This window comes from Pantoea sp. EKM20T (assembly GCF_011800485.1).
Taxonomy (GTDB): Bacteria; Pseudomonadota; Gammaproteobacteria; order Enterobacterales; family Enterobacteriaceae; genus Pantoea; species Pantoea agglomerans.
In genome coordinates, this window is the sequence record NZ_JAALFW010000011.1 from 57672 (window position 1) to 172138 (window position 114467).

The following is a 114467-nucleotide window of genomic DNA, read 5'->3' on the forward strand; positions in this document are numbered from 1 at the left end:
ATTTCCGGCAAATCCGGGCCAGGCCTCTTTTTCGGCCAGCATCGGGTCGATCAGGAATTTTTTGCCTGCATAGTCCAGTAGCAGGGTGGCATTACGAATCTGGGTCAGCTTCATTTTGGCTCCGTAAACAGTTTCAGTGAAATCAGCCAGGCTTACTGGCTACCATAAGATCACTTTACGGCACTGTTTACCTGCGCGTGACAGGCTCAGAGGACAGTGTTCGATGGAAACGGGCCAAACTGCACTATTTTCTTGTGGCAGGGTATCTATCGGTGCTGGCGTCGCGACGAGACAGCCCTGAATGTTCAGGAATGGCAGGCGTTCCGGAAGTTGCTTTTAACTCTTTACCGACAACGATAACGCTTTCTTCCGGTGTCTGTTTAAAGCATTGCCGGTTAAGGTATTAGTAGCTCTGGCGGGTCCCGGACCTGTGTTCTGATTATCAACCTTTGACAGGAGAGTTTGTGAACGACTTATGGAAATTGCACTGGCTGGAGGCATCGGGTGATGTTGGGCCTTATAAATCGTCAATAGTCAGGGCCGCTGAGCTCGCCTGCGAGCACCTCTCCTCCGTGACACGTGTCCCTCGTCTGGATATTCTGGTTCAGTGCATGCCGGAGGCAGTAATACCTGAAACCGGTTTTGCAGGCCGGGCTTACGGGCCCACCCTGTTCGGCCTGGCCATTGACCCGGCAAATCCGAATCTGCCCGGGATGCTGGAAAATGGCACGCTGGTGCGGCATATCGTGCATGAAGTCCATCACTGTTTGCGAATGCGCGGGCCGGGATATGGCTGGACGCTGGGTGAAGCGCTGGTCAGCGAAGGTCTGGCGGGTCAGTTCGTCTGCTGGCTGCTTAAAACGGCAGCAGAGCCCTGGGAGCAAGCCATAGAGCTAAGCGAGTTGCAGGCTAATCCAGTGCCGCTGACCACGCTGCAAAGTCCTCATTATGATCATTCTGCCTGGTTCTTCGGCACGGGTGACTTTCGCCGATGGTATGGCTATACGCTGGGCTACCAGATGGTTGCCGCATGGCGCCGTGATAACGCGGAATGTGCTACAGAGAAATGGTTCAGCCTGACAGCCGATGAGGTGATTGCCGCGGGGCTGGCTAAGGGACTGCTGACAAATTGAGGATAAAAAAATGCCGCAGCAGGCTGCGGCATTTCATTTCAGATTCGCATCAGAAATCGGCTTTCAGAACCACACGGTAATTGGCTTTACCGGCGCGAACGTGATCCAGCGCTTTATTGATGTCAGACATCGGGAAGAACTCAACCTGTGGCGCAATATCCGCACGCGAGGCGAGTCGCAGCAGCGAACGCAGCTGGCCTGGTGAGCCGGTTGATGAACCGGTCACCGCTTTGTCGCCCAGGATCAGATCGAAAGCACTCACTTCAATCGGCTTCATTACGGCACCCACGGTGTGGAATTTACCCTGAGGTGCCAGCGCAGCGAAATAAGGTTTCCAGTCCAGGTCGACCGCCACAGTACTCAGGATCAGGTCAAAACGGCCTGCCTGCTTTTTCAGAGCTTCTGGATCACGGCTGTTAACCACTTCATCCGCGCCCATATCCAGGATCGACTGCTTCTTATCTGGCGTTGAGCTGAATGCCACCACTTCGGCACCCATCGCGTGCAGGATCTTAATTGCGATATGGCCCAGTCCGCCGATACCAATCACACCCACACGGCTGGTTGCCGTGATGTTGCTCATCAGCAGTGGTTTAAACACGGTGATACCGCCACACAGCAGCGGACCGGCGCTCGCCACATCCAGTTTTTCTGGCAGCGGAATAACCCATTGCCAGTCAGCACGCAGCTTCTCGGCAAAACCACCTTTGTTCATGATGGTCGGGATGCTGCCCTGCTGACAGTTAACCTGCTCGCCGTTAATACAGGCATCGCAGTGCTGACAGCTTTTTGCTGTCCAGCCGATTCCTACACGCTGGCCGACTGAAAGACCTTTGTTCTTAGCCGCTTCGCCCAGGGCTGAAACCCGGCCAATCACTTCATGTCCTGCAATCACCGGGAACTGAGAGATGCCCCACTCGTTGTCGATCATCGACAGATCTGAGTGGCAGACGCCACAATATTCGACCTGGACTTCGACTTCTTCGGCTGCCAGTTCGGCGGCATCGTACTCATAGAGTTCAAGGGCCTGGCCAGCCTGCATGGCTGCATAACTTTTAATTTTCATTCATACCTCTGCGTGGTTAATCACCGACAAGTGTAACAACTGAAAGCCCGCCCTGCCTGGTCGTTACGCTTACACCGCACTTTTTTGTCTTTTATGCTGATAAATCAGCCCTTAACCTGCGCACCGGAAAGAGTTTGTAACACCTTGAGCTGCGCGACGGCTTCCTGCATCGCATCCATCCCCTGCGTCAGTTCACGCAGGCTGCCGAGATGCTTCGCAATGTCAGCGCGCTCATGTCGCGTCTGTTGATTCATGGCCGCCAGCGTATCGGCTGCACTGATACTGCGCTCTGCCATCTGGGCGGCGGTCTGCGCCGAATCACTGGCCACCAGCCGGATACGTGAGATGGTGCTGACTGCCTCACCGATGTTACTGGCCGTAGCTTCAGCCTGCTCTTTTGAGGAGTGCGCCAGACGACGAACTTCGCCCGCGACCACAGCAAATCCCCGCCCAGCCTCGCCTGCACGAGCCGCTTCTACTGCGGCATTCAGCGCCAGGATGTTGGTCTGGAAAGCAATATTGCTGATGCCATGCGTAATCTCATTGATGCCGTTGGAAATTTTCTCCAGATCGTCCAGACCATCATCCAGCCGGCCCTGCGCCTGCTGACTCTCGGTGGCGATGTTACTGATGTTACGGATACTGCTCTCTGCCAGGCTCAGGGTTTCTCCCTGGCTCTGAGTGGCTGTTTCCAGCACCGGCAGCGCCTCCATCAGCGGCGTCAGCGCCTGCTGATAAGTGATAACCCGATCCAGCACCCGCGTCTGGATGCTGTTCAGCGCTTCCCAGCGGCGCAACGCTCGCTGCGCGTAGTGTGCCGCGTAGCCGGCGTACTCTACCGGGAACTGGCTCATCGCTTTGACGTCATGATTAAAGAACACCAGCGCGGAGAGCGTCTGATTGATGGGCACACCCAGGATTTCGCCGAAGCTGGAAAAACCGGCGGCGGCAATGCCTTTGAAGAAATGGGCATTATGCAGCTTATCGGCATTACCGACACGGCGCAGGATACAGTCGTTCATCAGGATCGCCGCGGGTTTGCCATGCTGAGCGGTAAAAGCCTGCCACTCCTGCTGCGTCGTCTGTTTAAAGTCTTTCTCTTCCATCAGGAACAGTCGATCGCCAAACTCAAGATCGCAGAAAAAGTGTACGCCGCCCGATTCAATTTTGGCGATCGAGCGAATAAAGTACTCGCCGCCAACTTTAACGCCAAAAGTGAGTCCCTTTAGCCGTTCGCTCAGTTGCGCTTCGTTGCAGTTGAGATGTTCACACAGCGCCGCAACAAACGATTGCTGCTGCCCCTGGCGGTTAAATACTGACGTTACAGTACGCGCAACCGGATCGGCTTCAGCAATCAGCCAGCTCTGATCGCGTGGCGTAAAGTTCTGGCTTTTAAAAGGAGCAAATGATTTTCCTGACGCCATCTGGCAGAACACAATCACCGCCTTGCCCTGCAACACCTTGCCACCTGTACCAATCCAGGTGCCATCAAAGGTGATTTTACCCCCGGCAGAACCGCCAATCGCCAGGCAGGGAAAGCGCCCGCTGTTATACCAGGCCTGCATCAGAAAGCCTTCGGATGCCGATAATCCGTCGCAGTAAATCATGGCGAAAGTACGATCGGCCGAGAGCGGCATCCGCACCTGCAAGCGCGCCAGCTCCTGCTGGATGGCGGTGATGCGCTGGCTGGCCGTCTGCGTGTCGGCGACATGCAGATCAACAATATGCGTCTCATGGCGTGCGATCAGTGTGTCCGGCAGCCAGAGGTAGCTTCCCTCCGGGCCATTGCCATCACAGTAGGTGCTTTGCGATCTGCTGCTGCTCAGCGCGCCGTTGGAAGAGAGCGTCAACACCGTCAGGTCGGCGGAATTGAATCGCTGCCAGGCCTTACTGACCCGCTGAAAATCGGCTTCAGGCGGAACGAAGGTCATCAGGATGCCGCCCGCCCGCGAGCTTAAACCCACGGAGGCCAGTGAATCTGGCAACGCACGACAATCGTAGGTGCCATTGGCAGGCTGACTGCTACACCTAAGACGGGCAACAGGCAGGTGTCTTTTGATCGTCTTAATGATCGACATATTATTATTTTCGCTTTTATTTGAGTAATTTGCGCTTAAATTAGCGCTTTCTGGTGTGTATAAAAGGAGGGCTAAAAGCAGGTCCGTTCGCGTTCAGAACTCGTCGCGGAGTGCCGGGTTCATCAATGATCGGCGCACTCAACGCCTGTTGGTTATCGCCAGTAGCGGGAAAACCTTTAACGATTGCTGCAGTTGGTTTAATGGATGAAGATGTTATATTTTCGTAGCATAAAATAAGCTTTAGCGTGATTTTACCGGGAAGATATAAGGCTGTGCGGGTGACTAATGTTTACTGATTGCGATACAGACTCATCAGTGCGATAATTGTAATGTCAAATGTAAATACAAAGGGCTTACTATGGGCACAATTAACATTCGAATTGACGATGATCTGAAGACACGATCCTATGCTGCACTCGAAAAAATGGGTGTAACTCCTTCTGATGCGCTGCGCCTGATGCTTGAATATATTGCAGATAATGAACGTCTTCCCTTTAAGCAAACGTTACTCAGTGACGAAGATGCGGCGTTAGTAGATATAGTTAAAGAACGCCTGCGAAATCCTGAGCCGGTCCGGGTCACACTGGATGACCTTTAATGACCTGGCAACTGGAGTTCGATCAGAGGGCATTGAAAGAGTGGCGCAAGCTGGGCCCGACAGTACGTGAACAGCTTAAAAAGAAGCTGGCTGAGTGTCTTGAGTCACCCAGAATTGAAGCGAACAAACTCAGCGGGATGCCTGACTGCTATAAGATCAAGCTAAAGTCATCCGGTTATCGACTTGTATACCAGGTTATTGATGACCGGGTGGTGGTTTTTGTGGTGGCTGTCGGGAAAAGAGAGCGCTCAGAGGTTTATTCTGCCGCTTCCAGGCGTCTCTCTTAAACAGGAGACTTCACCGCTAACAAACAAAGCGGCGCTATTTCTGTTTATCTGTCACTCTGCTGGTTCCAGTGCTGTTCGCAGCGCTCCCGAGCTTCGGCAGGCAGGTCGCGTAAATCTGGCAGCGTGTCGCCGGAACCGTAGCCCATTGATCCCCTCGCTTCCTGCTGTTCATCCTGCGCGGCGAACGTGATTTTCTCATCCAGCTGCTGCCAGCTATCCCCCTGCGAAAAATTAAAATCAGACCTATCAATAATTTAAGTCTGTGCATTTGCATAAACGAAGCGGGCGACTATGCTTGCAGGTGTGACTAGCTAGTCCTTTTTATCTAATGGAACATTGATATGAGGTCTTCCTATGACACAACAGAAATACAGAGGTGGTGCCGGCAATTTTGCCAACGATCCAGAACGGGCGAGTGAAGCTGGCAGTGCAGGAGGCAAGGCCAGTGGGGGCAATTTCAAAAACGATCCTGAAAAAGCCAGGGAAGCCGGTCGGAAAGGAGGCAAAATTAGTCGCCGTCCTTCTAAGTAATTCTGAATAAAGCGCTTTAGGACGTATTACGCCATGGAATGGCATCTATTCCAATAAGGTTCATCATGCCCCCTCTTTTAGCCTTAATGCCTCTCTGACCAGGGTAAAAGCGGGTGAATGTTGCTTGCGGCTGGGATAGTAGAGGTAATAGCCGGGAAACGGCTCGCACCAGCGCTCCAGCACGCGGATCAAGGTGCCCTGCTCCAGCCCTTCTGCGACTTCCTGCTCAGGCAGGAAAGCGATCCCCAGCCCGGCGAGAGCCGCTTCTGCAATGTGTGCCGAAGTGTTGAACGTCAGTTGTCCATCTACCCGCACATTTAACGGCCCCTCTTCACCGTCAAACTCCCAGACGTACAACCCACCCGCTGTGGCCTGCCGCATATTAATGCAGTTGTGATGCAGCAGATCCTGCGGAACCTGCGGCGCAGCATGACGACGAAAGTAGTCGGGCGTGGCCACCGCAGCCATCCGTAATGGCGGGCTTATCGGCATCGCCACCATGTCTTTATCAATGGTGTCTCCCATCCTGACCCCTGCATCAAATCGATCGGCCACGATATTGCGTAAGCCATGATTAGCATCGAACTCAAGCCGGATATCAGGATAAGCCGCCAGCAATGGCGTCAGCTTTGGCATCAGGAGTGAGCTCAGAATATGCGGCCCGCAGGTGATCCGTACCGTGCCGGCTGGCTTGTCCCGCATCGCGGTCAGCATATCCAGTTCCGCCTCAATTTCATCGAATCGGTTGCCAATCGCCTGGATTAACCGTTCACCCGCCGCGGTCGGTGAGACGTTACGGGTCGTGCGGGTAAGCAGCCGAATCTCCATCCGGTTTTCCAGCGCGGTAATGGTCTGACTTAACGCGGGCTGCGTCACGCCCAGCAGCGCTGCCGCGCGGGTAAAGCTGCCCTCACGCGCCACGGTAATAAAAGCCTGCAGGTCATTCATGTTGCGCTTCATACTGCACTCCCGCCGATAGATTTATAAGTTCTGGTTATAACCCCATTAAGGATTCATTAGCTAGTCAATATAAAGCGAAACAGTAAAATTTCCTGAGTTCATCAGCACCGCAAACAATGAAACAGGACACAACATGACTTCCACGGAAACAACTGACTGTTCCCCCCGGCATAAAGAAGCGCACTGGGGTGGTGTATGGGCAATGACGCTGTGTGTATTCGCGCTCATCGCCTCTGAATTCATGCCGGTCAGCCTGTTATCGCCGTTATCACAAGATCTGGCGGTCAGCGAAGGTCTGGTCGGACAGGGCATCGCTATCTCCGGCGCACTGGCAGTGATCACCAGCCTCTCAATAACCCGCATCGCAGGGAACCTCGACCGCAAAATCCTGTTGCTGGCGCTCACGCTGGTAATGGCACTATCCGGATTGATGGTGGCGATGGCACCCAACTATCTGACTTACATGACTGGCCGGGCATTGATTGGCGTGGTGATTGGCGGTTTCTGGTCGATGTCAGCGGCGGTCGCTATCCGGCTGGTCCCCACCGGGCAGGTGCCGCGCGCGCTGGCCATTTTCAACGGCGGCAATGCGCTGGCGACGGTTATCGCTGCACCGCTGGGCAGCTATCTCGGTTCTGTCATCGGCTGGCGCGGGGCTTTTTTCAGCCTGGTGCCAGTAGCCTTGATCGCCCTGTTCTGGCAGGCGTTCACGCTGCCATCGATGCCGGTCAACTCGGCCCGGCAGCACAGCGGAAAAATTCTGCAGCTGCTGCGTTCGCCGCTGGTTACGGTGGGTATGACCGCCTGCGGCCTGCTCTTTATGGGCCAGTTCACCCTGTTTACCTATCTCCGTCCGTTTCTGGAAACCGTGACGCAGGTTGACGTTTCTGCATTGTCGCTGGTGCTGCTGACCATTGGTGTCGCCGGCTTTATCGGCACGCTGATTATCAGTGCTGTTTTGCAGCGCGGATTCTATCTGACCCTGATGATCATCCCGTTGATTATGGCGCTGGTTGCGGTGCTGCTCATGTTGTTCGGTCATCACCTGTGGCTGGTGGCGCCACTGCTTGGCATCTGGGGACTGGTGGCAACAGCGGCACCAACCGGATGGTGGGCCTGGATCGCCAGAACCTTTCCGGATAATGCCGAGACCGGCGGCGGATTAATGGTGGCCATCGTACAGCTGTCGATTGCTTTGGGGTCGACGCTGGGTGGCCTGGCCTTTGACCATGCAGGCTGGCAGACCACCTTTGCCATCAGCGCCACATTACTGGTCACTGCCGCCGGACTGGCGATGATCACCGCCCGTAAGGAAAGCGCTGCCTGATAGCAGATGCGTTGTTTAACCGGGCAACCCGTTGCCCTCACGTCGTCAACCCCGATAAGGATCTTCTTATGAGAGCATTAACCCTGATGTTTGGACTATTGATCAGTTCATTTGCGGCCAGCGCTGCCGATATGTCACGCGGCGCCGATAACTTTTATCAAAGCGAGAAAGTCACCCGCGAGAAAGTCACCTTTAAAAACCAGTATCAGATGGGTGTGACCGGCACGCTGTACAGACCAAAAGAGGCCGGTAAAACGGCGCGCCTTCCGGCGATTGTGGTAGGTCATCCGATGGGCGCAGTCAAAGAGCAGAGCGCCAGCCTCTATGCGCAGAAAATGGCTGAGCAGGGATTTGTTACCCTGGCAATTGATCTTTCATTCTGGGGCGAAAGTGAAGGCCAGCCACGCAACGCGGTCTCTCCGGATATCTATGCCGAAGACTTCAGCGCCGCCGTGGATTACCTGGGTACCCGCGAATTTGTCGATCGCGACAGGATTGGTGTGCTGGGTATCTGTGGCAGTGGCAGTTTTGTCATCAGCGCAGCGAAGATTGATCCCCGCATGAAAGCCATTGCTACCGTCAGCATGTATGACATGGGGTCAGCCAACCGTAATGCGCTGAATAAAAGCCAGACACTGGCGCAGCGCAAGCAAATCATTGAAGCGGCGGCACAGCAACGCTATGTAGAGTTCACCGGGGGTAAAACTGAGTACACCAGTGGTACACCACATAAAATTGATGCTGATTCGCCTCCGATAGCCAAAGAGTTCTATGATTTTTACCGGACGCCTCGCGGTGAGTTCACACCGAAAAACAGTTCAGCTGCGCTGACCACGCACCCGACGCTCACCAGCAACGTGAAATTCATGAACTTTTATCCGTTTAATGACATTGAGACCATCTCACCGCGCCCGATGCTCTTCATCACGGGTGATAAAGCGCATTCACGCGAATTCAGCGAAGATGCGTTCCAGCGTGCGGCACAGCCCAAAGAGCTCTATATCGTGCCTGATGCAGGCCATGTGGACCTTTATGACCGCACTGACCTGATCCCGTTTGCTAAGCTGACCGCCTTCTTTAAACAGCATTTGTAATCTTCCGCTGATCATTGATCCCAGCCCGTCTGCAGCCGCCTGCAGACGGGCTTTCTGCGTTATTGGCCTTTGCGATAGCGGGTCAGGTAGTGCTTCACCAGCACAAAGAAGAGCGGAACAAAGAACAGCGCCAGTACCGTGCCTGCCAGCGTACCGCCGATGATACCGGTACCGATGGCGATGCGGCTGTTAGCACCGGCACCCGTCGCCACCGCCAGCGGGATCACACCGGCGATAAAGGCCAGCGACGTCATCATAATCGGCCGCAGACGGGTTCGCGCTGCCTGCAACGCAGCCGCGCTCAGCGAACTTCCCCGGCGAACCGCATCCTCCGCAAATTCGATGATTAGTATCGCGTTTTTGGAGGTGAGTCCGACCGTGGTCAGCAACGCCACCTGGAAGTAGATATCGTTGCTTAACCCGCGCAGTGCCACCGCCAGCACGGTACCCAGTACGCCGAGCGGCACCGCTAGCAGCACGGAGAAAGGCACCGACCAGCTCTCATACAGCGCAGCAAGGCAGAGGAACACCACCAGAATCGAGATCGCATACAGCGTGGTTGACTGCCCGCCCGCCTGCTTCTCCTGCAGCGAAAGACCGCTCCATGCTCCTGTGGTCCCTGCCGGGAGTTCATTGGCCAGTCGCTCAATGGTGTTCATGGCATCGCCGGAGCTGAACCCTTCGGCGTTCTGCCCCTGTATTTCGTAGGAGGCAGAGCCGTTGTAGCGGTTAAGGCTTTCGGGTCCCATGGTCCATCGGGTCGAGGCAAACGCCGAGAATGGCGTCATGGTGCCCTCACTGTTACGGATGTACCATTTATCCAGATCCGAAGGTGATGAACGATACTGACCGTCGCCCTGAACATAGACCCGCTTTACCCGACCCCGGTCGATGAAATCATTGATATAGGCACCGCCCCAGGCGCTGGTCAGCGTATCGGTCACGTCATCCAGCTGCAGTCCCAGTGCCACCGCTTTGCTGGTATCAATATCGACCTGCAACTGCGGCGTTTGCGGCAGAATATTGGCCCGCACACCAAGCAGTTCCGGGCTTTGCGCTGCGCTTTGTAGCAGCTGATCGCGCAGGTTGCCCAGTTGCTCACGCGTGGTGCCACCGCTGGCCAGCAGCTCATAGGTAAAGCCGTTGTTCTGTCCCAGACCCGGCACCGACGGCGGCGTCAGCGCAAAGATCTGCGCATCCCGAATCGACGCCAGCGCGTAGGTGGCGCGCCCGGCAATCGCTTCGGCAGAGTTTTCACTACCCGGTCGCTGATCCCAGTTCTTAAGCTTGATAAATGCCATACCGGCATTCTGCGCAGCACCGCTGAAGTTAAAACCATTGATGGTGAAGACCACATCAATATTCTGTTTCTCTTCAGTCAGGAACCAGTCAACAATCTGCTGATTGACTGCCTCAGTGCGGCTGGCCGTGGCACCCGCTGGCAATGTTGCCTGAAGCATGATGCTGCCCTGATCTTCAGTCGGCAGGAAGCTGCCCGGCAAGCGGGTAAACATCACAAACAGCACCACGCCCATTGCCGCATAAAGCGATACCATGATCAGCGGACGGCGCAGAGTGCTCACCACTTTGTGACGATACTGGCGCTCGGTGGCGGCATAAAAGCGGTTAAAACCGCCAAAGAAGCCTTTACGATGGGGTGAGGTCGGCCGCAGCAACATGCCACACAGTGCAGGCGTCAGGGTCAGTGCCACCACCACGGAGAAGGTCATGGCGGCGATGATGGTGATGGAGAACTGCCGATAAATCACACCGGTCGACCCGGCGAAAAAGGCCATGGGCAGAAATACCGCGGATAGCACCAGCGCGATAGCCACCAGCGCGCCGGAGATCTCTTTCATCGACTTTTCCGTTGCCTCACGCGCCGGCAGACCTTCGTCATGCATAATGCGTTCGACGTTTTCGACGACCACGATGGCATCATCCACCAGCAGCCCGATGGCCAGCACCATAGCAAACAGCGTCAGGGTATTGATGGTGTAGCCGCACAGCGCCAGTACGCCAAAGGTGCCGAGCAGTACCACCGGCACCGCCAGCGCCGGGATCAGCGTCGCACGGATATTCTGCAGGAACAGGTACATCACCACCACTACCAGCGCGATCGCTTCGATCAGGGTGATCACCACATCCTCAACGGAGATTTTGATGAAGTCAGTGCTGTCGAGTGCATAAGCCACCTCATAACCTTCCGGCATTGAGTGGCGATACTCTTCAACTTTGTTTTTCACCAGCGTCGCGGTGGCCAGCGCATTTGCGCCCGGCGCCAGCATCACACCGACACCCGCCGCAGGATGCCCGTTGAGTCGGGTGGTCATGTCATAGGATTCGCCGCCCAGCTCCACCCGCGCCACATCACCCACGCGCACGATGGCACCGCTTTTGTCGCTTTTAACGATGATGTTTCGGAACTGATCCGGCGTCTGCAGTCGCGACTGCGCTCTGACCGTGGCGGTAAGCTGCTGATTGTCGGGCGATGGCAGGCCGCCGATTTTACCGGCTGAAACCTGAATATTCTGCGAGCGTATCGCCGCCGACACATCGGAGGGCTGCAACGCAAAGGAGTTTAGTTTGAAGGGATCGAGCCAGATACGCATCGCGTACTGACCGCCGAACACCTGGATGTCACCGACCCCTTCGGTCCTGGCCAGCGGCTCCTGCATATTACTGACCAGCCAGTCACCGATATCCGTGCTGTTGCTTTTGCCCGTGGTGTCATACAACCCCATCACCAGCAGGAAGTTTGACTGCGATTTGGTCACGGTAACACCAAGCTGCTGCACTTCGCTGGGCAGACGGGAGAGCGCCTGCTGCACCTTGTTCTGCACCTGTACCTGAGCCGTGTCCGGATCGGTGCCCTGACTGAAGGTGACGGTAACCGACACATTTCCCTGTGAACTGCTGCTGGAGGTAAAATAGAGCAGATTATCCAGCCCGGTAAGCTGCTGCTCGATCACCTGCGTGACGCTGTTCTCCAGCGTCTCCGCAGAAGCACCGGTATACGTTGCGCTGATATTCACCGAAGGTGGCGCAACATCGGGATATTGTTCAACCGGCAACAGGGTAATGGAGAGCGCGCCAAGCAACATGATTAAAATGGCAACAACCCATGCGAAAACGGGACGATAAATAAAAAAACGAGAAAACATCAGCGGGATCTCTTCCTTTTGGGCGGGTGCAAAACCTGCATTCCTGCAGGCTAACAAACAGCGTTGATTATAGGGTGTAACCTCAGGCTGAACATCCTGGCGTGTTCTTTTCTTAAAGCTGAGGGATCCCGGGACGCTGCATTTTCGATTTATCGCGGATTTAACTGTGCTGACATCCTATGTGGGCATCAAAGAGAAAGCCGATCCATAACGAATCTGATGATGCATTAAGCAAAATGGTGAGCCCTGACTATTCTCAAATAAAGGATATTGATCAGGAGAAAACCATGAAATTTTTCTACTTCGTTTCGCTTATCGCCTCTGCCCTCTATTTACTGGCCTTCCTGCCTAAACTCCGCACCCGTCGTGAACCCATAGCCTACTGGGGATGCTGGACTTATCTGGGTGCTAACGCCATTTTCTGGGCCGTTTATGGTGTCATGCATTACATTTGATGTCATTTTTTAAGCAAAGCGGTAAACAGGGATGTTTTGGGCGCTATCCTGCTGATTAATTGGGTTAGCGTGAGCGGGAACGTAGAGATATATCATTTTTGAGTTTTCATCACAGCGACATAATTTTGTGCCTTCTCACAGCCCCGGCAGTTATTCAGGATTGCGAGACGTGCTGGAAAAATCATATAAGGCGGCTACGCTGATTTTCAGCTAACCCTCTGGATTTTAAAGCCTCCCGTCCCGAGGAACACGATGATTTCTTCTTCTGTTCCGTTATGGGATATATTGGCATCACTATCGTGAAATTTTCTCTTCATAACAGGTTATCCCGGCAATGGCTTTGATCCCTAAAAACTACACGCGGCTGGAAAGCGGCTACCGTGAGAAAGCACTTAAAATCTATCCGTGGGTGTGTGGACGCTGCTCACGCGAGTTTGTTTATTCAAACCTGCGCGAACTGACGGTCCACCATATCGATCACGACCACACCAACAACCCGGAAGATGGCAGTAACTGGGAGTTGTTGTGTCTCTATTGTCATGACCACGAGCACTCAAAGTACACCGAGGCTGACCAGTATGGCACCCGTGTAGTGGCTGGCGAGGACGCACAAAAAGATGTCGGTGAGGCAACCTACAATCCCTTTGCTGACCTGAAGTCGATGCTGAATAAGAAGAAGTAATGACTGAACTGTCAGGCTGGCCGACCGGCGTGACAGTCTCGCTTCCCGAAGAGGATCACAACGTCTGGCCGCGGCCAGAACGCAGTGTAGTCCGTCGTGCCAGATGCCACCCTGGCCAGACTCAGCGCGATATGAATCTTTTACCAGCCGGTTATTTCAGATTTTGATATCAGTTATGGCCGGGAGAACCGTACGTCAATCCCCCCCTCACCGACACGCTTTTTGAGGCTATCTGTCGACAGCACCTTTCCTATTGGCGTGTAGCTATAGGAGCTCTGGAATGTCTCGTAAAAAAGAACCAGCGTCTTATTGCCATACAGCATCACATCGCCCTGCTGGATCGTGCCGGGTTTATGCGGATCGCTATTAAGAGCAGCAGGCAGGTCTGCAAACTTCTCATTGCCGTTCAGCTCCTCCATCGTCATGGTCAGCGGGAGTTGCTGTACAAATGCTTTCGCGGTGGCGTTATCAGCCAGCGCAATCTCATACGACTGATGGTTGATCGTCATAATAATCTTCATGGGACGCAGCTCTCCTGCCCGAACCGGGCCACTGGCTTTAACGGGCATCAGACTATAGGTGGAAAGTAAAACCAGCAAAAGTAAGGCTCTTTTCATAAGGTCGCGTTCCGGATTATGGTGCATCTGTTCAGACATGGAGTGCGTTGCTGCGATCGCCGTCCAGCCCTGAATAAACTGGTTCACTTACCCGCCGTTATCTGATGGTAAAGATTTATCCTTCACCCTTTCCCTGCATCATCCTCCTGTCGGCGGAACTCGCGCACCGCTTATTCTGCAATAGCCTGGATGCGCTGCGCTTCATCTGATGTGCTGAACTGATTTGCGGCTTACGTTTCGGACTGTCGAAACATTTTGAGAAATAATTTCCCTGAATAACAGCCAGTTTCCACGTTGTTGCAACTATTTCTGTACCAGGCTTAACAAATAACAACAGAGACAATGTGGAGCATTATGAAAGAGCAAAATCGCACAAATGGCATCGCTCCTTATGGGGGTGCCGCCGGAGGCTGGGGCGCACTGAAGGCGGTTGCCGATGCTATCCGCGGCCAGATGTCTGTGAAGCAGGATGTGATCGCCCTGTTTAAAGTCAACCAGCCGCAGGGCTTTGACTGTCCGGGCTGCGCCTGGCCCGACCCGCAACATGCCTCATCCTTTGAGTTCTGCGAAAACGGCGCAAAAGCCGTGTCCTGGGAAGCCACCAGCAAACGCACTACACCGGAATTTTTTGCCGCTCATACCGTGACTGAACTGTGGGAGCGCAGCGCACTGCATCTGGAGGGCGAAGGCCGCCTGACCCATCCGATGAAGTACGATGCCGCTACAGATACCTATCAGCCCATCGAATGGGAGACGGCATTCCGGGAGATTGGAGAACATCTGCGCAGCTACGACGATCCGGACAGCGTAGAGTTTTATACCTCGGGACGCGCCTCCAATGAAGCGGCGTTTCTGTGGCAACTCTTCGCCCGCGAATATGGCACCAATAACTTCCCCGACTGCTCAAACATGTGCCATGAACCGACCAGTGTCGGGCTGCCGGAGTCAATTGGCGTCGGCAAAGGGACGGTAGAGCTGGAAGATTTTGATCACTGCGACCTGGTGCTTTGTATCGGCCACAACCCAGGTACCAACCATCCGCGCATGCTGGGCACGCTACGGGAAGTGTCGAAACGCGGTGCCACTATTGTGGCGATCAACCCGCTGCGTGAACGTGGGCTTGAGCGCTTTACTTCGCCGCAGAGCCCGATTGAGATGCTGTCAATGAGCTCCACTGAGCTGGCCTCGACCTACTACAAGGTCAGGGTGGGCGGTGACGCAGCGATGTTGAAAGGGGTGATGAAGATCCTGCTCACTATGCACGAGGAGGCGCTGAGCAAAGGCGAACCCGGCGTGATTGATGAAGCATTTATTACTGAGCACACTGAAGGCTTTGACGCCCTGAAAGCCGACCTGGAAAGCACAGACTGGGAGCATATCCTGAAAGTCTCGGGCATGGCGCGTGAGGAAATCCAGCATATCGCCCGGCTGTACGCCAGCGCTGAACGTACCATCATCTGTTATGGCATGGGAATTACCCAGCACCAGTACGGCACTCAGAACGTGCAGCAAATCGCTAACCTGCTGCTGATGCGCGGCAATATCGGCAAGCCGGGTGCAGGTATCTGTCCGTTACGTGGTCACTCCAATGTGCAGGGCGATCGCACAGTGGGCATCACAGAGATCCCGCCGCAGTCGCTGCTGGATGGCATAGAGAGGGTGTTTGGTTTCCGCCCGCCGCAGAAGCATGGTCACGGCGCCATTGAGGCAATAAAGGCGATGCGCGACGGCAAAGCCAAAGCGTTGCTGTGTCTGGGCGGCAACCTGGCGGAAGCGATTTCCGATCCACAGGTCACGTTCCCGGCGATGCGCAATCTTGATCTGGTGGTACATATGGCGACCAAACTGAACCGCTCGCACCTGTTACTGGGTAAACATAATTATCTGCTGCCGGTGCTGGGCCGAACAGAGACCGATGTTCAGGCAACCGGCGCGCAGAGCGTCACCGTGGAAGATTCGATGTCGATGGTGCATGCCTCACGCGGTTCGCTGGATCCCGCCTCACCCCATCTGAAGTCTGAACCGGCGCTGGTCGCCTCACTGGCGAAGGCAACGCTGCCGGACAGCGTGGTTGACTGGTCGGCCATGGCAGCCGATTACAGCCGCATCCGCGATGCCATTGAAGCGGTGTTCCCGGCGTTTGAAAACTTCAATGAGAGGATTAAGCATCCGGGTGGATTCCGGCTCTATAACGCCGCCTCAGAGCGCGTATGGCTGACGCCATCTGGCCGTGCGCAGTTTAAAGTGATGCAGGGCATCAATGAAGATCCCCGGTCACTGAAGTGCCATGATCTGGTGCTCACTACCCTGCGCAGTCACGATCAGTACAACACCACGCTTTACGGGCTGAATGACCGCTATCGTGGCGTGACAGGCCGCCGCGATGTGCTGTTTATCAATGCAGAAGAGGCGGAGAAGCGACAGTTACGGGTCGGTGACCGTGTCGATCTGATGGCGCTGGACCCGGATGGCAATCCCACTTCGCGCCAGATGAAAAACCTGACCATCGTGATTATTGATATGGCCCCAGGTTCGGTCGGCGCTTACTATCCGGAGGCCAATGTGATGGTTCCGCTTGACAGCCACGATACCAAAAGCGGCATTCCCGCCTATAAAAGCATTCCGATATCCATGACTCGTGTAACTGACGAGACCCGGACGACCTCAGGCGTTTTACGCTAGTCAGGCGGCTCAATACGTGAATGTTGCCAGCGTGGCCGGTGCTCCGGTCACGCTGTTTTCATTATTGCGCCCTGAAGTTTTATCGATCCTCTCTGCCTGCTTTACCGCCTGTAAAGCACCCGACGTGAAGCAAGCCTGACGGTAACATCATATACACTACAGTCCTGAAAACGGCTCAATAAAACGATCGACTCTTTTTTGCCTGCGCAGATGTTCAGCGCCCTACCGGAAAAATGCCATGTTTCACCTGATTTTCAGCTTACCCAGCTGGTATGTAATTGCGCGCGTCATTATTCCTTTATCCCTGCCACTTGTCGTAAAGATCCTCCTCTCCGCTCTGGTGCTGCTGGCGTCACAATATCTTCTGGTGAGCCGTTTTACCTCGGGCGGGATCTTCTCCGCTGAAATGCCCCGCATCATCATCATTCTGTTTAACTGGGCGTACAGCACCGTGCTGCTGCTGGCGCTGCTTCAGATGCTGATGGATGCGGTTATGCTGATTGCCCTGCTGTTGCGTCATCCGCTGGAGCTGGTTCCCGGTGTTCGCTATCTGGCCGTTGTGCTGGCGATGGGACTGGCTGCCTTTGGCGTTCAGCAGGCGATACGCGTGCCGCCGGTCAAAGAGGTGACTCTTGCGCTGCCCAACCTGCCCGCTGAATTCGATGGCTATCAGCTGCTGCAGCTGACCGATCTGCATATCACCCGGTTGTTTAATGCGGCCTGGACCGCCGCAATGGTTGAACGGGCAATGTCTCTCAAAGCCGATCTGATTGTGGTCACGGGCGATGTGATCGATGGCAGCCTGGCGCATCGGCGGCAGGACGTTGCGCCGCTGCGCGGGCTGGCAGCGCCTGACGGCGTATGGGCTATCACCGGCAACCATGAATATTTCTTCCATCAGGCAATCTGGACGGCGCATCTGGCCTCACTGGGTCTGCAACCTCTGCTCAACAGCCATACCGTGATCCAGCGCGGAACCGCAAAGCTGGTGATTGCCGGCCTGCCGGACGCCTCCGCACCCGGCAGAAACGCGGTCGGCCCGGATCTGGCCCGCGCGCTGGAACAGGCACCTGAAAACGCGCCGGTAATCCTGCTGGATCACCAGCCACGCAATGCACGCCAGAACGCAGCGCAGGGCGTGGATGTGCAGCTCTCAGGACATACGCATGGCGGCCTGATTATCGGGCTGGACAGGCTGTTTGCTAAACCCAACGCCGGGTTTGTTTCCGGGCTTTATCAGGTCGGCGGAATGCAGCTCTATGTGAATAACGGCACGGCACTCTGGCCAGGCATGGCGGTGAGGCTGGGTCGTCCCTCAGAACTCACCCGGATTACCCTTCGCCGCCAGCCGTAATCGCGTAACAAAATGGCGTCAGGAAAGTGCGGTTTTCGCAGGTGTGCATAAGATTGAGTGAGACAAAGGAGATCACCATGACGATGTTATGTACCGCCTGCGGAACAGCTTATCCCGCTCATTCCACTCATCAGCACTGTAAAATCTGTGATGATGAACGCCAGTACGTTCCAGCCGCCGGTCAGCGCTGGATCGCGTTTGATGAACTGCGCGCCAGCCACGCCAATAAGTGGACGGCTCACAGCGATGCGCTGTTAAGTCTTAAAACCGTGCCTGAGTTTGCTATCAACCAGCGCGCTTTTCTGCTGCGCACGCCGCATGGCAACGTACTGTGGGACTGCATTGCCAACCTTGATGATGCCACCTACACGCTGATCGCGGCGCTGGGCGGCATTGATGCTATCGCGATTTCACATCCGCACTACTACACCACCATGCAGGAGTGGGCTGAAGCGTTTAATGCGCCCATTCATCTGCACGCCCGGGATCGCCAATGGATTGTGCGGAAGAGTCCGCATATCCAGTTATGGCAGGGCGAGTCGCTGACGCTGATGCCCTCTGTGACGCTGTTACGGCTGGGCGGCCATTTTCCCGGCGGCAGCGTGCTGCACTGGGACGAAGGTGATGGGATGATTCTGGCGGGTGATATTATCCAGGTCACGCCGGGTGCGCATGGCGTGTCGTTTATGTGGAGCTACCCGAATATGCTGCCGCTGTCAGCCGCTACGGTAGGCGACATACTGCATAGGCTCTCCGGCGTGACATTCGGGCAACTGTATGGCGCGTTTGAAGGGCAGGATATCCATCAGCAGGCAAAAGAGAAGGTGATGCGGTCGGGAGAGAAGTATCTGGCCTGTCTGCAGGATCATCAGGCGTAGCGCGGAATAAACGCTGAGAAGAGAACAGCCGCCCACAGGCGGCTGTTTAACACCATTATGCGGTCTGGAACACCGCAACCATCGTACGTAACTGCCCTGCGCGCGCGGCGAGTTCATCAGCTGAGGAGGCCGACTCTTCTACCAGCACGGCGTTCTGCTGCGTCACCTGATCCATCTGGTTCACCGCAATATTGACCTGCGAGATGCCACTGCTCTGCTCTTCGGATGAAGAAGTGATGTCGCGCATCAGCTGAGAGGTCTGTTCAATGGCGCTGACGCTCTGTTTCACCTTATCGCCAGCGTTCTGCGCCATGGCGATCCCTTCCTGCGCGTGGCCGACCGACTGCTCAATCAGACCTTTGATCTCTTTAGCTGCACTGGCTGAACGTTGTGCCAGTGCCCGCACTTCCGATGCAACAACCGCAAAACCTTTACCCTGCTCACCGGCGCGTGCCGCTTCCACGGCCGCATTCAGTGCCAGAATGTTGGTCTGGAAGGCGATACTGTCGATCACCGATGTAATCTCTTCAATTTTACCTGAGCTGCCACGAATTTTGTGCATGGTCTCCATCACCGAATCCATTGCTGCACCACTGGAGAGTGCAGCCTGCGTGGCAGATTCTGCACGGGCAGAGGCAAAGCGCGTGTTATCCGCGTTCTGCTGAATGATTGCCGCCAGCTGCTCCATGCTGGCAGCCGTTTCAGCCAGTGAAGCCGCCTGTTGCTCGGTGCGCGACGACAGATCGCCATTGCCACGGGCAATCTCTTCTGAGGAGTTGGCGATGGTAGCCGCGTTACCTTTGATATCCGACACCAGCTGAGCAAGACGCTGCTGCATCCGCATCAGTGCATTCAGAAGCTCAGCCATCTCATTGCTGCCGGAAACGTTCAGCTGTGCCGTCAGATCGCCCGCCGCGACGCGGCTGGCAACTTCAACTGCTTCTTTAACCGGACGGGTCACTGAACGGGTAATCATGACGGCCAGCAGAATGGCCAGCAGCGCGACAGCAAACAGACCTGCCAGTAACAGATACTGCGCATAGCGGCGTTCCTGGATCTGCGTCTGCATCATTCCTTCCAGACGATGGCTGGTTTGTTCACCCAGCTCGCCGTAACGGTTAATCGCCTGGGTAAAGACCCGCACATAGTCAACCGGCGTCACGCTGGCGTGACCGCTGACAAAGACACTATCAGCCAGATTCAGTGCACTCAGCGCCTGCTGGTTCGCATCCTGTGCCAGATTGCCAAAGGTGGTTTTAAGATCTGGCTCAATGGAAAATACTTTATCCATGTTGCCGCTAAACTGTCTCAGCGCCGTTTTGCCATAATCAAGCTGAAATGCCATGCGGCTGCGATCGGCATCCGACACATTCCCACCCGCAATCAGCGACGTGCCGCTAGCACGAATCTGTCCCAGCGTTTCAGTCAGTTGCGGCAGGCGACTAAAGATACTGACAATCAGCTGGTAGGTATTCAGATCGGCATCCAGCGATAGCTGATAGAAATCAAGTACATCCTGGTTCGTATCGAGTAGCACCTGAATCAGCTGAGCATGTCGCGTCAGGCTGGTTGCCAGGGTCAGTTTGCCCGCGTTAATATCGTTCTGCAGCTGGCTCCACTCCTGATTAACCCGCTCCAGCCGTTTCAGCGGCTGCGCCTGCTCATTATTCTGACGTAATTCGTCAGCAATCGTCTGAGATAAGCGATTAACCTCACTGACCAACGCCATACGTGGCGCGTTATCTGGTTTGTTCAGCGAGATAGCGATCGCACTTTCCGCACGGTGCCGCTGCAGCAGGTTCAGCAACTTGAGCACCTTTCTTTCGACCGGTATACCGGTCAGTTCCACATTCTTTGTATCAATAAGCTGGTTGCCCGTCTGAATAAACAGAAAGGTGGGTAAAATAAACAGCACCAGCGCAAAGGATCCGAGTAACAGGAATTTCGCTGGCAAATTAATCCGGTCGAGTATTTTTTTCATTCTTTTCCGCTCTGATGTGTGAGACGTGCAGGTGTGTAGCGCACGAAATAGCTTTCGTAATATTATTTTTACCGTTTCTTTGACATAGCCAGAGATGCCTCATGCAGCACAATGTCGCTATGAAGAAAGGAGTTTCGTATAAAAATCAGAAGTACATATAACACGGAAGGGAGTATAGATTGCGCTGCGTTATTTTACAGTGAATAAAATGACAATATTTACTTCAATATTCACCTAAGCCAAACTTGAAAAATATCCTTAAAAATCATAAAATTGAAATAAAAACACCTGACAAAAATCATTAAGCCACAAGCCTGACTTCAGCGTTATTGTTTTGAAGATAAAGAAATTCAAGTTGCGTCATGAATAGCCGATAACTGACATCCTGCCTGTATCTGACTCATTATCACCAGACTATCAAAACAAATATCTACGCCCGGCAAATTCTAATTTAAACCTTATAACCCTAAAGAGTTACCTGCACTTTTATAATGAAATCGATTTCATTTTATATTTATTTCAGAAAAAGTCGTTTATTTATTCTGATTAATGATAAAAAAAAGCCCCCACATTGTGGAGGCCCTTAAGTTACTGCTCAACCATTAAAAACTTTCCCAGTTCGCCTTAGTCAGGTCGATGGTCTGCTGCTCAGGCTGCTTTGTGTGTAATACCGGACGCCGTACTGCAGCGGTCTGCTGCGACTGCACTGCACGGTGATTGCTTTCCAGCTTAAAGGTCGCCACCAGTCCTGACAGCGTTTCTGCCTGCTCCTGCAGCGACTTAGAGGCGGATGAGGCCTCTTCCACCAGTGAGGCGTTCTGTTGCGTCACTTCATCCATCTGACCAATGGCCTGATGAACCTGTTCAATGCCTTTACTCTGCTCAGAGGTAGCCGCCGCAATCTCATTGACCAGATCGGCCACCTGCTGAATCGCCTGACGGACATTTTCACTGTTAGATCCAACGCCGCTGGCCTGCTCTAAACCGTGTTCGACCTGTGAAACCGATGTTGAGATAAGATCCTTAATTTCACGGGCGGCAGAAGAGGAGCGCTGCGCCAGATTGCGCACTTCAGAGGCAACAACGGCGAAGCCGCGACCATGCTCGCCCGCACGCGCTGCCTCGACTGCCGCATTCAGCGCCAGAATATTGGTCTGAAACGCGATGCCTTCAATCAGTCCGGTAATTTCAGAGATTTTGGCAGAGCTGGCGCGGATTTCATCCATGGTACTTAGCATCTGCTTCACCGCCGTCCCATTCTGGATTGACATGTGATTCGCGTTATTTGCCAGGCTGCTGGCCTGTTGCGCACCCTCTGAGTTCTGTCGCACCGTTTCGCTCAGTGTCGCCATGCTGGCTGAGGTTTGCTCCAGTGAAGCCGCCTGTTCTTCCGTGCGTGCAGAGAGATCTTCGTTGCCCGCCGCTATCTGCGTTGATCCGGTACTCACCGATTGCGCGGCGTGACTGACGGAAAGCAACGTGCCGGAGACGCGTGCCAGCAGCTGATTAAATGCCATCGCCGTTTTGCCGATCTCATCCTTACTGCGGACCTCCGCGGTATGAGTCAGGTCGAGGGTATGACTCACCTGCGTCATGGTATTGACCATGCCTGAGAGGCTCTTTTTGATGCCGAGAATCACCTTAGTGGAGAAACCGGCCAGTATCAGAATAAGCAGCAGCGATCCGCCAGACATCGCCCACAGGGTCTGGCTATAAACGCGCTTGTTCTCCGCCCTGAGCTGTTCGCCAATATCGATATTCAGCTGAATCTGACGGGTGAAATCCGCTTCCATCTTACGGGATGCGGCACCAATACCGCCCTCACTCTGCAATAATGGCAGCGTGACCGCATCATTATGGGCGCGTGACGCGGCAAGGAATGCCGGCAATGCGCTGCGGACCGCATCCAGATTTTTATAGGCCTGTTCCGTCATCGCCTTATCTTCATCGCTGGAGATGTCGTTAGCCATGTAGTAATCATTGAGCGACTTAATCTGCGTAAGCAGATTCTCAATGCGCTCTTCCGCAGCAGGGAATTTTGCCGCATCGCTGGTGCTGTGGTGGCGATAAAGCGCAATACCCAACTGATTGGTCACGCTGATCGATTTATTGAGATCGCGAATGCTGGGTATTGCGTTCATCTGTACATATTCAAAGCGGGATTGAAAGCCCGAAATTACTGATAAAGAGATAATCACCAGCGCAATCAGTGACATTGCAAGCAGTGAGAAAATCAATACCAGACGTTGTGTAATAGTCATACTTGCCCCCGGCAAAAAAAGAATAATCTGGACATAATTTAAAGTTGGATCGTTCTTATCGGCTCTTGTCTGCAGGGCTTTAATTAAGCATGGCGAATATATTTTTTTATTTTTCCTTGCGAATGGTACAGAGTGAACTAGCCAGAACACTACTCTGCCATTTATTCATTTTTATTTTGACACACCTTTTTACATCTCATCATCTGAGATAAATTTGCCACATCTCCTGTCAGAAGATTTCCACTGCCGGATGGTCACAATGAAGCGGAAGCAGCCATTAATTTGGATCTGATAATTAGCCCGCTAATTCAACAGCGATGCTGATGATAATTGTTAAGGAGAAGGCGATTTAAATTCGTGGGATACCGTCGCAGACGCAGCAAAGGCAGGGCTTGTAAAGCTGAAGAGCTGAAGGGGTGAAAAACCAGCATGACAGTCTGTCATCAGATTTTCTGATAAGAGGATGACTGGCTACCTGTCAGATAACAGGCGACGGTGGGAGATTTTAGCCTTTTGTGTCAGGGCCAGATTAAATCAGTGAAATCGCTGGCGGAATGCTGAATCTGGTCTATGCTCACTGGCCCGACCAGGCTTTAGTCTGTTGGGTAGCAATAACGCTTAAAATAAAAAAAGGTAGTCGTCATGGATTTAGCCACATTTGAAACCAGAACCGGTCTTTGGCCACACATGCAGTTTACGGATGTTGAATATGAAGTGTGCAGCGCAGGTGTAGAGATCTATGCCATTGATGTCAGTCGTCAGACCAAGAGCAAGCTATTTATCTGTCGTGTCACCAACGAGCAGCAGGCAGCGTCGCTAACGGCACAGTTCAAAGAGTGGTTGCCGAAGTTAAAGCTTAAAAAACGCAAAGTCGCATTGAATCTGGCGCGCATGGCGTGCGAGAAGAGCTTCCCCGCGAATCCTAAATTCCAGGATCGGTCTGACATGCGTCGGAACACATCCAGGCTCTGATGCCTGCTTCAGCCTGTATCTGTTACAGCAGTCAGGCTGAAACCCTTTCTTATCCTGTCTGCGCTGCGGCACGTTTTAATCACGCGCCGCAGGCACACGGAACAGTCGACATTCTCCAGGCTCAATTGAGATATCACTGAAAGTCGTGATATGCATCTCGATCCAGATATTCGCGGCCCGAAGCGTGTGAGGTGATTTGCGTTGTTCCAGTTCAGCCACAAAATCCCGGGTACTCACTGTGCACTGACCGGTATCATCCCGCCTCATCGCTTCTCTGAATGCTGACCAGACCTCATCATCCTGTGACATCTCTACCCCACACCGGCTCTCAATCGATAATATGCTGTATATATAAACAGTACAATTATTCGCTTTAAGGGTCAAGTCTGCTCTGTTTACCAGTCTCAGATCGCTAAGCAATGGCTTAATTGTGGCCATTTATAGCAGAAGCAGCAGCCGAAACAGGACTTTAATCCTAATCTTAGAAATCGTTTTCATATCTGATTAAGGTATTGATTTAAATAGCCATTGAATATTGTTAGCTTTTTAATTGTTTGATATCTAATTAAAAAAAGAGTTAACCGTAGCGGCATAAACATCGTTTTTGCCCTATCTTTGAATGGCTCTGTAATGAAATCCACTTCTTTTACAGAGCGATCTGACTCCTACCCTTGCCCCCTTTTACAGGGGGCACTTTTTTCAGATAAGGCAGATATCAACATCTGATTGTCTCTGCAGACCGACAACGTTCATGCGTTGCTGACTACTGTGCTGATGACGTTAAGGGAGTGTCTGGAAAAGTGGTTGATTTGTAACCTGATAATTCATTGGTTGTGCTGACATCGCCTGAAGCCTGAAACAGTGGATTGAATCTCAAAACAATTTTCCGAAATAGCAAATAAACGGATTTTTTACCCGCTTAAAAGCCTCGCCAGAATGACGTGGTAAGGAGAATAAAAAGTGCGTAATAATCTGGCAATATCAGATTGACCAGCGCCTCACCAGGGATGCTGTAACGTTATAATAATGCGCTATATCTGCTGTTCGCCCCCGATTTTATGGGGGTTTTTCTTTTCCCTTCATTTCTATGCCCGGTTATTGCCGCACTGCGATCTGATGTCCTGATTGTCGAATCCTTTAGTACTACCTGAATCTACGATTAAATTAATGCTGCAAATATAACGGCATAATGGTCGTAGTTGTGCCCTTAACCAGCAATATTTCTGTGATATGTTTAATCAGTAACTTTCTGCCACGTGAGTCTGATTATGCTCTCCACCCTTATTTACCGTAGCCAGCTTGCGGGTTCTGTCTCGCCAGAGAGATTGAAAGCGCTGGTGGAGCGCGCCAGTATCAAAAATGCTGAGGCTGAAGTCACCGGGATACTGCTCTATGACGGACAGCACTTTTTTCAGGTGCTGGAGGGTAGCGTCGACAACGTTCACACGGTTTTCCAGCGTATCAGTCAGGATGAGCGGCATTTTAACCTGATTGAGCTGATGCGGGATTACGCCCCTGCGCGTCGCTTCGGTCATGCCGGTATGGCCTTATTTGATTTACGTGATTATCAGAAACACACCGTAGTGGATGCCCTGCTTAAGCGGGTCACCCTGAGTGATGAACGGATCAGAGATGACCGGGTGGTGAAGTTCCTGCGTTCTTTCGTCGAGGGGCGGGATAAAGAGACGTTTATCAAAATTGATCCTGCCAGTCAGTGGACGCTGACAACACCCGTCACCTCCGAATCTCAGCCAGCCTGGCAACCGGCACCGGGTCAGCGTTGTGAATTTGCGCTACAGCCTATTGTGGATACAGCAAATCGCCGGATTGTCTCCTGTGAAGCCTTGATACGTGGCCAGCACGGCACATCGCCCGCTGATTACTTTTCGCAGTTGCCAGAAAGCGAGCGCTATCAGGGCGATCTGCACTCTAAAACCTACGCTTTCCAGCTGGCCAGACATCTGGGGTTGCGCGAGCAGACGCTCTCCGTCAACCTGCTGCCCATGTCGCTGGTGGTAATCGATAATGCTGTTGAACATCTTATCCAGCAGATCAGGCAGCAGGGATTGCGACCAGAGCAGGTGGTGGTTGAGGTGACCGAAGATGAGATCATCTCGCGCTTCGACGCATTCCAGTTTGCTGTCCAGCAGCTGAAAGCGGCCGGGATCAGCCTGGCGCTCGACGATTTTGGCGCCGGTTTCGCTGGCCTGTCGCTGTTAGCAGATTTCCAGCCCGACAAAGTGAAAATCGATCGCAAGCTGATCACCGATATCCACCGCAGTGGCCCGCGTCAGGCGATTGTGATGGCCATCATTAAATGCTGTCAGGCACTGGAAATTACGGTTATTGCGGAAGGGGTTGAAAAAATTGAAGAGTGGCTCTGGCTGGAAGGTGCCGGGGTACGCTATTACCAGGGCTTTCTGTTTGCCCGTCCAGCCCTCAATGCCCTGCCTGCAGTAAGCTGGCCAGCACGACGCCCGGAATAGACCCCGCCGTGATAATCCCCTTTCCTTCCCTTTTGCCCATAATTTGATGCGGCTCACACCGCTTCGCTGCAAAAAGCAAAAGCTGTGCCATGCTTGATTCATCTGACAGCCTTCAGGCAACACAGATATTCATCAGGTCACTGGACAACAACCGGAAATGGGAGAGTCACCATGAACGAAGATCGCATTGGCGGTAACTGGAAGCAGTTCAAAGGTAAAGTTAAGGAAAAATGGGGTGATCTTACGGATGACGATATGACCGTTGTAGAAGGGAAGCGCGATCAGCTGGTCGGTAAAATTCAGGAACGCTACGGCTACGAGAAAGATCGTGCCGAAAAAGAAGTGAAAGAGTGGGAAGATTCCAACAAGTACCACTGGTAACGTGTGCTTAATCGCCGGGCGTCTCTGCGTCCGGCATCTGCTCTGTACCCCTGTTTAATCCCCCTCACCCACTGCCCTCTCTGCACCCGATACACCAGCAGATTTTGGAAATGATTGTTTCTTTATTTATTCCTGACGCGCATACTGCGTCATCTTCCCTGTTCATGGGATCTCAATGCCTTCCGGATATCAATTATGCCTCAGCACTCTACCGACACCGTATGTGGTCTCGTCGGTGTTCTTCCTGAAACTCTGCGCCGCTGGCGCCGTGCCGGGCTGATAACGCCGCCTGGCCCTGCTGGTTACTCAGATAATCAGCTTACGCGTGCGCTCTGTGTGCGTGAAATGACCTCAGGGGGTCATACGCTTTTTGATATCCATACTGCATTTAACTGGCCCAGCGTTGCGCTGCCTGGCGGCTGGGCCTGCCGGGAAGAGGATATGTTGCACCTGCTGGCGCATAATACGGACGCAGATGTTGATCGCGAACTACAGATGATGAATACCGACTATTGTGGTGATGATTATGTTAATCGCTACCTGCGGCCGCTCAACCTCTGGCTGCGCACTGACCTCAGCGAAGGTGCGGCGCGGCGCCAGCAGCGCTTTCATTCAGCGGTAGTCAGTCAGTGGGAGCGCCTGGCGCTGGCCTCACAACGACGCAGCACCGTACCGCTGTTTCTTGAAGCAGTCAGCGTCACAGATGAAACCGAGATCTGGATGGAAGCGATACGGCTTAACGGACAGGGCTTTCGGGTTGAAGTTGCAGCAGATGCGTCAGGTATCCCCGCCGTGGCGCAACGCCGCTTTGAGCATCATCTGATGTGGTGTGGTGATGGTATCAGTGCATCGATGAAGGCTGCATTTCACTCCAGTCTTGAGGCGGGTGAACCGATCATGCTGACCGGAACGAATACCGGCTTACCGTCGCAAATCAGCCTTATGGCAGCCAGCGCCTGAACTCTTTTGACTTTCTTACCTGCCAGTGAATAAAAAGGCGGAAACAGCCTGTGCCGTTTCCGCCCTGTTCATATTACTGATGTTCAAGAGTACGTTGACCGCCGATCGCAATCGGGATACGGCGCGGTTTCTCGCTCTCCGGTATTTCCTGGATCAGATCAATGCTAAGCAGACCTTCCGCCAGGCTGGCTCCGGTGACCTTCATGTGCTCTGGAATGGAAAAGCTCAGCTGGAAATCGTGTCGGGAAATGCCGCGGTGGATCCAGCTGGTGTTCTCTTCCCGGGCCTCGCCAGACGCTTCCTGTGACGGTTTCTCTCTGTGACCGGCCACTGAAAGCCGTCCGCCTCGTAACTCGATCTCCAGTTCATGCTCTTTCCAGCCAGGTACACTGACGGTCAACGCATAGCGATTATCCTCTACCCGCTGCAGATCGTAAGCGGGAACCGACGTTACCGGGCTGTCGCCAGTAAGCTGACTGAACAATTTATCGATGCGATTAAAGCGGTCTGAAAAGACTGAATCAGACAGCGAAGGGAACACTGAAAATTGTTGTACTGACATGGTGATAATCTCCTGAACAGGTTCATCCAAAAGTTCATCTGATCGGGCTCATATTTCCGATCATCTCCATAAATAGGGATCAGTAGTCAGTTTTCAAGTTGGTAAATATAATTTTTTTACCGTTATCAGACAGCCGGTTACCACAGAAATAAATTTCAGGGTATTAACGCAGCCGTTACTTTTTGCTCTGAGGTGCAAGAGCAAAATGGGGATGACAGCCAGCCAGTAATAACAGCAACTCATATTCTCCCTGACTTAATAGTGTCGGGTTACCTGCGGCTTCTTTGGTTTGCCAGACGCGCAGGCTAAGGTCAAAACGCTCAGCAGCGCTCTGCTGTGAGAGCCCGGCGGCAAGACGAAGTTCACGCACATTACTCTGGACGACCACAGGCGGCCTGGGGGGACGATTCACCAAACAAAGACTCCTTCAACATGATTAAACCGCAAAGGCACAGCGCTTCACCATCAATAAAAGCGAAGCAACCTGAGAGCGGCCATAACGAAAAGACCACAGAATAATTGACTATTTTAAATAAATGTCAAATTTCAGGTTTAAAAATTATGCATGATTTTTTATAAGCGAAGCGGCATATTTCGCCCTGACGGAGACTTTTCTATTTCCATAGAGTGCTTTATTCCTCCTGCCAGGAATTATCCTGTTATTTGCCTTAAGGGCCATTCAGGGATTATTCCGCTACCTCAAGCGCCCTTTCTTCATCAGGATAGAGGTATAGCCTGAGGGTCATGTTCAGGCAGAATCATTGAAAAAGAGGAGGATAATGAATGAAAAATCCTATCCAGCGTCGCTCGCCCGACGATCTGTCGCAGGTGGAAATTCGTGAACAGTGGCAAATCACCTACTGGACCCAGGAACTGAGGACAACTCAGGAAAGGCTGACACGCGCGATCCGCGAGCGAGGGCCGCGGACCGAACAGGTTCGTGACTGGCTGGAGCAAAACCCGCCGCCACGTCGTCCGACACAATTCACACACGGCATGAAAGGTTAAATTGATTACTTTCTGAAGCGACGCGTTACTGGCAGTCTTGCGGTGGATTGACCTATAGCAGTCAGGAGTACACTGACAGGTCATATCTGCCGGTCTTCATCTTTACAGGCTTTTACCTGTATTTTTAATAGGTTATCTTCCTGATCAACCAGCGGATAGCGATCCGTCTCTGGCTGCAGACCTGTTTAATTGTAAAACTGACTTAGAAATAACATTAACCACCCTGAATGCTTATTCATCTCCTGATGGAACATAAACATTAACAACCGTAAAAACCCTCTCCTGGCTATATAAAATGTACAAATGTAAATAATCAGGCGCATCTTCGATTAAATTTTCGAATCGTAACAACCCCTTTAATGCGTTAAAGAAAATATTAAGAGACACCCGCTGCATAGTCCCTTATTATCCAGTTGAAAATAAAAAATCACGCCATATTTCCTGCCGCCCGAATCACATTTCGCTCCGGACAGTTTTCTTTTTTCGCTCCGTAATCAGCCGGTGCGGGGGTTCTACACACATGTTAAACAATTTAAACGGCGACAATGAGCGCCGCAGCCGCGCCTTACAGGCGTTGCGCGACCCTGATGAAAGCCGCGATGAAGTTCTCCGGAAGTTTGTCCGGTTAGCCAGTCAGGCCCTGGGTATCCCGGGCAGCTTTATATCGGTGCTGGATGATGAGTTCCAGACCGTTCGGGCATCACACAATTTTGAACTGCAACGCTCAACGCGTGCGGATTCACTTTGTCGCCACGTGGTTGATAGCGACAGTGCGGTGATCGTCCCTGATACTTATTACGATGCGCGTTTTGTCACGCATCCCCTGATCACTGGCTCACCCTTTATCCGCTTTTATGTCGGTGTGCCACTGAAAACACGCGATGGCATTATTCTGGGCACACTATGTGTGACCGACACCGAGCCGCATGCGTTTCCCAGTGACCAGGTGACGACCTTAACGCTGCTCTCTACGCTGGTAATGTCCTTTCTTGAAGCCTGGCACTCGGCGGGTTTTACCGATCCGGTGACCGGGCTGCCTAACCGTCAGCGCCTGATACGTGATTTGCAATATCTTGCCGTTGCCGGCGATACCACGCCACGCCGTCTGGTTCTGATTGATTGCATCGATATGTCGCGCGCTTATGAACTGGCCCGCACCATGGGAATGAGCCCGGTTGAGAGCCTGCTGAAAGATATGGCCACTCTGCTGCCGCTACGCCTGCGTCCGGCGGTTGGGGAGATGATCTATACGGTGGCCACCGGCCGCTTTGCTATCCTGACCCGAGCGGATAGCCGACTCAGTGCCGCGTGGGTAGCCGGTCGTCTGGAAGGTATCAGTGCGGACATGGATGAAGGTCTGTCGGTCGCGCTGACTCCCCATACCGGTGAGGCTGACTTTGTCGCTGGCAGCATGCCAGCATCTGAAATATTAGGCCGTGCGGTCAGTGCGTTGCATGAAGCGGTCGGCCGCGGACTGCCCTCTCAGCGCTTTGACGCTGAGGCTGAAACGCAGCGTTCAGAAGATTTCCTGCTGATGACCGATCTTAAAACGGCATTACGCGAGAACACCGGGCTGTATATGGTCTATCAGCCGAAAATTTGCCTGCAAAGTGGTAAACCCGTGGGTCTGGAAGCGCTTATCCGCTGGCAACATCCCAGCCGGGGCGAGCTTTCACCTGCCGCCTTTATCCCGCTGGCTGAGCAGACCGATCTGCTCTCTGTGCTGACAGCCTGGATTATCGATCGGGCGGTTGAGCGCCTTAGCCGGCTGAGGAATAACTGCATCCAGCTGCCGCTAACGATAAACGTCAGCGTACGTGACTTTGCGCGCGAGGGGTTCGCTTCAGCGCTGGAAAGTAAGATGGTCAAATCTAAGCTCCCAACCTCTCTGCTGGGAATCGAATGTCTGGAAACCGAACGTATCCTTGAAAGCCCGACCGCCCTGCTCGGGCTGGAGATGCTCAGAGCACGAGGATTCACTATTTCACTCGATGATTTCGGTTCCGGCTACAGCAATATCAGTTATCTGCGTCGCATGCCGTTTGATGTGATTAAGCTGGATCGTTCCCTGATCAGTGAGCTTTCCTCTGACACGGCTTCACGCATCATTGCACGCAGCATCATCGCCATGCTTAAAGAGCTGGACTATACCGTGGTGGCAGAAGGGGTTGAGTGTCCGGATGCAGTAACATCCCTGACCGAGTATGGCTGCGATCAGGCTCAGGGCTATTTCTATTCGAAGCCGTTGAACGAAGAAGCATTGGATCACTGGCTGCACTGGAAGCTGCGTGGCGAGTGTCATTAATCTGGAGCTGGCGCAATCTGATATCAGATTGCATTTTCAGCTATCAGATCGAGCTCTGATATTCCCTATAAGTCATATTCAAAATATTTGATCAATATCAGCAAAAGTTAGCTATATCAGTCTGGCGAGATCGCGCCTATCATTCATTCCATCGAGGCAAAACGCCTCTCCCTGACTGAAATACGCTAAGGAATTGACCATGAACTCCATCAAAACTTTCGTTGCTGTTACTGCACTCTCTCTGATTTCATTCGGTAGTTTTGCCCAGACTATTACCGCTACCGCGTCTACCCTGGATGCTGCTGAAGCGAAAGTCGCGGCACAGGCCAAAGATGCAGGTGCATCCTATAAAATTACCGGCGCACGCGTTGATAATCGAGCTTATGTCTCTGCTGAACTGATCAAATAACATTTACCCCTTCAATACGATGAGGCTGCCATTACGGCGGCCTTTTTTATTATGCAGGAAGCATAAGTTCGTCTGCTCAGGTTCAGCGTCTCTGATCCCATTACGATTGTTGGAACCGTGCCCCGTAATTTGCCGTTTCGCTTATTGCCACCTGCCGTGGTGCAGTCTGTGCGACAGTGAATAAGGAGAGATGAAACATTTTTTGAACAATGCTAGCTTGTGCGCAACAATCTTATAAAACGGAGCTGCACATGCTGACTACCATAATATACCGCAGCCATATTTCAGATGACTTTCCCATCAGAACCCTGCCCGCGATGGTCGACAACGCCAGCAAAATAAATGCGACTCACGACGTGACCGGCATATTATTATTTAACGGTACCCATTTTTTTCAATTGCTTGAGGGTCCGGAAGCAGGCATTCAGGCAGTCTATCAGAGGATTTGTGCAGATCGACGGCACCACAATGTGGTGGAGCTGATGCGCGACTATGCGCCTTACCGCCGCTTTGGTAATGCGGGCATGGCACTCTTTGACCTGCGTGAACACGATCGCTCATCGCTCCTGCAGGCCGTGCTGGATAAAGGGACGTCAAAATATCGTCTGACCTATGATGATCGGGCACTGCAATTCCTGCGCACGTTTGTAGAGTCTCGTGAGAAAGAGAACTATTACGAGGTCCTCCCGCCGGGTTACTGGGAGTTTATTTCTGAGCACAATGATGTGCCGGACTCCCGTCCGGAGACAGAAGGCGTCAGCTTTCGCCCGGTGGTGGATCCCCTCGCTCGTCAGGTCACAGCGATTGAGGCGACCACTCTGCGACCTGCTCCCGCCGACGACACCTCAGGCGATCAGCTTTATGTTAACGATCTGGAAACCGTGAAAAAGACGTTTGCCCATGCTGGCCTGGTCTGCCCGGACGGTATGACACTGTACGTCAGCCTGCTGCCTATGACGCTGGTGGTGATACCCAATGCCGTCGATCATATTATGGCCGCTATTCAGCAGGCGGGACTGGTTCCTGAGCAGGTTGTAGTTGGCGTAAGCGAAACCGCAGTGATCTCGCAGCTGGAAGCGTTCTCTGAAGCCGTACGCGCGCTAAAAGCGGTCGGAATCAGTCTGTCGATCGACAATTTTGGTGACGGCTCTGCGGGATTGTCCTTGCTGACTCACATTCAGCCCGACCGCATTCGTATTGATGCCGGTATCACCCGCGATGTTCATCGCAGTGGGCCAAAGCAGGCGGTGGTTCAGGCGATTATTAAATGCTGTTCCGCGCTGGAAATTACCGTCATCGCAGCAGGGATCGTACAGGCAGAAGAGTGGATGTGGCTGGAGGCTGCAGGTGTGATCAACTTCCAGGGCACGCTGTTCGCAGCCGCAGGGCGCTATGAAGCACAATCCGTTGCCTGGCCGGAATACCGGGAGGCGATGTAACACTCTCTGTCCCAATGGTGATAAAGCGGTACGTCAGCGCGAGGCCGCTTTCTTCACCGATGTCCTGCAGAGCAGTATCAAAGCCGCAGCGGCCCCGCTAAACACCTTCCCTCCCCCGCGCCCCCATCGGACCCGTTCTTGTGACAGGGATAACGGCAGCGCCTTCCTGATGGTTCTGGCCATACCTTAATCTCTGTACTCATTCTGGCTTAGCTCTATTTGATAACCACTGTAGCGAGTAAAGTTACCTGTTTAACTCTTCCAGTAAGCAAATCAGTGGCGGATCCTTTTTAGGATCGAACTTCATCGCCTATCCACTGTAGCGAGTAAAGTAACGATATTCAGGGTTCGGAAACCACTGTAGCGAGTAAGCAGAGCAAGTAAATCGTCATCCGTCCTTCTAAATTGCAGCGCGAAGGCGCATTAGCCTTTGTTTCAGGTACTCCAGGTACGGTTTCATTCAGTCATAACCACTATAGCGAGTAAAAAACCGATCTCCCTCTCAACAATGAATTTCGACCCTTGATTGCAGAATCCGCCCTGTGTGGGTCCTCGCAAAGGTGCTTTTATGAATGCAGCTAAGCTCTTTAACTGCAAAAATCTGAAGCACGGCACACCGTTTAACGGCTGTGGCGAGTAACCATTTTTAGGTGTGGGAATTTGGCAATTTAACAGGAAGTCTTTTACTGACAGTGCAATAAATGATAGTGAGTGCTTACTCTATTTAAGGTAACCACTATATCGAGCATAGGCCAGTGACAATAACAACCACTATAGCGAGTAAGCTCCTCATTTCTGCTCCCAATTAACAACCACTGTAGCGAGAATATCGCATTCATCAGCGCCAGTATCCGATCATTAACTGAACGCTTTAGCGATAAAACAACCTCATAACCACTGTAGCGAGTAGTTTACTCACCCTGGATGGACAAAACGGAGATGAAAAAGCGTGGTAACGGAGGAGATAACCACTATAGCGAGTAGAGTAATGACACCAATTCCCCTGCACAGCCTGCTTGAATACTTCATGACGGGCGTACTTTCTGTGCTGTGATCAGGTAAGTAACCACTATAGCGAGTGAACATTGGGTCTCATTCTGGCTATTACGCTTTTGAGGCCGCTCTTCCGGGAGAGACTAACCACTATAGAGAGTAAACACAGCACCGGGCTCAATTCAGGTCCTGCCGATGGAGAGTGATGAATAGCGCGATTAGCCCTGTTCAGACAGGCGTTACGTATGTTGCTGTCGTGCTGGTAACCACTATAGTGAGTAACGTTACTCGCTACAGTGGTTATTGCGTTTCAGCCCGGCGTTCCCGATAAGAGATTGAAAGCGGAGTAGCATGCTAGCAGAAAGCGTGTCATTGCTTCTTCTGCTTCCTGATTTTGTTCAGTAGCTCTTTTTCTTCACGCGAGACCATCACCAGCTCACTGCTATCCTCTTCAATCACCGGTTCAGGCAGGCTGACGTCAATTACGTCGGAATCGATATCAAGATCGTCAAACTCATCCATCTCATCATCGATCAGGCCTGATTTACTGAGCGGCAGTTCGGCCGGGCGCAGCTTAGGATGACGGTAATGAACCCAGAAGTAGACTGATGAGCCACGTCGGGTTTCGGTGTAGTCGAGATAGCCGATCTCTTTTAACTGCTCCATGGCCTTTCTGACGGTGGCATTCTGGGTAATCACACGCGATGTCAGGTTAAGTCTTGCGCGCAGACGCGCCATAGATATCGGCGCAGGCTTCGGCGGAAGGCTTTCAATGAAGGTGTAGAGCGCCTGAGCAGACTCTTTGCGTGCCAGCTCATTGATGGCTTTAAGCTGCAGCAGAACCTTTCTGTCGAACTGATACAGCTCAAAGATCTTGGGATCGGCCTGCAGCGTTACCGTGTCCTTCTTGATGCTGTATTTCGCAGACTGCACCAGGTGCGTCGTGTAGTTCTCTCCGCCCTTGCTGGTAAAAGTCAGGGTGTTAGAGGCAATACGCGTCAGCGAAGCATCCAGACGGCTCCTGAGCTTCGAGGAGAGACGCACTGAGGGTATGCCGCATAGTTTGGCAAATTCAACGAAAGAGAGCGTTACCGTGTCTCCCAGACACTCATGCGTAGCGAATGCACGAATGATCCCGACCCAGGTTTTGAAATCATTATCCATATCCAGGCGGGCACCCAGAATCTTAATGTTGTCATAGCCTTCTGACCTGACCAGGGATAACTGTTTAAGATCCTGGGTCACATCCATGGCGTTCATCTGGTTTTTCTGACTGCGCGCTGTGGATTTTAACGTCGGAACAAATAAACCGAGTCGCATCAATGCTACCGGCTGGACGGTGTTGTTACTGTTGGGGGTAAGAGTAACAACTTCACCTGTACGTTTATCTGTTTCGCTAAACGCATCAGCTATGTTCAGGATATCTGGTTCTTTTCTTGGCATTAGGAAGATCCGTGATGTGAACAGGCGAGAGCCGCTGTTACTCGATACAGTGGATACTATCACTCACTACAGCGGTTAATCTACTTACCATAGTGGTTATTTCTCTCGATATAGTGGTTGTTTTACTCGTTATAGTGGTTAGCGACCCGGCTTTAACGTAGTCATACCGTGGCCTGAGGCGGTGCTGGGATCTTTAAGGAACTTAATAAGGATCTTAAATGGATCTGTTATTGGATCTATTCAGTGGATAACCTGAGAAAACTAACTGAAAAAGAGTCGAGCCACCGCCCTCCCCCTTTACTGGATCTCCCTCTTTCATCGCAAGCACTCTGGAAAAAGCCGTCATCTACACATAATCAGGGTTATGCACACCGATTCAGACCACTTACTCGCTATAGTGGTTGTTGAGTACTCGCCAGCGCGGTTGCTTTTCTCGCTATAGTGGTTGTTATACTCGTTATAGTGGTTATTCTTCTCGCTACAGTGGTTACTGACCCCCTTCCAGGCCTTGTGTCACAAGGCTTCAGACGCTGCAGGGATCTGTTAAGGATCTCAATTTGATCTATTGAGGATCGACCAATTGGATCTGGCCTGTGGATAACGGGGATAAAACACACAAAACAAAGAATTAGCTGAGAGTCCCAGTCAGAAGTGATTTTCACCTTCAGTTCTGAATGTGCGGTTTATCAGAAGCACGACTGAGAAGGTCTTTTACTGCTAAAACGATCTAACGCTGAGCATAGGTAAGACTGGAATGTTGCATACACCTATAACCATTAAATCTTTAGGGTTATAAGTTTAAATCAGGCCTCAGAAAATCGGTCAGTGAAAATACAGAAAACTCACCATGATGTTAATCGCCTATCTATTTGATAAATAATGGATTATTTTTTATTTTCATGATGAAAACACCATAAGATTCTTACTTAACGTAATATCTTTGTTTTGTCAGTACTCAGAATCTGTCAGACATACTAAAAAGGCACTTAAAATAACTTTCCCGGAAGAAGTTAATAAGGCACCAGTGAAGGAAGAACAGGAAGAACAGGAAGAACGACAGTAAGAAAAATGCGTTCGGCATAATAACTTAAACTAATAAATAGGCTTAGCGTGAATGAAGTAATTTCAGGAATGTAAGAATGACATGAAGATGAAGAGATAGTATCCGGATCTGAATCAAGCACAGTAGAGCGTTAATTCTGACTGTCCGGCATAGCTACATTATGGTGACTTGCCCCAATTAATATTGCTCTAAGCCTTGCCGCATTAAGCCTGTTCTCTACTCCTACTCCTACTCCTACTCATGCTCTTAAATCGGCAGTCTTAACTCTTCGATGATTTTGATTAGTGACATCACATAATGATGAAGGGAATTAAATCCCTCTCTTTTCTGGATTAAGCCTTGCAATAAAAACCCTATGCGGAAAACGCCTGACATTATGTTGACAGGCAGCAACACAGATTATGAACGATACATAATGACAAGGCATAAAAGGTATAGATTTGGAAGCAGTGATCTTAAGTTAGCAATGATAACGGTAACGATTACTTGCGCACTTTACCGTTATACCTACTCCTTCAGGTTCAAAAGCACTGTAATATCTTCTGAGTAAAACTTTACGTCAGCAGTAAATGTTGAGTGAAAGTGCATTAATCCTGGAAATTTTTCACCAGGCTATTTCACGCTTAATTAAATGATTTATAATAACTTTTATTGAATTTTCATGCTGAAAACACCATTAAAAAAACACGAAAACAATTTAACGAGCAACCTGCAGACTGGCAGATGATTTATCAGAATCGGAATGCACCGCTCCGAATCATTAGTCCTTAAAATATTCGTTTAATGTCGCCATTTTAAGTTATCTGTCTCAACCAGCCTGTAAGACAAAAAAGCAGAGCGATTCACTTTCCCGTGATTCACAAAAGTAATGCTGCTTGCATCTCACCATCGCGGAGAAAAAATCCAGGTTTTTGGCATTTTTCTAAAAAATTGGCAGATATGTGCTTTTTGTGTAGTATGCAAAAAACATTAACGCAGAGGGGCTTATGAAGCGTGATTATGGTGGAGTGCTGGAAATGGCCACACGTGCCAATTCCATGTTACATGGACTGAGTAACCATATTGAGCAGCAGCGTCAGGAATTTAACCAGACCGGTTTTTACCAGACCTTCTCCCGGAATGCTGTCGCCAACATGCCATTGCTGAGTAAGCATGCTGTTGTCGCCGCAATTGGTGATATGGAAGCAGCAGGTTATCAGTTTGGGAAAAAACAGACCGGCAGCACCTCACAATATGCCCTGACTATCCAGAATGTGGTCGACATCTATCAGCATCGTAAAGTACCGAAATATCGTGATCGGCACGATGGCCCCTTTGTCGTATTCGTTGTCAGCCTTAAAGGTGGTGTCTCAAAAACAGTGAGCACAGTCACGCTGGCCCACGGTATGCGTGCACATCCTTCTATGTTACATAATGACCTGCGTATTCTGGTTATCGACCTGGATCCACAGGCATCAAGCACGATGTTCCTGAGCCATACCAACAGTGTCGGTTCAGTTCTGGAGACGGCAGCGCAGGCGATGCTGAACGATCTGGATGCTGACCAGCTTCGTAAGCAATTCATTAAACCTACTGTCATGCCCGGCGTTGATGTGATCCCAGCCTCTATCGACGATGGTTTTGTTGCAAGCGACTGGGAAGAGCTGGTTGCTGAGCATCTGCCAGGCGTTGCGCCTTCGGAAGTACTACGCCGCAACGTGATTGATCGTCTGGCGGGCGACTACGATTTTATCTTCCTTGATACTGGACCTCACCTTGATTCATTCATGCTGAATGCAATTGCGGCCAGTGATGTATTGCTGACGCCGACGCCTCCTGCACAGGTCGATTTCCACTCCACCATGAAGTATCTGACGCGTCTGCCTGAAATGCTGGAGCGTATTGAGTCCGAAGGCATTGAGCCACGGCTTAAAGCCAATATCGGCTTTATGTCCAAAATGACTTCTAAACACGATCACCTGACTTCGCAAAGCTATGCCAGGGAAGTGTTTACTAAATCGATGCTCGACTGCAGCCTGCCGCGACTGGATGGATTTGAACGCTGCGGCGAATCCTTTGATACGGTGATCAGTGCCAATCCCTCCTCTTATCCGGGCAGTGCGGACGCTCTGCGCAAAGCTAAATATGAAGCCGAGCAGTTCTCAAGGGCTGTGTTTGACCGCATTGAATATATCAGGAGTACCCTGTGAGCAAACCTATACAGCGCATCGGGCGCAAGTTTGGTGATTCTGCTATCGCAAACATGATCGACAGCAGCAGCCAGTCGCGCACATTTACGCTGAAGTCGGGCGCGAAGGCCACCTTTGTGCGCCAGCTAATCCTGCATGATGATATTGAAACCAGAACTAGCGTTGACCCAAAAATCAACGGACGTGACCAGAGCACGCTGACGCCGGAATCGCTTCAGGAGATCACCCGTACTATTACGCTGCAGCAATTTTTTCCGGCTATTGGTCGTGTCAACGGTGACCGGATTGAAATCATGGATGGTTCGCGCCGCCGCGCCGCATGCATTCTTTCCGGTGCCAGTCTGGAAGTACTGGTCACCGCTGATGAACTGAGCCTTAGTGATGCGCGTCAGCTGGCTGCGGACATTCAGACAGCAAAAGAGCATAACCTGCGTGAATTAGGCCTGCGCTTTATGCTGATGAACGAAAATGGCATGAGCAAAACAGAGATTGCTAAAGCCGAAGGCATCTCAAACGCAAAGGTCTCACGAGCGTTCCAGGCCGCAGCCGTACCCGCTGAATTTATTGAACTCTTTCCGGTCGTATCAGAGCTGACACTTCAGGATTACCAGCTACTGCTCGATGTCTGGGAAGAGGCGAAAGCGGAAGCGGTTGATGTCACCGCGCTGGTCAGCGATATTAAGCAAACGCTTAAAGCTGATGATTCCCTGCTAAGCGCCAATGCGGATGAGAAGAAGAGCGCGATTCTTAACGGCTTTAAAAGCGCCCGTCGTCAGTTAAAAAAACCTGCACCCGTCAGCAAGACGGTGACGGAAAAGCTGGCTACCTTTGCCACAGCTAATACCTATGCGCGTCGTAAAACTAATGATGAGAAGCGCACTGTGCAGTATGAATTCAGCCGTCTGCCAAAAGAGATTGCTGAACAGATCGACGCGTCAATCAGACAGATACTCTCCACATTAAAATAATCCTCTTTACGTTTTTGATACCAGAACCGGCCTCTGTGCCGGTTTTTTAATTCTTTCCTCCACCGGCCTCCCGACAGTGCAATCCGCATCTTATCTCTTCGCCTGATAACGACTTCTGTTAATTACGCATCATTTCCGCAGGGTAATACTTGAACTCAGCACGGTTTATCGCTATAGCTAAAACGGTTTAGCTATCAGGTTTAATCAGAGGAGTTTTTTATGTCTGTACGCGTATGGTGCCTCGGGGATGCCGTGGTTGATTTGCTTCCCGAAATGCCGGGTCGCCTGATGCAGTGTCCGGGTGGGGCGCCCGCCAATGTCGCCGTTGGAGTTGCCCGTCTGCAGGGAAACAGCGCTTTTATCGGGCGGGTAGGGGATGATCCCTTTGGTGAGTTTATGCGGCAAACGCTCATTGAAGAGAAGGTTGATACCCGCTACATGATCGCTGATACGCAGCACCGCACTTCAACCGTGGTGGTCGGATTGGATGACCATGGCGAACGTTCCTTTACCTTTATGGTGAGGCCGAGTGCTGACCTGTTTCTTGAGGTGCAAGACCTGCCCGTATTCCGGCACGGGGAGTGGCTGCACTGCTGTTCGATTGCCTTATCAGCTGAACCTTCACGCACGGCGACCCTGACTGCCATGGAGCAGATCCGGGCAGCAGGCGGGCATGTCAGTTTCGATTTAAATCTGCGTCATGACCTCTGGCCCGATCCGGAACTGCTGCATGCGGTGGTGAACGAGGCGCTGAGCCATGCGGACGTGGTTAAACTGTCCGACGAGGAACTCAATTTTCTCTGTCCGGATCAGGAACCGGCTATCACCATGCCGCAGCTGGCAGTGCGATTCAGCATAAAATTATTGCTGGTCACGCGGGGCAGGGAAGGTGTGATCGCCTGCTATCAGGGCCAGCTATACCACTATGCTACTTCGCCCGTGGCCAGCATCGACACCACGGGCGCAGGTGATGCCTTCGTGGCCGGATTACTCTGGGGGCTGGCTAAGTCGGGTCTTCCTGCCGATGAATCGCAGCTGGCCATCTGCCTTACCAGTGCACAACGCTGCGGTGCACTGGCAACCACGGCTAAAGGGGCCATGACAGCACTTCCGCGGCTCCACCAGCTGGACGACCTGCCAGGCTGATTATCTTATTGCCCCTGTTTTGGGAGCTATCTCACAATCACTAAACCGGTTTAGCAATTTTCATTGCGCAGGGAAATTACCCGTGGCTATGATTTGCGACTAAACCGGTTTAGCAAAAAATCCGGTGATGATAGCCTCTCTTCAGGGACATAAAAAAATGAAAAAAAGCACGTTAGCAGTGAGTCTCTCAACGATATTACTTTCCACATCAGTCTGGGCCGACTCCAGTATGAGCAGCATTGAAGCACGCCTTGCGGCCATGGAGCAGCGACTGCAGGCAGCCGAGCAGCGAGCGAATGCAGCGGAAACCCGCGCACAGGTCGCGGAGAAACAGGCACAGATGGCTGAGAAGCAGGCACAGCAGCTGGCTGCCGTGCAACAACAGACCCAAAACTCCACCGCTGAGGTCGCGCAGCGCACCGCGAAACTGGAACAAAAATCAGCCGATGAAGGTGGCTTCGAGTTCCACGGTTATGCCCGTTCAGGATTGCTGATGAACAGCTCGGCCGCCAAAACTCAGGGTGGCCCGACCGTTACCCCTGCCGGGGAAACCGGCGGTCACGTTGGTCGCCTTGGTAATGAACCGGATACCTACGTTGAGCTCAACCTCGAACATAAACAGACGCTGGACAACGGCGCAACCACCCGTTTCAAAGCGATGCTGGCCGATGGACAGCGCACCTACAACGACTGGACAGCCGCCAGCAGCGATCTCAACCTGCGTCAGGCGTTTGTCGAGCTCGGGCAGCTTCCCACCTTCAGCGGCGCATTCGATAACGCCACGGTCTGGGCCGGTAAGCGTTTTGATCGCGATAACTTTGATATTCACTGGATCGACTCCGATGTGGTGTTCCTTGCCGGTACCGGTGCCGGTATTTACGACATGAAATGGAGCGATCAGGCGCGCAGTAACATTTCCCTTTATGGTCGTACCTTTGGCGACATTGAAAACAATGAAAACACTGCGCAGAACTACATCCTGTCGCTGAATAACTTTGTCGGGCCGGTACAGCTGATGGTCAGCGGTATGCGGGCAAAGGATAACGACGATCGCCGTGACATCGACGGCCTCAGAGTCAAAAGCGATGCGGCAGAAACCGGCGTACATGCGCTGCTTGGCCTGCATAACGACAGCTTTTATGGGCTGAGAGAAGGCACGTCGAAAACTGCACTGCTCTATGGTCATGGACTGGGCGCAGAGGTGAAGTCGATTGGTTCTGATGGCGCACTGTTGCCGGAAGCGGACACCTGGCGTCTGGCGAGTTACGGTATTACCCCGCTGGGCGGTGGCTGGCACATTGCACCTGCTTTACTGGCTCAGCGTAGTGACGATCGTTACGTCAAAGGTGACAGCTATGACTGGGCGACAGTCAACCTGCGGCTGATTCAGGAAATCACCCAGAACTTTGAGATGCAGTATGAAGGCTCTTATCAGTACATGGATCTGCGTCCCGAAGGCTACAACAACCGTAATGCGGTCAGCGGCAGCTTTACCAAACTCACCGTTGCGCCAACCCTGAAAGCCGGTGATGTCGGTGACTTCCTCAAACGTCCGGAAATTCGTCTCTTTGCAACCTGGATGAACTGGGATCACCGGCTGGATAACTATGCCAGTGACGACGCCTTCGGCAGTAAAGGATTCGATGCCGGTGGCGAATGGAACTTCGGCGTACAGATGGAAACCTGGTTCTGACCGGGCGGCCCCGGATGCCGGGGCCAGAGATCAGGATGGATAAAAACATAACAAGATTGAGGTGTGTATGGACTATGTAAAAATATCGCGGGCATTGCTGCCCCTGCTGGGTGGTAAAGAGAACATCGCCAGCGCTGCTCACTGTGCCACCCGGCTGCGGCTGGTGCTGGCGGATGATGAAAAAGCGGATACGACCGCGATTGGCCGGATTGAAGGCGTTAAAGGCTGCTTCCGCAATGCGGGCCAGCTTCAGGTTATCTTCGGCACCGGCGTGGTGAACAAGGTCTACGCTGCCTTTATCGCCGAGGCGGGCATCAGTGAATCGAGCAAATCTGAGGCCGCTGATATAGCCGCACGTAAGCTCAACCCTTTCCAGCGCATCGCCCGCCTGTTGTCGAACATCTTTGTGCCGATCATTCCGGCGATTGTGGCATCAGGTCTGCTGATGGGCCTGCTGGGGATGGTCAAAACTTACGGCTGGGTCAATCCGGAAAATGCGCTCTATATCATGCTGGATATGTGCAGCTCGGCGGCCTTTATTATCCTGCCGATCCTGATTGGCTTTACGGCTGCCCGCGAGTTTGGTGGTAACCCGTTTCTTGGTGCGACACTGGGCGGCATTCTCACTCATCCGGCGCTGACCAACGCCTGGGGCGTCGCCGCCGGTTTCCACACCATGAACTTCTTCGGCATTGAAGTGGCGATGATTGGCTATCAGGGCACGGTGTTCCCGGTGCTGCTGGCGGTCTGGTTTATGAGCATGCTGGAAAAGCAGCTGCGTCGGGTTATCCCGGATGCGCTGGATCTGATCCTGACCCCGTTCCTGACGGTGATTATCTCCGGCTTTATTGCGCTGCTGATTATCGGTCCGGCAGGTCGTATGCTGGGTGATGGCATCTCCTTTATTCTCAGTACGCTGATTGCGCACGCCGGCTGGCTGGCAGGACTGGTGTTTGGTGGACTCTATTCGGTGATTGTGATTACCGGCGTCCATCACAGCTTTCACGCTATCGAAGCCGGGCTGCTGGGCAATCCTTCCATCGGCGTGAACTTCCTGCTGCCTATCTGGGCGATGGCGAACGTGGCTCAGGGCGGTGCCTGTCTGGCCGTATGGTTTAAAACCCGCGATGCGAAGATCAAAGCGATTTCGCTGCCTTCAGCGTTTTCCGCGCTGCTGGGGATTACCGAGGCGGCTATCTTTGGTATTAACCTGCGCTTTATGAAACCCTTTATAGCGGGTCTGGTGGGTGGCGCGCTGGGTGGTGCCTGGGTGGTGTCGGTCCATGTTTATATGACTGCGGTCGGGCTGACCGGTCTGCCGGGCATGGCGATTGTCCAGGCGGGCTCTCTGCTCAACTATGTCATCGGCATCGCAATCGCGTTTACCACTGCGTTTGTGATCTCTTACCTGCTTAAATACAAAACGGATTCTGAATAATGGCCTCATCAACACGTCTTGCCGCCATTCTGCAGGCGGTGATGCAGGGTATGCCAAAGGCGCTCATCGACAGCCACTACCCTGGCTGGCATCTGGCACCGGTAACCGGCCTGCTAAACGATCCCAATGGCTTTATCCATTTCGACGGTGAATATCATCTCTTCTATCAGTGGAACGCGCTAGAGTGCGCGCATCAGCAAAAATGCTGGGGACACTGGCGCTCAGCCGATCTGCTGCACTGGCAGCATCAGCCCATCGCCCTGATGCCAGACGAGGAGTATGACCGCGGCGGTTGTTACTCGGGCAGTGCGGTAGACGATAACGGTGTACTGACGCTGATCTACACCGGCAATGTGAAGTTTGATGATGGCTCGCGCACCGCGTGGCAGTGTCTGGCGCAGCAGAACAGCACCGGCGGTTTTGACAAACTCGGTCCGGTTATCGCCGTGCCGGAGGGCTACTCCGGCCACGTTCGCGATCCCAAAGTGTGGCGTCATGAAGATTACTGGTACATGGTGCTGGCCGCGCAGAATACCCAGCTGCAGGGCAGGGTACTGCTTTTGCGTTCTGATAATCTGCGCGAGTGGCAGAACCTCGGCGAGATTGCGGGCAGCAAACTGGGCGGGCTGGACGCCGCTGGCTACATGTGGGAATGCCCGGATATGTTCACGCTCGGCGACAGCACCTATCTGATCTGCTGTCCGCAGGGTGTTATGCCTGAAGAGAAACGCTACCTGAACAGTCACGCCTGCGCCTGGCTGAGTGGCTCGCTGGATTATCAGCAGGCTGCATACCTGCACGGCCCGCTGAACGAAATGGATGCCGGGTTTGAATTCTATGCACCACAAACCACGCTGACCGCTGACGGCCGGCGTCTGCTGGTGGGCTGGATGGGAACGCCAGACGGTGAAGAGATGGCCCAGCCAACCGTGGCGCATCACTGGATCCATCAGATGACCTGTCTGCGCGAGCTGAGCTCCCGCAACGGCCGGCTCTGTCAGCAGCCGATTGCAGAACTGCAGGCGCTGCGGGAGAGGGAGCAGCATTATCAGGGCCGCGCCGATGACGCGCCGCCGATCGCCGCGCAGCGGCTAGAGCTTGAGCTGGAGAGCCTGGGCGATATAGAACTCAATTTCGCCGATACGCTGATCCTGACGTGGCAGCAGAATGAACTGCGGCTTGCCCGTCGCAGCCTGGTATCGGGTCAATGGACCTATCGTTACTGGACAGGGGCTGCACGCCGGTTGCAGATCCTGTGTGACCACTCCAGCGTTGAGATCTTCATCAACGACGGGGAAGGGGTGATGAGCAGCCGTTATTTTCCGGACCATCCGGCGATGCTAACCCTGCGCGGTCGCGCAGAACTGCAGGCCCGCTACTGGTCGTTACGTCGCTGCATGGTAGAATAAGCCCTTGTTTCACTAACCGATGCCTTGCCGTGAGAAAAACAAAACGCGTTACCATCAGTGACATCGCCGGGCTGGCTGGGGTTTCTAAAGCCACTGCCAGCCTGGTGCTCAACGGCCGTGGCGAAGAGTTACGGGTGGCGAAGGAGACGCGTGAGCGGGTTCTGACACTGGCCCGGGAACACCATTATCAGCCCAGCATACACGCCCGTATGCTACATGACGCCCGCAGTCATACGCTGGGGCTGGTGGTGCCGGAGATCACCAACCACGGCTTTGCGGCCTTTTCCCATGCGCTGGAAAATCTCTGTCGCGCCGCCGGTCTGCAACTGTTGATCTCCTGCACCGATGAAAATGCCGGTCAGGAGATGGCCGTGGTCAATAACCTGGTGGCGCGTCAGGTCGACGGGTTGATTGTCGCCTCCAGTATGCTGAGCGACAGCGACTATGTCAGCCTCAGCGAACAGCTGCCGGTGCTGCTGTTTGACCGCCACATGAACAATACCAGGCTGCCCTGGGTCATCACCGACTCTGTGACGCCCACCGCTGAGCTGGTCGAAAAGCTGGCGCGCACCTGTCCGGAGGAGATCTACTTTCTTGGCGGACAGTCTGACCTCTCCCCGACCCAGGATCGTCTGGCGGGATTCAATGAGGGACTGATGCGGGCGGGTGTGACGCTGCGGCCGGAGTGGATAATTCAGGGTAACTACCATCCCGGCAGTGGCTATGAGATGTTTGCCGCGCTCTGTTGCCGGCTGGGACGCCCACCTAAAGCGATGTTCACCGCCGCCTGCGGTCTGCTGGAGGGAGTACTGCGCTACATGAGCGAGCATAACCTGCTGACCAGCGACATCCGCATTGCCAGTTTCGACGATCACTATCTCTATGATTCACTCTCCATTCCGATCGACACGGTTGAGCAGAATGTCCCGGCACTGGCGCAGGCCTGCTTTTCTATGCTGACCACGATGATCGCTGGTGAGGATCCCGCTGACAGTCAGCTTATCCTGCCCGCCACGCTGCGGCTGCGCGGTTAACTGCCGGGCGCTTCAGGGCAGTGCTTTACCATTCGACTGGCAGGGCGCTGACGCCGCGCAGGTTGGCTCTGTGGTTGCGGCGAACGCCAGCGGCCACGGGCCGCATCTCTGGCAATCGGGTCAGTAATACTTCCAGCGCCACCTCCATTTCTGCCAGTGCCAGCCGGTAGCCCATACAGTGATGTATACCGCCACCGAATGCCAGACAGCGCCCCTCATGCCGCCGGATATTCAGCCGTTCCGGAGAGGTAAATACCAGCGGGTCGTGATTGGCTGCACCAAGGCTAAGGAAGAAGCGGGTTCCGGGCGGGATGAGCTCTCCTGCCAGCTCAATCTCTTCCAGAGTCGTGCGGTAAAGCATCTGGACCGAACTGTCGTAGCGCAGACATTCCTCTATGGCATCGGGTATCAGCGCATGATTCTGTTTCAGGCTCGCAAGTTCCTGCGGATGAGCATGCAGGGCCAGAATGGTGTTGCACAGCATGTTTGACGTAGTTTCATGACCGGCAAGAAACAGCAGTATCACATTGGCGATGATCTCATCGTGATCCAGCCGGTCGCCGTCACTGCCGCTGCGCAGAAAAAGCGACACCAGATCGCTGGCGGTGCTATCACGTCGGGATACGATCACGGCACTGAAGTAACTTTCCAGTACGGCAAAAGCTTCAGCGGCTTTCAGCAAATCTGGCGGACTGATTTGAGGATCGAAAACCCTGACCAGTGCAGAGGTAAGGCGACCCAGTTCTGGTGCATCAGATTCTGAAACATCCAGCATCCGGCAGATAATGCGCACCGGTAGCGGAAAAGCGAATGCCTGAGCCAGATCGCAGGCACGACGCCCTTCCAGTTCATCAACCAGTTCATTGGCTATCGTCAGCGCCATCTCCCGAAGAGATTTAATCTCCCGGCCGCTGAACGCCTTCATAACCAGTCCTCTTAACCGGTTATGATCGGGTGGGTTCAGCACCAGAAACATTCTGCTGATACCCTGAAACAGCGGCAGTCCGGCTGCATCATCACCAAATCTTACTCTGACACTTTCCATATAATTTTTACCGACCCGCCGGTCGTTCAGCAGGGCGTCCACCACGGCGTGACTGCCGCTGATGATGATCTTATCTCCGGCAGGGATAAGCGGTCCCTGCTGATGCAGTTTTCGATAAAGGGGAAAGGGATTATCAGAGTAGTCGGGGTCCATGAGTTCATGAAGCTGCATAGCGTACTCCGCTGATTGAGGATTAGTGCTGGCGCTGAATGCGGGAGAGGGAAGCGAACAGGCTGTTTTTATCACTTTCACTGAGGTGAGGTGCCGTGAGGTGTGACATCAGAAATTCTTTGTCCTCCTGCGAGAAGGCGCCAGTCATCAGGCGCTGGCTGATCGCCGTCAGGAGCTGGGTATCCAGCTGTTGTATCTGCTGTCTGGTCTCGGCCAGATCCCTGACAGGAACAGCGCTGTCTGGTGATGAGAGCCAGTCAGCCCGATAGCGATACTGGATCGCCTTGCTGGCGTTCATCAAAGCGTGCACAAACGGCTCCACGGAGTGGGGTTCAAGCCCGGCCTGTTGTGCGTTTTTCAGCATGTTATCCAGCACCACCTGTTCCCGTGGCAGATCCTCAATAGGTAAATGATGCAATGCTTTATAACCCGCCACCGCTTTCATTACCTGCATCCGTTCGTTGAGTGAGGTAGAAAGCGCCCCAAGAGAGACGGATGAGACTGAACCTGCGAAAACGTTACTGCACATAAACAGTGAAGAGAAAAAAATTGCCACAAAGTGAGTCATTTGCCTGCTCCATAAATGAAAACTGGCACTAATTTATGCATGAAAAAATAACTATGTGTGATTATTTTGTTTTCAAAATGTGAATCACAAGGCGGGTCAGTGAAATGAGAACAGGTCATTAATTTTAAAGTTATTTTTTATCTTTATGGTCATTAAAAATTCACATTAATTTGCAATGCTGGCGGGTTGATTGGATATGACGTTTGAATGGATTCCCCCCTGATGCAGGTGGCGTTGCGCCATTTACGTCATCTCTGTGATGCCAGAATGAGTTTACGAGGCATGCCGGGTAGTGCGCACAGGAAAGCGCCATGCCGATCAGGGTTCAGGTATAATATGTTCCGCGAGTGTGGCCGTTTTTTAGAAGCAAAACGAGGTAGGTATGTCTGTATCCGAAGCTACTACCGGTGGTAAAAGTGTCGCGGCGTTAGTTGAGAGCCTGGAAAAACAGGCGGCAAAACGTTCAGACGCGAACTGGCACGAAGGTCTGAAAAGCAGCACCAAAATCGCACTGGAAAAAATTAATGGTGCGTTTGCTGCAAAATGGATCAGCGCAGACGAGAGCCTGAGCCTTAAGCAGCGCGTTTACAGTGTGCAGGATAAGTTGATTGAGCTGGCTTTATGGTGATTTAAATTGCCTGTCGGCCGGCTCGTAAATCGGCAGGGGTAAAAAACTGATATTTCAGCACGCAGCGTCGCCCGGCATTTTGCGCGCTGCGCAGTGAAGGGGTGTTACCGGGCAGAATGGTACCCGCCAGCAGTGCCTTCTCACCATAATGATGATGAAGCTGCTGCAGCAAACGCTGCTGAGCGCGCGCGGCGAGTCCACGGCCCTGATAAGCGGGCATAATCACCTCATCCATAATCTGAAACCCCTCAATAAAGGTCAGTCGCCGGGGGACACAAATCATCAGCCCTGCCACTATGCCCTGCCAGATAATCAGAAACACATGTCCCGCGGCGATATCCTCCCGTAATTCCTGCCTGCTGGTTGCCAGTAGCTGATCGCGCAGATGCGGCAGCGTGTGCCAGCTGGCACGATAGGCGCGGTTAATCGCCGTGATACAGGCGGGATAATCCTTCCGGCGGGCTGTCACCAGTGAAATATCTTCGTCGACAGGAACAGAGAGTGAAGCCAGGTCGCTGAGGAAAAGCAGTTGATCGGTTATACCGATGTCAGGATAAGTCGCAGGCAACAGGATGCGCAGCTTCAGAGGTTTCAGCGGCTGCCATGCCTGCATAATGGCGCTAGCGACCCTGTAATCGATGATGCCGTCACGCGCAACAACCTCAATAAAGGGCTGTGCAGGATCGCCACCCAGATAGCGCGGCCCGGTGAGATAACGCTGGCCGTTTATCGTCAGTTCTCGCTGCAAAAAGGCGTGCTGGGGCAGACCGGTTTCACGCCATGGAAAGGCGGCAGAAAAATGGTGATCGTGGCATCGTGTCTGCTGCTGCGCCAGCCAGCTGGCAAGCCAGTCGCTGAGACGTTCAGATGAGACAGGAACAGTACGGTAGAGCGACACCATATAATCCAGCATAAGATTCCTTATTGCCCGCCGTCAGTGATCTCCTGCCTCGCTCCGCGATACATCTGTACCGTTACCGGATTGCAGATGAGGCTGATGAGAGTGTAAACGATGTGCTCTGTTTATGACCATCTCAACCTCTCAGCCAGCACCATTACATCCCCTCTGCATGACGGCTCTGGACCTGCCAGACGGTGCAATGCTGACAATGTGAGCAGGTATACGTCATCTTCTGCGATCGCTTATCGTCGCCACCCTCTGAGCTGCATTAAACATGGGTTACGATCTATTCGGGTCTGGCTGGATTTCGTATACATGGTCAAATTAATTGATGAAATAAGGCAGGGTTGCCCAAAAATTTAAATGGGAAATAGATGCGAAATTTTTACGTAAATAATACGGAATCAGATAATCGGCAGCCGATAAATGGATTATGATAAAGAGGCTTTTCAATAATTATAAAATGTTCGATCTTTTTAACACCCGGGGGTTACATGGTTCATATTGATTTATGCACCCAGGAGGGCGTGATGAAAGCTTATGCTTTTCAGACGCCGATGCAGGCAATGACCCTGCTGGAAAAAATTAAAAATGATGAATTTCAGTGGTTTAATCTGGAGTGGGAAGGGCGCCGCTATACCTGTCCGCATCATTTTATTAAAAGGCTCAGCAGCCGCTCTTATATTAAATCGTTCTGGCGTTAAATTCGCTTAAAAGATAAGGCTGATGCACAATTACTTATTATTGATGCAGGTTTTATTTAACTGTTCTACGCATATTTTTAACGTAATGATAAACGGGGCAGAGCCTGCCCCGTTATTTTCAGCGACCATATGGCGTTGTTATCACGGTCAGCGGTAATAATAGTGCGTCATCTGCACAGATACCGGCCTGCTCAGTATCATTATTACCGCTTAATCATTTTCTGCTGTTGCTTATCAGGGCTATCGAAACGCTAAACAATCCTTTATGCAGGGCTGGACGGTTGTGTGCTGCGCCGGCAATGCGCCGTGATCCTGTGTAAATCATCTTCTGTTCGGCCCTTGACGTGAAACGTCTACTGTTACACTCAGATGACACTTAATCCGGATCCCGACTGCAATGCCCCATGAAAAAATGCGCCTTCGCTCGCTGCTGACTTTGCTTTCCATCGGGGGCGTCATTCTGACCTCCGGTCTGCTGCTGAGTGCGCTGCTGCTCTTTCAGAAGGCCAACATCGAAGACAGTCTGCTTGAAGGGAACATTGCCTATGCCCGCAAGCTGGCTGATACCACCGATCGTTACCTGGCGACAGCGCAACGTGAACTGGCCTGGAGTGCGTCGCAGATCAAGGGGCTTAGTGATATTAAACGACTGGAAGGAGAGAGCGATCGCCTGCGAATGCAGTCGGGCTTTTTCAACTCGGTGGTGGTGGTAAATCATGATGCCATTATTGCAGCAACCTCACCCGATAGTCTGAATCTTATTGGCGTGAAGCTGCATTCGGCGGCCAGCCTGCAGGCCATAGCGACCCAGAAGCCTTTTATCTCTGCTCCTTTTACCTCTGCGGCCGGTAACTATGTGGTGTTTTTATCACAACCTCTGTTCAGCGAAGATGGCCGCTATCTGGGCTACATTGGCGGGACTATTTATCTCAAGAAACAGAGCATGCTGAGCGAAATCCTGAGCCAGCATTTCTATTCCAATGGTTCAACGGTCAGCGTGGTCAGCAATGAAGGGCTGATTATTTTCAGTCATGACGCGGCGCGCGTCGGAACAAAGATGCTGCTGAGTCTGGCACTGCAGAAACGGCTCGCCACGACAGAAAGCGGGCATTTCACGCTGGAGAGTGAGGGACAGCACTATCTGACCGGCTATGGCACACTGCATAAAACCGGCTGGAACGTTTTTATTACCGGCACCTCTGAAACGGTCAGGCATATTCTGATGCGCACGGCAGAAAGCGCCGTCTGGTTCGTTCTGGGCATTATTGCCGTAACAGCGGCCATTATTGCCTTTATGGCCGGTCGGATCGCCTCTCCACTGGAAAAGCTGGCGGACAGAGTGCGCGATGGCGGCAGCGAAGCCCAGGCGGAATCTCTCGCCACAGTCAAAACCTGGTATTACGAGGCTGATCGGCTCAAAGAAGCCGTGCAGGCTCATCGGCACGCCGTTGCGGGTCATCTTGCCGCGCTAAACGATGAAGCGATGACCGATCCGCTGACCGGGCTCTGCAACCGACGCGGATTTTCGGCGCTGGCGGCGCAGTCAGACAGTGAGCATGAACAGTGTGCCATCGCCATTGATATTGACCATTTTAAGAAGATAAACGACTGGTACGGGCATGACGCGGGCGATGCGGTTCTGGTGAGCCTGGCAGCGTTGCTGCGTCAGGCCTGTCGCACCGGCGATATCGTCAGCCGGTTTGGTGGCGAGGAGTTTATTCTGCTGCTGCCGCATACCACGCTGGCTGATGCCGTCCGCACCGCGGAACGCATCCGTGAAACCGTCAGCGCCACCACCTTCCCGTTTGCCGGAACGATGACGATATCAGCCGGGGTGGCTTCACGGAGCGATCAGGATAGCGATCGCGACTCTCTGCTGCGGCGTGCCGATGAAGCGCTTTACGAAGCAAAAGCCGCCGGGCGTAATACCGTCATCATTGCCGGAGCTGAGGAGTTCAGCGCGTCTGATTCGGCCGGGTAAGATTCCGGGGTGGGTGGGACAGGCTCAGCACTTACTGCGTAATCGCCAGCCGAGCCACTCATCCAGTGCCGCTTCCGGCAGCGGCCTGGAGTAGAAAAAGCCCTGCGCCTGGTCGCAGCCAAACTCGGTCAGCACCGTAACGGTTTCCGCATTCTCCACGCCCTCAGCCAGCACCATATAATCGAGATCTTTAAGCATCGCAATAATACTGCGGGCGATGACGCGCGATGCGGTGTCAGATGAAATTTCGCTGATCAGTGAACGGTCCAGCTTGATCACATCCAGCGGAATGCGCCGCAGATAACTGATGTTGCTGTAGCCGGTACCAAAGTCATCCAGTGAAATACCGAATCCACGAAGTTTCAGCATCTCAAGCCCCCGCATTGCGGTCGCGCTCTCCAGAATCCGTTCCGTCTCCAGACACTCAATGCCCAGCAGCGAAACCGGGAGCTTCGCCCTGATCATCTGCTCTTCCAGCTCGTCGGCAAAACCGTCACGTGAAAAATCGCTGCTGCTGACGTTAATGGTGATGGGCAACTGAATATAGCTGTTGCGCAGCCGGGAGAGCCGGGCGATTGCGTGCTCTGTCACCCAGGTGGTCAGTTCACTGAGCAGCTCGGTTTGCACGGCAAAGGGTAAAAACTGTGCAGGAGACAGTTCGCCGCGCTGCGGATGCTGCCAGCGGATCAGGGCCTCCAGGCCAATTGGCTTGCCGCTGTGCAGACAGATTTTAGGCTGATACGCCAGCCATAACCCCTTATCCTGGCGTATCGCGATGGCCAGGTCATGCATCAGGGTGAAGTCCTGCGTATGGCGCGTATCAGTGGCCTCACTGAAAGGCATCGAGGCGACGTCGCGTGTGATGGCCTCGTGCAGCGCGCTGACCGCACGCCGCAGGATCTCCTGGGCAGGCATCTCCCCGGTATTGAAACTCGCCTCACCGGTGTGGGTCATCAGTGCAACCGACAGCCCATCGCCGAGATCCGCGCTGATCCCGGCCAGCTTGTTTGCCACCCAGTTGGCAGTGAGTCTGCTCTCCTGACGTGTCAGCAGGGCAAAGCGCCCGGTGGCTACGGTGTAGAGCATCTCTCCTGGCGCAGGCCTCAGGCGCAGCGGCAGCAGTGTCGCCACATCTTTCAACAGGCTTTCAACCGGTCCCATGCCCATTGAGCGCGCAAGCTCGTAGGCGCGCGGCATATCGATACAGTCAATCAGCACCAGCCGCCGTGGCGTGGTGTCACCGGAGGCGGCAAGAAACTGCAGGTCGCGAATCAGACGCTGGCGGTTGGGCAGACCGGTTACCGGGTCGGCAAAGCCAGCCGAGTACCAGGCCTCAAGAAATGACATCACCAGTGCCGCCAGCATCTTCAGCATGGCGACCTGATCCGCATTAAAGGGATGAGGCGCGGTGTCAGTCACGCACAGCGTACCCAGTATCAGACCTGTGCTGCTTTTAAGCGGTACGCCGGCATAAAAGCGAATAAAAGGCGCGCCAACAATCAGCGGATGCTCAGCAAAGCGGGTATCCAGCAACGTATCGGGTACTACCACGGTGCTGTCACTGTCCACTGCATGCCGGCAGAGCGAGTCCTGCCGGGAGGATTGAGTGAGTGTGAAATTTTGCGCAGCCTTAACATGCTGCATCTCATCATCCAGTACGGAGATAAAGCTGCCGGGTATACCGAGTGCCTGGCTGGCCAGTCGGACGAACTGTCGCAACACATCGTCACGACTTTCGTCGTTACTGCGCAGCGCGTGCAGGGTTCGCGTACGGCAATCGTCGCCGTCGCTGAGACTCATAAGCATGGATTCCTCCGCACCGGCTGATTACGGCGCGAAATTAAACAGAAAAATTGAAGGGTATAATGTCATGACTACAGGCAAATTCTGCAAAAAGAAAGAGTCATGACCATTTATTTTTTATCACACTGCACGGCATTGCTGGTCAGAATAGCAAATCACTTTTCTTTAACGAAATATTTTAGTAATCACGATTCTATTATTTTGTCGTTAAAAACTTTTAATTTCTTAAATATCCTGCCAGTATACAGAGTATAAACATAGTGCACTATATAATAATGCACTAAAGTAGATGACGTAACTTATTTTTTATTTAATTTTAACTACACCAATGACAACATCGGGGAAACCTCATGAATTCACTCAGGCATTTCACTATCCGCCGCGTTGTGCTGTGGATGATGATCGTCTCACTGGGCATCGTCGTGCTGGCCGGTGGCTACAGCAGCCAGGTCGTGCGCGATATCTTTCGTCAAACCGATCGTTCAGCCGTTCTGACGCAGCAACTGAGCTTTCTGGCGCACAGCGCTATCGTCATGCAGAGCGGTACGTCAGCCGATAAAAACGCGCTCGTCGCCTCAACCCCGGCCGATGCTGACTGGGATAACGTCCGCGCGGCACTTACGACAACCCCCTCAGAATATGCAACGGTTGCACGTGCGCAGCTGGACAAGGTGACGCAGCAGCTGGCACGGAATCAGGCACCCCTGAAGGCTGACCGGCATCGGCTTGAGGGAGTATTGCTGGCAGCACTGCTGGCGGCAGTGGCGTTGCTGCTGTTTTGCGACCGCTATCTGGTCGTCCATCTGGTGCGTCCGGTAGGTAAAATTCGCGGTCATTTAAAAATTATTGCCGATGGCGATCTGACGCGCGAACCGGAAGATCTGGGGCGCAACTGTGTCGGGCAACTGGTGCCGCTGGTCAAAGAGATGCAGCACAGTCTGTTGCAGACGGTCAGCGCTATCCGAGACAACGCAGCCATTCTTCATCGTGAAGCGGGGGACATCGCAGCGGGTAACGCCGATCTCTCCGACCGGACATCCACTCAGGCTGCTGCGCTGGAGCAGACCGCAGCCAGCATGGAGGAGATTACCGTCACCGTGCGTCACAATGCAGAGAATGCCCGTGAGGCACGTGAACTGGCTGCCAGCACCACGGATACGACTCAGCAGGGCGTGGAACTGGTTCAGTTGGTATCAGCAGCCATCACCAGCATCGCTCAGGGATCAGAAAAAATCCGGCAGTTCACCACCACTATTAATGGTATTGCGTTTCAGACCAACATTCTGGCGTTAAACGCCGCTGTAGAAGCTGCCCGTGCGGGTGAACAGGGCCGCGGCTTCGCGGTAGTCGCCAGTGAGGTACGTTCACTGGCACAGCGAAGTGCTGCTGCCTCTAAAGAGATCGAAGAGCTGATTGCCGATACCGTGGCACGCGTTGACGATGGCCGGCGGGCGGCTGAGAGCGCAGGAACCACCATGGAGGCCGTGCTGCACGGCGTCGGCGGCGTGAATGAACTGATCGGACAGATTGCGCTGGCTTCGGATGAACAGAGCAAAGGGATTGCCCAGGTCACGGTCGCCGTTGCAGAACTTGACCGCGTAACGCAGCAGAATGCGACGCTGGTTCAGCAGGTTTCGGCGACGGCAGGCAGTCTCAGTGGACAGACTGAAACGCTGGGCAGCGTGATTACGCGCTTTACCCTGCCGCATCACCCTCTTGCCGTAGAGCCTAAACGCGTCACGCCTGATGAAAAAGGCGGCTGGGCAACGTTTGCGCGGGCATAGCCTGAACGTATTTTTTCTGAACTGTAGATAATGTCTGTCCGGGACGGAATAACGATTAACGTTCACTCTTTTTAAAAGAGGAATGAAACGGTCATTTTTTGTGACTGTGATTGACGTTGATCATCATTCGATCAACGCCACCATTCAGAATGACAATTACTATTCTCGGCGGTGCAAAAATTATCCGGGCAGCGATTTAAATATAATTCAGGTTATTTTCTCTGTTTTTACTGGTGCGTTACGCTTTCCTGATAAGTGTAAAACGCCGGGCTGTTAAAACTTAACTCAAATTTATGTTTTGGCCGCAGGCGTGTTCTTCCGCCCGGCCATCTCGCCGGGGCACCGTATGCGGAGCGTTTATATGGGAAATCAGATTTTACAGCGGCCTGTCGCCGTCCAGCACAACGTGCGTGAGCTGCGCCTTGCGGCCGGTCTCTCTCAGGAGATTGCAGCCGAGCGTTTCGATCTTAGCCAGCGTGTCTGGCAGACGAAAGAAGCATCGAAAAATCCTGCACTGCTCAGTCAGGGAGAGTATGAACTGCTGATGCTGCTCGCCGGAGAGCATCCGCACTATCAACTGGTACCAAAGCTGAAAAAGTAAGGCGTTCATCCTCTGTTTTCTCTTAAGTAAAGTCATGTCGGGCCGATATACAGACCTAAGCGAGGCGCATTACCGCCTGTCTGATATGCTCTGGCCAGATAATACTGGGCGGTCCGCCGCACCCTCTCTGGCAGGGATAACGTGTTAACTGATGCCTCGCTGTCTGCGGTGTCAGCTTTATCGGACTCAGCGCGGCAACCTGTTGCTGCCGGGTTTACTGACGGGCCTTTCTTCCGGCAACGGATCGGCAGCGAACTCTGCGCGTTCTGTCTGATTGAACGTGTCCTCTTTATGCTGTGTCAGGCCAGCCACAGCAGATAACATCAGAGGAGAGTTACGCTGAAACGTCCAGTTTATCATGATGCCGAGGCGGCTCGCCTCGACGCACTTAAGCAGTATCATCTGATGGATTCACCGCCGACCGATGCGCTGGATCGCCTCACTACGCTTGCCGCGCGGCTGTTTCGGGTGCCGGTCGCTTTTGTCTCGCTTATCGACGAAAAGCGGCAGTTCTTCGCCTCCCGGTACGGTTTAAATATTTCAGGTACGGCACGCAACGTCGCCTTCTGCCACCATACGCTGGCGCAGGGCGATATCCTCTGCGTGCCCGATACGCTGAAAGATCCGCGCTTCCGCGACAGTCCGCTGGTTCACGGCTACCCCTTTATCCGCTTTTACGCGGGGATCCCGCTTTCGACCCCGGATGGGCATCATATTGGCACGGTCTGCCTGACCGACAGCCATCCTCGTGAGCCGTTAACTGCAGAGGATCGAAAGCATCTGAACGATATTGCTGCACTGGTGATGGATCGCATGGAGATGCATCGTCTGGAGTTATTGCGCTACACCAGCCAGCAGCGACTCGAGGCGATCTCATCCACTTCGCCTGACGCCATTGTCTGCACTGACCTTCGGCGTGGCATAACCTTCTGGAACCCGGCCGCCACCGCGCTGTTCGGCTACAGCGCAGAGGAGATGCGCGGCCAGTATATCAGCGAGCTGATCCCTGCTCGCTGCCAGGCTGACTACCGTAATGAACTGGTCCGGATTACCTCTGACGAAGCGGCTATCTCGCACCCTCGCTCTTTGCAGATATGGGGTGTTACGCGTGAAGGTCGTGAATTTCCGGCAGAGGTCTCTTTTTCGGGCTGGCGTGAAGAGGGCGAACGGCTGGTGGGCATGATCATCCGCGATGTCACGGCCCGCTATGAGAGTGAGGCGCGGCTCTGTGAGCTGGCCTCACTGGATATGCTGACACGTCTCGCCAGCCGCAGCGCGTTTATGGATCAGGTCGGCCAGCTGACCAGGGCGGGCGTCCCCTATACGTTACTGATGACCGATCTCGATGGTTTTAAAGAGGTTAACGATACGCTGGGGCATGCTGCAGGCGATGCGTTGTTGTGCCACGTTGCCGAACAGATTCGTGCGGTCTGCGCCAGTGCCGTGACGGCTGCGCGCCTGGGCGGTGATGAATTTGTGATCCTGTTAGCGGGCGGCAGCGCAGAGGCGGCGATCACGGCGGAGAAACTGATTGCGGCCGTTCAGACGCCGTTCCGCTATCACGACTCACCGGTGGTGGTCGGTGCCAGCACCGGCATCGCCTCCTATCCGGAGCACGGCAGGGATCCCTCTTCGGTGATGTCCGCCGCTGATCTGGCGCTCTATCGCGCCAAAGCGTCGGGTAAAGGCTGCAGCATGCTGTTTATGCCCGCGTTTCGTGAAGCGGAGCAGCAGCGGCGCCGTTTTGAGCGCGAACTGGAAACGGCGGTGCGGCAGCAGCAGTTCACTCTTTACTATCAGCCCCGCTACGACGTTGAAAGCGGAAAGCTTATTGGCTGCGAGACACTGGTGCGCTGGCAGCATCCGACGCGCGGGCTGCTGTTGCCGGCTGAATTTATCGGCATGCTGGTTAAAAGTCCGCTTTCAGTCACGCTGGGTGAATGGATCATCCGCAGTGCTCTGGCACAGGTCCGGCAGTGGCAGGTTCGCTCTCCTCAGCTTCGCGTCAGCATTAACCTGTTTCCGCGCCAGCTGGCAGGGAACAGCCTGGAGACGGTAATACGTGAGAGTGCCGGAGGCGATGCCGGTTTTGTTGAGCTGGAAGTGGATGAGCCACTGCTGGCCGTGCTGATGCAGGATATGCCGGTTCAGGTTGACGCCGTACGCCGAACGGGAGCCTCGTTCGTTATCGATCATTACGGGCGTACGCTGGGGGCGATTAACCTGCTGCGCTATAGCGTTGTGACGGGTTTTAAAATCGATAAGTCGATGACGCACGAGCTGGGTTCCAGCATGCGGGTGCGTATGATGTTCCGGGCCATTACCGCGCTCGGCAAAAGCCTGGGAATCCGGGTGGCCGCCGAAGGGGTGGAAGACAAAGAGCAGATCGCTTTTGTTACGGCCGCCGGATGCGACATTATGCAGGGCAATGGCCTGTGCCAGCCACTGACGCCGGCGGACTTTGAGGCGATGCTGTGCGGAGAGGAGCACAGTGCGCCCGCTATCGCTATCGCCAGCGGTTATGACGTTACGCCACGCTAATCGGTCTGATTGTGGCGAGCGTAGCGGAGGATGCCCGACGCTGATGGTCTGCGCCTCAGGGTGAGTGTGCGGGCTGGTATTCCTGTTTCAGCAAGCCGAAGATCCAGTCATCCTGCCACTGGCCGTTGAGGAAGAAGTTCTGCCGCAACGTCCCCTCCTGCACAAAGCCTGCTGAAATCAGGGTCCGGCGTGAGGCCGCATTGCCTGCCGTCACCGTCGCGATCAGTTTGCGGTAATTCTGCTGTTCAAAGCAGAAGGTGATAATGGCATGCAGAGACTCGCTGCCGTAGCCTTTGCCCTGCGCATCTGCGGCCAGAATAAAGCCAAACTCCGCAATACCCTCTCCGCGATCGATAAACCCGCAAAAGCCAGCCGGAGCACCGGATGTTTTTTCTCCGATAACCAGACAGAGCCAGTGCCTGCAGCCCTTGTACCAGGCGGGCAGGCGGACATCAAATGAGTGGGTTCTGATCTCTTCAGCGCTGCGCGGATCGCTGATGTACTGCATCACCGATCTATCCTGACTGACTGCCAGATAGAAGGGCCAGTCTTCCTGCCGAAGTGACCGATAAGTCAGGCGCGGCGAGGTGACTTTCAGCAGTATTTCAGCCGGTACTTTAGCAGACTCTTCAGTTGTCATCGTGCAACTCCCTGCGGATCGGATCTCTGTGGCGATGGCGCAAAAATAACACAGAGTGGCTGACTGGCGGGACGCGCTTTTGCCGCTCTGCGAGGTATCCCGCAATCCCGACGCTATCTCAACAGCTCCTGCTCTCGTGCATTGTCCAGCTCCCGCTTGCCACATTTGCTCTTATCGCTGCGCTGTCAGGCCTTCTGCCCACTTCATTGCTACGCTTTTAGCCAGATGGCTGAAAATTGATCCTGATGAGAGTAATCCCCATGGAATTGAAAACGTTTGAAACTGGAGCCTGGGCTGCGCTGCAGGAATCTGCAACCGATCCACAGGGTGGATTTCGTTATCTGATGCTCTGTACGGTCGATGCTCTGTTGCAACCTCAGGCGCGCACCGTGGTTCTGCGCCAGTGTGCCGACGACCGCCGGATGCTGACATTTCATACGGATGTTCGCAGCCCGAAGTGGCAGGAGATGGCGGCGAATCCGCAGGTCACCGTGGTGGGATATTGCCATCAGCGTCGCCTGCAGTTGCGGCTGGCAGGGCGGGTTGCGTGTTATGCGGCGGGAAGTGATGTTGCCCGGGCAGCCTGGCGTGCGTTACCGCGGCACACGCGGCAGACTTACACCGGCGGACCTCCTGGGGAAGCGCGGACAACGGCTAACGAGACGTCTGATGCGACGGCAGCGGAAACCGGGGAATCCCGTTTTGGCGTGGTGATTTTGCAGGCCAGTGTGCTGGACGCCTATCAGCTTCATCGAAACGAAAATCAGCGCGCCCTGTTTCGCTATTCGGCTAACGGCGAGTTGCAGGAAAGCGAATGGCTCAACCCCTGACCCGATATGCCTGATTCACTTCGGGTCGGGTTAACGCCTGATTGATCCTCTTTTCGCGCACGCGATAAAAGAGATTTCACTGTCTGCCGCTTCGTTAGCTGTTTTTTATCTGCCGCACCGCTTAATCGATTTTAGCACCACGTTATCTTCATATAATGGCGTTTTTCTGCTTTTTCCTATCTTTTGTCATTGTTTGTGCCAGGCTTTAACTAACCGAAAAGCAGTGACTTATGCTCAAGGTAAAGGAAAGTACAAATGATCGCTCTGTATTACAGGCAGGTTAAACATGAACAATCAACCTCCTGAAAAACCAGGGTCAGAGGGTAGCGACCAGGTGCTAAGCCTGGCGGAGGAAACCGGTGAGGTCTCAAAACAGCGGGTCATCGACGGTCATGTCAGGGTTACCCGACAGGTCACTGAGCATCAGCAGAAGATTGCGCTGATGCTCCGGCACCAGACGGCGGAAATAGAACGCATTCCTAAATCGGAACGGCTGGCTGAGATGCCGGAGATCCGTGAAGAAAATGGCGTTCTGATCATTCCTGTCGTTGAAGAGGAAATCGAGATCGTTCGTCATCTGGTGCTGAAAGAGGAGTGGCATATCCGCAAAGTTGTCAGTGAGGAAGCGACAGAACAGGTCGTCTCCCTGCGCAAACAGCACGCTCACCTGACCCGTACACCCTATTCAGAGCCGTCCGAATCCATCACCGAGGAACACAACATGGCGTGTGAAACAATCGTAACAATGTTCAGCAATATCTCACTGGCAGAGGGTGCAAAGCGTAACCTGATCAAGGCCGGGTTCCTGGATGATGACATTGATATCATCTCCGGTGATCGTTTGCGTACCGAAGGTCAGGAGGCCCGTCACCCTGGCTTCTGGCAACGCCTGTTCGGCAATACGCTGGAGGAGGATCAGGCCGAAGTGTATGAAGACGCGATGCGAACCGGCGGAGTAGTGCTGTCGCTGCGGGCCGATGAAGATGAGTTACCTCGCGCCCTGGGCATCCTTGATGCACATGAAGAACTTACCGAGCGCAGTGCGGCGCTGCCCGATGATTACGCGCCCGGTTACGCGACCAGTGATGGTCTGACTGCACCTGCCAGTGGAACGCTTCAGGATAATGCCGCCGTCGATCCGCTCTCTACCGATCCTGCCCATCGTGGCGCTGCCCGTACCGCCCTGACCGGTGACGAAAGTGACGAGGATGTACTGCGTCTGGCCGAGGAGCGACTGGAAGTGGGTAAACGTCTGGTCAGTGAAGGTTCAACCCGCGTTCGTCGCTACACTGTCACCGATCAGGTCTCAGAAAATGTCTCGCTGCATGAGCAGCACGCCGCAATCTTCCGTCGTCCGGTGAATGAATCAGGTTCACCCACTCATGTTGACTGGTCTGAAAAAACTGTCGAAGTGGAAGAGACGCATGAGCAGCCCGTAATTAATAAGACCGCGGAGATCATTGAAGAGGTGGTGTTACGCAAAGAGACAAGCGATCGGGTTGAAACTATCAACGATTCGGTACGCCGTCAGGAAGTGGATATTGACCATGCCAGTACAGATCCTCTCGGCGCAGATCGGCTGACCGGGAATCGTACTGTGGCCGATCCGTTGCTTGAAAGCACGCGTCAGGCCCGCGCTGACCACGACACCCGTCCGGTAACGCCAGGCAGCGAGCCAGCGCATAAAGAGGGTTTCGCGGAAAAGGCCGGTGATAAAATCGCGCAAGCGAAAGAGAAAGTCGAAGACAAGTTTAAAAAGCCGTAATGCCGGATCGGTGATTGTCGCCTTCTATGCCTGAAAACCCGTCGCAGACGGGTTTTTTTCATAAATCACACTGAAATTCTGTAGGCAATTTAATGGCATCACTTAGACCTGACACCCGTTGACGGAGAATGGCCACATTGAAAGTTGTATAGAGCTCTCGTCTTAAGTGTGTGTACGTTATTCGTGACCTGCCCCTAGTATTAGATACAACGATCAGTTAGTAATGTCGGTTTGTTCACCTTCTGATTTTCCATTTCTCCAGCCTGCTGCAAATTCAGACGGCGTCTGGTAATTCAGCGATGAATGAGGTCTGGACTCGTTATAGTCCTGCCGCCAGTCATTAATGATTTTCCGGGCATGAACAATATCGCTGAACCAGTGTTCATTCAGGCATTCATCGCGAAAGCGTCCGTTAAAACTCTCAATAAATCCGTTCTGTGTCGGTTTACCGGGCTGAATAAGCCGCAGCTCCACGCAATGCTCAAAGGCCCATTGGTCAAGTGCTCTACAGTTAAACTCCGGCCCCTGGTCAGTTCTTATCGTAGCCGGATATCCGCGAAACAGCGCAATACTGTCCAGAATATGCGTGACCTGCACGCCTGAAATCCCAAAGGCAACAGTGACAGTCAGGCATTCCTTTGTGAAGTCATCGACGCAGTTAAGGCACTTGATCCTGCGACCGGTGGCCAGTTCATCCATGACGAAATCCATTGACCAGGTCAGATTGGGCGCATCCGGGCGAAGCAGCGGAAGCCGCTCAGTCGCCAGACCCTTACGACGTCGTCTGCGCTTCACACTCAGGCCGTTAAGGTGATAAATGCGGTATACCCGCTTGTGGTTGACGTGAAGGCCCTCACGACGCAATAACTGCCAGATCCGCCGGTAACCAAAGCGACGGCGTTCAGGTGCCAGCTCTGTGATGCGTAGAGATAGCTGCGCGTCAGCAGCCGGACGCTGAGCTGAATAACGGCAGGTTGAAAGAGACAGACCTGCCAGCCTGCAGGCACGACGTTGCGACAGACCCGTTGCATCACATATGACTTCCACGGCTTCCCGCTTCTGGTCTGTCGTCAGAACTTTCGACCCAAAGCCACCTGAAGCGCCTCCTTATCCAGCATGGCTTCGGCGAGCAGCTTCTTAAGGCGGACGTTCTCCTCTTCAAGTAACTTAAGCCGCTTTACCTCAGGGACTTCCATGCCGCCAAACTTCTTGCGCCAGGTGTAGAAAGTAGCGTCTGAAATAGCATACTTACGGCAGAGTTCCCGTGCAGAAACCCCGGCTTCGGCCTCGCGGAGGATACTGATGATCTGTTCGTAGGAAAACGCTTCTTCATGGGGATGCCCTCATGTGGCTTATGAAGACATTACTAACATCGGGGTGTACTAATCAACGGGGAGCAGGTCATATCAGTCATAGCACCATCGCCTGGCACGGGCTGACTCGATTACCATCCCGATAGTAAGAGGGATGGCCTCGCGCGGGTTTTTTGGATAGTAGAGGCTGAAAGTCACCAGATCAGAATCCATTCCAAACGCATCGAAGACGTTCTGAAGGCATTCCGCAGCGTCCTCCGGGTCAAGCTTCATGTCCTGATTAAGCGACATCTCTGGCGTGAGTGTTTTTTTCCGGAACGTAAGCAGCGATCGGCCGTTCCACGGCTCAATGAGTGCCATTACGCGTGCCTGTGTGTCATCTACCATAACTTATCCTCCCCGCGAGCGATGGCATTGTACAGTCTGACCGAATTGAAACTGATATCGGCAACGTCTCTTGCCAGAATCACCCAGCCCACGACGGGTATCGCCCGACCAACAAAGGTGCTGAGCTTATGCGTAAAAAGGATACGCGCGGTCCGGGGCGGGTATCCCCCTACGATGGTGGGGAGCTGTATGCCGAAAGGAAACTTGGCGTTAGGGAATACTCTGCGTGCTGCCCGTGAGGCATAGGAGGTACCTTTGAGAGCATCGCGCGGTTTGGTGCGGGTAGTCAGGACATTACGTCCAGACAGGATGGCCACGATCGCTCCGAAGTCATCAATGCCCAGCTGTTCAGCGACTTCTTCACAGAAAATCATGAAAAAGAGCTCACCAGCGGTGAGGTTCGGTCTAACTGCGTAGAAATAGGTGTTATTGAGTTCTTCAGTCGTATCCACTGCCAGCTCCCACAAGTTCACTTCATTCATCATCCTGATGCTTTTTAAACAATACCTCGCGCGTTCATGCTTGACAACCTGACGGTCTGGGACAGGATAATAAAAAACGGTAATTTCACCTCATCTCCCTACAGGCACTCGCGGCATCATTTCAGAAATGGGCATGGTTTCGCTATCCTTATGTCTTAAATGATTTTTTATGCCGTCAGCGCGCTGAATAACGGGAGCGGGGCGTCATCAGGCACTCTGGGGTGCATACCTGGCCATAGAGAGATAAAGGTTATAGAAAGGTTCCTGGGGTATTAAACATTTCCCATTGTCTATATCCATACCTTACATAGACCTGCATTTATCGATACCACAGGAATCTACATTAGAGTCACATAAGCGATTTGCTAGTGACGGCTTTGCCTTATTTAAGTTTGCTCCAGGGTTTTCTTAAGAGATAAGAAGGCTTCCTGTACATGCTGCTTACCAGTCTGTGCTGCCACGAAGCGATGAACCCCCCTCGCGTTGTGCAGACCGCGATCCCTGACTACCCTTGCTGTTGTTTCTATCCCCAAACGGGCCGGATAGCCTGAACGCCGGATTAGCATCTGCAATTTTTAGTCATTAACGGCAGGCGATCGTGAATCTGCCGTGCATTATCAATCAGGGAAATCATGACAGAACAACGCAACGCCGATCATTACCGCGCTGATGAGCACATTGATCCTTATATCTCGGTACAGGGTGCAAGAACACATAATCTCAAAGATGTTTCGCTGCGATTTCCCCGCAACGCCATGGTGGTGTTCACCGGGGTTTCAGGCTCCGGTAAATCGTCCCTCGCCTTTGATACCCTCTATGCGGAAGCCCAGCGCCGGTTTATCGAGTCGGTGTCGCCACATGCCCGTCGTCTGATCGATCAGGCTGCTGCGCCGGATGTGGATAATATTGACGGACTTCCACCCGCGGTGGCGCTTCAGCAGAGCCGGGCTGGCGCGCAGGAGCGTTCAACGGTGGGCAGCCTCACCCGAATTTCTGTCACGCTGCGTCTGCTGTTTTCCCGTGCGGGCGTAAGGCCTGAAGGCGTTCCCTTTATGACCGCCGATTTTTTCTCGCCTAACAATCCTGAAGGTGCCTGTCCGCATTGCCAGGGACTGGGAAGAGTGCACACCGTTAAAACCGAGTCGATGGTGCCGGATAGCTCACTGAGCATCCGCCAGGGGGCTATCGCTTCCTGGCCCAGAGGCTGGCATAACAAAAATCTGCGCAGCATCCTTGAGACGCTCGGCTACGATGTCGATGCGCCCTGGAATACGCTTTCAGCCCGCGACCAGCAGTGGATACTGCTGACTGACGAACAGCCATCGGTGCCGATTTTTGTCGGTCTGAATGCTGAGCAGCGCGAAAACGCGCTGGCGGCGGGCGAAGAGCCGGCTTATACCGGCACGTACACCAGTGCAGCAAAAATCGTGCTGCAGAGTTATTCGGGTGGCAGCGAGACGACGAAGAAACGGCTGGCGCGCTTTGTGACGGTCACTCCCTGTTCTGAATGCCACGGTAAAAGGCTAAACCGGGATGCGCTGTCCGTGACCTTTGCCGGTCATGACATTGCCAGCCTGAGTGAGCTGTCGGTCTCTGAGCTCGCTGAACTGCTGAAGCCTTATGCGCGTGGCGCATCACCGGACCTGCCGGCAGAGGCGGCACTGCGTGAGGCGGTCATCCGGATGGCGTCGGATATCTGTATGCGGCTTGAGCAGCTGGAAACGCTGGGTCTGGGTCATCTGGCGCCGGGACGCCGTACCACCGTACTCTCATCCGGCGAGCTACAGCGCGTGCGTCTGGCCACCCAGCTGATATCGCGGCTGTTTGGCGTGCTTTATGTGCTGGATGAGCCGTCAGCCGGGCTGCATCCCGATGATGTCAAATCGCTGCTCGCATCCCTGAAGAACCTGGTGCGTGCCGGTAATTCGCTGGTGGTCGTCGAACATAATATTGACCTCATCGCCGAGGCGGACTGGCTCATTGAGGTCGGCCCCGGCCCGGGAACGCATGGCGGCGAGATCGTCTATAACGGCGAACCAGCAGGGCTTGAAGACGTCAGTGCGTCACCCACCTCGGGCTATCTTTTCTCACGAAACTATACCGGGCTGCGCCAGCGCCGGCCCGCAGAGAGCTGGCTCTGCTTTGAACAGGTCTATTGCAACAATATTGCCGGAGTGGATATCGCCATCCCTCTGGGGAGAATGACGGCCGTCACCGGCGTGTCCGGCTCCGGAAAATCGACGCTGCTGAATCGCGTGCTTCCGGAAATGCTCGGACGTTTTGACAAAACGCCTGACATCGAGGAGGGCGAGGAAGAGGATCTGGTGCCGGACGTTAAGGGTCAGGTTGTCAGCGGAAGTGACGCCATCGGCCGATTGGTCAGAATCGATCAGCGTCCTATTGGCCGGACACCACGCTCAAATCTGGCCACTTACACCGGATTTTTCGATATCGTCCGCAGGCTGTTTGCAGACACCGACGCGGCGAAAGCCAAAGGCTTCAGCGCCAGCCGGTTTTCATTCAATCTGCCAGCCGGACGCTGTCCTGCCTGTGAAGGGCAGGGACAGATTTCGATTGAGCTGCTCTTCATGCCGAGCGCTACCGCAACCTGTTCCGTCTGCGCGGGAAGCCGTTATAACCCCGAAACGCTGGAGGTGAAATGGAACAACCTGACGATAGCGGATGTGCTTGATCTGACCGTGGACGACGCCACTAAGGTGTTTCATGGACATGACGGGATCCAGCGTTCGCTTAAGGCACTGACGTCGCTGGGGCTGGGATATCTGACCCTGGGTCAGCCCGCCACTGAACTGTCGGGCGGCGAGTGCCAGCGTATCAAGCTTGCCTGGGAGCTGCAGCGGGTCCAGCGTACGCCCACGCTTTATCTGCTTGATGAACCTTCAACAGGATTGCACCCGTCTGACATGGATAAGCTGCTGGTAGTGCTGGATGAACTGGTAAAGCGTGGTCATACCGTAATTATGGCGGAACACAACATGCGCATAGTGGCAGAGGCGGACTGGGTGATTGATCTGGGTCCCGGCTCGGGTCTTAAAGGAGGAAGGGTTGTCTCCTCCGGCTCACCGGAAGAGGTCAGCGCATCTGCAGAGAGTCTGACTGCGCCCTGGCTTTCCGCACAGCTGAAAAAGAGGGCGGGCGATCCGGATTGCGGTGGATGATTACGCCGCTGAAACTGGTGCATTGTAAGGGCTCAGGCGCAAGCTCCTGAGCCCGTCAGTAATGATAACGGCATGAGGCAATCAATAGAGCATCCCCGCTGACAGCGTACACCAGCCGATGTTCTGCCGTGATTCTGCGTGACCAGAAACCTGCAAGATTATGCTTTAACGGCTCGGGTTTTCCTTTGCCTTCAAAAGGCGTCCTGCTGGCATCTTTGAGCAGCTCGTTTATCTTTTTAACGGTTTTTTTATCGGCATCCTGCCAGTAGAGATAATCTTCCCAGGCTTCTGCGGACCAGGTTAGTTTCACTCAATAATATCCCTGTCAGTCCCGTTACCGCTTTGCAGGCTTTCGATAGAATCCATCAACCTGCGCGCATTTTTAGGTGACCGCAGCAGGTATGCCGTCTCTTCCAGTGAGTTATATTCCTCAAGCGACATCAGCACGCAGGATTCACCGTTCTGGCGAGTGATCAATACCGGCGCTTTATCTTCAACTGTCTGAACCATAGTGGCAGACAGATTCTGTCGGGCTTCGCTGTAACTGATTGCTCTCATAGTACCTCCGTAGTAAGTAATACAAATCATTGTACAATGATAAGCTATGACAAGGAAGCTTAAGTGAGAAGACTGGATATGAAATCGCGAAAGCGACAAAGTAACAGGCGCCTGACAAACCATAACCCTGAGTTTTCATCCGGTCACCATGCTGCTCGAATCAGTGAATACGGGTATTTTCTCATCAGCGCAGCGGCGCATTAACCTGTAACGCATCCAGCTCACGGGCGTCGTGACTGCAAAAAAAGGTGATTTCGCCGCCGCGCTGGCAGGAGAGCTCACGCAGTCGCTGCTGATTGTGTCGTCTGGCCACGTTATCCATGCCCATCATCCACTGGTAAAAGCGCAGTCCCGGCGTGCAGTGTCGCGTCTGCTGCCGCATTTCGCCGCGGTAAAACCAGGCATCGCCGCCGTGCAGCAGCCAGCCATCGGGTTGCTGAATCGCGATACCCGCGTGACCCGGCGTATGGCCCGCCAGCGGCACCAGCAAAATCTCCGGCGGTAAGTCACGCAGGCGATTAACCGCCTCAAAACCAAACCACTTTTCTCCCTGCGGCTGATAGGTCTCCCAGTTCCTGATCCCACCCCATTGTCCGGGCCGGTAACGTTCCCGTGACAGCCAGCTATGACGCTGATGCGCGGTATCAACCTCCTGCTGCAACAGATGGATTCGCGCCTGCGGAAAATCGGTTAGTCCGCCAGCATGATCGAAGTCGAGATGGGTCAGAATAATATGCCGCACATCCTCAGCCCGGAAACCCAGTGACGTAACCTGTGACAGTGCGGTCAGTTCATCGCGGCGCTGAATATTGTTTAATGCGCGGAAAAAGCCGGACAGGCGGCTGCCGGGCGCATGGATATCCTGACGACCAAAGCCGGTATCCACCAGCACCAGCCCGTCGCGATCCGTCTCAATCAACAGACAGTGACAGACCAGATGTGCTTTCAGGCCTTTACTGAATCCATCATAGAACGCGCCGCCCAGCGGACACATACAGCCACAGTTAAGGTGGTGAATTTTCATCGGGCCTCCATAGGGGCAATGGGGATATTTCTGAGAGGCTACGGCCTGTCCGGCGCGTAGCACATCAGCCTGGCTATAGAGTGTAGAGAGGGATGACGCAGTAGGCGGAGCGGTGAAGCGGATAACCGGGCAAAATTGCCGGTTATCCGCCAGAAAGCAGAGGATTATCAGGTGTGGAACAGCGGGAAAGCACCGGTCAGCAGACCGCCTGCCATCAGCACCAGACTGACCAGAATCCCCCACTTAATTGCAAAGCGCTGGTGGTCGCCGATGTCGACTTTCGCCAGACCCACCAGCAGGTAGACTGACGGCACCAGCGGACTCAGCAGGTGGAATGGCTGGCCGACAATAGAAGCGCGGGCAATCTCTTCTGCGGTAATGCCGTAGCTGGCCGCCGTCTGGGCGATAACCGGCAGAATGCCGAAGTAAAAGGCATCATTCGACATAAAGAAGGTAAACGGCAGACTGACCAGCGCGGTGAACACCGCCAGGTAAGGTCCGAAGCTGGGCGGGATCACAGCCAGCAGGCTCTTCGCCATGGCGTCAACCATGCCGGTGCCGGAGAGGATGCCGGTGAAAATACCGGCGGCAAAAATTAATGCGGTCACCGCCAGCACGTTACCGGCATGGGAGCTGATGCGGGCTTTCTGCTCCTCCAGCGTGGGATAGTTGAGCATCACCGCAATCGCAAACGCCAGCATAAACAGGATCTGAATCGGCATTAAACCAATCACCAGCAGCACCAGCAGCACGGTGGTCAGGATGAAGTTAGGCCAGAACATTTTCGGACGGCGATTGGCTGCGCACTCTTCGGCATCGCCCAGCCCCAGCTCAATGTTGTCGAGATGATGATCTTTCATGGTCATCACGCCAAGGCGCTTACGCTCACGCAGGCCAAACAGCACCGCCATCGCCACCAGGCTGGCACAGGCCAGCAGCATGGCTGGCAGCATCGGAATAAAGATATCAAGGGCGTCAATGCGCAGTGCCGCCGCGGCACGGGCTGTCGGACCTCCCCAGGGTGAGAGGTTCATGATGCCGCTGGCAAGGTTCACCAGACAGGTCATCATCAACACGTTCATGCCCAGCCGGTGATAGAGCGGCAGGAATGCGGCAATGGCAATCATGTAAGTGGTAGAGCTGTCACCATCCAGAGAAACCAGCAGCGTTAGTACCGCCGTTCCGACCAGCACTTTCAGGGGGTCACCGCGCACCATCCGAAGAATAAAGCGCACCAGTGGGTCAAACAATCCGGCATCGATCATCAGACCGAAATAGAGAATGGAGAAGGTCAGCATCACGCCGGTAGGGGCCAGCTTTTTGACGCCGTCCAGCATCATGGCACCCAGACCTGCGTAAAAACCGCCAATCAGCGCAAATATGGTTGGTATCAGGATCAGCGCAATCAAGGCTGACATGCGTTTGGTCATGATCAGATACATGAAGCAAACAACCATGGAAAAACCCAGTATCGTCAGCAAATTAACAGCCCTCGCAATGGCGGAAAAGTAATGAAAAAGTTACATACCGGCAGGAAAATTCAGGTAATTACTTAGCGTGGTAATGATTAACCTGTTGTTTTAATTAACCCTGCATTCAAAGATGATAATAAATAGTTGTCAGTATTTAGCATTTCTTTAACAAAGAAGGGTGATCATGATCATCTTTAAACGGTTCTTAAACGAGATTGTGTGACTGAGATCAAAGGGTGTCGAAGTGTAACCGGGGTTTCGGGCCAGCTGGGGGCTGAATCAGGCGGGTAGTAGAGTGGTGGAGAAACAGGGTAACCGGCTGAGCCATGATGCTCAGCCAGTTAACGTTATTAGCTGCCTAACAGCTGAATAATCATCTCAGGGGTTTTATTCGCCATTTTGCTGACGGCCGTCTGACCCTGCTGAATAATCTGGCTGCGTGCCAGCTGGCTTGCTTCTTCAGCATAGTCCGCATCCTGTATGCGGCTGCGAGCCGCTGAGGTATCCACGCCCTGCTGCGATAACACATTACGGTTGGACTCGTAACGGTTGATCTTTGCGCCATAGGTCGACTGATAACCGCTGATCTTCTCGAGCGCGCTATCCAGTGCCTTCATGGTGGTTGAGATATCGCCCTCTGTAAGCAGCGTTGTGTTGTTCAGCCCCAGCGTTTTGGTATCCGATGGCGTTGCAGGAATAGTATCCGACTGGATCGGCTGACCGTAATCGGCGCTGGTGACCACCTCCATAGGTTCGCTCTTCTTCGGCGGCGTCGCAGGCACACCTTTGGGTTCCGGCAGATTTCCCCAGGTCAGATTACCGGTGAAGGAACCATTGCCCACCACCACCACAATCAAATCCTCGCTGACGGTATCCAGCGTGATGCGCTCAAGCCGGTTACTGGTGATGGTGCCGTTGTTGAAATCGCCGCTGGCGACATCCTCATAGCGATCGCCGTCACCGCTGTAAGTGATGTTCATGCCGTTGTAGGTGCTGCTGTTACTGCCCGCCAGCGTCCAGCTCGGGCCGCCCTCCAGCAACTGCGAGCTGTCATAAGCCGCACCGCTGGCAAATCCGTTACTGCTGGTCAGCAGGCGACTATCCGCGGTAGCCGCATTAGTGATGCTTTTGCTGGCCCAGGTGTAATCAGGCGCACTGCCGTCCAGCGGTGTACCGACCAGGTGCTTACCGTCGCGGGTAAAGAGCTGGAGGTCGTCATCCATACCCAGTGAGTCAATGGTGATGCTTATCGCCGTCGAGCCTGCCGGGATATAGGCCAGCGGGATCACGCCCGAGGTGAAGGAGTAATTCTTGCCCGGCACCGGAAACTTCGTGTTGATAGGGTCAACGTTACCCAGCTTCGCAGGCGGTAGATCGGGATTATTAGTCGCCAGTGGATAGCGGCCAAAAATCTCAGTGTGGTCTGCCACTTCATTGATGCCTGCCATAATCTGCTGATACTGGCCGTTGATGCTCTGTCGATCGGCGTCCGACAGCGTGCCGTTAGCGGCCTGGACCGCCAGGGTGCGCGCCTGGATCAGCAGATCGACGATGCTGCCAAGGCCGCCACTGGCGGTCTGGGAATAGCTGATGGCGTCATTGAGGCCACGCGCTACCACCGCATCGGCATTAATATTGGCCGTCATGCGGTTGGCAATCGCCTGACCTGCCGCGTCATCTTTGGCACTGTTAATTCTCATCCCTGATGATAACCGTTCAACCGTTCGTCCCAGAACAGAGTCAGTGCTGTACCGCGTTTTGTTCGTAATCGCGGCGGTTTCGTTATGGTTGATCGTTAACATGGTCGCTTCGAACAGGGAGAGGAGTCTCTGTTTTATCGGCAGGGTGATAAGCAGCTTTAATCTCTGTGGCGACAAAAAGGCAGGAAATACGGGGCCAGACGGTCAAGAGGCTGATGGTTAACCGCTTTTCAGATAAAAAAAATTAACGGTTCAACCCGGTCAGGAAAAACGCCTGCCACGCGATAACGGAGCAGGCGAACGAAGATCAGTTAAACACCATGCCGCCATCAATCAACAGCGACTGACCGGTCATGTAATCGGAATCGGGACTGGCCAGGTAGGCGACGCAGGCAGCCACATCTTCCGGTTCAGAAAGACGTCCCAGCGTAATGCGTTTCGCAAATTCCTCGGTGCCGTAGCCGGCGGGTTTGCCGGCTGCTTCAGAGATCTGCCGGTCAATCTCTTCCCACATCGGTGTTCTGACAATGCCAGGGCAGAAGGCATTAACCGTGATGCCGGCAGGTGCCAGATCGCGCGCAGCGGTCTGCGTCAGCCCGCGCACGGCAAACTTACTGGAGCTGTAAACCGCCAGCTCCGGATTACCGACATGACCCGCCTGAGAACAGGCGTTGATGATTTTGCCGCCGTGACCTTCTGCAGCAAACGCTTTAATCGCGGCCTGCATGCCCCAGATCACCCCTTTGACATTGACGTTGTAGACCTTGTCGACCACCGCTTCGGTGATCTCAGCAATCGGCGTGGAGGGCGCAATACCGGCATTATTGACGATGACGTCAAAGCCGCCCAGCGTGCGGCGCGCCTCTTCTACCGCTTCCATCACCTGATCACGCTGCGAGACATCGACTTTCAGCGCAATCGCTTTGCCACCCTGCTGGTTGATCTTCTCCGCGACCTGGCGTGCGGTCTCCTGATTAAAATCGGCTACTGCAACCGCCAGTCCATCTTTCGCCAGACGCAGGGCGATCGCTTCACCAATGCCCTGGCCTGCGCCGGTCACAAATGCCACTCTGTTTTTCATCATGATTTCCTTTTTGAGAAATTAAAGAAGCTGGCTCAGATGCAGCTGACCCATCAGCAGCGGGTTGTCGGTGTAATCGACCGGCACCGCGACCACGGCGGGCCCCTGAACATCCATCGCTTTACGCAGCGTCGGCTCCAGCTCTGCCGCACTGGTCACCGCAAAGCCCGCTGCCCCAAACGCTTCGGCATAGGCTTTGAAATCGACCGGCCCAAAATTGACGCCCGAGACGCGGTGATATTTTTTCTCTTCCTGCATCGCCACCATGTTGTAGGCGTTATCGACCCAGACGATGTGCAGAATGTTGGCTTTTAAGCGGACGGCAGTTTCCAGCTCCATGCTGGATTGCAGGAAACCACCATCGCCGGAAACTGAAACCACTTTGCGCTGCGGCTCGACCAGCCAGGCACCAATCGCCCACGGCAGGGCCACACCCATCGTCTGCTGACCGTTGGAGATCATGATCTGACGGGCGCGGAAGCTGTAGAGGTAGCGGGCGATCCAGATGTGGAAGCTGCCCATATCGACGGTAAGGCTGACGTCACTGTTAATGATGTCCTGCATGGCGCGGACAATGCGCAGCGGATGCAGAGCAAACTGATTGAGGCTGGCACCCTGCATCGCCAGCAATTTGCGCTGCTGCTGACGATCCTCAAGGATGGTGGCGGCTTCCGGGGTCAGCTGGAGTGGGGCAGTGATGCGCGCGGCGAGTTTACGCACTGTGGCGGCGATATCACCCACCAGTTCTGCATCCGGCAGATAGCGGTTGTCGGTCTCAGCGGGTATTACGTCGATATGAATCAGGGTGGCGTTACCGCTGTTCCACATCGCCGGTTCATATTCCACCGGGCTGTAGCCGATGGTGACGATCAGGTCAGCCTGTTGCAGCAGCCTGTCGCCCGCCTGGTTGTTAAACAGCCCGACGCGCCCGGCGAAGCGTGAGAAGTGATCCTGTCTGACCGCTCCTGCTGCCTGATAGGTGCTGGTAACCGGAATGTGACTGCGTGTCAGCAGCTCATGAATCGCTTCGCTGTTCTCTGTCTGGCTCGCCATTAATCCCAGCAGGATGACCGGATTTTTAGCCCCGGCGATGGCCTCGCTGACGGCGTCGATCATTGAGTCAGGTGCGGCGCCCAGTACCGGGCGGCCTTTGCTGCTCAGCGCTTTGCCGGTAACCGGCTGATCGACAATATCCTGTGGCAGGCTGATAAAGGCACCGCCGCCCCGGCCATGTTCGGCATGGCGAAACGCATTCGACAGGCATTCAGAAAGTGCAGCGGGGTCGGTGACCTCAACCGCATATTTAGTGATTGGGCGAAACATTGAAACCGTGTCCATGCTCTGATGAACCTGCTTGGCGCTGTCGGAGCGCTTCACCTGACCGCCGATAGCCACCACCGGATCGCCTTCGCTGGTGGCGGTGGCCATGCCGGTGATCAGGTTGGAGCAGCCCGGCCCGGAGGTGACCAGCGCCACGCCCGCATTGCCGGTAAGGCGGCCCACTGCGGCGGCCATAAATGCAGCGTTAGCTTCGTGGCGAACCGGGATGGTCTGGATGGAGGAATCCAGCAGTGAGTCGAAGACTTTATCAATTTTTGCGCCAGGAATGCCAAAGACGTGGCGGACGCCCTGTGCCTCAAGTTGCGCCACCACCAGGTCAGCGCCACAGGTCCAGAGTGTGGTATCGGTTGGAGTTTTCATCGTCATTCCTCTGATTAGCTTTCTACCGCACGAATCGCGGCGTCAAGATTGGCGGGGTTCAGGTCGGCATTGAGAAAATCGCTATCCTGCGGCAAATCCACGACCAGCTTGCTGATGGCACCAAAGGTCAGGGTGCCCTGTTCCAGCGCATAATCGAGAATGTGGCCGCCGCCTTCGCGGTCGTCGGTAATAAAATGTTCGTGATAGCCCGCAACGTTAATGCCCTGCATATATTGCGGTGTACGGAATCCGATCAGTTCGCCCGCGCGCTGGCTGAAGGCAAAGGTCGGCTGATCGTCCAGAACTTCCGGCATTGAGCGATAGGGACGACACTGGCATGGCACGGTGCGGGTCTCGACGCGACTGAAACGACCGCTGATGCGCAGCGCGCAGAACTGGTTATCGGAGGTGATTTCGTTGTCGATCACCTGATGAATCGCCTCACGCGACATCGGCCGGTCAAATTCATACAGATGCTGCGGTTTAAAAAAGGTCATCACGGCGAACGGAGTTTTCTGCGCCGGATCGGCCGGGTGCGCGCTGCCGTCGGCGTGCAGCTGATAGACCTTGCTGTCAAACGCGATCATCTCGCCATCCAGCCGGTTAAAGGTACCCAGGCCGAAATCCCCTTTACGCAGCAGGTCGGCAATACGGACATTGCCGTCGTAAACGCCGCTCAGCAGCGCACTCATTAAAGAGGTCTGATAGATAACGCTTTCTGGTGCATCCTGTGAAAGCGTCAGGACAGTATGTTTTAGTTGATCCTCACAGGAACAATCAGTTACACAATTGCTCATTTGATGCCTCATCGATTAACCGTTAAGCCGTGTTAACCTAATGGTGAACCGATTCAGTCGGTGGGTCCAATAGCGAAACCTGTTAACTTTGAGACGTTTTTGATATGGAACTTCGCCACCTGCGTTATTTTGTTGCCGTAGCCGAGACGCTTCATTTCACTCGTGCCGCCGAGATACTGGGCATATCGCAGCCGCCGCTGAGTCAGCAGATACTGCGGCTGGAGCAGGAAATTGGCACACCGTTGCTGAAGCGCCTGACGCGCGGAGTGGAACTCACCGAAGCGGGCGAAGCGTTTCTGGCGGATGCCCGGCAGATTGTGCAACTGGCCGATCAGGCGCTGGAGAACGCACGCGGTATTGCGCGCGGGATCAGTGGTCAGCTGTCGCTGGGCTTTGCCAGCTCGGTGGCGTTTAATCCACGCATCTTCACCCTGATCCGCCAGTTTAAAGAACGTTATCCGGCGATGGAGCTGCTGACCCGCGAAGAGAATATGTCTTTGCTGATGCAGGATTTACAGGAAGGATTGCTGGATGCCGCTTTTATCCGGCTGCCGTGTGAAAGCAGCAAGGCGTTTAATCTGCGCGTCATCTCCACCGAAAAGATGCTGATTGCGCTGCCGCGCTGCCATCCCCTCAGCGGCACACCCACTGTGGCACTATCCGCGCTGGCGGGAGAAACCCTGGTGATCTTCCCGCGCGACGTCTCGCCCAGCCTGTATGAGTTGATTGTCACAGCCTGTCTGCGAGCGGGCTTTTCGCGCCACACTTTTCAGCAGGCTCCGCAGATCACTACGTCGCTGGGCATGGTGGCGGCGGGCTGCGGGATTGCGCTGGTGCCGGAGTCGATGCGCTGCGTCGATAACCCCGGGGTCAGCTTCTGCGATATCGAAAACAACACGCTATTTACCGACGTTGCCTTTGCCTGGCGTCGGCTTCATCCGTCAAAAGCGGTGCTGCACCTGCTGGCGCTGCTGGCAGAACAGCCTGCGGCACCAGGCGAAGCGGGTTGATAAGCGCCAGCTATTGAACTGAAAACAATAATCAACTGGCGGCCAGGGACCGGGATGCTAATAATCGGTGCATGACTACATACCGCGTAAGAGTCGGGTTTCACAACCCGTCAGCCCTGACATTCAGGCAACTGGATGAAATTCTGGAGCCGCAGCGATTCTGGAGAACAGATTCTGCGGGCGGCCAGTTCCGCTATTTCATGGAGTATGAGTACCAGTCTGACGTGCGCGATCTCTGCTCGGTCTGCTCGCTAGCCTACAGTCAGGCCTGCAAAGTCAGAAAGTGCCCGCTGATTCTGGTCGAGGTGATGAACTGATCCTTTCCGGCGATCCCGCCGTTCTCAGCACGGGATCGCCGGGTGTTGTTTTAACGTGAGCCGCGCTGCATCAACAGACTTAACGCGGCGGGCAGCACCGTGAGCGTTACCAGCGTACCGCTGATCAGACCGCCAATAATCGCGAGTGCCATGGGCCCCCAGAAAACCTGATGGGCGATGGGGATCATGCCGAGTATTGCCGCACAGGCGGTCAGCAGAATGGGACGTGCACGGTGATGGGCAGCCTGCCGGATTGCCTCACCCGCGGACAGTCCGGCCCGGCTATTCGCATCGACTTCACTGATCATGATTACCGCGTTGCGGATGATGATCCCCGCCAGGGCAATAATCCCCAGCAGCGCCACGAACCCCAGCGGTGTGCCAGCCGGCAGCATTGCGGATACGATGCCGGGCAGGCCAAACGGTGCCATGCTCAGTGCCAGCAGCATGCCGGAGAAACGTTGCAGCTGAATCATAAGCAAGACCAGCATGACGCAGATCGTCACCGGCAGCAGAGCAAACACTGAACCGTTGCCTTTGTCCGATTCGGCCGCCACGCCACCTTCTTCAATACCGTATCCGGCCGGCAGCGAGGCGCGCAGGGCGGCGACGGCTGGTGCGAGCTGCTGCGAGACCTGTTCAGCCCGCTGACCGGGCGCAATATCGGTCTGTACGGTGATGTAAGCCAGCCGCTGACGTCGCCATATCACCGGGTCATCCACTCCCCAGTTCAGGGTTGCCACCTGTCGCAGCGGGATTTTCTGTCCGCTGGCATTGGTGATCATCAATCCTGCCAGTGTGTCAGTGTCCTGCCGCTCCGGGTCATTGCTGCGCAGCACGACGTCGATCAGGCGGTTACGATCGCGCAGGGTGGTCACCACGCTGCCGGACATCAGAGTATTCAGCGAGGTGGCTATCGTTTCGGAAGAGAGTCCGGCTGCGCGGGCTGCGGTCTGGTTCACCGCCAGCGTCATGACCCGTTCTGGCTCTCCGGCGGTAAGATTGACCTCGCGTGTCAGCGATGAGCGGGCGATCAGCGCCGCCAGCCGATCGGCCGCCTGACGCACCCTGGCATTATCCGGGCCGGTGATGCGATATTTCAGCGGCCAGCCGACCGGTGGCCCCAGCTCCAGCGGCGATACCCGGGTAGTGATATCACTGAAATCCACCGCCAGCTTCTGCTCCAGCCTGCTGCGCAGCCGATCGCGTGCCGCCAGATCTTTCGCCACCACCACCAGCTGCGCGATGTTTTCATTATCCAGCAGCACATCCATCGGCAGATAAAAGCGTATCGCGCCCGAGCCAACGTAGCTGGTGTAGTTCGCCACATCCCGATCGTTGCGCAGCATCTGTTCCAGCTGTGCGGTACGGCGGGTGGTTTCAGCCTGGGCTGCACTGGCGGGAAGCGTCAGGCTGACCAGCAGCTCGGGCCGATCCGACGCAGGGAAAAACTCACCCTGCATAAAAGTGGTGGCGTAAAGGCTGACCAGCAGCACCGCCATCGCTGTGCCAATCGTCACCAGCCGGTGACGCAGAATCACCTCCAGTAGCCGGTGATAGCTGCGCGTCAGCACGCCCGGCGGCTTATCGGCCTTGATGTGCCTGGCCGACAGCAGCCAGCAGCCGGTGAGCGGAGAGAAGATGACCGCGACGACCCACGAGCAGAGCAGCGCCAGGGTAATCACCACAAACAATGAGTAGCAATATTCTCCGGCACTGGAGGCGGCGAACCCGACCGGAATGAACCCGGCGATCATTACCAGCGTACCGGTCAGCATCGGAAATGCGGTGGTTTTAAACGCATAGGTGGCGGCCTGCCACTTGCTGTCGCCCGCTTCCAGTCGCGCCACCATTGCCTCGACGGTGATCATGGCATCATCCACCAGCAGCCCCAGCGCGATGATTAGTGCGCCAAGCGAGATGCGCTGGAGTCCGATGCCTGCCATTAACATGCCGGTAAAGGTCATTGCCAGTACCAGCGGGATCGCCGCCGCAACGACCAGACCGGCACGCAGTCCCAGTGAGACAAAGGAGACGGCTAACACGATGACGACCGCTTCGCCCAGTATCCGGACGAAGCCGCTGACCGCGTTTTTCACCACGGAAGACTGGTCGGCCACGCGGGTCATAGTAATACCGTGCGGTAACTGACTGGCCAGCATCTGCATGCGCTGACTGAGTTGCTGACCGAAATCGAGCATGTTGCCGCTGCCGGCCATGGAGATCGCCAGCCCGATAGCCGGAACGCCGTTAACTCTAAACGTCGGCGCCGGAGGTTCGGCAGGTTGCAGGCTGATGGTGGCCAGATCGGTCAGCGGAATAAAACGCTCACCGATATGCAGGGTAATCGCCCGCAGATTTTCAACCGAAGTCAGGGTGCCGCTGACCCGCAGCGCAATATTCTCGCGGTCGGTACGCAGGCTGCCCGCCGGGACGACATCGTTCTGAGCTTTAATGGCGTCGCTGACCTGCTGTAAATCGAGCCCCATGCCGTTCAGCTTGCGCGGCGAAAAGGCGATAACCACCTGCTGCTCCTGTACACCTAGCAGGCTGGTTTTACCGATGTCGGGCAGACTGGCCAGATTGCGACGCAGGTTATCGACCCGGTCGCGTAGCTCTCTGGCGGTAAAACCCTCCGCCGTGAAGCCATAAATGGTGCCGAAGGTGTCATCAAATTCGTCGTTAACGGCCGGACCCTGCACGCCTTGCGGCAGTGAAGGGGCAACATCCTGCATCTTTTTACGCAGCTGGTACCAGATGCCGGCCACCTGAGAGGGCGGCGTGTCATCGCGCAGGTTGACATAGATGACGGTTTGTCCGGCGCGGGTTTCGCTCTCAACCGCATCCAGCGACGGGATCTCCTGCACTTTCTGTTCCAGTACGTCAGTGAGCAGTTGCACCGTGGTGTTCACATCAGCGCCTGGCCATTGGGCTGATATTACGGCGGTTTTGATAGTAAACGCCGGGTCTTCATTGCGTGACAGATGTTCATAGCTCAGCACACCCGCCGCCATGACCAGCAGCATGAAAAAGATCACCAGTTGCTGATGCGCCAGCGCCCAGCCGGAGAGGTTAAAGCCAGACGTTTTTTTCATGGAGCCTCCTGCGAAAGCGCCACTTTTTCGCCAGGTTGCAGGGTGCTGACGCCGGCGGTGACGACGCGCTCTCCCGGCTTGATCCCGGCAGTGACGAAGATTTGCTGCGCGTTAAAGCGGGCCAGCACTACCGGACGAAGCTGCAGGCGTGACGCCGCATCAACGACCAGCAGCGCGGGTTTGTCTGCGGAGCGGGTCAGGGCGCTGGCGGGCAGGGCGATGACCGGCGGCTGCGCATCGGGAAGGGTGACAATGACTGTGGCACCGGGTGCCATCGCCTCAGGCGGCTGATTCAGTGAGATGCGCAGCCGCCATGTGCGGGTCTGTGGATCGGCCTGCGGGCTGATGTCACGCACTGTGCCACTGGCCTGCACGCCGGGATCGGCGAGCAGCGTCACTTTCAGCGGTGTCCGATCATCAGGATGCAGCAGCGCAGGCGTTGTCAGGTCAAACACCGCATCGCGTGCATCCCCTGCTGCCAGCGTCATCACATTTTGTCCGGCGCTGACCACCTGACCTGGCTGAACCGTGATGGCGGTGATCCGGCCTGCTGCAGGCGCAGTCAGCTGAGTCCAGCTGAGGTTATCCTGGGCATTTTTCAGAGCCGCTTCGCTGCTGAGACGGCGGGACTGTGCGCTCTGCCAGTCCGCCTGGGCGCTGTCCAGCTGGCTGCGGGCGATGGCCCCTCCGGGCATCAGCAGCCGCATCCGATGCAGGTTAAGCGCGGCGACCCGTTCGGCGGCGCGTGCGCTGTCGAGATCGGCCCGTGCGCTGCTTAGCTGATTGCGTGACTGATCATTTTCCAGCGCTGCCAGCGATTGCCCGGCGCTGACGCGATCGCCCAGCTCAACCGCACGGCTCACCACCCGGCCATCCAGTCTGAAGGCCAGCGCGACCTCTTCATGAGCGCGGATTTCGCCAGTCAGCACCAGCGATGCATCACTGCTGAGCGGTGGAGCTATCACCGATTTAACCGGGCGGAGCGGGGCGGCAGGCGGAGCAGAACTATTGTCCCGGCAGCCGGTCATGATGAACACCCCGAGCAGCACGAAGATGATCGGCGCAAAGATGTGAATACCGAAGAGATGACGCCACACCTGGCGGGCAGCATCCGATAAGAAGTCTGTCATAACCGGGTTCCTTTAATGAGTTGTGCTCATTGAACCCGGCATGTGTCCAGAAACGTTCCATGAACCATCAAGAAATGGTCAAGCCAGAACAATTTATCTCGCCGGCAGCGTTATCCCGATCAGCAGACCGCCGTCGGCGGGCTGTGTGGCGTGAAGCGACCCGCCGTGCGCCTCGACGATCGCTTTGGCGATCGACAGCCCCAGACCGCTGCCGCCGGAGTGGCGGGCGCGTGAGGAGTCAGCGCGGGTAAAGCGGTCAAACAATTGCGGCAGGAAGTCCGGCTCCACACCCTGACCATAATCGCGGAAGGTCATTATGATCGCCTGATCGTTCTGGCTGGCCGTGATCAGCAACGCGCCACCGTCGGCAGCGTAGCGCATTGCATTCTCACAGATGATGGTCACTACCTGGCCCAGCCGGAAGGTATCGGCATACAGCCGCAGATCGTTGGGTGATGTCACGCTGATGGCAATCCCCGCCTGTTCTGCCTGCGGCAGAAGCCAGCCGGAGCGCTCGCGCAGTAACTCGCTGAGATTAAACCACTCGCGGTTCAGGGTAAGCTGCCCGGCATCCGCCAGCGACAAGAGATGCAGTTCGTCTGTCAGGCGACTGAGCTGCGTCAGTTGCTTCATGATCATTGCCAGCTGTTGCGGTTCGGCAGGAAAGACGCCATCCAGAATCCCCTGCAGGCGGCCCATCGCCGCCGTAAGTGGCGAGCGAAGCTCATGCGCCATCGCCACATGCGAGGTGCGCAGCTCACGCTCGTAACGCGCCAGCTGCTGCGTCATCTGATTAAAATCTTCGGTAAAACGTACCAGCTCCTGTGGGGCTTCTTTTACGATTACCGCCGATCGGCCAAATTCGCCTTTTGAAACCGCTCGCGCCGCGGTAGCCAGCTGGCTGAACTGCGCCGACAGCGGACGGGCGAAACGCAGCGCCATCAGCACCATAAACGGAATCGTTACCACGACCAGCACGATCACGGTAAGCCAGTCCGACGAGGCCAGCGACGGATCGGAGAAGTTGATGCCCCACCACTGGTCCATAATCTGATGAAAGCGCACAGGATCGCTGGCAGGGTGGTGGCGCAACCGGGTGAACTCATCCAGCAGCGCGGGCGGCATCCGGTAATAGACCCAGTACGCTTGCACTGCGAAGCGCAGCCACATACAGATGGCAATGAGCACCACGCTGCCAATCGCCAGAAACAGCACCCGGATGCAGATCCAGCGCCACAATGAAGTATGCGTATCGTTCTTCATGGCTGTCTGAACCGGTAACCGACGCTGCGCACTGCCGGTAAGACATCAGAGATGCCCGCGGCTTCCAGTTTGCGACGCAGGTTATAGACGTGGGTATCGACCACCCGCTCAAGCGCATCGCTTTCCGGCAGACAGTGCTCCAGCAGAAACAGGCGGGTAAACGGACGCGTCGGAGCGCGCATCAGGGTGACCAACAGGGAAAATTCGGTCGGTGTCAGATCGAGGCGGCGCGGTGAAGCACTGTCGCTATCGACCACTGCGGTGAGCGCCACCGGGTCCACCACTAAACCCGCCCAGCGCAGGGTTTCTGCAGCGGGTACCTGACTCTGCTGGCTACGGCGCAGTACTGCCTGAACGCGCGCCACCACTTCGCCCGGATGATAGGGTTTGACCACGTAGTCATCCGCGCCATAGCGCAGTGCGCCGATGCGGTCCGGCGCATCACCCATCGCGGTTACCATGATCACCGGGGTATCGTCACGACGTCGCAGCGCTGCCAGCACTTCAGTGCCGTTCATGCCGGGCAGCATGATATCCAGCAGGATCAGATCGGGCTGCCAGCGTCTGGCGGCATCCAGCCCGCCTGGCCCATCACCGGCAATCATGACCTCATAATTTTCACGTTTCAGGTAGGCCTCAAGTACGCCCGCCGCATCAGCATCATCTTCAATAATCAGTACACGTTTTGACTGCATTTTCGGATCACCTTGACTGTTTCTTCATAAATCCCTGGTCGTTAATTGACACTCGCCTCGCATACTCCGGCCATTGACGCGGCTCTGAACCCCTCAGCTCCGCACCTGATGTGATAATGAGGAAACGTGATGATAACCGGAAAAATAACGCTGCACATGGTCTGTTTTTCGCTGGGATTCAGTGCCGCGACTGCCATGGCTGATGAGACTACGCCGCCGCCAAGCGTCACGCTGGGCATTGCAGGTATCAATGCACCACGCTATAGCGGCGCCGATAAGCAGCACTGGCAGCTGATGCCGGTGATCCAGGCACGCGACGGGGCCTTCTTTTTAGACTCACAGAAAGGCATTGGCTATGACCTGCAGGCAGATAATGGACTGTATCTGGAACATACGCTGGGCTACGGGCTGGGCCGTTCTGACCAGAATTCATCCTGGCGAGATGGGGATGACCGGCTCAGAGGCATGGGGAACATCGACGCAACGATGAACACCGCGCTGGCGCTGGGATGGTCGGTAACGCCGTGGCTGGTGCTGGAGGGCAAAGCGACGCTGCCATTAAGTGATAGTCAGGGTGTGCAGTACCGGACTTCCGTAACCCTGATCCCCTGGCAGACCAGTGACGATACCGTGGCACTGCAGGTGGCGGGACTGTTTGGCGACGGGCGTTATATGAATACCTGGTATGGCGTTAACAGCAAGCAAAGTGCGCGCAGCGGATTTGAACGCTATGACGCCGCGGGTGGATTTTATGGCACCGACACCAGCCTGACCTGGAGCCATCAGTTCACGCCTGCCTGGGCTGCCAGTGTGATCGGTGACTACAGCTGGCTGGATAAGCATGCTTCAGATAGCCCCATCGTTGCACGGCACAACGGCGCATCGGCCACCCTGGCATTGAGCTACACCTTCTGAATGGCACCATGAAGAAAAGTGAGATGCGCAGCCACCGCCTTTTGCTTGCGGCACTGATTCTGTTGTATGTCGTGGTCTATACCCTGACAGGCGTGGCGCTTAGCCTGTTGGATGCGCCGGGACGGGGATAGGGAGCGAGCGGTATAAACAGCGTGATCGGGCTGGTTATGCCGTGACTTAAATAGAAAATTAACTTTTCGTAAAGCGGTTCAGACATTAATGGTCAGCGTTAGAAGTTTCGGGTACATCCGGATGTTTTAATTATCGCTATATAAATTGATTAAGGTGGTTAATTTAGATTGCGTCATAATGCATCTTGCTAATAAATTTTTTAAAAGAGCATTGGTGTAGTTAATCTATATGGATTGGGCAAGATTTAAATATTATAAATTAAAATGTGATCTATTAAGATAGCCTCTTCGCTGTGGTAGCAGCGCATGGAATTTACAGGGGCTGAACTGATGAAAAATAAAAATAGTGCTACACCTCATGATGCTACTTTTAGACAGTTTCTTACGCATCCGGATGTTGCCAGAGATTTTATGCAGATCCACCTTCCGGAGAAATTGCTTAAAATCTGCGATCTCACCACACTGAAGCTTGAGTCCGGATCATTTGTTGAAGACGATTTGCGTCAATACTTCAGTGACGTTTTGTATAGTCTCAGAACCTCAACCGGTGACGGATATATTCATGTTCTGATTGAACACCAATCCACCCCTGACAGGCATATGGCATTCCGCCTGATACGTTATGCGGTAGCCGCTATGCAGCGCCACCTTGAAGCTGGCCATAAAAAGCTGCCTTTAGTCATACCTGTACTGTTCTATACCGGTAAGCGCACTCCCTATCCGTGGTCGACCCGCTGGTTCGACGAATTCGATGATCCGGTAGTGGCGGAAAGCCTTTATAGAGGCGCCTTCCCGCTGGTGGACATTACGGTCATCCCGGATGATGAGATCATGACTCATCGCAGTATGGCCGCCCTGACGCTTTTGCAGAAACATATTCATCAACGCGACATTGCAAGCCTGACTGACCATCTGGTCACGCTACTCATGGCCGATTATCTTTCTTCACCCCAGGTGATGACGCTGATACACTATTTACTGCAGGCTGGTGAGTCAGCTGACTACGAAGCTTTCGTTCGCGAACTGGCACAGCGGGTGCCACAACACGGAGACGCACTGATGACCATCGCACAGCAGCTTGAACAAAAAGGGATCGAAAAAGGTCGCGCAGAAGGTATCGAGCTTGGTGAACGGCGTGGTATTGAGAAAGGTCGTACTGAAGGACAGCGTGAAGCTACCCTGAAAATTGCGCGCACTATGCTACAAAACGGCCTTGATCGTAAAACTGTCATAGAAATGACCGGCCTGACGTCAGACGATCTGGCGCAAATACGACACTAATATAAACAAGAGTAAACCCGGTCATGACCGGGTTATCGTTTTGAATACCGCACCAGATAAATCATCATAATTATCAGAAAGGTGTAACCTGCATACGTCCTGAACTACAAGCCATTATTTGTCTGGCTGACGCTGCAGGAAATTCCAGGTTGCGCCCAACATGCCGGAGTCGTTGCCGTAGGTCGCGGTATCAATGCGGATATCAAGATCATATTTTGCCAGTTGCTCTGCCAGTTCCTCGAGGAACGGTTCCCGCTCGGTAATTCCACCACCGATAAATATCATCTGCGGATCGAACACGCTGAAGAGGTTATATAAGCAGGCTGCAAGATCCTGGTAGAATTTATTCACCACCTGCTGCGCGGCTTCTTCTTTGCGATCGTATGCGTCAAAGACATCTTTACCCGTGACGTCGTCGGAAGATTTTTCGATGAGCTGGCTGTAATTCTCCCGAAGCGCCGTCATGGTACAACTCTGGCTCATGGTATGGCGTTCAATATTGCTGCTGGTGGGGCGCGAAGTCAGCAGACAGCCAAACTCGCCCGCGCGGTTACGACCGCCCCGGATCAGCGCGCCGTTGCAGAAGGCCGCTCCGCCTAATCCTGTGCCGATAGTTAACATCAGAAAATCACTGAGTTTTTTTGCTTTGCCCAGCCACTGTTCAGCCAGTAAGGCGCAGTGGGCGTCATTTTCGACCGTGGCAGGCAGTGAGGTTTTTTCCGTCAGCCACTGGCTCAGATGAAACTGGTCGAAGTCCCGAATGGTGCCACCCATGGCGATATATCCAGCTTCTGCATCAATATAACCGGGCGTGCTGACGGCGATGCCAGCACAGCCGGGATTTTTCTCCAGCCAGGCCAGGATCTCATCAAGTATTTTGTCGCGTGAATTATGGGAAATATCAGCACTCTCACTGGTCAGAATATTTCCCTGCTCATCAATCACGCCCATTTTTAAAGAGGTACCACCAATATCGAAAGCTGCAATCTTCATTAACGTTCTCTGAGGTTGTTTTCATCCGATTAATTGTAGTGCTGAAAGAAAAAGGGCAGGAGGGCTGGCGGAGGCAATTTTGTCAGGAAAGGTACAGATTTATAAAGCGAGTGTTGTACAGAGGGTGTTTTGATAAACCCCGGCACACAGGGAACAGCTGTGCATGATTTTTCAGGACGTCCGATGTATTACCCGCGCTAAGAGGGTGTCTGGCAGCGCGGGCTTAATCGTCACACTGCAGTCATTGCCACTTACGCAACAGGAGACTGGCGTTGACGCCGCCAAAACCAAAACCGTTCGACATGGCATAAGTCAGCGCCGTGGGACGTGCATTGAGCGCCACCAGGTCCAGATTGCCTGCGGCTTCATCGGGATGATGGAGGTTCAGCGTCGGCGGAATAAGCTGCTGCTGCAGCGCCATCAGGGTGAATATCGCCTCAACGCCGCCTGCCGCACCCAGCAGATGGCCGGTGGCGGATTTCGTTGAGGCGATCGCGACCTGCGAATCATCGCCAAACACTGCACGAATAGCCGCCAGCTCACCGTGATCGCCAACCTGAGTTGAGGTTGCGTGTGCGTTGATATGCTGCACGTCTTCCGGGCTAATGCCCGCCTGACGCAGGGCGGTTCTCATCGCCCGTGCAGCCCCGCTGCCATCCTCCGGACCCGCGGTTAAATGGTATGCATCGGCGCTGGTGCCATAGCCGACAATCTCCGCCAGCGGTGTCGCGCCGCGTGCTTCGGCATGGGCCAGTGACTCAATCACCAGCAGGCCTGCACCTTCGGCCATCACAAAGCCGTTTCTGTCACGATCAAACGGACGTGAGGCATGGTGCGGCTGATCTTCATAGCCCACACATAGCGCACGTGCAGCCGCGAAACAGCCCAGCGTGACGCGATCAAGCGCCGCTTCTGTGCCGCCACAAATAGCAATGTCCGCTTCACCGCTTCTGATCAACCTGGCTGCATCACCAATTGCCTGAACTCCCGCCGCACAGGCGGTAACGGGCGCACCCAGCGGGCCGGTGAAGCCGTGTTTGATCGAGACATGACCCGCGGCCATGTTGGCCAGAAACGAAGGTGCTGTAAAGGGTGAGAGCCTGCGCGGGCCGCGTGCATCGGTGGTGCGCACCGCGTCGGCAATGGCACCAAAGCCGCCGACGCCTGAAGCAATAATCGTCGCGGTACGTTCACGCGTCGCCTCATCTTCAGGATGCCAGGCTGCCTGATTCAGCGCTTCTTCTGCTGCCAGCAGCGCGAATTCTATAAAGCGCGACATCTTTTTACGCTCTTTCGGCGCAATGAACGCTTCGGGGTCGTAACCTGCCAGCGGATCTTCATCGATGCCCGGCACGCTGCCACCTACTGAAATACCGGTGCCAGCAGTAAGCGTATCGGGAAGGGTACGTATACCTGATTCTCCAGCCGTTAATCGCCGCCAGACGGTTTCAACGCCACAACCCAGTGGCGAAACGATGCCCGCGCCGGTAATGACAATGCGTTGTGATGAGGCTAAGTGACTCATTGGATTACTCCCGTAGAGAGTCCGGACAGTGATTGAAATGCTGCCGCAGACAATGGATACACGCCTTGAGCGCGGAAGGTGAGACCCTGCGTAGAATGGTGCGATGGACGAACGCAGGGATGGAATAGAGCAGAGAGAGATAAGCTTAGCAGCATCAGAATCCTGAGCGATAACCAGACAGAGTGCTATCGTTGCTCTTGTGACTAAATAAGTCAATAGTCACATCATGCGCATTGTTCAGGGCGCAAGGCTACGTAACACCAGCGCTGCCAGTTGTGCAGAGGCTTCTTCAGCGTCATCAAGGCTGTACTGCAGCAGTACCGGACTGGCGTAGGGTTTGATCACCCGATAGATTGCCTCCGCCGCTTCGTCAGCCGGGGTTTTACGCTCAAACTCACCTGCTTCACGCCCCCGGCGCAGGATCTGCTGAATCAGGCTGAGCAGTCGTTCTTCATGCGCCATCGCCGACGGCCAGCGGTCACGCGACGCGACGGCAGCAATATCATAGAGTTTACGTTCGTGAAAAAAGAGTTCAGTGCCGGTGACGGAAAGCGTGCGGAACAGTCGCCGCAGTTGTTCCGATGCTCCAGGCGCATCGGCGATAGCGACTTCGACGTGCTGCATAATCATCGCAAGCCGGGTGGAGCAAATCACTTCGCCAATCGCCTGTTTTGATTCAAAAAATTTGTAGATATACGCTTTGGAAAAGCCGATAGCACGGGCGAGATCGGAGACGGTGGTTTTTTCGTAACCATAATGCGCGAAGTGCTGCATGGCAGCATCGACAATCTGGTCACGCACATTGTGCCCGGCCGGGCCGCGTGTGCCATTTTCCGTTACGGATTGAGTCATTGTCAGAACCTGGCAGATCAAAGGTGGGTGAAAAAATTCAGTGACCACTGTTAAGGGTGGTCACATTTTAGGCCCTGTTGCGATCAAAAGCCATATTTTGAACGGGCTGAATGTATGCTGGTGTTGCTGAGTGCCACCAGCCGGTTATTGGCGCAGCGTATCTATAGAGATATTCCACTGATTGAGCTTGTTATAGAGCGCCGTGCGAGAAATGCCCAGCAGCTTAGCGGACTGCCGCAGATTACCCCCCTGCGCGCGAAGGGTCTGCAGGATGCAGGCTCGTTCATTATCCTGCAACAGGCTGCTGGCCGCTGGTCTGTTTTCGGCTGCGCGCGTCACCATCGCTGGCGGCAAATCGGCAAGGTCGATGATGCTGCTCTGGCAAAGATTAACGATCCGCTCGACCAGATTTTCCAGCTCGCGCACGTTGCCGGGCCAGTGCCATGCCTGCAGGGCGTTCATTGCTTCAATGCTCACCTGCGGAGGCGTTTTATTCAGCCGCTGACACAGGGCGTGAATGAAGGTATTCACCAGATCAGGAATGTCGCTCTGGCGTTCACGCAGGGCAGGGATGGTCAGGGAGATAACATTGAGGCGATAGAACAGGTCACGGCGGAAAGCACCCTGTTCCACTGCACTGAGCAGATCGCAATGGGTTGCCGCCACGATGCGGACATCCACTTTCAGCGGATGCGCCGCTCCGATGCGCAGCACCTCACTCTCCTGCAGCACGCGTAGCAGGCTGGTCTGTGCCTCCAGTGGCATTTCGCCAATCTCATCCAGAAACAGCGTGCCACCGTCGGCCAGCTCAAATTTACCTGCCGAACCGCCGCGCCGTGAGCCGGTGAACGCGCCATCGACGTAGCCGAATAGCTCACTCTGCACCAGGTCACGCGGCAGTGCGCCGCAGTTAACCGCGACAAAGGACTCATGCGCCCGGCTGCTGGCATTGTGGATCGCCTGAGCAAACAGCTCTTTACCGGTTCCGCTTTCACCGGTCAGCAGAACGGTACTGTCACTGCGACTGCTGGCGCGGGCATCCTGAAGAGCCTTCTGCAGCGTGGGTGCCTGACCACGAATCATCTCAAAGGTATAGCTGGCGCTGACGCCGAGCACACGACGGGTAATGGCACGGATGCGCTGATTTTCCCGCAGCGACAGGATGCGACCGCCGTCCGGTGCCGGCATCAGCGAGACCAGGCATGAAACACTGGGTCTGCCATCGGGGCGGAACACCATCTCGCGGTCATTACAGCAGGGCAGTGTGAGCAATGAACCGGACTGGGGCTGCAGCACCTGATCGATCAGGGCGTTGTCGGTATCAATACCGGCAAAGATCTGACGAGCGTAGCGGTTCAGGGTTTTGATGCGCCCGTCGCGGTCGCAGACCACAACGCCCTCATTCAGGGTCTCCAGTATCGACTGCTGCTCGGCCAGCAGACGGCGTAAGGTGAGTTGCTGGCCAATTGCCTCTGCGGCAGCCTGCACGGTGCCCAGCGTATGGGCACTGAAATTGTCAGGCGTGGCGGTCAGCGTCAGTACGCCGGTCATACGACCGCTGGCATCACGGATAGGAGCTGCGGCGCACTGCCGGTTACGTTCACGCAGCGCGATTTTCCAGTTTTCTCCGCTGAGTACATAGACCAGCCGCTGCTCGCGCAGGCAGCGCGCGGTGCAGTTGGTGCCGAGTACCTCCTCACGCAGGATGCTGCCGACCGGAGTCAGGTCGCTGCCGCAAAAACTCAGTACGATGCCTTGCGCATCTGTGAGATTGATATGACCATCGGGATTGTAAGCCAGCAGGTTCTCCATCACGCTATGCGCCACAGTAATCAGCTCACTGTTATGACGCAGAACGGCGGCCAGCTCCGTTGGATCGGAGGCACTGTACTCAAAAGATACCGGATCGATGCCATGTTCGTGCGAGCGGTTCCATGACTGCAAAATACTGCGGCGGATCCAGCGCGGCTGTTCACCCTGGCTAAATGCCTGCCAGCCCCGGGCAAACCGAGCTTCCCACTGTGCCGCATCACCGCCTTCCGGCAGGCTGAATATGGCATCGCTCTCTTCTTTATTAGGCAGCAAATCATGCAGAGATTGCATTTCACTCTCCCGTGGTCGATGGAATGTCCATTTTAATGACATGTTAAGTTGACATGTAAATTTTATTTTCAATCAGGACGCGCCATCTGCGAGCGCGTTCACATAAAAGCCCGCTTTAAAACTGGCATCCACTTTGCAACGCTGACATTAACTCTCACCTGTCAAAAACAATGGGAAAGTTAAGGTGTTATGCGTAAAAATAATCTGAAGTTGTTGCTGTTCATCTGTTCCATCGCCTCATTGAGCGGGGTGATCCTCGGTTATGACGCCTCAGTGATTTCCGGCGTTATTGAGCCATTAACGGAACACCTTGCGCTAACGCCGTGGCAAAGTGGATGGGCTGTTTCAAATGTCATTCTCGGCTGTATCGTCGGCGCTGGCTGTGTCGGCGCGATCTCAGATCGGATCGGGCGTAAACCTACACTGGTGATCACCGCGCTGTTGTTTGCCGTGTCTGCGGTGGGTTCTGCGCTGGCAGATTCACTAACCGGGTTTGTGATTTACCGGCTGGTGGGTGGCCTGGCGGTCGGGATGGCGTCGGCAATTACGCCGCTCTATATCGCAGAGGTCTCACCTAAGGACTGGCGAGGGCGCATGCTTGGGCTGCAGCAGATGCTGATGGTTGGCGGTCAGGTCACGGTCTATGTGGTGAATTACCTGATTGCACGCGGTATGCCCCATGCCTGGATAGTCAGTGAAGGCTGGCGCTGGATGCTGGCGTCGGGTGTGGTGCCTTGCCTGCTGTTTCTGGCACTGGTGCCCTTTATGCCGGAATCACCACGCTGGCTGGCGTTAAACGGCAAGCGTGAACGCGCGCTGGCAGTGCTGACCCGGCTTTCGACGCCTGAACATGCGCGGCGTCTGCTGGCAGAAATCAGTGCGCCGGACGCGGATTCTGTTACCCGTCAGCAGGGAACCCGTCTGCTCCGCGACGCCAGAATGCGTTATATCCTGTTGATCGGCTGCGCGATTGCAATTCTGCAGCAGGTTTCGGGCATCAACATCCTGCTGTATTACGCACCGTCGCTGCTGCAGAACATCTCACCGGATACACAGACCTCCCTCTATCACAGCATTTTCCTCGGACTGGCGCTGCTGGTCGGAGTAGCGTTTTGTCTGAACGCAGTGGATCGCTGGGGACGGACGCGTCTGCTGCGCTGGGGAGCGCTGGGTTGCGCTGTCAGCCTGGTGATTACCGCCTGGGCTTTTATAGCGCAGATCGGTGGCCTGCTGCCGGTCGTGGGCCTGGTGGCGTTCGTACTGATTTTTGGTATGTCATGGAGTCTGGGTGCCTGGCTACTGATCTCTGAAATATTTCCCAACCGGATTCGTGCCGTCGCGATGGGCTACGCCTTTTCTTCGATGTATCTCGCCAATTTCATCGTTACTCAGACTTTCCCGATGATGAACCGTAGCCGTTTGCTGATGGATCACTTCCATGGTGCTTTTCCACTGATGCTCTGCGCCGCTGGCTGCCTGGTGGCCTTCTGGTTTGTAAAACGTTTTCTGCCTGAAACCCGAGGCATCTCACTGGAGCACATCGAGCCGCTGATGCTTTCAAAATCCCGTCGTTTTGCCGCCAAAGCGCAGGCGACATCCGGACACCCTATTCAGCCTGACTGGGCTGACAACAAAAAACAGGAGCAGTTATGAACCTTAAAACAGTACGAATGGGATTGATCGGTGCTGGCCGCATGGGCAGTTTTCATGCAGAGAATCTGGCGCTGCGGGTGCCTGGGGCACGGCTGACAGCGGTCGCCGACCTGCAACCCGGCGCAGCGCAGAAACTGGCAGACCGGCTGGGGGTGGAGAAAGCCTATACCGATATCCAGGCGTTACTCAATGACAGCGAAATCGATGCCGTTGCTATTGCTACGCCGGCTCGCACTCACGCCGAACTGGTGATCGCTGCAGCCCGGGCTGGCAAGCACGTGTTTTGCGAAAAACCGATGGCGGTAACGCTGGATGAGGCAGATCGGGCTATTGCCGCCGCACAGGATGCGGGCGTTGTGTTGCAGGTCGGCTTCAATCGTCGATTCAGTGCAGGCTTCGCCGCAGCTATTGAAGCTGTCAGAGCAGGCACCAATGGCACCACCCAGCTAAGCCGTTCGGTGACACGCGACCCTGGCCTGCGCGATCCGGCCCCGATCCCGCAGTGGACCATCTTCCTTGAAACCTTAATCCATGACTTCGACACCCTTCTGCACTTCAATCCGGGTTCCCGGCCGGTTGAGGTCTATGCGCTGGCTGATGCGCTGGTGCGTCCCGATTTTAAAGATAAGGGATTACTTGATACCGCGGTGGTGACCATCCGCTTTGATAACGGTGCCATTGCCACTGCGGAAGCCAACTTCCAGGCAGTTTACGGTTATGACGTTCGCGGTGAGGTCTTTGGCAGTAAAGGTATGCTGCAGGCGGGCAACATCAATCAGGACAACTGTGTGCGCTATCACGCCGAGGGTATTGCCATCGCAACGTCTCGAATGGATACCGATCTGCTGCGTGAGGCCTATGTTGCTGAAATGGCAGAATTCGCCCGCGCGATTCTGCACGGTGACACGCCGTGCGCTACTGGCACTGATGCGCGTAACGCGCTGGAAATTGCGCTGGCCTGTATTGAATCGGTGCAGCAACGCAAACCCATTCTGTTGGGAGAACGCTAATGGCCGGTTATCAGCTTTCAGTCTGTGCGGAGATGGTGTTTCTCGAACTGCCTTTTATCGCGCGTGTTGAGCGGATTCATGCGCTGGGATTTGGCGTGGAGATCTGGAACTGGGCCAACAAAGATATCGACGCGTTGGTGGCGACAGGTGCGCGTTTTACCTCCATGACCGGCTACCTCAACGGTAACCTGACTGATGATGATGAGATTGCAGGGTTGCTGCATAGCGCAGAAACCTCACTGGCGATTGCAGATCGTCTGAACTGCCCGAGCCTGAATCTGCATGGCACCGGGCTGGATGCTCACGGCCAGGCGGTTCGTCCGGTTGAGGTGGTTACCGGTGAGATGTGGCTTAAAGCGGCCGACACCCTGCGGCGTGTCGCTGCGCTCGGCGAGCAGGCCGGGCGGGTATTTACTCTCGAAAACCTGAATCTGGCAGTTGATCATCCGGGTACACCGTTCGCACGGGCTGCCGATACGCTGGCGCTGGTCGAAGCGGTCAACAGCCCTGCACTGAAGATGAATCTGGACCTCTATCACGCCCAGATTGGAGAGGGCAACCTGATAGAGCTGATACGACGCTGCGTCCCCGCTATCGGTGAAATCCAGGTGGCTGATGTGCCGGGGCGCATGCAGCCTGGCACCGGGGAAATTAACTATCGCGCCATTGCCCGTGCGCTGGAGCAGGTCGGCTATTGCGGCGTCGTTGCGCTGGAGGGCTGGGCCGAAGGCGACAGCGAAACAGCCCTGGCACAGTTCCGCGATCACTTTACGTTGTGAGCTCTGCCGCCGGGTATTTGCCTGTTGCCCGGCGGTTCTATCAATAATAAACCCTACAGGATTACGCGATGAAAACCAAAATGTTAGCACTGCTGCTCAGCCTGATGATCAGCGTTACCGCCTGGGCTAAAACACCTAAAATCGGTGTCGCACTGGCTAATTTCGATCTTAACTTCGTATCGATTCTGCGGACGCAGATGGTGGGTGAGATAAAAGCGCTGAAAATGGATGGGCAGTTCGTCGATGCCAAAGGGGATGTAGCTCTTCAGGTACAGCAGGTTGAAGATTTTATCAATCAGGGCGTGGATGCCATTATTCTCAACCCGGTCGATACACAGGGCGTACTGCCGATGGTGAAAGCGGCAGAAGCGGCGGGCATTCCGCTGGTGTTTGTTAACCGTAAACCGGAAGTGAAATTACCGTCCAGTATGGCCTATGTCGGTTCTGACTCTGCCCTGGGGGGTGAGATGCAGATGGAAGCGCTGGCAAAACAGATGAACTATCGGGGCAATGTCGCCATTTTAATGGGCGCATTATCAAATGAAGAAGCGCGGGAACGGACGCGTGCTGTTGAAGCGGTGATCGCTAAATATAAGCAAATGGCGGTAATCGAAAAACAGACTGCACGCTGGCAGCGTAATGAAGCGGTAGACGTAGTTTCGGGCTGGCTGCTTAATCAGCGACCGATCGAAGCAATCGCCGCCAATAATGATGAAATGGCTATCGGGGCGATTATGGCGCTGAATCAGGCGAAAAACAGCCACATTCTGGTTGCCGGGATCGATGGCACGCCAGATGGTCAGCAGTTCGTCAAAAATGGAAAGATGACGCTGACTATCTTCCAGGATGCGAAAGGGCAGGCGACGGGCGCTGTGAAAGTCGTGAAAGCGTTACTGGATAAACAGAAAGTCGAATCACTGAACTGGATACCCTATAAAACCATTACACAAAGTAATTATGCGGAGTTTGCTGCCGCTAATCAGCCATAAAAATCGCCGCTAACCTTATGATTATTTGTCGTTTCTTAAATTATTAACCAGCTGCCGGGCAGGGACGCACTCTGCCCGGCCCGTTCTGCTGGCTAGTCTGTAAAAATTTCCTTAATCGCCTGATTAACGCGTCTGTAGTGCTTCTTCGTATAAGCTGAATTATACTGTCGATAAATGAGCGGAAATTCAGTGATTTCTTAATGATTTACATAATCGATGATCAGGTTTCTTATAATTCTGATGACTGCACGCTTAGCCACATTCCTACTCAGGAGTCGCTGAGCCTCAGTATTTCTTCAGGTCGGCTTTTTGAGCAGTTACTGAATTCCGGGGGAGAAATACTGGCGCGTGATACGTTGCTGACCGAGGTCTGGGATAAATATGGCCTGCGTGGATCGAATAGTAATCTGAATCAATATCTGAGTATTGTGCGCAGGGCACTCGCGGCTTATGGCTGTGAAAATCTGATTATCACCATCCCGAAAATTGGTATACGCCTGAATACCGATATTAAAATTGAACGTCAATCAGCCCCGGTCATGGGGGTGACGGAAGTTTTAACTGATGACATATCGGAAGGAAGTATAACTGAAGGGTCTGCTGAAAACGTTGTCCTGCCTGCCACTCCGCCTGGTAATCAGCTGCCAGCTACGTCCGTTAACGTCACCCGGCGATACTGGTTTGCTTCTGTTGCTCTGATAGTGCTGGGCATGGTGCTCTGGTATTTCACGGTATCTCGTCCTGACGAGCAAATTATTCCAATGAGTGCCATTAAACTTGAAGGTGGCTGCGAAGCAGTATTATTGCAGGGTCTGGATGAGGTTGAACGACAGGCATTGGGTAAGCAAATAGTGCAAATTCTAAGGGAAAATAATCAAACCTGCGATGCGGGTCACCGGATTATTTTTGATAAAAACACCTCTTTTACTACTAAGAATTTCGGAAGAACAATTCTTTCATCGTGTAAAATTAATAGCGATGGTCATATCATCTCATGCGACAATTTTTATTATCTTGACTGGAGAATGGGATGAAGCGGAGCATTGGTATTAATATTATCTTCATGCTGGCTGCGCTATTAATGGTGACTTTTGCAGGGGTTTATTACTTAACACATCAGGCCAAAGATTTTCCTTTTCGATGCTCAGCGTTTAGCCGTTACGATCTCAGTCGTAATGATGATAAACGAATTGAGTTCGCTGTTGCCCAGGATTTACGTTTTGATAAAAAGGATTCAGGCTATCTGTTGCTGAATGGGCAGGCAACGAGCAATGACGGTGTTACTATTCTTAACAGAAGGGTTGCATTAATCAATGGCGCTAAAATTTCCGATGATACTTACCGGTATCAGATCAGCAAAGTTGTCACTTCGAATACTGATACTACCCCTGATGTCATCTTTAATAAGTTGTTAGCAGAGATCACGCTGGATCCAACGCATCTGCAGTTGGATGTCGATAAGATTGATAAAAATACCTATATTATCGGTGGGCCGATCTCCTATCTCTTTACCTGCCAGCGTTACTAAGCTCTGTAAACGGCTAATTTAGCGGTGTTCAGAATGCATGAAACCGGGAAGGGTTTATCCTGCCCGGTTTTTCTTTTAACGTTATGTCGTCAGGCTTTGCTGAGGAAAAGTATCAGGGCCAGCTCTGGAAACTCTTCAGGATATTATTAAACAGCTGAATTTCTTCATCGGTCAGGGGGGCAGCCTTTGACAAAGAGAAAATTAATACATCCTCCAGGTTTAAGGTGAAAATCGCCTGCTTTTGATAAAGCCGGATATTATCCGGGCGCAGAAAATCATAAGTAATCATGATGCCTGTGCTCAGATTATCGCCCAACACCACGGGTTGATTTGCCTGCTGCTGCCAGTCTTTCATTTGTCTCTGCAGAATAGCAAGCTGACTGCTGATATATTCTTCTGGATTGTTGTGATTGGCCAGTTTATCACGAGAAATAGTGACGGGTGGCATCGCTGAACGGGGATCCGCCAGCGTGTTCAGGGTTCGCTCGCAGTAGCCTTCCGGTAAAGTAATCATACCTTCGCTAAACCGGCAAATATTTTTATCCATGTGTAATCTCCATTTCTTTAGTTTTTTCTGTCTGGCCAAATAACTGCTCTGCGGTAACTTCACTGAGCGTACCGTTATTTAACAGGACGATTTTATCTGCACTTCTTATGGTTTCCGGGCGATGTGCAATCATGATTCGGGTGATTTTCATTTGCTTTATTGCATTGTTGATCTGTGCTTCGTTATAGATATCCAGATGACTGGTTGCTTCGTCCAGTACCAGTATTTTTGGTTCGCGGTAGAGGGCGCGAGCTAGCAGAATACGCTGCAGCTGCCCGCCAGAGAGAAACGATCCCATATCACCGACAAGGCTTTGATAGTTCATCGGCATTTTCATGATATCGCCGTGAATTTGCGCCAGGCGTGCTACACGGGTAATTTTTGCGTGGTCAGGATTATTATCAAAGAAGCTAATATTTTCACTGATCGAGCCTGAGAACAGGATGTCATCCTGCATAACACAGCCGATGCGGTTACGATGGTGTTCAAGTCCTGTCTGGGTAATGTCCATTCCGCCCACGGTGATTGTTCCACCTTCCGGGTGCAGCAGACCCAGAATGATTTTGGCCATGGTGGTCTTTCCCTGACCTGAAGGGCCGACAATCGCAACGCTTTCGCCAGCCTTAATTTCCAGACTGGCACCATTTACTACCCAGGGTTCGGTAGGTGCATAGCGGAAGCGGATATCCGTTAGTTTGATATCCTGCGACGTTTCTGTCTCATCATGCGTATCTTTACTCACCAGTACCGGACTGGCTTCTGAGCTGACTTCAGTTTCTGACAACACGATATCGGCCAGTCGTTCACCATGCATACGCAGCATTCTGAAGTCGATTACGGCGTTGATCAGACCTGCACCGCGGCTCATAAACTGATCGGAGAAGCTAATAAAGGCGGTAAGCATACCTGCAGAGAAGTTGCCATCCAGTACTTGCAGCGCAGCCAGCCAGACCAGTACGACCCTGCCTACAGAAGTGAGCAATCCCTGGGCGGAACCAAACAAAATGTTAAGCTTCTGAATCACAATGCCTTTGTTGGTCGTATCCACCAGGAAATTCATATAGGCGGAGAGACGAGGCACCTGCTTGTTATTGGTTTTTACCGCCTGGATACCGCGAAGCGTTTCCAGTAAAGAAGATTGCGTGCGGGCTGAACTGATGATTTGCTCTTCATTGGCGCGGCGAACAGGATCATAAGCCATGAAGCGTAACAGTGCATAGGCGACAAAAAGGCCAATTACCAGCCAGGCAAGCTTAGCGTTATAGATAAACAGCATCACTACTGTCACGATCGACATTACCCCATCCAGCACAGTACTAATGAAGCGGCTGGTCAGCGTACTTTGGATGGTGTTTAGCGAGCCATAGCGGGACAGAATGTCACCAACGTGACGGGATTCGAACCATTCAAGTGGCAGCTTTAACATATGGTGACAGACATTGACCGTCCACTGCACGCTGAGCTGGCTTGAGAACCAGCTCATCACCCATGAGCGCAGCGCTGTAATCATGGTCTGAAACAACGCAATCATGATAAAGCCGATCCCGAGCAAGGAGAGTAGCGAGTAATCTGCGGAGACCAGCACCATATCCATCACCCACTGCATAAAGAAGGGGGAGAGTACGCCGAAAAGCTCCAGAGCGATGGACAGGATAAGCACCTGGGCAAAGGCAGATTTCACCCCTGTCACACTGCCCACCAGCTTCATCATCGAGATGCTTTCTTTTTCTTTTTTGACCTCAAAAGTGGAGGAGGGAACCAGCTCCAGTGCAACGCCGGTGAACGCCGGTGATGCTTCTTTAAATGTCAGTTCCCGAATGCCGCGTGCAGGATCGTGAAGCGTGATCTTATTGCCGCGCACTTTTTTTAGCACAACGAAATGGTTCAATTCCCAGTGCAGAATGCAGGGCATGCGTAATTTAGACAGCTCTTCCATATCAACGCGTAACGCACGGGAACTCATATTGAGTTGTTGTGCCATGGCAATGACATCACTAAGTGTTGCACCCTTAAGCGACGTTGCGAACCTGCGACGCAGGGTGATCATGTCGATTTCATGACCGTGATAATTGGCAATCATCCCCAGACAAGCAAGACCACATTCCGTCGCCTGTGACTGACGAATCATCGGCAGGCGGTTAAACCATTTAAAATTGAGTTTCTCTAATAACAACACAGAACAGACCTTTTAATCAGAGAGAGATTTTGTGTCCAAGCGCAAAAATTGGCTCCAGCACCCATTCATAAAGACGACGTTTGTCGACGATAAAATCGGCATCCAGCGCCATACCCGGCTTGAGTTTTTCATTCTGCGCATAAGCAGTAATTGATTGTTTGTCCAGGGAGACCAGCACGCGGTACTGCTGTTCCTGAATATTGTTTTTGCCGGTTAACGTAGTGACTTCCTGAGGAGACAGAGCGGTGCGTGAAACCTCGATAACTTTTCCATACTGTTGACCAAACTTTTGATAAGGAAACGCTTTATAGCGCAGCACCACCCGCTGTCCCGGTTGGATAAAACCAATGGACTGCGTGTTTACCATGATGCGGGCGACCAGTTCAGTATTGCTTGGCAAAACTGCTATGGCTGACTGACCGGCGGTGAGCATCTGTCCATTTTTGACCATAATCATGCCGACATACCCGCTTTTAGGCGCACGTAATTCAAACGAGCGGCGCGCTTCATTTTCAGCCATCGACTGACGGTTATCAGCCAGTTGGCGCTCGATATCGTTACGCTTTTTCTCGTCATCCAGCGGTTTTTCATGCAGCTGTTGCTCGGTCTGAACAATTTTTTGCGAGATGTCCAACAGCTGACGTTGATATTCCTGGTAGCGCGCCTGGCTATCGAGCAGATTAGACTCCTGCTCTTCCATCTGACGGCTTGAGGCATACCCTTCGTTGTGCATGGCTTCCAGCTTGTCCAACTGCATTTTCGCCAGGGAAACCTGTTTCCGACGGTGTGTCAATTGCAGCTTCAGCTGCTCCTGTTGCAGTTTCAGGCTGGCGATAGTGTCGGTCAGGCCCTTCATTTCAACCTGATGAAGCTTTTCAAGCGTCACCAGATCCTGTTGAAGCCTTTCACGCTGGCCTTTCAGATTCTCGGCAATAACCTGACGAGTCTGACCTAACTGCGTTGAAACCTCTGATGACAACACCATCAGCACATCGTCTTTTTCAACATGCTGGCCCTCTTTTACCGGAATATCGACCACCGTAGCGCTTACGGGGGGCGGAATGATCAGCATGCCATTTTTAGGCAGCAGTTCTCCGGTAGAGGATTCATATTTTGTATAACTGCCAAATATAAAAAACAGCGCTGTCGCGGCAGTGATCAGCACTACAACGGAAATAACTAACCAGCGATAAGGTGGGCAATAGAGTGCCACAATGCCCAGGTTTCCACGGTTGGCTGCATCAAGTGCCTCCTGACGGAATAGTGACTGTTCCATTTATATAATCATCATGAGTAAGGGATTAACGGCACTGAAAAAAATTCAGCATGTCGATTGATAGTGATCCGGTACTTTGTGCCAGATTAATGAGGGCGTTCAGGTAATTGAAGCGAGCTTCAGCCTGATCTTTAAGCGCACTAAAATATTTTTGCTGGGCATCAAGCTCATCATTTACCGTACGGAAACCCATTTCCCGGCCATATTGAACAGACACCACTTTTTCGCGTGAAGACTCGACGGCATTTTTCTGCGCGTTGATTAACGCTTTTCCATTCGTAAGACTAAGCCATGCTGAACGTGTATCTGTAGCCGCTTTGCGTTGTGCTTCCATGGTGGAATATTTCGCTGCCTGACGGCGATAGGCTGCTTCATAAGATTGTGAAATCTGGCTGCCACCCGCGAATAATGGAATAGAAACGTTAACGCCATACTGCAGATTATTACTTTTAGAGTTAGTGCCAAAAATAGCATCATAAAGTAAATTATCGTCGTTATCGTTACGGCTCCAGTTTTTGCCATATCTGGCGTAAAGTGACACGACAGGCATATGTGCGCCATCTGCAGCCAATACATCAGCATCGGCCTGATCATTCTGAAACAGGGCAATTTTGATTTCAGTGTTACGTTGCTGGCTGGCATTAATCGCATCAGTTAAAGAAGCGTAGGGCGAAGCGTTAAGGCACTGAAAGTTTACCGGCTCGACAGTGTCCGGGCTGACACCCGATAAGCGACGAAATGCTTCTCCAGCCAGCAATAACTGACTACTCGCCTCTATTTCTTTGGCCTGAGCAAGAGCGTAATTGGCCTTAGCTTCATCCAGCTCTGTACGAGTGTTTTGTCCATTCAGAATACCGGCCTGCAGTTTTTGCTGTTGTTGTTTGAAGTTGTGACTGGCAGCTTTCGCAGCCTGTAAAACTTCCTGCTGATAGAGCACCGAAAAGTAGGCATTACTGATCGCATTTAATAACTTTTCTTCAGCTTTTTTTGACTGGGCTTCAGCGGTATTGGCAATAGCAACGCCTTTACGCCAGCCAGCATATTTACTCATATCAAACAGGGGTTGTCTGACACTGAGATCGTAACTGTGATTTGTTACACCACTTTGATATTTTTTATCCGGCTGTTCCTGACGATCCCAGTTTCCTTCGAGCGTCAATGTGGGCAACATTCCGGCCATACCCTGCCAGTATTTTTGCTGATCGGCTTCACTGGTCATCTGGCTGGATTGCAATGCAGAGTCATAGGTTAATGCGGCACGGGCAGCCTGCTGTAAGCTGGTTGCATAAGATCCAAATGGCACGCAGGACAGTACAATAAATGCAATTTTAAAATTATAAAATTTCATGATGCTCGCTGTTTCTTAAAAATTAAGCCCGAAATTAAATGAGTTGCTGGGCAAAGACATATTTAATCAAATCAGTATTAGACTGCAGCTGAAGTTTACGCATGGCGTTATATTTCTGCGTTGCAACCGTACTGATACTACGTTTACGTGCTTTAGCTATCTCCATTAAACTGTACCCGATAGCAAAAAGCCTGATTACTTCAACTTCTGCGGGTGATAAAAGAGTCTGTGCGGGCTCATCTGAAGCAGATTGCGCCAGATCTTTCATCTTTTCTGAATAAAATATTTCAGAATTCGATGAGCAAACCCAGTGCAAAGCTTCTACCAGATCCCGTATATCATCACGTTTGCTCACTATTGCATTTACCGGAATTTGCAATATTCTTTTCAAAATGGCCGGGCTATTCTGTGCCGTAAAGATAATGATTTTAAGGTTAGCATTATGGTTGTAAATTTCTTCTAGCTTTCTAACGCCGTTCAAATCATTACGTTCAAAGTTAAAGCAAAAATCAGTAATTAATATATCAGGAGGATCGCTATTCAGTTTTACAAAAAGATTTTCTGCTTCTACCGGGTATGCTGCAATGTCCAGGTTGTGAAATCCGGTTGAGAGTATTTTTTGTATTGAATAAAAAATAAAAGGACTCTCATCAGAGACACCAACTTTAAACCTCCTTCCTTTTAATGGCCTATCCACTGATAAAATCCTTTCTCAGTTTATAAAGTCTGGTAAAGGGCTCCGAAGAGCCCATATGGTTACTGATAACTAATGGTATAGGTAGCAACTGCGTTAGCACTACCAGGGGTTATTGTGGCAGCAGTCTGGTAATAACGTGCATATAAGGGCACTGTTATCAATGCTGACGACAGTGGATAAGCTGCAACTCTGTATGGTGCTGCCAGTGCAACAGGTTGCTGACTTTCATTCAGAATCTGAACACCCACTCCGCTGGCAGTTGAGGTCGAGTTCAGAGAAACTACGCCGACATCCGATAGCCCATCAGCCGCATCCCCATCCAACTGCATCATAACGTCAAAGGTACCTGAAAGAAGTGCCTCACAGTTAAGCTGAAGATTAAAAGCGGTAGATGGGCTGGTTTGTCCAATACCGGAACCCAACCCACTGCTGGTATTCGCTGTGTAACTCCCTAATGACACCCTCGGGTTAACATCGCCTGCTGCTGAGCAGGTTTGATCCCTCACAGTGATGCCGCTTTTAATATATCTGACATAAAGTTTCAGGTCATTTCCTGGTACCAATGAGCCTACATCAAATACGTTGACATAGTCCGGAAGCAAATTGGGGCCAGCCATCGAGTTTGACGTCCGCACAATCTGAAAAGGCACATTCAATGTGACATCAGTATAAGCACCGACTGTACCGCCACTGGTTAACGCGTAAGTAGCGATCTTGTTGCCGGTAGGAATATTGGCAGCGTCGGTGGACATTTCACCACCGTAACCGGTATAAATGGTTAAGCCATAACCGAGTGCATCTTCAGCAATTGTTTTACGCTTTAAGTACACTTCTCCCGTTAAACCATCAAAAAACTGTTGCAGATTATCCAGGGCACATTTGAACGTGACTGTTAAATTGCCACTATAAACGACCGTGCCCACCGGAACAGCTGCCGAAATATTTATCCCCAGTGAGCGGAAATCTAATACCGCATCAGAAAGAGATTTTTTGCACGTCAGTGTGACATCATCTGCCGCGTTCGCATTAATTGGTGCTAGCATGACGAAACCAGATACCATAATCATGATGCTGACTATTCTGGTCAGTGTCCTTCTAAAGTTAATAAACATCATAATGTCACCCGATTAACCCTGATTATCTTTGTTCATTTCGCCGTTAGACACGTAGCGAACAGGTTTTGATTGATCGCTGCTGCATGTTGTTGTGAGCCTTGCAAGGGTGTTGTTTTCACTGGAATTAACAATACCGGACTCCAGGTTAACCAGACACTTATCACTGGCTGCTTTACCCCAGGAAATATGCAGGCGGCTGACATCTTTATTTAACCTCACATAAATCTGACCACCCTGTGAAACAGTGGTGATAAGGTTACCGTCTTCATCATTAACCGTTGCACCAAATGGCAAGGCATTTCCGTTCGGCTGATTAGCCCGAATTAACAGTGGCTTTCCTTTGCTGGTTTTATAATCAAGTCTGACGACTGCACCCTCAACAGGAATAACGCGCTGCTGAGTTGATTCAAGCTCAACATCCAGTGGAATTCCTTTTGGGTCGATGGCCAGTTCGTTTATCCGGTACGGGTTAAGGTTTGGCACAATAGCTTTGCCGCTGCCGTTTAACACAATATTGGGATAGCCGAGTACACGCGCGCCCTCTGCATCTTCTGCGGTAACAACAGCATAAGTCGTAGACTGATAAGCGCTGAAATTAATGCTATCAGGTAAAGCGACTACCGCACCGCTGATACCACCCGAGGCAGTATAATAGTTTTCCCCTTTAGTATAAGACGCCGTCAGCATACTGTAGGGCGAACGGTACTGCCCACTAACTGAACCGGACTTCTCATTATCAGTATCGCGCGCTATTCCAACGTTATAGTTATATTGGTCATGTTCACCCAGAACACCATTAACTGCTGTTTGTGCATTCACACCTTGTTTATTATGTGTCGCACTTCCGGTTACATAACTTTGACTATCGCTGCCAATTGGCACCGAGAAGTCGAGTGACAGTTGAGTGTCATGCCCGCCGGTTGAATATAATAATCGGTTTGCTGATAAAGTATAGGAGACCCGACCAATTGTATTATTGTAACCCAGCTGAAATTGCGTATTTGTTCCGGCAGAATCCCAGTAATTCTGAACAAAACCAGTAAGATAGATATTCCCATATGACTCCCCAAAATTTTGGCTTGCCGTCATAGAAAAACGTTGTTTGGGGCGCGAAAGATAATTTGACGAACTGTTTTTATGATTTTTTTTATAATAGTTATTGATTTGTAATGCATTATCAAAACTGTAATAACCGGATGATGAGAAGCGGTAAGCCGCCAGAGTAAAATTCGTGTTAGTCTGAGAAACCTTCTTACTATAAGTTGCCCGATAACTTACACCTTGCTTTTTCTCATCACCATATTTTGTCTGAGCCCCAGTAATATCCAGTGAGATCGCACCAACAGGTAAACCAAATGCACCTCCCAACAGCACAGAGGTGTAGTTATCTGATCCCAGAATACCTGAGTAACCGGTCAGACTATTGCTAAAACCATGCTGAATAGTGCCCTGATAGACCGAAGGTGTATAAACCATATTGTCTTTTCGGGATACACCACCGGTCAGACTATAAAAAGTCATGCCCGGACGTTTCAGACGCGTCATCGCTGCGTAAGGAACTGAGAAACGGGTCTCACCGCCGTCAGCTTCTTTCACGGTCACGTCTAAATCACCACCGTAGCCTGTAGGATAAAGATCGGTGATATTAAAAGGGCCTGGTGAAACCGTCGTTTCATAAATTTTGTTGCCATTTTGCGATACAGTTACCTGAGCGTTGGTTCGGGCTACGCCGCGGATTTCTGGTGCATAGCCTCGCTGAGAGTCTGGCCACATCTGGTCAACTGTAGATATTTGCGCACCACGAAAAGAAAGCGTATCGAAAATTTCGCCACTGGTATTGCCTTCACCTAATAACAGCCGTGATTTTATTTGCGGAATATCACGCTGGACATAGGTATTAATTGCATCGTAATGATGATACTCGTTGTTTTTTTGACGTTGCCAGCTGAGAGAACCATCGTGACGGAACATCCATCCGCCAAGGTTAAAACCCGCCAGTGCACGGCCATAAAATGAGTCATATGGCTGACCGTGATTTACAGAGCGATAATAGTTGGTGTTATAGGTTAGCGTAAGTGCTGTTTCACCCTTATCCCAGAATTCTGGCGCAACGTAGCCGCGCGCAGATCGCAACAGATAAATTTGCGGAATTGAGATATCCATCTGCATATCGGCAGAATTGATAGCTGCATGACTCTCTTTAACTACCTCCTCCAGCGCCATACACTGTTTACCAGAGCGCAAATCTTCAGCTTGTCCCGGGCTAAAAACTGTGTCCTTAAGTGACAAGCTTTTGACCAGATCATAGGAAAGGCACGCTTTGGTACCCGCCCCTTCACGAATGACCTGAACATTTTCCCGACCAATCTGACGACCATTCAGGAAAATATCCAGCGTATAAGTACCAGGATCAATAGGGTTACCGGTTGCATAGCGGGCCACATCAACTTTAACGCCCGGTAAATTCTTCACAAATGATTCGTCAAAATCATACGAATTTTCTGCAAATGCGGCGCCTGTTGATGCAGTTAAAAAAAGCGCCAGAAAAGATCGGTAAAATATTTTTGCCGTTGGTTTATTATTTTTAATCATCCTTGCCATCATTATTACCCCTGATGAGTTACCAAAGTTACTGACTAATTTTGGCGTCTACATTGCGTGCAGCGCCATAATCATCCAGATATTGATAATGAAAGTTTGTTTTTATTTGATTTGCGTTCAATCCTTTTAGGTAGAAGCTTTTTGTTTCGCCTGGTGCAAGCATATCTCCCTTTTCACTGACTACTTTTCGCCCCGCGTTATCCTCGGCATTGATCTGTGAAACGTTGACGTAAAACGAAGAGTTATTGGTTGCTGTCAGCTGATTCGCTTTCTCCCCTTGATGCCAGATAAGACCCGACGCTGCTTCTGTGGCTTGCATCGCATCGAACCGGGCTGGGCGAAAGAAAATTTTGATGCGACTACGAATAGCCATTTGCAACTGATTTTGATTCGCAAGGCTTTTATCGCGAGGAGGGATGTCGAGTACGTTAAGCCAGAATACCGACTCTTTATCTTTGGGCAGGTTTGAACCGGTATAAACGATACGTAATGTCTGTCCTTTGTTAGCCTCCATACGGAAAACAGGCGGTAGCAAGACAAACGGTACGTTTATTTTATCCAGTGCTTCATCAGGATTTCCATTGTCAATCCAGGCCTGTACCAGCGCAGGTTGATTGCCATGGTTATCTAAGCGGACTGTGACTTCTTTTTCTGTTGCGGGGTAGATTACCCGGGTGCCGATAATCGTCACGCTGGCAAAAGCCGATGAGGTCACCGTAAAAGCCAGCAGACAGGAGATCAAAAATTTAAAACTTTTTTTTTTCATGATTTTGACAGAAATGATGATAGAGGAAGAGAGGTGGGAACAGATGCTCCCACCATAATCAATTACAGGTAATTGATTGAATAGTTCACAGCTGATAAGACGGTACCAGCAGTAGCTGCACCAGTTGCATAGTACTGAGCAGAATAGGTCAGAGTACCTGCACCAGCAGTCAGAGCGACAGTTTTTGGAGAGGTGGTCTGCTCAGTGCTACCCGCGTTCAACACGCCATTTCCGCTATCCAGCAGCTGCAGGTCAACATTCGTTGCAGTACCAGTATTGGTCAAACGACCATCAGCATTGACGTTGGCACCTTGTTCAAAGTAAGCGTACACGTCACCAGTCGTAGCTGAGCAATTGCTCAGCGCCATAGTGAAGCGAGTGTTACCTGCAGTCTGACCAGATGTGCTTAAAATACTACTTGCTACTTTAGGCAGTGTAACGGTTGCAGTGCTGCCGCCGCCGTTTACGCTTACAGTACAAGTCTGAGACGCAATATTTCCTGTGAAGTTAATGGTGCCATCTGAAGCTTCAGCAGCATTAACGTGAGCAGCAGCCAGCATCAGACCAAGAGCAACCATAGATAACTTTTTCATATACTTTCCTTTGTATAAAATAATTAATAACATCAATTAATGAACGATTTAATAATCGTTCACTTCCCTGGAGGATTCATTCCTCACAAGAGAATTAGAAAATCAGCAATCCAAATACGACTGCTGCTGCGACACCAACAATACCCATGCCAAAGGCAGACCCACTAACCGGGTTCGCTGCTGGAATGGAGTCTGGGCGCGTCCATTCAGTTTTCTCTACTGAGCTTGCGCCTAGCTGCTTAAAGAAATCCAGGATCACCGAAGTTAATGAACCACCGCTAACGCCTTCGATTTCTTTATTGTTCAATTCACGCATGTTGTTTCCTTAAGCTGTAATTACAGATGCATTAGGATCAAACTGGTTTTCAACGACCGCGTTAAACCAGCCTGCCGTGCTATCCCAGCCATTCATAGCACCATATAAAGCACCATCAACAAGACCAAGGACTGCGCCGACAATCAGACCTACACCGGCAGAGACAATACCAACGCCTAACACGCCACCGGTGCTTCCGCCACTCATTCCCCATTTAAGACCAAAAGAACTAATACCCGTAACGGCACCGACAACTACAGCACCAATAAAGTCAAAAAAACCTGCTCCTGAAACGTTTTGCATTTCAAAAGATGTTAACTCTCTCATCGATATCTCCATGTATCATTTTTTCAATATTATTATTTATGCCGCTTCTAGCGAACGGCGCTATTAGAATGGGTGGTCGTAAAAAATGAAATAGTAAAACATCCATAATTCTTCTTTTGTTATCGTAAGCAAGGATATGGCTATTATGTTTTTACACAATATTAACTACTGTGGGTATTCTGGAATTTTTTGAGCGTACATTATTCTTATGCGTGATTTAACCATTAACAGCACTGCTTATGCCTGATGCTTAAAATTATCTGGCATCCGGAAAGCGCATGCCATGAACGCGGTTCAGTGAAACTGATTCATCTATGAATAAGCTTGTGTATAAAGCCATGAGTTAATGATTTCACTTGCCTGAATGTGAAGTCATTTGAGAAGTGGAATTAAAAAGGGAAAAATCCCATTTGCCAGTTTATGGTGATTTAATCTAAGTAAATTATATTTATCAGGATAAAAAACTAAATACATAAAGATAATCAATTTAAGTATCTGTTTAATGGGTGCCGTGGTTTAATTCCTTCCATGCAATGCTGCCTGACAGCGTAACTTTAGTAAGGAGCATTAACATTGATGCCAATTTGATTTGTTTCTTTTCAGCCATGCTGGAAAATTGAGAGAGGTGTTTAAATACGTGATTTTAAAATAGCATGCTCATAACATCATCTTTCAAATGGTAATGGGAAATTCTTTTTTTAGGAAAAAAGTTATAACACTGCCCGTAAGGTGCTACAAAGTAGATTTATGTGCTAACTAAACAGCATTTGAATGGTGTAAGATCTGGTTATTGTTTCTTTTATTAGCCTGAATGTCTTTATTTATTTGTATTTGCGGTTTTGAATTTTGTTGGGTCGGTTTTATTATAGTGGAACCGATAAAGACTATTTTTAACTGCCCGAGTTATGGAGGCGAGCTCAGGTAAGCGAGTACACCAGGCGAAAGAGAAAGAGACTATAAAAAACTGATTTTACGAATTGTTGCTAATCACTGACCAATACGTCAGTTAGATTGAGTTAATTAATATGTATAGAGTGACTGAAAATCATGAACGGATCATCGATGCATTAGCAGGATTTACGCAGATTGCTAATCCAGATGAAATTTCAAGAGGCAAGCGCCGTTATCATTTGACTAAAGATAATGTACGTCGCGTTATGTTCATTCTTGACGGCGATTTTTTACTTAAACTTAAAGGCGAGAATAAGGTTTTGAATATCTTATCCGCTCCGTTTGTTGTCGGCGTCACTCCAGCTTTAGACGAGCCGCCAGTCTATCTGGAACGAGTCGATTATGGAAAAGTCAGTTTCATTGACTATGACGTGTTCTGGCGATTGGTTTTTGAGAAAGATCTTTTTAATGACGCAATGTCTATTTTATCAGGACAGTATTCTGATCTGATGAATTACATTCAGTTACCAAAAAGTAACTCATATGATGAAGTTATTTCTTTGATTGAAAGATGGAAAAAACTGCCGACTCATTTAAAGAAACGATTTTCAGCACTATATCTTATTGAAAATAGTTCTCATTTATCAAAAAGTTCCATTTGCAGAGTGCTCAAGGAACTAAAAGAGAAAGGCGAATTGGTACTGATTAACGGTAAGTTCACCTGAATATAATATTTGTCATCGTGAATTTTGTGATGCTGAAGGGAAAAAATGGATGTTAATGTGGTTTGTACGGATGACAATTACTTCTTCAGACTGGGCATATCAAAGGTAATTGAGGAGGCACTGCTGTCTGATGCAGAAGTAAAATTTTTATCAGGTTTTGATAGTCATAACCTGCGGCAGGCTGACTTCATCCTGATCAATGTTTCGCAATGGCGTCTTTATATGTGTCAACCCGCTTATCGCGAGCGAAAGCCTGGCAGTATCATATTGGTATTTACCGATGATTTCGGAGAGAAAATTAAAAACCCGTTACCATTTTGTTATCAATCTTTGCTTGAAGTGTCAAAAAGGGATTCGGTACGTTTAATAACTGAGAAAATAACCAAGGCCTGGTTAAACACTCAGGGAAGAGTTATGGGATATCTGCCTTCAGACTGTTTACGGTGCGAATTTGCACGTATCACCGTGGTGCAACTTCAGGTGCTTAGTTTTTTGAAGAAAGGATACAGTGTAATCCAGACAGCAAAAAGGTTAGATTTGTCAGTTAAAACAATCTATGCACATAAATATAATGTGATGAGAAAGTTCGCTCTGAAAGGAGATAAAGAATTTAATGCATTTATCAATGATGTCTCGTTGCTTGAACTTTACAAAGGAGTTATCAATGTAAATGAGATTTAACGTTGTCCAGAGGCGTAGGCTCACCCTTCTGCGCTGTTTAAATTTCCCATTTTTTATTTTTTAAGGAGTTGTCAGCTCCTGTTCAACATCGGATATAAGGTGTTTTAAATATAAAGGTTAAGCACCTTAAGGAGAGTTATATGGAAAATAATTCACGTTTAACATGCAAAGCATCGAATAATCCCTTTAAATTTATGCAGGGAGCAATGCTGAGTATGGTTTTATTACTTACAGGCTACCTGTACTGCAATTATGTCGAGGCGGCGCCATCGCAGAACGTTCCTGCGCCATCGTTGTTTAAAGAGGTCAACAATGACAAGGCGCCGGAGCAGATACGCGACCCGCGTGCGCACATTATTGTCTACCGTATTGATGAAAAAAATCCTGCCGCATCAAAACGCGTCGTTAACGTATTTGTTAATAATCAATACTATACGAGCGTAATGTCAGGTGATAGAGGGACTGAAATTAGTGTGTGTCCTGGCCAGAAAAAACTGGACGTTATGTTCAGCCAGCATGATTTTGTCCAGCCAGCAAAAATTGAAGTATCCACACCAGAGCTGAAATCAGGTGAGCGCTATTACTATCAGTTAGCGGTAAATGATCAGCAGAAAATCACGGCGCGTCTGGTGCCTGCAAAGGAAGCTGAATCTGTTTTAACCAGTCTCAAAGCACAATCACGTACGTTATCGCGTGTAGTAAATGAACGTTCTTGTTCTGAAGCGGGCGAGTCAAAACTGTTGAATCACCCGGTGGCTTCTTCACTATTAAATTCTGACAGTAGTCATGCTCAGAGCAATGCTATGAAGATAGCTGATAAAAGCAGTAACGCTCAGGGCGCTGCATACTCACTGCATTGATGCAATCTGGCACCATATTTTTTATTAATCAGTTCTGATAATGCCGTTCACTGACTCCAGAATCAAGAGTTGTGCTGGAAGCAATGTCAGGATTGCAGATTATCTCGTCATAAAATCACGGTTATTCTAAGTATATGAATATAGAGATTAAGGGTTTGTGAAAGCCTTATTTCTATTGAATTTAATCAATCCTCGTTAATTAAGAAGGTTGTTATGTTGAAAGTGAACTTGCGTGGTGTGAAGGGTATTATCTCTTCATACACTGTTGATACAAAATCTGAAAATCCTACAACGATCAAAGTTCCGCATCAGGGTGCATTAAATATAGAACTGATCGATAGCGCTACAGGACATGCTCCGCAAATGGTTGTAACCAAGCGCGTTGGCAATAATCTGCAGCTTTTCTTTAGCCAGGATGATTCTCAGCATCCTGATATTGTGCTGGAAGATTATTATGATAATGAAAACGTTCATCTGATTGGGCTGGGCGAAAACGGTCAATTTTATGAATATGTGCCGACTTCCGGCGATGTCGCTGAATATCCGCCAGCTTTAACTGAAGGTCATAGCGGTGAACAGGTATTAGGCGGTGAAGGATATGCCAGTGCCGATCCGCTGACTGCCAGTGACAACAATTTTGGTTGGTTGCCCTTTATGCTGCTGGGCGGCGCGGCAGGCGGCGTTGCTATTGGTGCGTCCGGGCGTGGTAGCAGTGGCCATGACTCTTCCGCTAAGAGTGTATCGGTGACACTTGATCCTGTTGCGGACAGTGATAATGATGGTCGTCCAGAGTTTTCCGGAACATCGAATAGCCCTGACTCACAGGTTGTCATTCAACTGCCTGATGGCACCCAGATCACGACCCAGACGGACAGTGAAGGTAACTGGTATGTGGAAGCACCGACTTCACAACCAAATGGCACCGTCACTGTTACGGTAACTGATAGTGCGGGCAATAGCGGTAGCCTGACTGAAGAGTTTACTGACACCTCTTCGCCAGAAGCGGCGGTTATAAATAGCAATGATGATGAACAAATCTCAGGTAAAGCAGAACCTGGTTCAACTGTGGTTATTTCCGATGGCAGTACCGGTGAAACCACCACGGTTGTAGTTGATGAAAATGGTGACTGGAGTATCCAGCCTAACCCTGTCAATGAAGGGGATACCGACGTAACTATCGTGGTCGTCGATCCTGCGGGTAATGTCTCTCCGCCGTCCAACGGTTCCCGACCGGACATAACTCCTCCAGATAACATCAACTCCGGCATTGTCAGTGACTCAGTCACCCTGACGGACGACGTCGGTGCGATCACCGGCGAAATTGCCAGCGGCTCGGTCACCGACGACGCGCGGCCGACTCTTTCCGGCGACGCAACCACCGACATCGATCACGTCAACATCTATGACAACGGCGAGCTCGTCGGCAGCGCAGCGGTGGACGCAGACGGCAAGTGGAGCTGGACGCCGGAGCAGGATATGGCGGACGGCACCTCTCACGACCTGACGGTTGCGGCGGTGGACGCGGCGGGCAACGAAGGCCCGCAGGCAGACGGCGACTGGAGCTTTACCGTTGACAC

At 52.8% G+C, this 114467-nt stretch carries 97 protein-coding genes (1 of these 97 only partly in view); 50 read left to right on the forward strand and 47 right to left on the reverse strand.

Annotated features, from left to right (window positions below):
- A protein-coding gene (locus HFD94_RS17755) for an MBL fold metallo-hydrolase (RefSeq protein ID WP_167433342.1) crosses the window boundary here: on the reverse strand, positions 1-114 show its beginning. Its footprint begins 666 nt before the window's first position; the window shows 114 of its 780 coding nt (coding positions 1-114); it begins with the start codon at positions 112-114; the stop codon falls past the left edge of the window.
- 350 nt (positions 115-464) lie between these two features.
- Between HFD94_RS17755 and HFD94_RS17760 the strand changes: the two genes are divergently transcribed.
- Entirely contained in the window at positions 465-1133 is a 669-nt protein-coding gene (locus tag HFD94_RS17760; RefSeq protein ID WP_167433343.1) for a DUF2268 domain-containing putative Zn-dependent protease, read from the forward strand.
- Between the two features lie 49 nt (positions 1134-1182).
- On the opposite strand, the gene HFD94_RS17765 is transcribed toward HFD94_RS17760, so the two are convergent.
- Positions 1183-2199, reverse strand: a complete 1017-nt coding sequence (locus HFD94_RS17765) for an NAD(P)-dependent alcohol dehydrogenase (RefSeq protein ID WP_010257039.1) — start codon at positions 2197-2199, stop codon at positions 1183-1185.
- A gap of 104 nt (positions 2200-2303) precedes the next feature.
- Complete coding sequence (locus HFD94_RS17770; RefSeq protein WP_167433344.1) at positions 2304-4277, reverse strand: methyl-accepting chemotaxis protein; 1974 nt, start codon at positions 4275-4277, stop codon at positions 2304-2306.
- Positions 4278-4635: 358 nt separating this feature from the next.
- Here HFD94_RS17770 and HFD94_RS17775 point away from each other — a divergent pair, with 358 nt between their 5' ends.
- The 3 genes from HFD94_RS17775 to HFD94_RS17785 all read left to right on the forward strand — a co-directional run bounded on the left by HFD94_RS17775 (position 4636) and on the right by HFD94_RS17785 (position 5693).
- A complete protein-coding gene (locus HFD94_RS17775; RefSeq protein WP_010257033.1) occupies positions 4636-4875 on the forward strand; it encodes a type II toxin-antitoxin system RelB/DinJ family antitoxin in 240 nt (79 codons plus the stop codon).
- Complete coding sequence (locus HFD94_RS17780; RefSeq protein WP_033759930.1) at positions 4875-5162, forward strand: type II toxin-antitoxin system RelE/ParE family toxin; 288 nt, start codon at positions 4875-4877, stop codon at positions 5160-5162. Before HFD94_RS17775 ends, HFD94_RS17780 begins: the two co-directional genes overlap by 1 nt.
- Before the next feature lie 354 nt (positions 5163-5516).
- Entirely contained in the window at positions 5517-5693 is a 177-nt protein-coding gene (locus tag HFD94_RS17785; protein ID WP_010257023.1) for a general stress protein, read from the forward strand.
- Between the two features lie 63 nt (positions 5694-5756).
- On the opposite strand, the gene HFD94_RS17790 is transcribed toward HFD94_RS17785, so the two are convergent.
- Complete coding sequence (locus tag HFD94_RS17790) at positions 5757-6653, reverse strand: LysR family transcriptional regulator (protein WP_010257019.1); 897 nt, start codon at positions 6651-6653, stop codon at positions 5757-5759.
- A gap of 202 nt (positions 6654-6855) precedes the next feature.
- Between HFD94_RS17790 and HFD94_RS17795 the strand changes: the two genes are divergently transcribed.
- Both HFD94_RS17795 and HFD94_RS17800 read left to right on the forward strand, forming a co-directional pair.
- Positions 6856-7980: an MFS transporter gene (locus HFD94_RS17795; RefSeq protein ID WP_243234795.1), complete on the forward strand. Its 1125-nt coding sequence runs from the start codon at positions 6856-6858 to the stop codon at positions 7978-7980.
- A 68-nt stretch (positions 7981-8048) separates the two neighbouring features.
- Positions 8049-9074 carry an alpha/beta hydrolase gene (locus tag HFD94_RS17800; protein ID WP_010671942.1) on the forward strand — a complete coding sequence of 342 codons (1026 nt, stop codon included), beginning with the start codon at positions 8049-8051 and terminating at the stop codon, positions 9072-9074.
- Positions 9075-9133: 59 nt separating this feature from the next.
- Here the strand turns inward: HFD94_RS17800 and HFD94_RS17805 are convergent, their stop codons facing one another.
- The gene (locus HFD94_RS17805) at positions 9134-12238 is read right to left on the reverse strand and encodes an efflux RND transporter permease subunit (protein WP_167433346.1); all 3105 of its coding nucleotides are present in this window, start codon (positions 12236-12238) and stop codon (positions 9134-9136) included.
- Between the two features lie 287 nt (positions 12239-12525).
- On the opposite strand from HFD94_RS17805, the gene HFD94_RS17810 reads away from it, so the two are divergent.
- Both HFD94_RS17810 and yajD read left to right on the forward strand, forming a co-directional pair.
- The gene (locus HFD94_RS17810) at positions 12526-12693 is read left to right on the forward strand and encodes a hypothetical protein (protein ID WP_009093121.1); all 168 of its coding nucleotides are present in this window, start codon (positions 12526-12528) and stop codon (positions 12691-12693) included.
- A 334-nt stretch (positions 12694-13027) separates the two neighbouring features.
- Positions 13028-13375 (forward strand): HNH nuclease YajD, encoded by a 348-nt coding sequence (gene yajD, locus HFD94_RS17815; protein ID WP_003850685.1) that lies wholly within the window; start codon positions 13028-13030, stop codon positions 13373-13375.
- Positions 13376-13548: 173 nt separating this feature from the next.
- On the opposite strand, the gene HFD94_RS17820 is transcribed toward yajD, so the two are convergent.
- On the reverse strand, positions 13549-14079 hold the full coding sequence (locus HFD94_RS17820) for a cyclophilin-like fold protein (RefSeq protein WP_243234792.1): 531 nt from the start codon (positions 14077-14079) through the stop codon (positions 13549-13551).
- A 267-nt stretch (positions 14080-14346) separates the two neighbouring features.
- Here HFD94_RS17820 and HFD94_RS17825 point away from each other — a divergent pair, with 267 nt between their 5' ends.
- The 3 genes from HFD94_RS17825 to HFD94_RS17835 all read left to right on the forward strand — a co-directional run bounded on the left by HFD94_RS17825 (position 14347) and on the right by HFD94_RS17835 (position 18906).
- Entirely contained in the window at positions 14347-16674 is a 2328-nt protein-coding gene (locus HFD94_RS17825; RefSeq protein WP_033770142.1) for an FdhF/YdeP family oxidoreductase, read from the forward strand.
- A gap of 238 nt (positions 16675-16912) precedes the next feature.
- Positions 16913-18028, forward strand: coding sequence for a metallophosphoesterase (locus HFD94_RS17830; RefSeq protein ID WP_167433347.1), 1116 nt, complete (start codon positions 16913-16915; stop codon positions 18026-18028).
- Between the two features lie 77 nt (positions 18029-18105).
- Complete coding sequence (locus HFD94_RS17835; RefSeq protein ID WP_010671947.1) at positions 18106-18906, forward strand: MBL fold metallo-hydrolase; 801 nt, start codon at positions 18106-18108, stop codon at positions 18904-18906.
- A gap of 55 nt (positions 18907-18961) precedes the next feature.
- Here HFD94_RS17835 and HFD94_RS17840 read toward each other — a convergent pair whose 3' ends face one another.
- Both HFD94_RS17840 and HFD94_RS17845 read right to left on the reverse strand, forming a co-directional pair.
- Positions 18962-20887 carry a methyl-accepting chemotaxis protein gene (locus tag HFD94_RS17840; protein WP_050680262.1) on the reverse strand — a complete coding sequence of 642 codons (1926 nt, stop codon included), beginning with the start codon at positions 20885-20887 and terminating at the stop codon, positions 18962-18964.
- A gap of 602 nt (positions 20888-21489) precedes the next feature.
- Entirely contained in the window at positions 21490-23148 is a 1659-nt protein-coding gene (locus HFD94_RS17845; RefSeq protein WP_060678839.1) for a methyl-accepting chemotaxis protein, read from the reverse strand.
- 642 nt (positions 23149-23790) lie between these two features.
- Here HFD94_RS17845 and HFD94_RS17850 point away from each other — a divergent pair.
- Positions 23791-24120: a hypothetical protein gene (locus HFD94_RS17850; RefSeq protein WP_010256979.1), complete on the forward strand. Its 330-nt coding sequence runs from the start codon at positions 23791-23793 to the stop codon at positions 24118-24120.
- Positions 24121-24195: 75 nt separating this feature from the next.
- Here HFD94_RS17850 and HFD94_RS23055 read toward each other — a convergent pair whose 3' ends face one another.
- A complete protein-coding gene (locus HFD94_RS23055) occupies positions 24196-24429 on the reverse strand; it encodes a DNA polymerase V subunit (RefSeq protein WP_243234793.1) in 234 nt (77 codons plus the stop codon).
- 959 nt (positions 24430-25388) lie between these two features.
- On the opposite strand from HFD94_RS23055, the gene HFD94_RS17855 reads away from it, so the two are divergent.
- From HFD94_RS17855 to HFD94_RS17865, 3 genes are all read left to right on the forward strand, one after another.
- Positions 25389-26606, forward strand: a complete 1218-nt coding sequence (locus tag HFD94_RS17855; RefSeq protein WP_022624239.1) for a diguanylate phosphodiesterase — start codon at positions 25389-25391, stop codon at positions 26604-26606.
- A 171-nt stretch (positions 26607-26777) separates the two neighbouring features.
- Entirely contained in the window at positions 26778-26987 is a 210-nt protein-coding gene (locus HFD94_RS17860; RefSeq protein ID WP_010256969.1) for a CsbD family protein, read from the forward strand.
- A gap of 195 nt (positions 26988-27182) precedes the next feature.
- Entirely contained in the window at positions 27183-27947 is a 765-nt protein-coding gene (locus HFD94_RS17865; RefSeq protein WP_010256962.1) for a MerR family transcriptional regulator, read from the forward strand.
- Positions 27948-28020: 73 nt separating this feature from the next.
- Here HFD94_RS17865 and HFD94_RS17870 read toward each other — a convergent pair whose 3' ends face one another.
- Positions 28021-28509, reverse strand: coding sequence for an Hsp20 family protein (locus HFD94_RS17870; protein ID WP_010256958.1), 489 nt, complete (start codon positions 28507-28509; stop codon positions 28021-28023).
- A gap of 175 nt (positions 28510-28684) precedes the next feature.
- Positions 28685-28924 (reverse strand): hypothetical protein, encoded by a 240-nt coding sequence (locus HFD94_RS17875; protein WP_022624236.1) that lies wholly within the window; start codon positions 28922-28924, stop codon positions 28685-28687.
- 368 nt (positions 28925-29292) lie between these two features.
- Between HFD94_RS17875 and HFD94_RS17880 the strand changes: the two genes are divergently transcribed.
- From HFD94_RS17880 to HFD94_RS17895, 4 genes are all read left to right on the forward strand, one after another.
- A complete protein-coding gene (locus HFD94_RS17880) occupies positions 29293-29517 on the forward strand; it encodes a DUF3606 domain-containing protein (RefSeq protein ID WP_010256955.1) in 225 nt (74 codons plus the stop codon).
- A gap of 520 nt (positions 29518-30037) precedes the next feature.
- The gene (locus HFD94_RS17885; protein WP_167433348.1) at positions 30038-31822 is read left to right on the forward strand and encodes a GGDEF and EAL domain-containing protein; all 1785 of its coding nucleotides are present in this window, start codon (positions 30038-30040) and stop codon (positions 31820-31822) included.
- A gap of 199 nt (positions 31823-32021) precedes the next feature.
- On the forward strand, positions 32022-32231 hold the full coding sequence (locus tag HFD94_RS17890) for a YdgH/BhsA/McbA-like domain containing protein (RefSeq protein ID WP_022624235.1): 210 nt from the start codon (positions 32022-32024) through the stop codon (positions 32229-32231).
- A gap of 251 nt (positions 32232-32482) precedes the next feature.
- Positions 32483-33670: a diguanylate phosphodiesterase gene (locus HFD94_RS17895; RefSeq protein WP_132499684.1), complete on the forward strand. Its 1188-nt coding sequence runs from the start codon at positions 32483-32485 to the stop codon at positions 33668-33670.
- Positions 33671-35032: 1362 nt separating this feature from the next.
- On the opposite strand, the gene HFD94_RS17900 is transcribed toward HFD94_RS17895, so the two are convergent.
- Positions 35033-36106 carry a RepB family plasmid replication initiator protein gene (locus HFD94_RS17900; RefSeq protein ID WP_010256943.1) on the reverse strand — a complete coding sequence of 358 codons (1074 nt, stop codon included), beginning with the start codon at positions 36104-36106 and terminating at the stop codon, positions 35033-35035.
- A 2049-nt stretch (positions 36107-38155) separates the two neighbouring features.
- Between HFD94_RS17900 and HFD94_RS17905 the strand changes: the two genes are divergently transcribed.
- The 7 genes from HFD94_RS17905 to HFD94_RS17935 all read left to right on the forward strand — a co-directional run bounded on the left by HFD94_RS17905 (position 38156) and on the right by HFD94_RS17935 (position 47046).
- Complete coding sequence (locus HFD94_RS17905; protein ID WP_010256940.1) at positions 38156-39358, forward strand: AAA family ATPase; 1203 nt, start codon at positions 38156-38158, stop codon at positions 39356-39358.
- Positions 39355-40326: a ParB family protein gene (locus tag HFD94_RS17910; protein WP_122889906.1), complete on the forward strand. Its 972-nt coding sequence runs from the start codon at positions 39355-39357 to the stop codon at positions 40324-40326. Before HFD94_RS17905 ends, HFD94_RS17910 begins: the two co-directional genes overlap by 4 nt.
- A 219-nt stretch (positions 40327-40545) precedes the next feature.
- On the forward strand, positions 40546-41472 hold the full coding sequence (locus HFD94_RS17915) for an aminoimidazole riboside kinase (RefSeq protein ID WP_022624231.1): 927 nt from the start codon (positions 40546-40548) through the stop codon (positions 41470-41472).
- A gap of 157 nt (positions 41473-41629) precedes the next feature.
- Positions 41630-43165 carry a carbohydrate porin gene (locus HFD94_RS17920; RefSeq protein WP_064689869.1) on the forward strand — a complete coding sequence of 512 codons (1536 nt, stop codon included), beginning with the start codon at positions 41630-41632 and terminating at the stop codon, positions 43163-43165.
- 67 nt (positions 43166-43232) lie between these two features.
- Positions 43233-44603: a sucrose-specific PTS transporter subunit IIBC gene (locus tag HFD94_RS17925; RefSeq protein WP_010256928.1), complete on the forward strand. Its 1371-nt coding sequence runs from the start codon at positions 43233-43235 to the stop codon at positions 44601-44603.
- Positions 44603-46012 carry a sucrose-6-phosphate hydrolase gene (locus HFD94_RS17930; RefSeq protein ID WP_167433349.1) on the forward strand — a complete coding sequence of 470 codons (1410 nt, stop codon included), beginning with the start codon at positions 44603-44605 and terminating at the stop codon, positions 46010-46012. Before HFD94_RS17925 ends, HFD94_RS17930 begins: the two co-directional genes overlap by 1 nt.
- A gap of 29 nt (positions 46013-46041) precedes the next feature.
- A complete protein-coding gene (locus HFD94_RS17935; RefSeq protein WP_010256922.1) occupies positions 46042-47046 on the forward strand; it encodes a substrate-binding domain-containing protein in 1005 nt (334 codons plus the stop codon).
- A gap of 25 nt (positions 47047-47071) precedes the next feature.
- On the opposite strand, the gene HFD94_RS17940 is transcribed toward HFD94_RS17935, so the two are convergent.
- Positions 47072-48262, reverse strand: a complete 1191-nt coding sequence (locus HFD94_RS17940; protein ID WP_064689868.1) for a cytochrome P450 — start codon at positions 48260-48262, stop codon at positions 47072-47074.
- A 22-nt stretch (positions 48263-48284) separates the two neighbouring features.
- Positions 48285-48830 carry a chorismate mutase gene (locus tag HFD94_RS17945; RefSeq protein WP_158132448.1) on the reverse strand — a complete coding sequence of 182 codons (546 nt, stop codon included), beginning with the start codon at positions 48828-48830 and terminating at the stop codon, positions 48285-48287.
- A 382-nt stretch (positions 48831-49212) separates the two neighbouring features.
- Here HFD94_RS17945 and HFD94_RS17950 point away from each other — a divergent pair, with 382 nt between their 5' ends.
- A complete protein-coding gene (locus tag HFD94_RS17950; protein WP_010256916.1) occupies positions 49213-49458 on the forward strand; it encodes a hypothetical protein in 246 nt (81 codons plus the stop codon).
- Between the two features lies 1 nt (position 49459).
- Here the strand turns inward: HFD94_RS17950 and HFD94_RS17955 are convergent, their stop codons facing one another.
- Positions 49460-50371 (reverse strand): GNAT family N-acetyltransferase, encoded by a 912-nt coding sequence (locus tag HFD94_RS17955; protein WP_158132447.1) that lies wholly within the window; start codon positions 50369-50371, stop codon positions 49460-49462.
- 518 nt (positions 50372-50889) lie between these two features.
- Between HFD94_RS17955 and HFD94_RS17960 the strand changes: the two genes are divergently transcribed.
- Both HFD94_RS17960 and HFD94_RS17965 read left to right on the forward strand, forming a co-directional pair.
- Positions 50890-51063, forward strand: coding sequence for a hypothetical protein (locus HFD94_RS17960; RefSeq protein WP_010256913.1), 174 nt, complete (start codon positions 50890-50892; stop codon positions 51061-51063).
- 397 nt (positions 51064-51460) lie between these two features.
- Positions 51461-53044: a diguanylate cyclase gene (locus HFD94_RS17965; protein WP_033786385.1), complete on the forward strand. Its 1584-nt coding sequence runs from the start codon at positions 51461-51463 to the stop codon at positions 53042-53044.
- 24 nt (positions 53045-53068) lie between these two features.
- Here HFD94_RS17965 and HFD94_RS17970 read toward each other — a convergent pair whose 3' ends face one another.
- On the reverse strand, positions 53069-54850 hold the full coding sequence (locus tag HFD94_RS17970; protein WP_167433350.1) for a GGDEF and EAL domain-containing protein: 1782 nt from the start codon (positions 54848-54850) through the stop codon (positions 53069-53071).
- Positions 54851-55197: 347 nt separating this feature from the next.
- Between HFD94_RS17970 and HFD94_RS17975 the strand changes: the two genes are divergently transcribed.
- The 3 genes from HFD94_RS17975 (at position 55198) to HFD94_RS17985 (ending at position 59773) form a co-directional block, all read left to right on the forward strand.
- Positions 55198-56631, forward strand: a complete 1434-nt coding sequence (locus HFD94_RS17975; protein ID WP_167433351.1) for a methyl-accepting chemotaxis protein — start codon at positions 55198-55200, stop codon at positions 56629-56631.
- Positions 56632-56992: 361 nt separating this feature from the next.
- Positions 56993-57232, forward strand: a complete 240-nt coding sequence (locus tag HFD94_RS17980; protein ID WP_010256895.1) for a hypothetical protein — start codon at positions 56993-56995, stop codon at positions 57230-57232.
- A 405-nt stretch (positions 57233-57637) separates the two neighbouring features.
- The gene (locus tag HFD94_RS17985; RefSeq protein ID WP_129063457.1) at positions 57638-59773 is read left to right on the forward strand and encodes a bifunctional diguanylate cyclase/phosphodiesterase; all 2136 of its coding nucleotides are present in this window, start codon (positions 57638-57640) and stop codon (positions 59771-59773) included.
- Between the two features lie 55 nt (positions 59774-59828).
- Here the strand turns inward: HFD94_RS17985 and HFD94_RS17990 are convergent, their stop codons facing one another.
- Positions 59829-60413 (reverse strand): GNAT family N-acetyltransferase, encoded by a 585-nt coding sequence (locus HFD94_RS17990; RefSeq protein WP_167433352.1) that lies wholly within the window; start codon positions 60411-60413, stop codon positions 59829-59831.
- 260 nt (positions 60414-60673) lie between these two features.
- Here HFD94_RS17990 and HFD94_RS17995 point away from each other — a divergent pair, with 260 nt between their 5' ends.
- Together HFD94_RS17995 and HFD94_RS18000 are read left to right on the forward strand one after the other, a co-directional pair.
- Complete coding sequence (locus HFD94_RS17995) at positions 60674-61243, forward strand: pyridoxamine 5'-phosphate oxidase family protein (protein WP_167433353.1); 570 nt, start codon at positions 60674-60676, stop codon at positions 61241-61243.
- A 286-nt stretch (positions 61244-61529) separates the two neighbouring features.
- Positions 61530-63008, forward strand: a complete 1479-nt coding sequence (locus HFD94_RS18000) for a YsnF/AvaK domain-containing protein (RefSeq protein ID WP_167433354.1) — start codon at positions 61530-61532, stop codon at positions 63006-63008.
- 213 nt (positions 63009-63221) lie between these two features.
- Here the strand turns inward: HFD94_RS18000 and HFD94_RS18005 are convergent.
- The 3 genes from HFD94_RS18005 to HFD94_RS18015 form a co-directional block, all read right to left on the reverse strand.
- Positions 63222-64315 (reverse strand): IS3 family transposase gene (locus HFD94_RS18005; RefSeq protein WP_132499675.1). Its coding sequence is split into 2 segments (ribosomal slippage): positions 63222-64084 and positions 64084-64315, totalling 1095 coding nucleotides; the frame shifts between segments, so codons are not numbered across the junction.
- A gap of 99 nt (positions 64316-64414) precedes the next feature.
- Entirely contained in the window at positions 64415-64708 is a 294-nt protein-coding gene (locus tag HFD94_RS18010; RefSeq protein WP_022624214.1) for a DUF1493 family protein, read from the reverse strand.
- Positions 64702-65160 (reverse strand): STM2901 family protein, encoded by a 459-nt coding sequence (locus tag HFD94_RS18015; protein WP_163800220.1) that lies wholly within the window; start codon positions 65158-65160, stop codon positions 64702-64704. The genes HFD94_RS18010 and HFD94_RS18015 overlap by 7 nt, the downstream gene beginning before the upstream one ends.
- 662 nt (positions 65161-65822) lie before the next feature.
- Between HFD94_RS18015 and HFD94_RS18020 the strand changes: the two genes are divergently transcribed.
- On the forward strand, positions 65823-68369 hold the full coding sequence (locus tag HFD94_RS18020) for an excinuclease ABC subunit UvrA (protein ID WP_167433355.1): 2547 nt from the start codon (positions 65823-65825) through the stop codon (positions 68367-68369).
- Between the two features lie 55 nt (positions 68370-68424).
- On the opposite strand, the gene HFD94_RS18025 is transcribed toward HFD94_RS18020, so the two are convergent.
- The 8 genes from HFD94_RS18025 to budA all read right to left on the reverse strand — a co-directional run bounded on the left by HFD94_RS18025 (position 68425) and on the right by budA (position 76702).
- On the reverse strand, positions 68425-68679 hold the full coding sequence (locus HFD94_RS18025) for a Txe/YoeB family addiction module toxin (RefSeq protein ID WP_010256862.1): 255 nt from the start codon (positions 68677-68679) through the stop codon (positions 68425-68427).
- Positions 68676-68927 carry a YoeB-YefM toxin-antitoxin system antitoxin YefM gene (yefM, locus tag HFD94_RS18030; RefSeq protein ID WP_010256861.1) on the reverse strand — a complete coding sequence of 84 codons (252 nt, stop codon included), beginning with the start codon at positions 68925-68927 and terminating at the stop codon, positions 68676-68678. The genes HFD94_RS18025 and yefM overlap by 4 nt, the downstream gene beginning before the upstream one ends.
- Before the next feature lie 184 nt (positions 68928-69111).
- Positions 69112-69951, reverse strand: coding sequence for an MBL fold metallo-hydrolase (locus HFD94_RS18035; RefSeq protein ID WP_167433356.1), 840 nt, complete (start codon positions 69949-69951; stop codon positions 69112-69114).
- A 167-nt stretch (positions 69952-70118) separates the two neighbouring features.
- Positions 70119-71432: a CitMHS family transporter gene (locus HFD94_RS18040; protein ID WP_010256858.1), complete on the reverse strand. Its 1314-nt coding sequence runs from the start codon at positions 71430-71432 to the stop codon at positions 70119-70121.
- A gap of 341 nt (positions 71433-71773) precedes the next feature.
- Positions 71774-73225 carry a flagellin gene (locus HFD94_RS18045; RefSeq protein WP_158150241.1) on the reverse strand — a complete coding sequence of 484 codons (1452 nt, stop codon included), beginning with the start codon at positions 73223-73225 and terminating at the stop codon, positions 71774-71776.
- A 205-nt stretch (positions 73226-73430) separates the two neighbouring features.
- Positions 73431-74204, reverse strand: a complete 774-nt coding sequence (locus tag HFD94_RS18050) for a (S)-acetoin forming diacetyl reductase (RefSeq protein WP_010256854.1) — start codon at positions 74202-74204, stop codon at positions 73431-73433.
- Between the two features lie 21 nt (positions 74205-74225).
- Positions 74226-75905 carry an acetolactate synthase AlsS gene (gene alsS / locus HFD94_RS18055; protein WP_010256852.1) on the reverse strand — a complete coding sequence of 560 codons (1680 nt, stop codon included), beginning with the start codon at positions 75903-75905 and terminating at the stop codon, positions 74226-74228.
- 14 nt (positions 75906-75919) lie between these two features.
- Complete coding sequence (gene budA / locus HFD94_RS18060) at positions 75920-76702, reverse strand: acetolactate decarboxylase (protein ID WP_033759870.1); 783 nt, start codon at positions 76700-76702, stop codon at positions 75920-75922.
- Between the two features lie 104 nt (positions 76703-76806).
- Between budA and HFD94_RS18065 the strand changes: the two genes are divergently transcribed.
- Positions 76807-77712 carry a LysR family transcriptional regulator gene (locus HFD94_RS18065; RefSeq protein ID WP_022624205.1) on the forward strand — a complete coding sequence of 302 codons (906 nt, stop codon included), beginning with the start codon at positions 76807-76809 and terminating at the stop codon, positions 77710-77712.
- Positions 77713-77783: 71 nt separating this feature from the next.
- Complete coding sequence (locus HFD94_RS18070; RefSeq protein ID WP_010256845.1) at positions 77784-78029, forward strand: hypothetical protein; 246 nt, start codon at positions 77784-77786, stop codon at positions 78027-78029.
- A gap of 50 nt (positions 78030-78079) precedes the next feature.
- Here the strand turns inward: HFD94_RS18070 and HFD94_RS18075 are convergent, their stop codons facing one another.
- From HFD94_RS18075 to HFD94_RS18090, 4 genes are all read right to left on the reverse strand, one after another.
- Positions 78080-81124: an efflux RND transporter permease subunit gene (locus HFD94_RS18075; RefSeq protein ID WP_167433357.1), complete on the reverse strand. Its 3045-nt coding sequence runs from the start codon at positions 81122-81124 to the stop codon at positions 78080-78082.
- A complete protein-coding gene (locus HFD94_RS18080) occupies positions 81121-82254 on the reverse strand; it encodes an efflux RND transporter periplasmic adaptor subunit (protein WP_010256842.1) in 1134 nt (377 codons plus the stop codon). Before HFD94_RS18080 ends, HFD94_RS18075 begins: the two co-directional genes overlap by 4 nt.
- Positions 82255-82347: 93 nt before the next feature.
- Positions 82348-83517 (reverse strand): cell wall metabolism sensor histidine kinase WalK, encoded by a 1170-nt coding sequence (locus HFD94_RS18085; protein WP_022624203.1) that lies wholly within the window; start codon positions 83515-83517, stop codon positions 82348-82350.
- Entirely contained in the window at positions 83514-84212 is a 699-nt protein-coding gene (locus HFD94_RS18090; protein ID WP_010256840.1) for a response regulator, read from the reverse strand. The genes HFD94_RS18085 and HFD94_RS18090 overlap by 4 nt, the downstream gene beginning before the upstream one ends.
- 129 nt (positions 84213-84341) lie before the next feature.
- On the opposite strand from HFD94_RS18090, the gene HFD94_RS18095 reads away from it, so the two are divergent.
- The 3 genes from HFD94_RS18095 (at position 84342) to HFD94_RS18100 (ending at position 86539) form a co-directional block, all read left to right on the forward strand.
- The gene (locus tag HFD94_RS18095) at positions 84342-85127 is read left to right on the forward strand and encodes a MipA/OmpV family protein (protein ID WP_022624202.1); all 786 of its coding nucleotides are present in this window, start codon (positions 84342-84344) and stop codon (positions 85125-85127) included.
- Between the two features lie 8 nt (positions 85128-85135).
- The gene (locus HFD94_RS23135) at positions 85136-85258 is read left to right on the forward strand and encodes a hypothetical protein (protein WP_254920079.1); all 123 of its coding nucleotides are present in this window, start codon (positions 85136-85138) and stop codon (positions 85256-85258) included.
- Positions 85259-85588: 330 nt separating this feature from the next.
- Positions 85589-86539, forward strand: a complete 951-nt coding sequence (locus HFD94_RS18100; RefSeq protein WP_029519683.1) for an Rpn family recombination-promoting nuclease/putative transposase — start codon at positions 85589-85591, stop codon at positions 86537-86539.
- A 114-nt stretch (positions 86540-86653) separates the two neighbouring features.
- Here HFD94_RS18100 and HFD94_RS18105 read toward each other — a convergent pair whose 3' ends face one another.
- From HFD94_RS18105 to HFD94_RS18120, 4 genes are all read right to left on the reverse strand, one after another.
- Positions 86654-87532 carry an ROK family protein gene (locus tag HFD94_RS18105; protein WP_010256830.1) on the reverse strand — a complete coding sequence of 293 codons (879 nt, stop codon included), beginning with the start codon at positions 87530-87532 and terminating at the stop codon, positions 86654-86656.
- A 241-nt stretch (positions 87533-87773) separates the two neighbouring features.
- A complete protein-coding gene (gene fabF / locus HFD94_RS18110; RefSeq protein WP_167433358.1) occupies positions 87774-89057 on the reverse strand; it encodes a beta-ketoacyl-ACP synthase II in 1284 nt (427 codons plus the stop codon).
- Between the two features lie 237 nt (positions 89058-89294).
- Positions 89295-89909 (reverse strand): TetR/AcrR family transcriptional regulator, encoded by a 615-nt coding sequence (locus tag HFD94_RS18115; RefSeq protein ID WP_010671991.1) that lies wholly within the window; start codon positions 89907-89909, stop codon positions 89295-89297.
- A gap of 144 nt (positions 89910-90053) precedes the next feature.
- On the reverse strand, positions 90054-92012 hold the full coding sequence (locus tag HFD94_RS18120) for a sigma-54-dependent Fis family transcriptional regulator (protein ID WP_064689854.1): 1959 nt from the start codon (positions 92010-92012) through the stop codon (positions 90054-90056).
- A gap of 189 nt (positions 92013-92201) precedes the next feature.
- On the opposite strand from HFD94_RS18120, the gene HFD94_RS18125 reads away from it, so the two are divergent.
- The 6 genes from HFD94_RS18125 (at position 92202) to HFD94_RS18150 (ending at position 97971) form a co-directional block, all read left to right on the forward strand.
- On the forward strand, positions 92202-93665 hold the full coding sequence (locus HFD94_RS18125; RefSeq protein ID WP_167433359.1) for a sugar porter family MFS transporter: 1464 nt from the start codon (positions 92202-92204) through the stop codon (positions 93663-93665).
- Entirely contained in the window at positions 93662-94675 is a 1014-nt protein-coding gene (locus HFD94_RS18130) for a Gfo/Idh/MocA family oxidoreductase (protein ID WP_167433360.1), read from the forward strand. Before HFD94_RS18125 ends, HFD94_RS18130 begins: the two co-directional genes overlap by 4 nt.
- A complete protein-coding gene (locus tag HFD94_RS18135; RefSeq protein ID WP_122889919.1) occupies positions 94675-95454 on the forward strand; it encodes a TIM barrel protein in 780 nt (259 codons plus the stop codon). Before HFD94_RS18130 ends, HFD94_RS18135 begins: the two co-directional genes overlap by 1 nt.
- Before the next feature lie 68 nt (positions 95455-95522).
- The gene (locus HFD94_RS18140) at positions 95523-96443 is read left to right on the forward strand and encodes a substrate-binding domain-containing protein (RefSeq protein WP_122889920.1); all 921 of its coding nucleotides are present in this window, start codon (positions 95523-95525) and stop codon (positions 96441-96443) included.
- Positions 96444-96643: 200 nt separating this feature from the next.
- The gene (locus HFD94_RS18145; protein ID WP_050680286.1) at positions 96644-97477 is read left to right on the forward strand and encodes a winged helix-turn-helix domain-containing protein; all 834 of its coding nucleotides are present in this window, start codon (positions 96644-96646) and stop codon (positions 97475-97477) included.
- Positions 97474-97971, forward strand: a complete 498-nt coding sequence (locus HFD94_RS18150) for a FidL-like protein (RefSeq protein ID WP_022624196.1) — start codon at positions 97474-97476, stop codon at positions 97969-97971. Before HFD94_RS18145 ends, HFD94_RS18150 begins: the two co-directional genes overlap by 4 nt.
- 112 nt (positions 97972-98083) lie before the next feature.
- Here HFD94_RS18150 and HFD94_RS18155 read toward each other — a convergent pair whose 3' ends face one another.
- From HFD94_RS18155 to HFD94_RS18205, 11 genes are all read right to left on the reverse strand, one after another.
- Positions 98084-98518, reverse strand: coding sequence for a DcrB-related protein (locus HFD94_RS18155; protein WP_010256796.1), 435 nt, complete (start codon positions 98516-98518; stop codon positions 98084-98086).
- Complete coding sequence (locus HFD94_RS18160; protein ID WP_072123950.1) at positions 98511-100694, reverse strand: peptidase domain-containing ABC transporter; 2184 nt, start codon at positions 100692-100694, stop codon at positions 98511-98513. The genes HFD94_RS18155 and HFD94_RS18160 overlap by 8 nt, the downstream gene beginning before the upstream one ends.
- Positions 100695-100710: 16 nt before the next feature.
- The gene (locus HFD94_RS18165; protein WP_022624194.1) at positions 100711-101970 is read right to left on the reverse strand and encodes an HlyD family secretion protein; all 1260 of its coding nucleotides are present in this window, start codon (positions 101968-101970) and stop codon (positions 100711-100713) included.
- Positions 101971-101995: 25 nt separating this feature from the next.
- Positions 101996-103318 (reverse strand): TolC family outer membrane protein, encoded by a 1323-nt coding sequence (locus HFD94_RS18170; protein WP_010256785.1) that lies wholly within the window; start codon positions 103316-103318, stop codon positions 101996-101998.
- A 34-nt stretch (positions 103319-103352) separates the two neighbouring features.
- The gene (locus HFD94_RS18175; RefSeq protein WP_157354283.1) at positions 103353-104015 is read right to left on the reverse strand and encodes a response regulator transcription factor; all 663 of its coding nucleotides are present in this window, start codon (positions 104013-104015) and stop codon (positions 103353-103355) included.
- A gap of 59 nt (positions 104016-104074) precedes the next feature.
- Positions 104075-105130 carry a fimbrial protein gene (locus tag HFD94_RS18180; RefSeq protein WP_010256778.1) on the reverse strand — a complete coding sequence of 352 codons (1056 nt, stop codon included), beginning with the start codon at positions 105128-105130 and terminating at the stop codon, positions 104075-104077.
- Positions 105131-105142: 12 nt separating this feature from the next.
- Positions 105143-107734: a fimbria/pilus outer membrane usher protein gene (locus tag HFD94_RS18185; RefSeq protein ID WP_167433361.1), complete on the reverse strand. Its 2592-nt coding sequence runs from the start codon at positions 107732-107734 to the stop codon at positions 105143-105145.
- 25 nt (positions 107735-107759) lie between these two features.
- Positions 107760-108497 (reverse strand): molecular chaperone, encoded by a 738-nt coding sequence (locus HFD94_RS18190; protein ID WP_022624192.1) that lies wholly within the window; start codon positions 108495-108497, stop codon positions 107760-107762.
- 62 nt (positions 108498-108559) lie between these two features.
- Complete coding sequence (locus HFD94_RS18195) at positions 108560-109090, reverse strand: fimbrial protein (RefSeq protein ID WP_010256772.1); 531 nt, start codon at positions 109088-109090, stop codon at positions 108560-108562.
- A gap of 94 nt (positions 109091-109184) precedes the next feature.
- On the reverse strand, positions 109185-109406 hold the full coding sequence (locus HFD94_RS18200; RefSeq protein WP_122889924.1) for a hypothetical protein: 222 nt from the start codon (positions 109404-109406) through the stop codon (positions 109185-109187).
- A gap of 9 nt (positions 109407-109415) precedes the next feature.
- Positions 109416-109733 carry a hypothetical protein gene (locus HFD94_RS18205; RefSeq protein WP_010256762.1) on the reverse strand — a complete coding sequence of 106 codons (318 nt, stop codon included), beginning with the start codon at positions 109731-109733 and terminating at the stop codon, positions 109416-109418.
- 1025 nt (positions 109734-110758) lie between these two features.
- Here HFD94_RS18205 and HFD94_RS18210 point away from each other — a divergent pair.
- The 4 genes from HFD94_RS18210 to HFD94_RS18225 form a co-directional block, all read left to right on the forward strand.
- Complete coding sequence (locus tag HFD94_RS18210; protein WP_033759834.1) at positions 110759-111349, forward strand: helix-turn-helix domain-containing protein; 591 nt, start codon at positions 110759-110761, stop codon at positions 111347-111349.
- Positions 111350-111394: 45 nt separating this feature from the next.
- A complete protein-coding gene (locus tag HFD94_RS18215; RefSeq protein ID WP_010256756.1) occupies positions 111395-112030 on the forward strand; it encodes a LuxR family transcriptional regulator in 636 nt (211 codons plus the stop codon).
- Between the two features lie 140 nt (positions 112031-112170).
- Entirely contained in the window at positions 112171-112890 is a 720-nt protein-coding gene (locus tag HFD94_RS18220) for a hypothetical protein (RefSeq protein ID WP_163641623.1), read from the forward strand.
- A 213-nt stretch (positions 112891-113103) separates the two neighbouring features.
- A partial coding sequence (locus tag HFD94_RS18225; protein WP_243234794.1) for an Ig-like domain-containing protein occupies positions 113104-114467 on the forward strand: 1364 nt, incomplete at its 3' end.

Bases quoted from the DNA above. Each gene is read 5' to 3' on its own strand.
- HFD94_RS17810 (WP_009093121.1), top strand. From the start codon at position 12,526: ATGAAATTTTTCTACTTCGTTTCGCTTATCGCCTCTGCCCTCTATTTA.
- HFD94_RS17970 (WP_167433350.1), bottom strand. From the start codon at position 54,850: ATGCTTATGAGTCTCAGCGACGGCGACGATTGCCGTACGCGAACCCTG.
- HFD94_RS18135 (WP_122889919.1), top strand. From the start codon at position 94,675: ATGGCCGGTTATCAGCTTTCAGTCTGTGCGGAGATGGTGTTTCTCGAA.
- HFD94_RS18155 (WP_010256796.1), bottom strand. From the start codon at position 98,518: ATGGATAAAAATATTTGCCGGTTTAGCGAAGGTATGATTACTTTACCG.
- HFD94_RS17945 (WP_158132448.1), bottom strand. From the start codon at position 48,830: ATGACTCACTTTGTGGCAATTTTTTTCTCTTCACTGTTTATGTGCAGT.
- HFD94_RS17995 (WP_167433353.1), top strand. From the start codon at position 60,674: ATGGAATTGAAAACGTTTGAAACTGGAGCCTGGGCTGCGCTGCAGGAA.
- HFD94_RS18145 (WP_050680286.1), top strand. From the start codon at position 96,644: ATGATTTACATAATCGATGATCAGGTTTCTTATAATTCTGATGACTGC.
- HFD94_RS17965 (WP_033786385.1), top strand. From the start codon at position 51,461: ATGCCCCATGAAAAAATGCGCCTTCGCTCGCTGCTGACTTTGCTTTCC.
- HFD94_RS18070 (WP_010256845.1), top strand. From the start codon at position 77,784: ATGACTACATACCGCGTAAGAGTCGGGTTTCACAACCCGTCAGCCCTG.
- HFD94_RS18185 (WP_167433361.1), bottom strand. From the start codon at position 107,734: ATGATGGCAAGGATGATTAAAAATAATAAACCAACGGCAAAAATATTT.
- HFD94_RS17805 (WP_167433346.1), bottom strand. From the start codon at position 12,238: ATGTTTTCTCGTTTTTTTATTTATCGTCCCGTTTTCGCATGGGTTGTT.
- HFD94_RS18010 (WP_022624214.1), bottom strand. From the start codon at position 64,708: ATGGTAGATGACACACAGGCACGCGTAATGGCACTCATTGAGCCGTGG.
- HFD94_RS17800 (WP_010671942.1), top strand. From the start codon at position 8,049: ATGAGAGCATTAACCCTGATGTTTGGACTATTGATCAGTTCATTTGCG.
- HFD94_RS18195 (WP_010256772.1), bottom strand. From the start codon at position 109,090: ATGAAAAAGTTATCTATGGTTGCTCTTGGTCTGATGCTGGCTGCTGCT.
- HFD94_RS17880 (WP_010256955.1), top strand. From the start codon at position 29,293: ATGAAAAATCCTATCCAGCGTCGCTCGCCCGACGATCTGTCGCAGGTG.
- HFD94_RS23055 (WP_243234793.1), bottom strand. From the start codon at position 24,429: ATGTCACAGGATGATGAGGTCTGGTCAGCATTCAGAGAAGCGATGAGG.
- HFD94_RS18100 (WP_029519683.1), top strand. From the start codon at position 85,589: ATGAAAAATAAAAATAGTGCTACACCTCATGATGCTACTTTTAGACAG.
- alsS (WP_010256852.1), bottom strand. From the start codon at position 75,905: ATGAAAACTCCAACCGATACCACACTCTGGACCTGTGGCGCTGACCTG.
- HFD94_RS18065 (WP_022624205.1), top strand. From the start codon at position 76,807: ATGGAACTTCGCCACCTGCGTTATTTTGTTGCCGTAGCCGAGACGCTT.
- HFD94_RS18150 (WP_022624196.1), top strand. From the start codon at position 97,474: ATGAAGCGGAGCATTGGTATTAATATTATCTTCATGCTGGCTGCGCTA.
- HFD94_RS17915 (WP_022624231.1), top strand. From the start codon at position 40,546: ATGTCTGTACGCGTATGGTGCCTCGGGGATGCCGTGGTTGATTTGCTT.
- HFD94_RS17925 (WP_010256928.1), top strand. From the start codon at position 43,233: ATGGACTATGTAAAAATATCGCGGGCATTGCTGCCCCTGCTGGGTGGT.
- fabF (WP_167433358.1), bottom strand. From the start codon at position 89,057: ATGAGTCACTTAGCCTCATCACAACGCATTGTCATTACCGGCGCGGGC.
- HFD94_RS17860 (WP_010256969.1), top strand. From the start codon at position 26,778: ATGAACGAAGATCGCATTGGCGGTAACTGGAAGCAGTTCAAAGGTAAA.
- HFD94_RS18125 (WP_167433359.1), top strand. From the start codon at position 92,202: ATGCGTAAAAATAATCTGAAGTTGTTGCTGTTCATCTGTTCCATCGCC.
- HFD94_RS18170 (WP_010256785.1), bottom strand. From the start codon at position 103,318: ATGAAATTTTATAATTTTAAAATTGCATTTATTGTACTGTCCTGCGTG.
- HFD94_RS17950 (WP_010256916.1), top strand. From the start codon at position 49,213: ATGTCTGTATCCGAAGCTACTACCGGTGGTAAAAGTGTCGCGGCGTTA.
- HFD94_RS17825 (WP_033770142.1), top strand. From the start codon at position 14,347: ATGAAAGAGCAAAATCGCACAAATGGCATCGCTCCTTATGGGGGTGCC.
- HFD94_RS18120 (WP_064689854.1), bottom strand. From the start codon at position 92,012: ATGCAATCTCTGCATGATTTGCTGCCTAATAAAGAAGAGAGCGATGCC.
- HFD94_RS18215 (WP_010256756.1), top strand. From the start codon at position 111,395: ATGGATGTTAATGTGGTTTGTACGGATGACAATTACTTCTTCAGACTG.
- HFD94_RS17920 (WP_064689869.1), top strand. From the start codon at position 41,630: ATGAAAAAAAGCACGTTAGCAGTGAGTCTCTCAACGATATTACTTTCC.
- HFD94_RS23135 (WP_254920079.1), top strand. From the start codon at position 85,136: ATGAAGAAAAGTGAGATGCGCAGCCACCGCCTTTTGCTTGCGGCACTG.
- HFD94_RS17895 (WP_132499684.1), top strand. From the start codon at position 32,483: ATGCTGACTACCATAATATACCGCAGCCATATTTCAGATGACTTTCCC.
- HFD94_RS18180 (WP_010256778.1), bottom strand. From the start codon at position 105,130: ATGATGTTTATTAACTTTAGAAGGACACTGACCAGAATAGTCAGCATC.
- budA (WP_033759870.1), bottom strand. From the start codon at position 76,702: ATGAGCAATTGTGTAACTGATTGTTCCTGTGAGGATCAACTAAAACAT.
- HFD94_RS18095 (WP_022624202.1), top strand. From the start codon at position 84,342: ATGATAACCGGAAAAATAACGCTGCACATGGTCTGTTTTTCGCTGGGA.
- HFD94_RS17790 (WP_010257019.1), bottom strand. From the start codon at position 6,653: ATGAAGCGCAACATGAATGACCTGCAGGCTTTTATTACCGTGGCGCGT.
- HFD94_RS18220 (WP_163641623.1), top strand. From the start codon at position 112,171: ATGGAAAATAATTCACGTTTAACATGCAAAGCATCGAATAATCCCTTT.
- HFD94_RS17930 (WP_167433349.1), top strand. From the start codon at position 44,603: ATGGCCTCATCAACACGTCTTGCCGCCATTCTGCAGGCGGTGATGCAG.
- HFD94_RS17830 (WP_167433347.1), top strand. From the start codon at position 16,913: ATGTTTCACCTGATTTTCAGCTTACCCAGCTGGTATGTAATTGCGCGC.
- HFD94_RS17865 (WP_010256962.1), top strand. From the start codon at position 27,183: ATGCCTCAGCACTCTACCGACACCGTATGTGGTCTCGTCGGTGTTCTT.
- HFD94_RS18080 (WP_010256842.1), bottom strand. From the start codon at position 82,254: ATGACAGACTTCTTATCGGATGCTGCCCGCCAGGTGTGGCGTCATCTC.
- HFD94_RS18105 (WP_010256830.1), bottom strand. From the start codon at position 87,532: ATGAAGATTGCAGCTTTCGATATTGGTGGTACCTCTTTAAAAATGGGC.
- HFD94_RS17905 (WP_010256940.1), top strand. From the start codon at position 38,156: ATGAAGCGTGATTATGGTGGAGTGCTGGAAATGGCCACACGTGCCAAT.
- HFD94_RS18130 (WP_167433360.1), top strand. From the start codon at position 93,662: ATGAACCTTAAAACAGTACGAATGGGATTGATCGGTGCTGGCCGCATG.
- HFD94_RS17775 (WP_010257033.1), top strand. From the start codon at position 4,636: ATGGGCACAATTAACATTCGAATTGACGATGATCTGAAGACACGATCC.
- HFD94_RS17890 (WP_022624235.1), top strand. From the start codon at position 32,022: ATGAACTCCATCAAAACTTTCGTTGCTGTTACTGCACTCTCTCTGATT.
- HFD94_RS17835 (WP_010671947.1), top strand. From the start codon at position 18,106: ATGACGATGTTATGTACCGCCTGCGGAACAGCTTATCCCGCTCATTCC.
- HFD94_RS18210 (WP_033759834.1), top strand. From the start codon at position 110,759: ATGTATAGAGTGACTGAAAATCATGAACGGATCATCGATGCATTAGCA.
- HFD94_RS17785 (WP_010257023.1), top strand. From the start codon at position 5,517: ATGACACAACAGAAATACAGAGGTGGTGCCGGCAATTTTGCCAACGAT.
- HFD94_RS17850 (WP_010256979.1), top strand. From the start codon at position 23,791: ATGGATTTAGCCACATTTGAAACCAGAACCGGTCTTTGGCCACACATG.
- HFD94_RS17845 (WP_060678839.1), bottom strand. From the start codon at position 23,148: ATGACTATTACACAACGTCTGGTATTGATTTTCTCACTGCTTGCAATG.
- HFD94_RS18045 (WP_158150241.1), bottom strand. From the start codon at position 73,225: ATGTTAACGATCAACCATAACGAAACCGCCGCGATTACGAACAAAACG.
- HFD94_RS17765 (WP_010257039.1), bottom strand. From the start codon at position 2,199: ATGAAAATTAAAAGTTATGCAGCCATGCAGGCTGGCCAGGCCCTTGAA.
- HFD94_RS18090 (WP_010256840.1), bottom strand. From the start codon at position 84,212: ATGCAGTCAAAACGTGTACTGATTATTGAAGATGATGCTGATGCGGCG.
- HFD94_RS17770 (WP_167433344.1), bottom strand. From the start codon at position 4,277: ATGTCGATCATTAAGACGATCAAAAGACACCTGCCTGTTGCCCGTCTT.
- yajD (WP_003850685.1), top strand. From the start codon at position 13,028: ATGGCTTTGATCCCTAAAAACTACACGCGGCTGGAAAGCGGCTACCGT.
- HFD94_RS17855 (WP_022624239.1), top strand. From the start codon at position 25,389: ATGCTCTCCACCCTTATTTACCGTAGCCAGCTTGCGGGTTCTGTCTCG.
- HFD94_RS18035 (WP_167433356.1), bottom strand. From the start codon at position 69,951: ATGAAAATTCACCACCTTAACTGTGGCTGTATGTGTCCGCTGGGCGGC.
- HFD94_RS18115 (WP_010671991.1), bottom strand. From the start codon at position 89,909: ATGACTCAATCCGTAACGGAAAATGGCACACGCGGCCCGGCCGGGCAC.
- HFD94_RS18000 (WP_167433354.1), top strand. From the start codon at position 61,530: ATGAACAATCAACCTCCTGAAAAACCAGGGTCAGAGGGTAGCGACCAG.
- HFD94_RS17960 (WP_010256913.1), top strand. From the start codon at position 50,890: ATGAAAGCTTATGCTTTTCAGACGCCGATGCAGGCAATGACCCTGCTG.
- HFD94_RS18085 (WP_022624203.1), bottom strand. From the start codon at position 83,517: ATGAAGAACGATACGCATACTTCATTGTGGCGCTGGATCTGCATCCGG.
- yefM (WP_010256861.1), bottom strand. From the start codon at position 68,927: ATGAGAGCAATCAGTTACAGCGAAGCCCGACAGAATCTGTCTGCCACT.
- HFD94_RS18020 (WP_167433355.1), top strand. From the start codon at position 65,823: ATGACAGAACAACGCAACGCCGATCATTACCGCGCTGATGAGCACATT.
- HFD94_RS18140 (WP_122889920.1), top strand. From the start codon at position 95,523: ATGAAAACCAAAATGTTAGCACTGCTGCTCAGCCTGATGATCAGCGTT.
- HFD94_RS18165 (WP_022624194.1), bottom strand. From the start codon at position 101,970: ATGGAACAGTCACTATTCCGTCAGGAGGCACTTGATGCAGCCAACCGT.
- HFD94_RS17940 (WP_064689868.1), bottom strand. From the start codon at position 48,262: ATGCAGCTTCATGAACTCATGGACCCCGACTACTCTGATAATCCCTTT.
- HFD94_RS18205 (WP_010256762.1), bottom strand. From the start codon at position 109,733: ATGAGAGAGTTAACATCTTTTGAAATGCAAAACGTTTCAGGAGCAGGT.
- HFD94_RS18075 (WP_167433357.1), bottom strand. From the start codon at position 81,124: ATGAAAAAAACGTCTGGCTTTAACCTCTCCGGCTGGGCGCTGGCGCAT.
- HFD94_RS17870 (WP_010256958.1), bottom strand. From the start codon at position 28,509: ATGTCAGTACAACAATTTTCAGTGTTCCCTTCGCTGTCTGATTCAGTC.
- HFD94_RS17780 (WP_033759930.1), top strand. From the start codon at position 4,875: ATGACCTGGCAACTGGAGTTCGATCAGAGGGCATTGAAAGAGTGGCGC.
- HFD94_RS18200 (WP_122889924.1), bottom strand. From the start codon at position 109,406: ATGCGTGAATTGAACAATAAAGAAATCGAAGGCGTTAGCGGTGGTTCA.
- HFD94_RS17975 (WP_167433351.1), top strand. From the start codon at position 55,198: ATGAATTCACTCAGGCATTTCACTATCCGCCGCGTTGTGCTGTGGATG.
- HFD94_RS17985 (WP_129063457.1), top strand. From the start codon at position 57,638: ATGGATTCACCGCCGACCGATGCGCTGGATCGCCTCACTACGCTTGCC.
- HFD94_RS18190 (WP_022624192.1), bottom strand. From the start codon at position 108,497: ATGAAAAAAAAAAGTTTTAAATTTTTGATCTCCTGTCTGCTGGCTTTT.
- HFD94_RS17955 (WP_158132447.1), bottom strand. From the start codon at position 50,371: ATGCTGGATTATATGGTGTCGCTCTACCGTACTGTTCCTGTCTCATCT.
- HFD94_RS17900 (WP_010256943.1), bottom strand. From the start codon at position 36,106: ATGCCAAGAAAAGAACCAGATATCCTGAACATAGCTGATGCGTTTAGC.
- HFD94_RS17840 (WP_050680262.1), bottom strand. From the start codon at position 20,887: ATGAAAAAAATACTCGACCGGATTAATTTGCCAGCGAAATTCCTGTTA.
- HFD94_RS17795 (WP_243234795.1), top strand. From the start codon at position 6,856: ATGACGCTGTGTGTATTCGCGCTCATCGCCTCTGAATTCATGCCGGTC.
- HFD94_RS18050 (WP_010256854.1), bottom strand. From the start codon at position 74,204: ATGAAAAACAGAGTGGCATTTGTGACCGGCGCAGGCCAGGGCATTGGT.
- HFD94_RS17990 (WP_167433352.1), bottom strand. From the start codon at position 60,413: ATGACAACTGAAGAGTCTGCTAAAGTACCGGCTGAAATACTGCTGAAA.
- HFD94_RS17885 (WP_167433348.1), top strand. From the start codon at position 30,038: ATGTTAAACAATTTAAACGGCGACAATGAGCGCCGCAGCCGCGCCTTA.
- HFD94_RS17980 (WP_010256895.1), top strand. From the start codon at position 56,993: ATGGGAAATCAGATTTTACAGCGGCCTGTCGCCGTCCAGCACAACGTG.